The 115,343-nt window shown below is 46.5% G+C and carries 98 protein-coding genes and 3 pseudogenes (2 of these 101 only partly in view); 63 read left to right on the top strand and 38 right to left on the bottom strand.

Annotated elements, in window-relative coordinates; all coding sequences use genetic code 11:
• From dusB to acuI, 10 genes are all read right to left on the bottom strand, one after another.
• Positions 1 to 491, bottom strand: the beginning of a protein-coding gene (gene dusB / locus EKN56_RS16425; RefSeq protein ID WP_130592774.1) for a tRNA dihydrouridine synthase DusB. The gene continues 517 nt to the left of window position 1, outside the view; the window shows 491 of its 1,008 coding nt (coding positions 1-491); the start codon lies at positions 489 to 491; its stop codon lies off the left edge, out of view.
• Between the two features lie 355 nt (positions 492 to 846).
• Positions 847 to 1,734, bottom strand: coding sequence for a 50S ribosomal protein L11 methyltransferase (gene prmA, locus EKN56_RS16420; protein ID WP_130592773.1), 888 nt, complete (start codon positions 1,732 to 1,734; stop codon positions 847 to 849).
• A 47-nt stretch (positions 1,735 to 1,781) separates the two neighbouring features.
• Positions 1,782 to 3,230 carry a sodium/pantothenate symporter gene (gene panF, locus EKN56_RS16415; RefSeq protein WP_130592772.1) on the bottom strand — a complete coding sequence of 483 codons (1,449 nt, stop codon included), beginning with the start codon at positions 3,228 to 3,230 and terminating at the stop codon, positions 1,782 to 1,784.
• Positions 3,220 to 3,465 carry a YhdT family protein gene (locus EKN56_RS16410; RefSeq protein ID WP_130592771.1) on the bottom strand — a complete coding sequence of 82 codons (246 nt, stop codon included), beginning with the start codon at positions 3,463 to 3,465 and terminating at the stop codon, positions 3,220 to 3,222. The genes panF and EKN56_RS16410 overlap by 11 nt, the downstream gene beginning before the upstream one ends.
• Before the next feature lie 1,202 nt (positions 3,466 to 4,667).
• Positions 4,668 to 6,023: an acetyl-CoA carboxylase biotin carboxylase subunit gene (gene accC / locus EKN56_RS16405; RefSeq protein WP_130593749.1), complete on the bottom strand. Its 1,356-nt coding sequence runs from the start codon at positions 6,021 to 6,023 to the stop codon at positions 4,668 to 4,670.
• A gap of 23 nt (positions 6,024 to 6,046) precedes the next feature.
• Positions 6,047 to 6,505 carry an acetyl-CoA carboxylase biotin carboxyl carrier protein gene (gene accB, locus EKN56_RS16400; RefSeq protein WP_130592770.1) on the bottom strand — a complete coding sequence of 153 codons (459 nt, stop codon included), beginning with the start codon at positions 6,503 to 6,505 and terminating at the stop codon, positions 6,047 to 6,049.
• A 40-nt stretch (positions 6,506 to 6,545) separates the two neighbouring features.
• Positions 6,546 to 6,989: a type II 3-dehydroquinate dehydratase gene (gene aroQ, locus EKN56_RS16395; protein ID WP_130592769.1), complete on the bottom strand. Its 444-nt coding sequence runs from the start codon at positions 6,987 to 6,989 to the stop codon at positions 6,546 to 6,548.
• Between the two features lie 220 nt (positions 6,990 to 7,209).
• Entirely contained in the window at positions 7,210 to 7,824 is a 615-nt protein-coding gene (msrQ, locus tag EKN56_RS16390) for a protein-methionine-sulfoxide reductase heme-binding subunit MsrQ (protein WP_130592768.1), read from the bottom strand.
• Positions 7,824 to 8,825 (bottom strand): protein-methionine-sulfoxide reductase catalytic subunit MsrP, encoded by a 1,002-nt coding sequence (gene msrP / locus EKN56_RS16385; protein WP_130592767.1) that lies wholly within the window; start codon positions 8,823 to 8,825, stop codon positions 7,824 to 7,826. The genes msrQ and msrP overlap by 1 nt, the downstream gene beginning before the upstream one ends.
• 169 nt (positions 8,826 to 8,994) lie before the next feature.
• Positions 8,995 to 9,972, bottom strand: coding sequence for an acrylyl-CoA reductase (NADPH) (gene acuI / locus EKN56_RS16380; RefSeq protein ID WP_130593748.1), 978 nt, complete (start codon positions 9,970 to 9,972; stop codon positions 8,995 to 8,997).
• A 367-nt stretch (positions 9,973 to 10,339) separates the two neighbouring features.
• Between acuI and csrD the strand changes: the two genes are divergently transcribed.
• The 13 genes and pseudogenes from csrD (at position 10,340) to EKN56_RS16315 (ending at position 26,406) form a co-directional block, all read left to right on the top strand.
• Complete coding sequence (csrD, locus tag EKN56_RS16375) at positions 10,340 to 12,277, top strand: RNase E specificity factor CsrD (protein ID WP_130593747.1); 1,938 nt, start codon at positions 10,340 to 10,342, stop codon at positions 12,275 to 12,277.
• Positions 12,278 to 12,546: 269 nt separating this feature from the next.
• Positions 12,547 to 13,590, top strand: a complete 1,044-nt coding sequence (mreB, locus tag EKN56_RS16370) for a rod shape-determining protein MreB (protein WP_108900499.1) — start codon at positions 12,547 to 12,549, stop codon at positions 13,588 to 13,590.
• 189 nt (positions 13,591 to 13,779) lie between these two features.
• Positions 13,780 to 14,844: a rod shape-determining protein MreC gene (mreC, locus tag EKN56_RS16365; RefSeq protein ID WP_130592766.1), complete on the top strand. Its 1,065-nt coding sequence runs from the start codon at positions 13,780 to 13,782 to the stop codon at positions 14,842 to 14,844.
• Positions 14,844 to 15,331, top strand: a pseudogene (gene mreD, locus EKN56_RS16360) (rod shape-determining protein MreD). Before mreC ends, mreD begins: the two are co-directional and overlap by 1 nt.
• A gap of 8 nt (positions 15,332 to 15,339) precedes the next feature.
• Entirely contained in the window at positions 15,340 to 15,924 is a 585-nt protein-coding gene (locus tag EKN56_RS16355; protein WP_130592765.1) for a Maf family protein, read from the top strand.
• 9 nt (positions 15,925 to 15,933) lie between these two features.
• Positions 15,934 to 17,403 (top strand): ribonuclease G, encoded by a 1,470-nt coding sequence (gene rng / locus EKN56_RS16350; protein WP_130592764.1) that lies wholly within the window; start codon positions 15,934 to 15,936, stop codon positions 17,401 to 17,403.
• A 45-nt stretch (positions 17,404 to 17,448) separates the two neighbouring features.
• The gene (gene yhdP / locus EKN56_RS16345; RefSeq protein ID WP_130592763.1) at positions 17,449 to 21,264 is read left to right on the top strand and encodes an AsmA2 domain-containing protein YhdP; all 3,816 of its coding nucleotides are present in this window, start codon (positions 17,449 to 17,451) and stop codon (positions 21,262 to 21,264) included.
• The gene (gene nit1, locus EKN56_RS16340; RefSeq protein ID WP_130592762.1) at positions 21,264 to 22,112 is read left to right on the top strand and encodes a deaminated glutathione amidase; all 849 of its coding nucleotides are present in this window, start codon (positions 21,264 to 21,266) and stop codon (positions 22,110 to 22,112) included. Before yhdP ends, nit1 begins: the two co-directional genes overlap by 1 nt.
• Before the next feature lie 5 nt (positions 22,113 to 22,117).
• A complete protein-coding gene (tldD, locus tag EKN56_RS16335) occupies positions 22,118 to 23,563 on the top strand; it encodes a metalloprotease TldD (protein WP_130592761.1) in 1,446 nt (481 codons plus the stop codon).
• 126 nt (positions 23,564 to 23,689) lie between these two features.
• Positions 23,690 to 24,190, top strand: coding sequence for a DUF1993 domain-containing protein (locus EKN56_RS16330; RefSeq protein WP_130592760.1), 501 nt, complete (start codon positions 23,690 to 23,692; stop codon positions 24,188 to 24,190).
• A gap of 393 nt (positions 24,191 to 24,583) precedes the next feature.
• Positions 24,584 to 25,459 carry a DUF817 domain-containing protein gene (locus tag EKN56_RS16325; RefSeq protein ID WP_210405310.1) on the top strand — a complete coding sequence of 292 codons (876 nt, stop codon included), beginning with the start codon at positions 24,584 to 24,586 and terminating at the stop codon, positions 25,457 to 25,459.
• A gap of 153 nt (positions 25,460 to 25,612) precedes the next feature.
• Complete coding sequence (locus tag EKN56_RS16320; protein WP_130592759.1) at positions 25,613 to 26,131, top strand: ribonuclease domain-containing protein; 519 nt, start codon at positions 25,613 to 25,615, stop codon at positions 26,129 to 26,131.
• Entirely contained in the window at positions 26,131 to 26,406 is a 276-nt protein-coding gene (locus tag EKN56_RS16315) for a barstar family protein (RefSeq protein WP_130592758.1), read from the top strand. Before EKN56_RS16320 ends, EKN56_RS16315 begins: the two co-directional genes overlap by 1 nt.
• A 1-nt stretch (position 26,407) precedes the next feature.
• Here EKN56_RS16315 and EKN56_RS16310 read toward each other — a convergent pair whose 3' ends face one another.
• The 6 genes from EKN56_RS16310 to yjgA form a co-directional block, all read right to left on the bottom strand.
• Positions 26,408 to 27,886 (bottom strand): sigma-54-dependent Fis family transcriptional regulator, encoded by a 1,479-nt coding sequence (locus EKN56_RS16310; protein WP_130592757.1) that lies wholly within the window; start codon positions 27,884 to 27,886, stop codon positions 26,408 to 26,410.
• A gap of 260 nt (positions 27,887 to 28,146) precedes the next feature.
• Positions 28,147 to 29,787, bottom strand: coding sequence for a thiosulfate reductase cytochrome B subunit (gene phsC, locus EKN56_RS16305; RefSeq protein ID WP_130592756.1), 1,641 nt, complete (start codon positions 29,785 to 29,787; stop codon positions 28,147 to 28,149).
• Positions 29,788 to 29,797: 10 nt separating this feature from the next.
• Positions 29,798 to 30,229, bottom strand: coding sequence for a cytochrome c3 family protein (locus EKN56_RS16300; protein WP_130592755.1), 432 nt, complete (start codon positions 30,227 to 30,229; stop codon positions 29,798 to 29,800).
• A 17-nt stretch (positions 30,230 to 30,246) separates the two neighbouring features.
• Positions 30,247 to 31,869: a flavocytochrome c gene (locus EKN56_RS16295; protein ID WP_130592754.1), complete on the bottom strand. Its 1,623-nt coding sequence runs from the start codon at positions 31,867 to 31,869 to the stop codon at positions 30,247 to 30,249.
• A gap of 19 nt (positions 31,870 to 31,888) precedes the next feature.
• The gene (locus tag EKN56_RS16290) at positions 31,889 to 33,565 is read right to left on the bottom strand and encodes an HAL/PAL/TAL family ammonia-lyase (protein ID WP_246019863.1); all 1,677 of its coding nucleotides are present in this window, start codon (positions 33,563 to 33,565) and stop codon (positions 31,889 to 31,891) included.
• A 245-nt stretch (positions 33,566 to 33,810) separates the two neighbouring features.
• Positions 33,811 to 34,368, bottom strand: coding sequence for a ribosome biogenesis factor YjgA (gene yjgA, locus EKN56_RS16285; protein WP_130592753.1), 558 nt, complete (start codon positions 34,366 to 34,368; stop codon positions 33,811 to 33,813).
• Between the two features lie 217 nt (positions 34,369 to 34,585).
• Between yjgA and pmbA the strand changes: the two genes are divergently transcribed.
• From pmbA to EKN56_RS16230, 12 genes and pseudogenes are all read left to right on the top strand, one after another.
• Positions 34,586 to 35,926, top strand: coding sequence for a metalloprotease PmbA (gene pmbA / locus EKN56_RS16280; protein ID WP_130592752.1), 1,341 nt, complete (start codon positions 34,586 to 34,588; stop codon positions 35,924 to 35,926).
• A 946-nt stretch (positions 35,927 to 36,872) separates the two neighbouring features.
• Positions 36,873 to 37,724, top strand: a complete 852-nt coding sequence (locus EKN56_RS16275; protein ID WP_168189675.1) for an HlyD family secretion protein — start codon at positions 36,873 to 36,875, stop codon at positions 37,722 to 37,724.
• Positions 37,721 to 38,647, top strand: a complete 927-nt coding sequence (locus tag EKN56_RS16270) for an ABC transporter ATP-binding protein (RefSeq protein WP_130592750.1) — start codon at positions 37,721 to 37,723, stop codon at positions 38,645 to 38,647. Before EKN56_RS16275 ends, EKN56_RS16270 begins: the two co-directional genes overlap by 4 nt.
• Positions 38,648 to 38,650: 3 nt before the next feature.
• Complete coding sequence (locus EKN56_RS16265; protein ID WP_130592749.1) at positions 38,651 to 39,781, top strand: ABC transporter permease; 1,131 nt, start codon at positions 38,651 to 38,653, stop codon at positions 39,779 to 39,781.
• A 102-nt stretch (positions 39,782 to 39,883) separates the two neighbouring features.
• Positions 39,884 to 40,768, top strand: a complete 885-nt coding sequence (locus EKN56_RS16260; protein WP_246019861.1) for a UbiA family prenyltransferase — start codon at positions 39,884 to 39,886, stop codon at positions 40,766 to 40,768.
• Between the two features lie 17 nt (positions 40,769 to 40,785).
• A pseudogene (locus EKN56_RS21665) lies at positions 40,786 to 41,900 on the top strand (hydroxymethylglutaryl-CoA reductase); the annotation flags it as partial.
• Positions 41,901 to 42,143: 243 nt separating this feature from the next.
• Positions 42,144 to 43,160 (top strand): phosphotransferase, encoded by a 1,017-nt coding sequence (locus tag EKN56_RS21660; protein ID WP_407656561.1) that lies wholly within the window; start codon positions 42,144 to 42,146, stop codon positions 43,158 to 43,160.
• A 96-nt stretch (positions 43,161 to 43,256) separates the two neighbouring features.
• Entirely contained in the window at positions 43,257 to 46,022 is a 2,766-nt protein-coding gene (locus EKN56_RS16250; protein WP_130592748.1) for a phosphoenolpyruvate synthase, read from the top strand.
• Positions 46,019 to 46,972, top strand: a complete 954-nt coding sequence (locus tag EKN56_RS16245; RefSeq protein WP_246019856.1) for a hypothetical protein — start codon at positions 46,019 to 46,021, stop codon at positions 46,970 to 46,972. Before EKN56_RS16250 ends, EKN56_RS16245 begins: the two co-directional genes overlap by 4 nt.
• Positions 46,973 to 47,065: 93 nt before the next feature.
• Positions 47,066 to 48,655 carry a fatty acid CoA ligase family protein gene (locus tag EKN56_RS16240; protein WP_246019854.1) on the top strand — a complete coding sequence of 530 codons (1,590 nt, stop codon included), beginning with the start codon at positions 47,066 to 47,068 and terminating at the stop codon, positions 48,653 to 48,655.
• A complete protein-coding gene (locus tag EKN56_RS16235; RefSeq protein WP_130592746.1) occupies positions 48,652 to 49,275 on the top strand; it encodes a CDP-alcohol phosphatidyltransferase family protein in 624 nt (207 codons plus the stop codon). The genes EKN56_RS16240 and EKN56_RS16235 overlap by 4 nt, the downstream gene beginning before the upstream one ends.
• Positions 49,265 to 49,807, top strand: coding sequence for a CDP-archaeol synthase (locus tag EKN56_RS16230; RefSeq protein WP_246019852.1), 543 nt, complete (start codon positions 49,265 to 49,267; stop codon positions 49,805 to 49,807). The genes EKN56_RS16235 and EKN56_RS16230 overlap by 11 nt, the downstream gene beginning before the upstream one ends.
• Positions 49,808 to 49,872: 65 nt before the next feature.
• Here the strand turns inward: EKN56_RS16230 and rnk are convergent, their stop codons facing one another.
• The 10 genes from rnk to EKN56_RS16180 all read right to left on the bottom strand — a co-directional run bounded on the left by rnk (position 49,873) and on the right by EKN56_RS16180 (position 58,096).
• On the bottom strand, positions 49,873 to 50,268 hold the full coding sequence (gene rnk / locus EKN56_RS16225) for a nucleoside diphosphate kinase regulator (RefSeq protein WP_130592745.1): 396 nt from the start codon (positions 50,266 to 50,268) through the stop codon (positions 49,873 to 49,875).
• Positions 50,269 to 50,594: 326 nt separating this feature from the next.
• Positions 50,595 to 51,467, bottom strand: coding sequence for an RNase adapter RapZ (gene rapZ / locus EKN56_RS16220; protein ID WP_130592744.1), 873 nt, complete (start codon positions 51,465 to 51,467; stop codon positions 50,595 to 50,597).
• 132 nt (positions 51,468 to 51,599) lie between these two features.
• Complete coding sequence (ptsN, locus tag EKN56_RS16215) at positions 51,600 to 52,112, bottom strand: PTS IIA-like nitrogen regulatory protein PtsN (RefSeq protein WP_130592743.1); 513 nt, start codon at positions 52,110 to 52,112, stop codon at positions 51,600 to 51,602.
• Between the two features lie 17 nt (positions 52,113 to 52,129).
• Entirely contained in the window at positions 52,130 to 53,560 is a 1,431-nt protein-coding gene (gene rpoN, locus EKN56_RS16210) for an RNA polymerase factor sigma-54 (RefSeq protein ID WP_130592742.1), read from the bottom strand.
• Positions 53,561 to 53,631: 71 nt separating this feature from the next.
• On the bottom strand, positions 53,632 to 54,357 hold the full coding sequence (gene lptB, locus EKN56_RS16205) for an LPS export ABC transporter ATP-binding protein (protein WP_130592741.1): 726 nt from the start codon (positions 54,355 to 54,357) through the stop codon (positions 53,632 to 53,634).
• A 42-nt stretch (positions 54,358 to 54,399) separates the two neighbouring features.
• On the bottom strand, positions 54,400 to 54,921 hold the full coding sequence (lptA, locus tag EKN56_RS16200; RefSeq protein WP_130593743.1) for a lipopolysaccharide ABC transporter substrate-binding protein LptA: 522 nt from the start codon (positions 54,919 to 54,921) through the stop codon (positions 54,400 to 54,402).
• Entirely contained in the window at positions 54,899 to 55,492 is a 594-nt protein-coding gene (gene lptC / locus EKN56_RS16195) for an LPS export ABC transporter periplasmic protein LptC (RefSeq protein ID WP_130593742.1), read from the bottom strand. The genes lptA and lptC overlap by 23 nt, the downstream gene beginning before the upstream one ends.
• A gap of 2 nt (positions 55,493 to 55,494) precedes the next feature.
• Positions 55,495 to 56,043 (bottom strand): 3-deoxy-manno-octulosonate-8-phosphatase KdsC, encoded by a 549-nt coding sequence (gene kdsC, locus EKN56_RS16190; RefSeq protein ID WP_130592740.1) that lies wholly within the window; start codon positions 56,041 to 56,043, stop codon positions 55,495 to 55,497.
• 51 nt (positions 56,044 to 56,094) lie between these two features.
• Positions 56,095 to 57,063 carry an arabinose-5-phosphate isomerase KdsD gene (kdsD, locus tag EKN56_RS16185; RefSeq protein WP_130592739.1) on the bottom strand — a complete coding sequence of 323 codons (969 nt, stop codon included), beginning with the start codon at positions 57,061 to 57,063 and terminating at the stop codon, positions 56,095 to 56,097.
• Positions 57,064 to 57,127: 64 nt separating this feature from the next.
• Entirely contained in the window at positions 57,128 to 58,096 is a 969-nt protein-coding gene (locus EKN56_RS16180; protein WP_130592738.1) for a calcium/sodium antiporter, read from the bottom strand.
• A 299-nt stretch (positions 58,097 to 58,395) separates the two neighbouring features.
• Between EKN56_RS16180 and mlaF the strand changes: the two genes are divergently transcribed.
• The 7 genes from mlaF (at position 58,396) to murA (ending at position 63,335) form a co-directional block, all read left to right on the top strand.
• Positions 58,396 to 59,199, top strand: coding sequence for a phospholipid ABC transporter ATP-binding protein MlaF (mlaF, locus tag EKN56_RS16175; RefSeq protein WP_130592737.1), 804 nt, complete (start codon positions 58,396 to 58,398; stop codon positions 59,197 to 59,199).
• On the top strand, positions 59,199 to 59,981 hold the full coding sequence (gene mlaE, locus EKN56_RS16170) for a lipid asymmetry maintenance ABC transporter permease subunit MlaE (RefSeq protein WP_130592736.1): 783 nt from the start codon (positions 59,199 to 59,201) through the stop codon (positions 59,979 to 59,981). The genes mlaF and mlaE overlap by 1 nt, the downstream gene beginning before the upstream one ends.
• Before the next feature lie 4 nt (positions 59,982 to 59,985).
• Positions 59,986 to 60,501, top strand: a complete 516-nt coding sequence (gene mlaD, locus EKN56_RS16165; protein WP_130592735.1) for an outer membrane lipid asymmetry maintenance protein MlaD — start codon at positions 59,986 to 59,988, stop codon at positions 60,499 to 60,501.
• Positions 60,502 to 60,585: 84 nt separating this feature from the next.
• Positions 60,586 to 61,218: a phospholipid-binding protein MlaC gene (gene mlaC / locus EKN56_RS16160; RefSeq protein ID WP_130592734.1), complete on the top strand. Its 633-nt coding sequence runs from the start codon at positions 60,586 to 60,588 to the stop codon at positions 61,216 to 61,218.
• On the top strand, positions 61,218 to 61,538 hold the full coding sequence (gene mlaB / locus EKN56_RS16155; RefSeq protein WP_130592733.1) for a lipid asymmetry maintenance protein MlaB: 321 nt from the start codon (positions 61,218 to 61,220) through the stop codon (positions 61,536 to 61,538). The genes mlaC and mlaB overlap by 1 nt, the downstream gene beginning before the upstream one ends.
• 153 nt (positions 61,539 to 61,691) lie before the next feature.
• On the top strand, positions 61,692 to 61,946 hold the full coding sequence (gene ibaG, locus EKN56_RS16150) for a BolA family iron metabolism protein IbaG (protein ID WP_130592732.1): 255 nt from the start codon (positions 61,692 to 61,694) through the stop codon (positions 61,944 to 61,946).
• Positions 61,947 to 62,069: 123 nt separating this feature from the next.
• Complete coding sequence (gene murA / locus EKN56_RS16145; protein ID WP_108900471.1) at positions 62,070 to 63,335, top strand: UDP-N-acetylglucosamine 1-carboxyvinyltransferase; 1,266 nt, start codon at positions 62,070 to 62,072, stop codon at positions 63,333 to 63,335.
• A 434-nt stretch (positions 63,336 to 63,769) separates the two neighbouring features.
• Here murA and degS read toward each other — a convergent pair whose 3' ends face one another.
• The 5 genes from degS to dpiB form a co-directional block, all read right to left on the bottom strand.
• Entirely contained in the window at positions 63,770 to 64,843 is a 1,074-nt protein-coding gene (gene degS, locus EKN56_RS16140; RefSeq protein WP_130592731.1) for an outer membrane-stress sensor serine endopeptidase DegS, read from the bottom strand.
• Between the two features lie 88 nt (positions 64,844 to 64,931).
• Positions 64,932 to 66,305 carry a serine endoprotease DegQ gene (gene degQ / locus EKN56_RS16135; RefSeq protein WP_130592730.1) on the bottom strand — a complete coding sequence of 458 codons (1,374 nt, stop codon included), beginning with the start codon at positions 66,303 to 66,305 and terminating at the stop codon, positions 64,932 to 64,934.
• 252 nt (positions 66,306 to 66,557) lie between these two features.
• The gene (gene zapG / locus EKN56_RS16130) at positions 66,558 to 66,968 is read right to left on the bottom strand and encodes a Z-ring associated protein ZapG (RefSeq protein WP_130592729.1); all 411 of its coding nucleotides are present in this window, start codon (positions 66,966 to 66,968) and stop codon (positions 66,558 to 66,560) included.
• A 271-nt stretch (positions 66,969 to 67,239) separates the two neighbouring features.
• Entirely contained in the window at positions 67,240 to 67,944 is a 705-nt protein-coding gene (gene dpiA / locus EKN56_RS16125; protein WP_130592728.1) for a two-component response regulator DpiA, read from the bottom strand.
• A gap of 4 nt (positions 67,945 to 67,948) precedes the next feature.
• Positions 67,949 to 69,577, bottom strand: a complete 1,629-nt coding sequence (gene dpiB, locus EKN56_RS16120) for a sensor histidine kinase DpiB (protein ID WP_130592727.1) — start codon at positions 69,575 to 69,577, stop codon at positions 67,949 to 67,951.
• Positions 69,578 to 69,913: 336 nt separating this feature from the next.
• Here dpiB and citC point away from each other — a divergent pair, with 336 nt between their 5' ends.
• From citC to sspB, 12 genes are all read left to right on the top strand, one after another.
• On the top strand, positions 69,914 to 70,990 hold the full coding sequence (citC, locus tag EKN56_RS16115; protein WP_130592726.1) for a [citrate (pro-3S)-lyase] ligase: 1,077 nt from the start codon (positions 69,914 to 69,916) through the stop codon (positions 70,988 to 70,990).
• Entirely contained in the window at positions 70,987 to 71,283 is a 297-nt protein-coding gene (gene citD / locus EKN56_RS16110) for a citrate lyase acyl carrier protein (protein WP_130592725.1), read from the top strand. Before citC ends, citD begins: the two co-directional genes overlap by 4 nt.
• Positions 71,280 to 72,176, top strand: a complete 897-nt coding sequence (gene citE / locus EKN56_RS16105; RefSeq protein ID WP_130592724.1) for a citrate (pro-3S)-lyase subunit beta — start codon at positions 71,280 to 71,282, stop codon at positions 72,174 to 72,176. Before citD ends, citE begins: the two co-directional genes overlap by 4 nt.
• A gap of 15 nt (positions 72,177 to 72,191) precedes the next feature.
• Positions 72,192 to 73,748 carry a citrate lyase subunit alpha gene (citF, locus tag EKN56_RS16100; RefSeq protein ID WP_130592723.1) on the top strand — a complete coding sequence of 519 codons (1,557 nt, stop codon included), beginning with the start codon at positions 72,192 to 72,194 and terminating at the stop codon, positions 73,746 to 73,748.
• Positions 73,749 to 73,755: 7 nt separating this feature from the next.
• Positions 73,756 to 74,286 (top strand): citrate lyase holo-[acyl-carrier protein] synthase, encoded by a 531-nt coding sequence (citX, locus tag EKN56_RS16095; RefSeq protein WP_130592722.1) that lies wholly within the window; start codon positions 73,756 to 73,758, stop codon positions 74,284 to 74,286.
• The gene (gene citG, locus EKN56_RS16090; RefSeq protein ID WP_407656560.1) at positions 74,276 to 75,196 is read left to right on the top strand and encodes a triphosphoribosyl-dephospho-CoA synthase CitG; all 921 of its coding nucleotides are present in this window, start codon (positions 74,276 to 74,278) and stop codon (positions 75,194 to 75,196) included. The genes citX and citG overlap by 11 nt, the downstream gene beginning before the upstream one ends.
• A gap of 21 nt (positions 75,197 to 75,217) precedes the next feature.
• Positions 75,218 to 76,363, top strand: coding sequence for a 2-methylaconitate cis-trans isomerase PrpF family protein (locus EKN56_RS16085; protein WP_130592721.1), 1,146 nt, complete (start codon positions 75,218 to 75,220; stop codon positions 76,361 to 76,363).
• Between the two features lie 495 nt (positions 76,364 to 76,858).
• Positions 76,859 to 78,292 carry an anion permease gene (locus EKN56_RS16080; RefSeq protein WP_130592720.1) on the top strand — a complete coding sequence of 478 codons (1,434 nt, stop codon included), beginning with the start codon at positions 76,859 to 76,861 and terminating at the stop codon, positions 78,290 to 78,292.
• Positions 78,293 to 78,613: 321 nt separating this feature from the next.
• Complete coding sequence (gene rplM, locus EKN56_RS16070) at positions 78,614 to 79,042, top strand: 50S ribosomal protein L13 (RefSeq protein WP_130592719.1); 429 nt, start codon at positions 78,614 to 78,616, stop codon at positions 79,040 to 79,042.
• Positions 79,043 to 79,057: 15 nt separating this feature from the next.
• Positions 79,058 to 79,450 (top strand): 30S ribosomal protein S9, encoded by a 393-nt coding sequence (gene rpsI, locus EKN56_RS16065; RefSeq protein ID WP_130592718.1) that lies wholly within the window; start codon positions 79,058 to 79,060, stop codon positions 79,448 to 79,450.
• Between the two features lie 317 nt (positions 79,451 to 79,767).
• Positions 79,768 to 80,409, top strand: a complete 642-nt coding sequence (sspA, locus tag EKN56_RS16060; protein WP_130592717.1) for a stringent starvation protein SspA — start codon at positions 79,768 to 79,770, stop codon at positions 80,407 to 80,409.
• 5 nt (positions 80,410 to 80,414) lie between these two features.
• Positions 80,415 to 80,915, top strand: coding sequence for a ClpXP protease specificity-enhancing factor (sspB, locus tag EKN56_RS16055; protein WP_130592716.1), 501 nt, complete (start codon positions 80,415 to 80,417; stop codon positions 80,913 to 80,915).
• A 68-nt stretch (positions 80,916 to 80,983) separates the two neighbouring features.
• On the opposite strand, the gene dsbI is transcribed toward sspB, so the two are convergent.
• The 3 genes and pseudogenes from dsbI to EKN56_RS16040 all read right to left on the bottom strand — a co-directional run bounded on the left by dsbI (position 80,984) and on the right by EKN56_RS16040 (position 84,262).
• Positions 80,984 to 81,691 carry a protein-disulfide oxidoreductase DsbI gene (gene dsbI / locus EKN56_RS16050; RefSeq protein ID WP_130592715.1) on the bottom strand — a complete coding sequence of 236 codons (708 nt, stop codon included), beginning with the start codon at positions 81,689 to 81,691 and terminating at the stop codon, positions 80,984 to 80,986.
• A 12-nt stretch (positions 81,692 to 81,703) separates the two neighbouring features.
• On the bottom strand, positions 81,704 to 82,312 hold the full coding sequence (locus EKN56_RS16045) for a thiol:disulfide interchange protein DsbA/DsbL (RefSeq protein ID WP_246020104.1): 609 nt from the start codon (positions 82,310 to 82,312) through the stop codon (positions 81,704 to 81,706).
• A 152-nt stretch (positions 82,313 to 82,464) separates the two neighbouring features.
• Positions 82,465 to 84,262, bottom strand: a pseudogene (locus tag EKN56_RS16040) (aryl-sulfate sulfotransferase).
• A 428-nt stretch (positions 84,263 to 84,690) separates the two neighbouring features.
• On the opposite strand from EKN56_RS16040, the gene EKN56_RS16035 reads away from it, so the two are divergent.
• Positions 84,691 to 85,659, top strand: a complete 969-nt coding sequence (locus EKN56_RS16035; protein WP_130592713.1) for a LysR family transcriptional regulator — start codon at positions 84,691 to 84,693, stop codon at positions 85,657 to 85,659.
• Between the two features lie 230 nt (positions 85,660 to 85,889).
• On the opposite strand, the gene EKN56_RS16030 is transcribed toward EKN56_RS16035, so the two are convergent.
• Both EKN56_RS16030 and gltB read right to left on the bottom strand, forming a co-directional pair.
• Entirely contained in the window at positions 85,890 to 87,308 is a 1,419-nt protein-coding gene (locus EKN56_RS16030; protein ID WP_130592712.1) for a glutamate synthase small subunit, read from the bottom strand.
• A gap of 14 nt (positions 87,309 to 87,322) precedes the next feature.
• On the bottom strand, positions 87,323 to 91,786 hold the full coding sequence (gene gltB / locus EKN56_RS16025) for a glutamate synthase large subunit (RefSeq protein WP_130592711.1): 4,464 nt from the start codon (positions 91,784 to 91,786) through the stop codon (positions 87,323 to 87,325).
• A gap of 718 nt (positions 91,787 to 92,504) precedes the next feature.
• Between gltB and EKN56_RS16020 the strand changes: the two genes are divergently transcribed.
• From EKN56_RS16020 to mtgA, 4 genes are all read left to right on the top strand, one after another.
• A complete protein-coding gene (locus tag EKN56_RS16020) occupies positions 92,505 to 93,431 on the top strand; it encodes a TIGR01212 family radical SAM protein (RefSeq protein WP_130592710.1) in 927 nt (308 codons plus the stop codon).
• Positions 93,432 to 93,560: 129 nt separating this feature from the next.
• Positions 93,561 to 95,891, top strand: a complete 2,331-nt coding sequence (gene arcB, locus EKN56_RS16015) for an aerobic respiration two-component sensor histidine kinase ArcB (protein WP_130592709.1) — start codon at positions 93,561 to 93,563, stop codon at positions 95,889 to 95,891.
• Positions 95,892 to 96,064: 173 nt separating this feature from the next.
• Positions 96,065 to 96,718 (top strand): isoprenoid biosynthesis glyoxalase ElbB, encoded by a 654-nt coding sequence (elbB, locus tag EKN56_RS16010; protein ID WP_130592708.1) that lies wholly within the window; start codon positions 96,065 to 96,067, stop codon positions 96,716 to 96,718.
• Positions 96,719 to 96,741: 23 nt separating this feature from the next.
• Positions 96,742 to 97,431, top strand: a complete 690-nt coding sequence (gene mtgA / locus EKN56_RS16005) for a monofunctional biosynthetic peptidoglycan transglycosylase (RefSeq protein WP_407656559.1) — start codon at positions 96,742 to 96,744, stop codon at positions 97,429 to 97,431.
• Positions 97,432 to 97,503: 72 nt separating this feature from the next.
• Here the strand turns inward: mtgA and EKN56_RS16000 are convergent, their stop codons facing one another.
• Together EKN56_RS16000 and EKN56_RS15995 are read right to left on the bottom strand one after the other, a co-directional pair.
• Positions 97,504 to 98,082: a hypothetical protein gene (locus EKN56_RS16000; protein WP_130592706.1), complete on the bottom strand. Its 579-nt coding sequence runs from the start codon at positions 98,080 to 98,082 to the stop codon at positions 97,504 to 97,506.
• 2 nt (positions 98,083 to 98,084) lie between these two features.
• Positions 98,085 to 99,356, bottom strand: coding sequence for an ExeA family protein (locus EKN56_RS15995; protein WP_168189674.1), 1,272 nt, complete (start codon positions 99,354 to 99,356; stop codon positions 98,085 to 98,087).
• A 1,283-nt stretch (positions 99,357 to 100,639) separates the two neighbouring features.
• Here EKN56_RS15995 and EKN56_RS15990 point away from each other — a divergent pair.
• The 14 genes from EKN56_RS15990 to EKN56_RS21510 form a co-directional block, all read left to right on the top strand.
• Positions 100,640 to 101,413 (top strand): PDZ domain-containing protein, encoded by a 774-nt coding sequence (locus EKN56_RS15990; RefSeq protein WP_130592704.1) that lies wholly within the window; start codon positions 100,640 to 100,642, stop codon positions 101,411 to 101,413.
• 22 nt (positions 101,414 to 101,435) lie between these two features.
• Entirely contained in the window at positions 101,436 to 103,463 is a 2,028-nt protein-coding gene (gene gspD, locus EKN56_RS15985; protein WP_130592703.1) for a type II secretion system secretin GspD, read from the top strand.
• 19 nt (positions 103,464 to 103,482) lie between these two features.
• Entirely contained in the window at positions 103,483 to 104,967 is a 1,485-nt protein-coding gene (gene gspE, locus EKN56_RS15980; RefSeq protein ID WP_130592702.1) for a type II secretion system ATPase GspE, read from the top strand.
• Positions 104,967 to 106,175: a type II secretion system inner membrane protein GspF gene (gene gspF / locus EKN56_RS15975; protein WP_130592701.1), complete on the top strand. Its 1,209-nt coding sequence runs from the start codon at positions 104,967 to 104,969 to the stop codon at positions 106,173 to 106,175. Before gspE ends, gspF begins: the two co-directional genes overlap by 1 nt.
• A 7-nt stretch (positions 106,176 to 106,182) precedes the next feature.
• The gene (gene gspG / locus EKN56_RS15970) at positions 106,183 to 106,659 is read left to right on the top strand and encodes a type II secretion system major pseudopilin GspG (RefSeq protein WP_130592700.1); all 477 of its coding nucleotides are present in this window, start codon (positions 106,183 to 106,185) and stop codon (positions 106,657 to 106,659) included.
• Positions 106,659 to 107,204 carry a type II secretion system minor pseudopilin GspH gene (gene gspH / locus EKN56_RS15965; RefSeq protein WP_130592699.1) on the top strand — a complete coding sequence of 182 codons (546 nt, stop codon included), beginning with the start codon at positions 106,659 to 106,661 and terminating at the stop codon, positions 107,202 to 107,204. Before gspG ends, gspH begins: the two co-directional genes overlap by 1 nt.
• Positions 107,185 to 107,562, top strand: a complete 378-nt coding sequence (gene gspI, locus EKN56_RS15960; RefSeq protein ID WP_130592698.1) for a type II secretion system minor pseudopilin GspI — start codon at positions 107,185 to 107,187, stop codon at positions 107,560 to 107,562. The genes gspH and gspI overlap by 20 nt, the downstream gene beginning before the upstream one ends.
• Positions 107,559 to 108,290 (top strand): type II secretion system minor pseudopilin GspJ, encoded by a 732-nt coding sequence (gene gspJ / locus EKN56_RS15955; RefSeq protein WP_130592697.1) that lies wholly within the window; start codon positions 107,559 to 107,561, stop codon positions 108,288 to 108,290. The genes gspI and gspJ overlap by 4 nt, the downstream gene beginning before the upstream one ends.
• A complete protein-coding gene (gspK, locus tag EKN56_RS15950; protein WP_130592696.1) occupies positions 108,287 to 109,297 on the top strand; it encodes a type II secretion system minor pseudopilin GspK in 1,011 nt (336 codons plus the stop codon). The genes gspJ and gspK overlap by 4 nt, the downstream gene beginning before the upstream one ends.
• A gap of 67 nt (positions 109,298 to 109,364) precedes the next feature.
• Positions 109,365 to 110,468, top strand: a complete 1,104-nt coding sequence (gspL, locus tag EKN56_RS15945) for a type II secretion system protein GspL (RefSeq protein ID WP_168189673.1) — start codon at positions 109,365 to 109,367, stop codon at positions 110,466 to 110,468.
• Complete coding sequence (gene gspM / locus EKN56_RS15940) at positions 110,465 to 110,941, top strand: type II secretion system protein GspM (protein WP_130592694.1); 477 nt, start codon at positions 110,465 to 110,467, stop codon at positions 110,939 to 110,941. Before gspL ends, gspM begins: the two co-directional genes overlap by 4 nt.
• Positions 110,938 to 111,753, top strand: a complete 816-nt coding sequence (locus EKN56_RS15935; protein ID WP_130592693.1) for a prepilin peptidase — start codon at positions 110,938 to 110,940, stop codon at positions 111,751 to 111,753. The genes gspM and EKN56_RS15935 overlap by 4 nt, the downstream gene beginning before the upstream one ends.
• Positions 111,754 to 112,248: 495 nt before the next feature.
• Entirely contained in the window at positions 112,249 to 114,960 is a 2,712-nt protein-coding gene (locus tag EKN56_RS15930; protein ID WP_130592692.1) for a glycosyl hydrolase family 18 protein, read from the top strand.
• Positions 114,961 to 115,064: 104 nt separating this feature from the next.
• Positions 115,065 to 115,343: the 5' end (the start) of a chitinase gene (locus EKN56_RS21510; protein WP_130592691.1), read on the top strand. Its footprint extends 2,301 nt past the window's final position; 279 of the gene's 2,580 nt are visible here — the first part of the coding sequence; it begins with the start codon at positions 115,065 to 115,067; its stop codon lies off the right edge, out of view.

Below are 115,343 nucleotides of genomic sequence, written 5' to 3'. Positions count from 1 at the left end.
TGAATACCACTGCGTTCTGCCAGTTGGGCAATTTCAACACAATTACGGTTTTCCGGATCCCAGCCGGTACGGATCTTTAATGTGACCGGAACGTCAACGGCGTTCACCACAGCACTAAGAATCTTTCCAACTAACTCCGGATACTGCAATAGTGCAGATCCTGCCAGCTTGCGGTTAACTTTTTTGGCCGGACAGCCCATATTGATATCAATAAGCTGTGCTCCGTTTTCCACATTAATGCGCGCCGCTGCCGCCATATCTTCCGGATCGCTTCCGGCGATTTGAACGGCCCGAATACCGAGCTCATCAAGGTGTACCATGCGCAATCTCGACTTATCGGTACGCCAAACTTCCGGGTTGGAAGAGAGCATTTCCGAAACTGTCATTCCAGCTCCCATCGCATAACACATCGTTCTGAAAGGACGATCTGTTATTCCCGCCATTGGAGCGGCGATTAAACGATTTGTTAGCTGAAGGTTACCAATGCGCATCGACAACGAAGACCATATATGTCTGCAAGGGCGCGTATATTACGCATTTTTTGAACCAGATGAAAGGACAAACTTTGAACAATCTACGACTAAAATCAAAGAAATTAAGGCCCCACAGTGATCCGTAATTTATTCATCATATTTAACAATGAGTTATTAGGATGTTCGGTTTTGTCATCGTTTAGAAAAATTCTGCACTATCGGTCAATCATCCAACGTTTCATAAGGTGATTAACTAAGGATTCAGCTATTCTGACCGGCATTTGTGGGTGAGAGCAGCATAAGCAAATAAAAACCAAAGGGGCCGTCTGTAACCAGACAACCCCTTGCTTTTATTCAGCTTTAAATTAAATCATCAGGCGCTGGTTTTTACACCGGTAATACGGCACCACTCTTCTTTTTCCGCGACCGGATCGAGTTGAAACATTGTCTGATAGGCTTGAGCCACCCCTTCAGCCTGAGTGGCTAACACGCCAGATAGCCCCAGATGTCCACCCGCTACAGGCAACTGGCTGATAATCGGTGCCAGCTCTCTTAACGGACCAGCAAGGATGTTAGCAACCACCACATCGGCCTGCAGATCCTGAGGCTGGTCCTTGGACAGATAAAGAGATAAACGCTCTGAGACACCATTACGTTGCGCGTTATCACGACTGGCCAGAATAGCCTGTGGGTCAATATCAATACCGATAGCTTTTGCCGCGCCTAACTTAAGGGCGGCGATGGCTAAAATTCCGGAACCACAGCCGAAATCGATCACCGTTTTTCCTGCTAAATCCAGACCATCCAGCCATTGCAGGCAAAGTGCTGTAGTAGTGTGGGTTCCGGTACCAAAGGCTAAACCCGGATCGAGCATAACGTTCACGGCATTTACATCGGGCACTTCGCGCCAGCTTGGGCAAATCCACAGCCGTTCGCCAAAACGCATTGGGTGGAAGTTATCCATCCATTCCCGTTCCCAGTCTTTATCTTCTAACTGTTCGATTTTATGTACAAAATTGGTGCCTAGCAGAGGGTTGTGTTCCAGCATGGCAACCACTTGCTTCATATCCGTTTCTGCATCATACAGGCCGATAACGTCGGTATCGCCCCACAGGCGCGTTTCTCCCGGTAGAGGTTCAAAAACCGGCACGTCATGGGTATCCTGAAAGGTGACAGAAACCGCACCACTTTCAACCAGCACATCACCAATTTCTTCCGCTTTATCACCGGTGGTATTTAATTTTAACTGTATCCAGGGCATAGCAATTCTCTTTAAGGGATAAACAAGTTATCCCGGTTGTGTAATGTTTATTTTGCCGGTATTACCGGTGCATTCACCGCACGTTCACCCAGTTTATTACCTATCAGGAAGGTAATAATGCCGATACTCAAAGCAGGGACGATAGGGTGAAGGTCAAAAATTTGTATCTTCAGGGTAGCCAATACGGCGTAGCACACCGCGCCACAGACCATGGAGCACAGCGCCCCCTGTGCATTAGCTCGCTCCCAATATAAGCCTAAGACTAATGGCCACAGGAATACGGCTTCTAATCCACCAAAGGCTAACAGGTTCCACCAAATAATCATTTCCGGTGGACGCCAGGCCGCCAGAATTAACAACAATCCCAAAATAAAGGTCACACTGCTTGATATACGAGCCAGACGGCGCTCATTGCGGGCCTGTTCTGGTTTCAGGCTAAGATAGAGATCTTTGATTAACGTCGCCGATGACTGAAGCAACTGGGCATTAATGGTAGACATAATTGCTGCCAGCGGCGCTGCCAGAAAAATACCGGCGGCCATTGGAGGCAGAACTTTAATCATCAGCGTTGGGATCACCTGATCGGGAATGGTCAGGTCAGGCATAATCGCCCGCCCTAAAGCGCCCGCCAGATGCATACTGAACATCAGGATCGCAACAATGATGGTACCAATAATAATGCCGCGATGTACCGCTTTGCTGTCTTTATAGGCAATACAGCGCACCGCGGTGTGTGGTAAACCAATAACGCCAAAACACACCAGGATCCAGAAGGAAGCCATAAACGGCAGGGACAAGAAGTCGTCAGCACCGGTGGGTGATAACAGCTTAGGATCGATCTGCTGCAGTTTATCTACGGCAGTACCCAATCCTCCGGCGGCATAGATTACGGCAACCAGCAGTAAAATAGCGCCAATTAACATTACCATACCCTGCAGGGCATCGTTTAATACGCTGGCGCGGAAGCCACCGAAAGCAGTATATAACGCAATAGTGACGCCAAATATCAGTAAACCTATGTCATAAGGCACTCCTGCGGCAGTTTCCAGCAGGCGCGCACCACCGATAAACTGTACTGTCATCGCCCCAATAAAGGCTAACAGCAAACTGATACTGGCGAACCAGACCAGCGTTTTGCTTTGGTAACGGGCATAAAGGACATCGTTCAGCGTCACGGCATTGTAACGTCGGGCCAGGATGGCAAATTTTTTGCCCAATACGCCGAGTGACAACCAGACCGCAGGCAGTTGAATCATGGCTAGCAGTACCCAGCCCAATCCATATTTATATGCAGCACCGGGGCCACCGATAAATGAGCTGGCGCTGATATAGGTAGCGGTCAGCGTCATTGCCAGTATAAAGCCGCCCATTGAACGATCTCCAAGGAAATAATCGTTCAGGAAATTCCCTTTCTGCCGTTTGGTATAGGCGTAAATTGATAGCCCAAAAACCAGTACCAGATAGGCAACCAATGGCAGGACGATATCAAGTTGCATCGTTATTATCCTCCAGCGGAATATCCCGGAAGACAAAGCGCACCATAAACCAACATAAGAGAATAAAAACCAGAGGAACCAGCAAACAGGCCATTTCAAACCAGTGAGGCAATCCGGTTATTCCCTGTTGGGAGTCTGGCAGATAGGCCGCCAGCGTCCAGGCTATCAGGTAGGCTATGGTTAGCCACACCGCCCAGCGCGCTTCTTTATGAGCCTGAAGAAAACGAGGATCCAATATGTACTCCATCACGTTAAACAGTCAGAGGTTATGGGCCAAAGGATAGAATTGTACGGAAACGGATACGTTTGCCTAGGACTTTTTTGTGTTACCGCCAGGTTGTGGCGCGATTCACTTCATTCATTATCTTTTATTACTCATTAACCAGTATGAAGGCGTTTGATTACTTTGGGACCGATTGCCTTCATACCGGGACAGGGCTAATTGACGATTTGGTTAACTTTTTTTTCCCGGAACACTTTCATCAATATAACCTTTTGAATTTGATATGAGACCAACAGGAAACATAGAAAACCGAAAATCACCAACCCCGTCATTGCGATTTCAGGTGAAGTGAAGTGGCCAAATTGATTAATCAGGTGTGTTGATATCAGATAAATAACGTAGCTCAGAAGTATAACCAGCAACACATAAATAGTCGTGGCAGTGATAATTTTACGAATATTAATTCTATTCTGAGGTGTGTTTAAATTTTGATAGCAAGCCGCTGCCGAGACAAGGGTATTTAGAAAAATACATGACATCATGATGAGTGTTATTGACAACAAGAGGCTACGGTTTTCATCATTAAGATTTATGAACCCAGATAGTATGATATCTATCAGTCGGTATAAAATAGCGGATGTAAGAATGCTGTAAACAAACGAAGTAGCAATATGATAGTAACGACTATCCGATTCTATATTATTGGCTTTCGCTGATGGCCCTATAAAAATGTTCAATATAAAGAAGACAACAGAATAGAATATCAACATATAAATAGGAAACTTCAATCTATCTAATGGATTGTCTCCACTTAAATCATATGAATAACTTATAGATAGTTCCTGAAATAATTTTAATATATACCTATAAGATGTACCCGTAAGCTGTTTTTGAACTACAATAAAAATAATTACTGATACCCAAATAATCCATTTGGCTGAATATGTTCTACCGTTGTTTAAACAAATAAATAGAGTAAGAATAATGGCGCATGCATAGATAAAACTCAAAAATGAGTTAAGTAGTAAATTCCACAAGATGGGAGTATCTAACGCATACTTAAAATTAGGAATACTAACGATACAAAAAAGAATGAACTTGATAAAGATAATAACGAATGGAACAGCAAATTGTGAAGACCTATCCATACTAATTCCTTGTTATAAAAAAGGCCGATAATTATCGGCCTTTCCGGATGAGTCGCTTCAGAAAAATTACTTCTCCTGAATACCCAGCATTTTTTCCAGATAGTGAATGTTGGTTCCGCCTTTCTCGAACCCTTTATCATTCATAATCCGCAGTTGCAGGCTAACGTTGGTTTTGATGCCATCGATGATCAGCTCAGCCAGCGCATTCTTCATGCGGGAAATAGCGACTTCACGGGTTTCACCGTAAGCAATCAATTTACCGATCATGGAATCATAGTATGGCGGTACGCTATAACCGGCATAGATATGAGATTCCCAGCGAATACCGAAGCCGCCCGGAGCATGGAAACGGGTGATCTTGCCCGGAGAAGGCAGGAAGTTATCCGGATCTTCTGCGTTGATACGGCATTCAATAGCATGACCATGCACCTGAACATCTTTTTGCTTGATAGACAGTTTTTGGCCATCTGCCACACGCAGCTGTTCTTTAATCAGGTCAACGCCGGTAATCATTTCGGTAACCGGGTGTTCTACCTGAATACGGGTGTTCATCTCGATGAAATAGAACTCGCCGTTTTCATACAGAAACTCAAAGGTACCTGCACCACGGTAGCCGATTTCCACACAGGCTTTAGTACAACGTTCACCGATGCTGCGACGCAGTTCTTCAGTGATGCCTAGTGCCGGTGCTTCTTCAACCACTTTCTGGTGGCGACGTTGCATAGAACAGTCACGTTCTGCCAGATACACCGCATGGCCCTGACCATCCGCCATAATCTGAATTTCGATATGGCGTGGGTTTTCCAGGAATTTTTCCATGTATACCATGTCGTTGTTGAAAGCCGCTTTGGCTTCCGCACGCGTCATGACAATGGATTCTTCCAGATCTTTGTCGCTACGCACTACGCGCATACCGCGACCGCCGCCGCCGCCAGAAGCTTTGATGATAACCGGATAACCGATGCGCTTAGCCAGCTCACGGTTTCTTGCCATATCATCATCCAGTGGGCCATCAGAACCAGGAACACAAGGAACCCCGGCTTTCTTCATGGCATGGATAGCGGAAACTTTATCGCCCATTATACGAATGGTATCGGCTTTAGGGCCGATAAAGATAAAGCCAGAGCGTTCTACCTGTTCGGCAAAGTCTGCGTTTTCAGACAGAAAACCATATCCCGGGTGGATCGCATCGGCACCGGTGATTTCGGCAGCGGCAATTAACGCAGGGATATTCAGATAACTTTTAACTGACTGGGCAGGGCCGATACACACGGTTTCATCTGCCAGCAGTACGTGTTTTAAATCGCGATCGGCGCTGGAGTGAACGGCAACCGTTTTAATGCCCAGTTCTTTACAGGCACGCAAAATACGCAGGGCGATCTCACCCCGGTTCGCGATAACAACTTTTTCGATTTTGTCCATTTTTTTAGACATAGCTCGCCTCGTTATTCAATGATGACAAGCGGCTCGTCAAATTCTACCGGCTGCCCGCTTTCTAACAGGATCGCTTTTACCACGCCTGATTTATCAGCTTCAATTTGGTTCATCATTTTCATCGCTTCAACGATACATAAGGTATCGCCAACAGAAACGGTTTGACCCACTTCAATAAACGCTTTTGCGTCCGGGCTCGGTGTACGGTAGAAAGTCCCTACCATTGGTGAGCGAACGATGTGACCACTGATAGCCGCTGGTGCAGCTGCTTCAGCTGGCGCAGCAGCAACAGGAGCTGGTTGAGCAGCAGGTGCCTGAGGCAGAGCATATTGCTGCATTGGCATAGCATAGCTACCAGCAACAGGACCGCGGCTGATACGTACTGACTCTTCGCCTTCAGAGATTTCCAGCTCATTAATGCCAGACTCTTCAACCAGTTCGATCAGTTTTTTAATTTTACGAATATCCATAGGTGTGATTCCGTATTCTCTTGTTACGTGGAATAAAAAGTTATTGCAAACGGCGCAGGGCAGCTTGCAGAGCAAAGTCATAACCGTCGGCACCGAGGCCACAAATCACACCCACTGCAATATCAGAAAGATATGAGTGGTGTCTGAATGGCTCACGAGCATGGACGTTAGACAGGTGGATTTCAATAAATGGAATATTGACGGCCAGCAACGCATCCCGAATCGCTACACTGGTATGGGTGAACGCTGCCGGATTAATCAGGATAAAATCGACTGAGCCACGAGCTTGATGAATCGCATCAATAATCTCGTACTCGGCATTTGATTGCAGATGAGAAAACGCCACGTCTGAACGCTGGGCTTCACTCTCTAATTTGGTTACGATGTCAGTCAGGGTCGTATGTCCATATTTATCAGGCTCACGCGTCCCTAACAGATTCAGATTAGGGCCATTTAACAGCAAAATGTGCGCTTTCTTCGTCATTGTGCTGACATCTCCGGCAATCAAACAATAATCGGTAAAAATAACTCGATGTCAGCCAATTGTCACTATTCTTCTTGTGAAATTGTACGAACGGATCAAATTAAAGTGCGCCATTATAACTATTTCGCCGAAATTAGCAGCTGTTTACTGGTCTTATCAGCGAAGATAGTTTAGGCCATATCGGGCAAAGCCTTGGCAGAGAAGCCTTCTCCGCTCAAAATTATTTGTCTCTTTGGTACTTTTCCCACCACTTTCTGAGCTTTTTATAGCGATATGCCAGCAATAACAGCGAGATTACGGCATAGACTGCCAGCTCCAGAGACAGCACTTTGGTGGATAACAGGGCATGTATTGGCGCCAGTATTGCTATCACATAGATAAAATTATGGATAGTTTGCCAGTTAGAGCCCAATTTTCGCTGGAAGTTCTGTGTTGAGGTTAGCGCCATTATCAATAATATGAGCCAACTGATAATACCCAGAATAAGGTAGTTGCGTTTAATCAGTTCCTGAAACAGTAGAGAGATGTCTAAACCAAGCTCTAAAACGCTGTAACAAACCAGATGTAAGGTTGCCCAGGCAAAACACCATAATCCCAGCAGTCGTCGGCAGCGGAGCAGTATGGGTTGATGGAGTATTTTAGCCAGCGGCGTTACCAGCAGGGTGGCCAGCAATAATTTAAGCGCCATTCTGCCGGTGTAATGTTGAATGTCTTTTGCTGCATCAGCACTCAACCACCCCTGATTAATAGAGAGTATCAACCATAGCAGAGGAATAAACGCCAGCAGATGCAATATCAGCTTGAGCCATTTGATATTTGCAGAGGTTATTTTCACTAAAAGTGACTCCGTAAATCCAACCCCTGATAAAGTGAAGCGACCTGATCGCCATATCCGTTGAACAAGAGTGTGGGCTGGCGTTTTACATCCAGTAAGCCGCTGCTGCCGATAACCCGCTCTGTTGCCTGAGACCAGCGGGGATGGTCCACCTGAGGATTGACGTTGGCATAAAAACCGTATTCATCCGGTGCACTTAAATTCCAGGTGGTGGGAGGCTGTTGCTCTACCAGTTTGATCTCAACAACGGATTTAATGCTTTTGAAACCATACTTCCAGGGAACAATGAGCCGAATGGGCGCTCCATTCTGGTTTGGCAGCGCTTTACCGTATACCCCAACGGTTAGTAGCGTTAACGGATGCATGGCTTCATCCATACGTAAACCTTCAACATAAGGGTAGTCCAGCCCACCACCAATATAGCGGCTGCTTTGTCCCGGCATATTTTCAGGGTCGTAAAGGGTTTGAAAGGCAACGTAGCGTGCCTTACTGGTTGGCTCTGCCAGTTTAAGCAGTTTGTTCAGTTCAAAACCAAGCCATGGAATCACCATTGACCAGGCTTCCACACAACGCAGGCGATAAATGCGCTCCTCCAGAGGGAAGCGTTTAAGAATTTCATCCATATCCAGCGTTATTGGTTTGGCTACTTCACCGCTGATATGAATTTTCCATCCTTCGGTTTTTAGTGTTGCGGCATTGGCCGCGGGATCGGCCTTATCCAGACCAAACTCATAAAAATTATTGTATCCGATGACTTTCTCTTCTGGTGTCAAAGGCAGGTTGGGGTGGTAGTTGGCTGAAGGGGTAAATGCCAGAGCTTTACCCGCAGGCGTTTTAGGTTTGTTTCCACCCGTCAACCATGAGAGTAGTTCTGCCTGAGCATGAAAAGGAAGCGCTAATGCTGCTGCGCTGATGCCCAGTGCCTGCAAAACTTTGCGACGTTGATAAAACAGTTGTTCAGGCGTGACGTTGTTTTCAGTTAAGCGTGTTTTTTTGACCATGATAGATGCTCAGCTAACAGAAAAGATTATGAATGATTAGACAAATCATTGCTCCAATTGTCCTGTTTTGCCAGAAATTAGCTGGAGAATATTCTTAATGTAGGGGGGAGATAACCGTTTGATATACCCCACGCTGAAACACGTGGGGTACTAATATTAGGCGAAAGGATTAGGCAATATTAACCAGTACCCGGCCGGTAACTTTGCCTGACAACAGGCTTTCTGCCGTTGCCGGTACATCTTTCAGGGTGATTTCGCTGGTGGCTAACTGATAGAAGTTTTCTGGTAGTAAGTCTGCCAGACGCTTCCAGGCTTCAATTCGACGTTCTGTCGAGATCATGACGGAATCCACACCTTGCAGGCGTACATTACGCAGAATGAATGGCATCACCGTGGTGGGGAGTTGATATCCACCAGCCAGACCACAGGCGGCCACCGTACCGTTATAATTCATTTGTGCGATAACTTTAGCCAGCAGTTCTCCACCGGCAACGTCTACAGCCCCCGCCCAACGCTGTTTTTCCAGTGGTTTAGCCGCTTCGCTGAAATTCTCTCTTTCCAGTACATATTTAGCACCGAGAGATAACAGATATTCCGCATTGTGCTGACGTCCACTAACGGCGGAAACCTGATAGCCCAGTTTATGTAACAGAGCAACGGTAGTACTTCCGACACCGCCGCTGGCACCGGTAACCAGTACTTCACCGCTGTCTGGTAACACGCCGCCTTCTTCTAATGCCATGACACATAACATAGCGGTCAGACCTGCGGTACCAATGATCATTGCTTTACGTTGATCCAACCCTTCAGGCATAGGAACCAACCAGTCGCCATTAACACGAGCGCGTTCTGCTAAGCCACCCCAATGAGTTTCACCTACACCCCAGCCAGTAAGTATGACATTTTGGCCCGGGGAAAAGCGTGGATCATCACTACTATGAACGGTACCAGCGAAATCAATACCGGGTACCATTGGAAAATTACGAATAATTTTTCCTTTGCCAGTGATGGCCAGCGCATCTTTATAGTTGATGCTGGACCAATTGATATCAACGGTAACATTGCCCTCAGGCAACTGTTCGGAGGTGACACCCTTTACTGATGCCAGTGTTTGTCCATCTTGTTGTTCAAGAACCAGAGCTTTAATCATTGTTTTTACTCTTATCCGAAAGTTAAAGGAGGAGAATGAAATAACCATCACTTCATTCAGAGCAACTGAGTTGTTGCGGTTATTATTCTCTTTTGTTGCACCCGGGGCAATCAGTAAGGCGCTGACATTTCGCTATGATAACGAAAATAGAACAAAGTCGTTATCAGGTATATTGCTTCATCTGTAAAAAATGGCGAGCGCTTTCTGTAGATAAAAGAGTGTTTAAACCTTATTAAAATATGATGTTAAGCCCCGAGTTTTGATAAAGTCTGCTAGAATGTCGGTGAGTTAAGTTGCGATGCAGAGCATGTGTTCTGTTTATTTTGTATTGCTTTCCAGCAAATTAGAATAATTTACTATGGGAATGAGATTTACCGCCAGATTATCTATTTTTATTTCTTTATTAGTTTTTCTTACTATGATTTTGGCACTGATGACCAGTATGTTAAGTGTTTATTTTGTGGGTGAGGAAAAGATGGAGAAGCATTGGTATGCCCTTACCACCACGGTGGATCAGGCGCTGATTTACCAATCTCCAGGCGCTTATGATCGCTGGCTTCCGGTGGTCATGTATGCCACAGGCGTGCGCCATCTGACGATTAAAGACGAAAAAGATAAAATCATTTATACCCATAGCAGTGATAATCGCCCCGGTTTCTGGGAAAAGTTTCACACGCTTAGCGAGACCGATCTGGAGTTACCCCAGCATCCCGGTTATCGCATGCAGATCCTCTATGTTAATCCGATTCTTAGCACACTCTTTTCGTTACCCATTTTATTAGCCATTATTGCGGTGATTGTTTTCATTGGTTTGATTATGTTTTGGTGGATTCACTGGCTTAAGCAGCAATTTAAAGGATTGCTGCTACTGGAAGAGCGTTCCCAACGTATTTTAGCCGGTGAGCGAGAAGGTGCCGAAGTCTCGGATGAAAAAGAGTGGCCAGTGAATACCAGTGCCGCTATCAACCGACTGTTGTCTGAGTTGAGTAATATGAGTAATGAGCGGGTCAGGGTGGATAAACTGATTCGGTCGTTCGCCGCGCAGGATGCACAAACCGGGCGGAATAACCGCCTGTTTTTTGATAACCAACTGGCAACCCAGCTTGAAGAGCCTAATGCTCATGGCGTGGTAATGATGATTCGCCTGCCTGAGCTTGAATTGATGGCGAGCGAGCATGGTAAAGATGCGATTGATGATTTGCTGTATACACTGGTGAATATGTTATCAACCTTTATTATGCGCCACCCGGCAGCGTTACTGGCTCGTTATTTTGATAATGATTTTAGCGTCATGTTGCCTCACCGTTCACTAAAAGAAGCTGATGCGATTGCTGCTCAGCTGGTCAATGCCGTGGATATGCTACCGGTATCCTCTGGTATTGAAAAAGAGTCTCTGATTCATATAGGTATTTGCCTTTATCATATGGGACAGACGCCAGAGCAAATTATGGATAATGCCGAGCAGGCTGCCCGCACCGCAGTATTACAGGGTAGTAACGGTTGGTTTATCTATGATAGTCAGGTGACCAGTGCCGCCAGAGGCAGTGTTCGTTGGAGAACGCTGTTAGAACAGATGTTGGATAAAGGTGGTCCGGATATTTATTACAAACCGGCAGTAACGGTAAAAGGCGAGTTAAACCATCGGGAGATGCTGCTTCGTATTCATGATGGCAATGATGAACTACAACCTGCGGAATTTATGCCGTTGATACAACAGTTTGGTTTAACCGAACGTTTTGACCGATTAGTATTGAGTAAAACTCTGCCCTTACTTGATCGTTGGCCTAATGACACCATCGCCGTATCGGTCACTGTCGACTCCCTGCTTAAACACTCTTTTCAGGTGTGGCTACGGGATAATCTGTTGGAAAAAGAAAAATCGTATCGAAAGCGAATTATATTTGAACTTGCAGAGGCAGATGTTTGTCAATATAGCGATCGCTTGCGTCCGGTGATTCGATTACTGCATCTGTTAGGGTGCCGTTTGGGAATTGTTCAGGCGGGATTAACGGTCGTCAGCACTATCTATATTAAGACCATGCCGGTTGAAGTGATAAAACTTCATCCGGGTTTGGTGCGTAATATCGATCGACGTCCGGAAAATCAGCTATTTGTCGACAGCCTTATCAGCGCCTGTGAAGGAACAAATGTGGTAGTGATGGCTGCGAGTGTAAGAACACATCTCGAATGGGAAACCCTGTGTTCTCATGGGATTGGTGGTGGTCAGGGTGAGTTTTTTGCCTCGCCGGTGTTGATTCCTCCCCCTAAAGAGAAAAATAGTGGTAAAAATCGTCATTATTAACTCTGAAATATTGATGATTTTCACGTAGAATAGCGTTCCCTACTTATTGGTTTCTGTTTGCCTGTATTAACAATACGTGTAAATCATTAAATCGAGTGGAAAAGTTTATGTGGCGTGTGTTTGGCTGAGGTTGAGCCAAACATGCGTATTGAGCTCACGTTGGATGCGTTCATTAAATGAACGCTTTTTTGTGCCTTGTAGCCGTCCTTCGTGGTTGGTAAAGTAGGCGGATTAATATACCGCCTCAGCTTTCAGGATTACTTTCTAGAATGTTTAAGAAATTTCGTGGCATGTTTTCTAATGACCTGTCCATTGACCTTGGTACCGCAAATACCCTGATCTATGTAAAAGGACAAGGAATCGTATTGAATGAACCTTCTGTGGTTGCCATTCGTCAGGATCGAGTTGGCTCGCAAAAGAGCGTTGCAGCTGTAGGCCATGAGGCTAAGCAGATGTTAGGTCGTACTCCTGGATATATCTCTGCGATCCGTCCAATGAAAGACGGTGTAATTGCAGACTTCTTTGTTACTGAGAAGATGTTGCAACACTTTATTCGTCAGGTTCACAGCAACAGCATTCTGCGTCCAAGTCCACGCGTGTTGGTGTGTGTGCCAGTCGGTGCAACTCAGGTTGAACGTCGTGCGATTCGTGAGTCGGCGCAAGGCGCTGGTGCTCGTGAAGTATTCCTGATCGAAGAGCCAATGGCCGCTGCTATCGGTGCTGGTCTGCCAGTATCTGAAGCAACAGGTTCTATGGTTGTTGATATCGGTGGTGGTACTACTGAAGTTGCCGTTATCTCCCTGAACGGTGTGGTTTACTCTTCTTCTGTACGTATCGGCGGTGACCGTTTTGATGAAGCTATCATCAACTATGTGCGTCGTAACTATGGCTCACTGATCGGTGAAGCAACTGCTGAACGTATTAAGCATGAAATTGGATCGGCTTATCCTGGTGATGAAGTCCGTGAAATTGAAGTCCGTGGTCGTAATCTGGCAGAAGGCGTGCCGCGCGGATTTACACTGAATTCAAATGAAATCCTTGAAGCCCTGCAGGAGCCTCTGGCCGGTATCGTTAGTGCAGTGATGGTGGCGTTAGAACAATGTCCTCCGGAACTGGCTTCTGATATTTCCGAGCGCGGAATGGTTCTGACTGGCGGTGGCGCTCTGTTACGTAACTTAGATCGCTTGCTGATGGAAGAGACTGGTATCCCTGTCGTTGTGGGCGATGATCCTCTGACTTGCGTTGCTCGTGGTGGCGGTAAAGCGTTAGAAATGATCGATATGCACGGCGGTGATTTATTCAGCGAGGACTAATTTCATTTTTGTTCTCTTTCTCTGACAGTGATTGTTCTACAAAAGGCAGTAGGTTACAGGGGCTATGATTATAATGCCTGTCCGGTTCTGTCTTTTAGAACGTCACTGTAGTGTAAGCACAGATAGAAATTAAGTTGTCCCTGCCAGAAGGGGTCGCACCCCTTCTTGTCGACAAGGATAATGCAATTTATGAAGCCTATTTTTAGCAGGGGGCCATCCCTGCAGTTACGTCTTTTTCTGGCCGTTATCTTTGCTATCGTCCTGATTGTTGTCGATAGTCGGTTAAGTATTTTTTCAAAAGTACGTAGTTATCTGGACACCGCCGTTAGCCCATTCTTTTTTGTGGCAAATGGACCTCGTGACATTTTGGATGGTGTTTCTAACTCCTTCACTTCTCGTGAAGATCTGCAGAAAGAAAATGAATTGCTACGTAATGAACTGTTGCTGAGAAACAGCGACATTCAACTATTGGGGCAACTCAGGCAGGAAAATAACCGATTACGCGAATTACTCGGTTCACCGCTGCGTGGCGATGAACATAAAATGATTACTCAGGTGCTTTCAACGGAGTCAGATCCTTATAGCTACCAGGTGGTTATTGATAAAGGGTTTCAGGACGGCGTATATGAAGGTCAACCGGTTATCAACGATAAAGGCGTCGTTGGGCAAGTTGTTGCCGTTGCCCGTAATACCAGCCGGGTTCTGTTAATCTGCGATACTTCTCACTCTTTGCCTATTCAGGTTCTGCGTAATGATATTCGTGTCATTGCGGTAGGGACTGGTTGCACGGAAGATTTACAGCTGGAATATTTACCGCGGGATACTGATATTCGCGTGGGGGATGTTCTGGTAACGTCTGGCCTTGGTGGCCGTTTCCCTGAAGGTTATCCGGTAGCCGTTGTGTCTTCTGTGACTATTGACGACCAACGGGCGAATACGGTGATTCAGGCACATCCAACCGTTGCGCTACAGCGCCTACGTTATTTACTGTTACTGTGGCCGAACGATCGTGACGGGCTTCAACCGTTGCCTTCAGAAGAAGTTAGACGTATAGCAAAAGAGCGTTTGCGCCAAATGATGCCTCAGGTTCTGCCTCCGGAGACAACCCCTCCGGTACCACCAGCAAATTCCACACCATCATCAGCAGTACCTGGCGCGGCAGCTCAACCGCCAACGCCATTAAGACAAACAGCGCCAGCATCGAGACGAGCAGGTCAACAACCTGTCGCCGCACCAGCTAATCGGGGTCAGTGATGAGCAGTTATAATAGCTCTGGTCGCCTGATTATCTGGATTAGCTTTTTACTGGCCATGGTATTGCAAACCATGCCGTGGCCAGCGGAATTGCATCAGTTTCGCCCTTCATGGGTGATGTTAATTTTGGTGTATTGGGTTATGGCCTTACCGCACCGAATTAACGTTGGAACGGCTTTTATTCTTGGTTTGGTCTGGGATTTAACACTGGGTGCCACGCTGGGGTCAGAGGGTTAGCATTAGGTATCATTGCCTATGTGGTAGCTTTTCGCAGCCAGCTATTGCGTAACATGGCACTATGGCAACAGGCATTGATTGTGGTGTTGCTCTCTTTAGTGATGAGTGTGATTGTCTTTTGGGCTGAATTCCTGGTTCATAATGTAACGTTTCGCCCGGAGATTTTGTGGAACAGCGCAATTAACGGTTTGTTATGGCCGTGGTTATTTTTATTAATGCGTAAAGTGCGTCGACGCTTTGCTGTCCGATGAGATTTTATATGCAGCCCATTTATCTGGCTTCTGCCTCTCCCCGCCGTCGTGAACTGTTAACCTTATTACAGATCCCCTTTGAACGTTTAAATACTGAAGTTGAAGAGTGCCAACGGCAAGGGGAAAAGCCATTAGACTATGTTTGTCGTCTGGCAAAAAGCAAAGCGCTGGCCGGGGTTTTGGTGGCAGAAAAGGATTATCCGGTTTTAGGCGCAGATACCATTGTTGTATTGGACGATAACGTTCTGGAAAAGCCCAAAGATACCGACGATGCGGCCCGCATATTGCAAATGCTGTCAGGCCGTCAGCATTTGGTGATTACTGCGATTGCTTTTGCTAATCAACAGGATGTGATGTGTTATTCTGTTAGTACTGAAGTTATTTTTCGTCAGCTAAGTGAGCAGGATATTATCGCTTATATTGCCAGCGGCGAACCGATGGACAAAGCCGGTGCTTATGGTATTCAGGGCTTTGGTGGCACTTTTGTCAGGGAAATTCATGGTAGCTATCATGCCGTGGTCGGTTTACCTTTGGTTGAAACCCGCGAGCTTCTGGATGCCTTTTTGGCAGCGCAGGCTGGGCGTATAAAATAAGGAATAATAATGACGGCGGAACTGTTAGTTAACGTCACCCCCTCTGAAACGCGAGTTGCTTTTATCGATGGCGGTATCCTGCAGGAAATTCACATCGATCGGGAATCTAAACGCGGTATCGTAGGCAATATTTATAAAGGTCGGGTCAGTCGGGTTCTGCCAGGAATGCAGGCCGCGTTTATTGATATTGGTCTGGATAAAGCTGCTTTTCTTCATGCATCAGATATTATGCCGCACACTGAGTGCATTGCTGATAATGAACAAAAGCAGTTTCACGTCCGTGATATCACCGAGTTAGTTCGTCAGGGGCAGGATCTGGTGGTTCAGGTAGTAAAAGATCCACTGGGAACTAAAGGTGCCCGTTTGACCACCGATATTACGCTACCTTCCCGCTATTTGGTATTTATGCCCGGCGCTGCTCACGTAGGCGTTTCTCAACGCATTGACAGTGAAGAAGAGCGCGAACGCTTAAAGCAAATTGTGGCGGAATACTGCGATGAAATGGGCGGTTTTATCATCCGTACCGCAGCAGAAGGTGTGGGTAATGAGGAGCTGGCACAGGATGCGGCTTTTCTTAAGCGCTTGTGGGGTAAAGTCATTGAGCGCAAGAGCCGGGGCGGCACTAAAAATATGTTGTACGGGGAGCTGGCGCTAACTCAGCGCGTGTTGCGCGATTTTGTTGGTGAATCACTGGATCGTATCCGGGTGGATTCTCGTCTGACCTATGATTCTCTGGTGGAATTTACCGCAGAATTCATGCCGCAGATGACCTCTAAACTGGAGCGCTATACCGATAAGCAGCCAATTTTTGATTTGTACGATGTTGAAAACGAAATTCAGCGGGCATTAGATCGAAAAGTCGAGTTAAAGTCCGGTGGTTATCTGATTATTGACCAGACGGAAGCCATGACCACCATTGATATCAACACCGGTGCTTTTGTTGGTCATCGTAATCTGGATGAAACCATCTTTAATACCAATATAGAGGCCACACAGGCGATTGCCCGTCAGCTACGATTGCGCAATTTAGGTGGTATTATCATTATTGATTTTATTGATATGACCAGTGAAGACCATCGCCGTCGGGTGTTGAATTCTCTTGAACAGGCATTGTCAAAAGATCGAGTGAAAACCAGTGTTAATGAGTTTTCTGCGCTGGGACTGGTTGAAATGACACGCAAGCGCACCCGAGAAAGTCTGGAACATGTCTTGTGTGGTGAATGTCCAAGCTGTCGCGGCCGCGGTAGGGTGAAAACGGTGGAAACCGTCTGTTATGAAATCCTGCGGGAAATCGTACGGGTGCACCACGCTTACGATGCGGATCGCTTCCTGGTTTATGCTTCCCCTGCGGTTGGGGATGCGCTGAAGAGCGAGGAGTCATACTCTTTAGCAGAAGTCGAGCTCTTCGTTGGAAAACAGGTTAAAATTCAGATAGAACCACTCTATAACAGGGAACAGTTTGATGTGGTGATGATGTAGTAACTGATGATAGATTAAACCCGCGTAGTAGCCAGAGGAGGAAGGATGAGGCGAACGAGCCGCATGCTGTTTAAAATAGTGATATTGCTATTAGTGCTGCTTACGCTGGTTGTCGGTGGTTTGCGTTTTGCCTTGCCCCGAATTAATGAATATCGTCAACCCATTCTGGATACCGTTAACCGATTTACCGGCATTCCTGCTCAAGTAGAGCAGATGGAAGGTAAATGGGAAATGTTTGGCCCCGCGCTTGATTTACGCAATATCTCATTAGAAACCTCTGCCGGAAAGATTGATATCTCCCGGGTTACTATCGCCCTCGATGTTTGGGAATCGTTGTTGCATTTCCGTTTTCAATTCAGAGACCTGACCTTTTATCAGGTGAAAGGCGACCTTGATTATATGGTAGGTCAGTCGGAAGATAGTCAGGAATCCTCTGATTTAACCACGCTGGAAAACATCTTTTTAAACCAGTTTGACCATTTTATTTTACGCGACAGCAAACTCTCTTTCCTCGCCTTATCTGGCGATCGGGTTACGGTTGAACTCCCGCGATTAACCTGGCTGAACAGCCGTAACCGCCACCGCGCGGAAGGGCAGGTTTATGTTTCGACAGAAAATGGCCCACACGGTTTACTGGAGGTTCGTCTCGATCTTCGAGATGAAGAGGGGCTGTTAGACAATGGCACCGTCTATCTTCAGGCCAATGACGTCAATATGCTGCCGTGGCTTAGTCACTGGTTTAAATCAAATTCCGGATTTGATAATGCTCAGTTCAGTCTGGCTTCCTGGCTTTATATTAAGAAAGGGGTGATTGACGGCGGCGATGTATTACTGAGTCAGGGAAGAGCTAACTGGCATAACGATGAAAATATGCACCAGTTAGACGTTAATCAGCTCTCCGTGCATATGAGTCGACAGCAGAAGGGCTGGCGTCTAGATGTGCCGTCGCTCAACCTGAAAACTGATGGTGTTGTCTGGCCTGCCGGTCGGGTCAGCCTGTTCTGGCAACCTGAAGGCATCGCTTCTAACGGCGATAAGTGGGAGGAGATGCTCCGCATTCGGGCAGAAAACCTGAGCCTTGACCATATCAATCCGCTATTGCCTATTTTTAGTTTTCTGACGCCTGACGCGTTGGATATCTGGTTTAAGATGGATCCCCATGGCAATTTGCCGCTTCTGGCGTTGGATATTCCGTTAAAGCAGCCAGAAAATCTTCATTTTCAGGCCAAGTGGCAAGAAGCCAGTTGGCAACCCTGGGAGTTAATTCCGGGCAGCAATCACACTCAGGGAACTATCGCCGGAAGTACCCGCGAAGGAACCATGAGCGTTGAGTTGAATAATAGCATTCTGCCATACAGCAGCGTATTCCGGGCTCCTCTGGAAGTCAGTAAGGCTAATGCCACGCTAAACTGGCTGAATAATCAAAATGAGTTTCGTTTATGGAGCGACCATATTGATGTTCAGGCTAAATCTTTATGGGTCAATGGCGGGTTTGACTACACTCAACCTGAAGGAAGCGATCCCTGGTTAAGTATTCTGGCAGGTATTCGGGTCTATGATGCTGGCGATGCCTGGCGTTATTTCCCTGAACCACTGATGGGTAAAGATTTAGTTGATTACCTCTCTTCAGCAATTATTGCCGGTAAGTCGGATAACGCTACGCTGATTTTTTCCGGTAATCCGGTGAAGTTTCCTTATCCGGAAAAAGATGGCCTGTTCGAGGTCTATGCGCCATTAACCGAAACCACCTTCAAATTCCAGCCAGACTGGAAACCGCTGACTGACATGACCATAGATCTGGATTTCGTTAATGCCGGACTCTGGATGAATGCACCAACCGCGAAGCTGGGAAAAGTGAATGGCCGCAATATTGAAGCGATTATTGCTGACTATGCCAAACACCAGTTAACCGTGGATGCCGATGTGGATGGTGATGGCATTGATGTTCGTGACTATATGAATGGCTCACCGTTGAAGTCGTCCGTAGGTGCGGCACTGGAACAGGTAGAAGTGAAGGGTAATGTTAGCGGGCGCTTACAGCTGGATATCCCTCTTGATGGTAAAAATGCCATCGCCAAAGGAGATATTACCCTGAAGGATAATAGTCTGCATATTAAACCGATTGATTCTACTATGGAAAACGTCAGTGGTACTTTCAGCTTTGATAATGGCGATTTGATGAGTAAACCGCTAACTGCTCAGTGGTTTAACCAACCGGTAGGCTTGAATTTCTCCACCAAACAAAATGCCAAAGATTACGGTGTTAAAGTTGGTATAACCGGCAACTGGTCAGTGGCTAAATTACCATGGTTGCCAAAAGAGATTGCTTCGGAAGTAGCCGGTAATGCTGGTTGGAAGAGCGATGTAGCCATCACGTTACCACCAAAAGGCAGCGCTAAATATGATGTGCTCTTCACCGGAGATCTGAAAGGAGTGAGCAGTCGCTTACCTGCACCGCTAAATAAGTCATCAGGCTCGGCATTACCGGTAAAACTGAAGGCCAGTGGTGACCTGAAAGGCTTTAATATGGATGGGACCATTGCAGGTAATCAGGCCGTCAACAGTCAGTGGGTATTCACTAAAGATAAAACCCGATTAACGCGCCTTGCCTGGCAGATGAATAGCCAAAAAATACCGACACTCTCTTCTGATGAACGTCTGGATATGCAACTACCGGCGTTAGATGGTGAAAAGTTAATGGCGGTTCTTGGCTCGCTGAGTGCGGCTGATACCAGCGGAAAAACGGGGAAGTTCGCGATGCCGCCGCGCTGGGTTTTCCGTTCTCCACAGGTTGAATTAGCCGGACAGTTCTGGCGTGATGTTGCCGTTGATGTGGATAACCGCTCTGCCAATACTCAGGTGGGGATCAAAGGCAAAGAGATCGATGCCCGACTCAGCATTAACAATAATCAGCCGTGGCAAGCGGATATTGACTACCTGTATTTCAACCCTAAAAAAGAGAGCCTGCTGGGCACGACTACCGATAGCAAAGGCAAAGCCGGTAAGTCATCACTCTCTTCCATCAATTTTGGTCGCCTGCCATCTTTGGCGATTCGCTGTAAAGAGTGTTGGGGAATGGGGCAACGCCTGGGGATTGTCGAAGCCGATGTGCGATTCCGTCCTGAAAGTTTAAGTCTGAGTAATGGCGTCATTGACACCGGTAATACCCGGTTAACGTTCAGCGGCGACTGGCTACGTTCGTCCGCAGGTTCTGCCACCCGGGTTGATGGTAAGTTATCCGGGCAGCAAATCGATCGCAGCATGGATTACTTTGGTGTTTATACCCCACTGAAAGATGCACCGTTTGATGTGAACTTTAGTCTGGCATGGCAGGGGGAACCCTGGTCACCTCAGGTAGATACCCTGGATGGTCAGGTGGTTACCAAGTTGGGCAAAGGAATGGTTGATAATGCCGGCGGCGGTCATGCCGGGCAAATACTGAGACTATTAAGTTTTAACGCGCTAATACGTAAACTACAGTTTGATTTTAGTGATACGTTTGGCAATGGTTTTTACTTTGATACTATCAGTGGAAGCCTTAAGCTGGCAAAAGGCGTTGCAACTACCAATGATACTTTGATCGATGGTTTATCTGCGGATATTGCTGTTGATGGCTCCATTGATTTAGCTAAACAACGCCTCAATCTTAATGCTGTAGTTGCACCTGAAATTTCGGCCACGGTGGGAGTGGCAACGGCGTTTGTGGTAAACCCTATTGCAGGGGCAGCAGTGTTTACGGTGAGTCAGGTTCTTGCACCTCTGTGGAACAAGATTTCACTGATTCGCTATAAAATTGACGGTAGTTTCGAAAATCCAAATGTGAATGAAGTATTGCGTCAACCGAAGGGAGAAGGCGATTAATGAGAAGTGCTAACGTAGCTCTGTTACAACTCTGTAGTGGGGATAATGTGCGTGCCAATCTGGCGCAAATTGAGCAACAAATTAAGCAGTTGAAACCCCACGTGAAGTTGGTTATGACGCCGGAGAATGCGTTACTGTTTGCTGATACTCAAACCTATTATAAATATTCCGAAACAGAAGGAACCGGGCCACTTCAGGATGCCATCAGGGAGATGGCAATACGCTACGGCATATGGATTTTAGTAGGTTCAATGCCGCTTATCAGCCGTGAAGATCCGGATCGTTTAACCGCCAGTAGCCTGTTGTTTGATGATAAGGGCGAAATTAAGGCCCGTTACGACAAAATGCATATGTTTGATGCAGATGTTGCGGACGGACACAACCATTACCGTGAGTCAGATGCTTATGCCTATGGTCAGCATTTAACGGTGGTCGATACGCCGGTTGGTCGACTGGGTATGACTATTTGTTATGATTTGCGTTTTCCTGGCCTGTATCAGGCATTGAGAGAGCAAGGCGCTGAGCTGATCTCTATTCCGGCGGCATTTACCCGCGTAACGGGAGAGGCTCACTGGGAAATTCTGCTGCGCGCACGGGCTATTGAGAATCAGTGTTGGATTCTGGCTCCGGCACAAGTTGGACGCCATGGTTCAACCCGTCGCACCTGGGGCCATACCATGGCTATCGATCCATGGGGAAGCGTGGTCGGCATTAATGCGGATGCGGTTGAAGGCATTAAGGTACATGTAGACACTTCCGGCATGCAGAAACTGCGCGAACAAATGCCTGTCGTCAAACACAATAGATTTCAGCCGGTGCTGAAAAATCCATTAAATAAGAGTGAATAACTATTATGAATCTGACGCTGGTCAGTGAGCAGCTATTGGCTGCGAATAAATTAAGCCATCAGGATCTGTTTAACGTTCTGGGGCAATTGTCTGAACGGCGTCTGGATTATGCCGACCTCTATTTTCAATCCAGCTACCATGAATCCTGGGTCATTGAAGACGGTATTATTAAAGATGGTTCCTACAATATCGATCAGGGCGTAGGTGTTCGGGCGATCAGCGGTGAAAAGACCGGTTTTGCCTATGCGGATCAGATTACGTTAAATGCCCTGACCCAAAGTGCTCATGCAGCACGCTCTATCGTTAGTGATAAAGGAAACGGTAAAAGCCATGTACTGGGTTCTGTGCCTTATTCTTCACTTTATCCGGCCATTGATCCGCTGCAAAGTCTGACTCGCGAAGCCAAAATTGAATTGCTGCATCAAGTAGATAAAGTTGCCAGAGCGGCAGACAAGCGGGTACAGGAAGTTAATGCCAGTCTGAGTGGCGTGTATGAAATGGTACTGGTTGCCGCAACGGATGGTACTCTGGCGGCGGATATCCGGCCGTTAGTACGCCTTTCTGTCAGCGTGCTGGTAGAAGAGAACGGTAAGCGTGAGCGTGGTTCCAGCGGCGGCGGCGGCCGTGTTGGTTATGAATATTTCCTTGAACAGACTGAAATGGGTGTTCGTGCGGAAGTGTTTGCTCAGGAAGCGGTAAGAATGGCGCTGGTGAACCTGTCTGCTATTGCGGCTCCTGCGGGTGCGATGCCTGTGGTTCTGGGTGCTGGCTGGCCTGGCGTATTGCTGCATGAAGCCGTTGGTCATGGCCTTGAAGGTGACTTCAACCGTAAGGGTTCATCCGTCTTCAGTGGTCGTATGGGCGAGCTGGTCGCATCAGAACTTTGCACCGTGGTTGATGACGGTACCATGATGGGACGTCGCGGTTCTTTGTCTATTGATGACGAAGGGGTTCCCGGGCAGTACAACGTGCTGATTGAAAACGGCATTCTGAAAGGCTATATGCAAGATAAGCTAAATGCCCGACTAATGGGGTTAGTTCCAACGGGTAACGGACGTCGTGAATCTTATGCCAGCCTGCCAATGCCGCGGATGACCAATACTTATATGCTGGCAGGTAAATCCAGCCGGGAAGAGATTATTGCCAGCGTAGAATATGGCCTGTATGCCCCTAATTTTGGCGGCGGTCAGGTGGATATTACTTCAGGTAAGTTTGTGTTCTCTACTTCCGAGGCCTATTTGATCGAGAATGGTCGAATTGGCAAAGCGGTGAAAGGGGCAACGCTGATTGGCTCAGGCATTGAGGCAATGCAGCAGATCTCGATGGTAGGCAACGACCTGGCGCTGGATAAAGGGGTGGGCGTGTGTGGCAAAGAAGGGCAAAGTGTGCCCGTCGGTGTCGGACAGCCAACGTTGAAACTGGACAATTTAACCGTAGGCGGAACCGCCTAGGGTCATCAATAAAAAACGGTCGGGTAACGGTTTGCCAGTTACCCGATTTCAACTTATGCCGCTAATCAGGGATGTCTTCCTCCTGAGTTCGACAGCTTTCATGTCATCTTTCTACGGGGTATTAAAATGAGTATTTCCTACTATCAGTTAGCTACGCAAAGTACTACTCGTGTTTTGAATAATCTTGATCATCTGATCGACATGGCAATGGCGTTTTGTACAGAACGCAAAATTGATGAGTCGGTATTGTTCAACGACCGTTTAGCACCGGATATGTTTCCTTTGGCACGTCAGGTTCAGTTGGTCAGTGATATGACTAAAGGTTGTGCGGCGCGTTTGGCCGGTATTGAGCCACCAAGCTTTGCCGATACCGAAACTTCATTTGAGCAGTTGAAGGAACGTATCAAGAAAACGGTCGATTTCATTGCCACGCTAAAAGAGAGTAATTTCGCCGATTGTGAGAAGCGTGATATCAAACTGCCGTGGTACGACAATGCGCTTCCGGCTGAAGTCTTCTTATTGCAACATGCTCTGCCGAATATCTACTTCCATATCGCTACGGCATATAACATTTTACGCCACAATGGCGTGCCGGTAGGTAAACGCGATTATATCGGTAAGATCTAAATTGACCATTTGATATTATTATATTTAGTCAGGTGGTTAGAGAGTAAAGCAGTTATTTTCCCGGATTGATGGGAAAATCCGATGGTTCATTATTTACCTTAAAATAGTCAATTGTCGGGAGGGGCTCCCGTGGGGGTCGACTTGGCGTAAGCCAACGAAGCGCCCGTAGGGAGACCAGGCCCGACACGCTCTGAAGTTAAGTACGGTGGTCTTCCGGTCGAGCACAAAGCTAATATAAGCGTTTTAGATTCTACGACCGGAATATTCTTTGATGTCGATTTATCTGGTTTGTCAGCAGTCTGATTTATTTTCCCCACTTCACATTCCCTTCACTCCCTTCACACATAGCCCGATTATATTGCTGATTATTCTAACCCCAGCGAGATTTCGACCATGTCAGCAATAGATACTTACTCTTCGTCATCGGTAATGGGTTATGCGCGTCCCTGGTATATACAGGGATGGATGCGTACTTTGCCTTTGCCGTTACTGGAGTTTTGGAGCTTTGGTATAAAAGAGGCGGTAAGCTGTATTTTCGCCGTTTCATTTTTTATCACGCTGGCATTGTCTAAATTTCTTCCATTGGGCGGATTACCGCGCTATGACTTTGTGCTGATTGTTGCGCTGGCGGTTCAGTTTGCGCTGGTATACAGCGGACTGGAAACTAAAAAAGAACTGATTGCCATCTCACTGTTTCACCTGTTGGGGCTGGTGTTGGAGATGTTTAAAACGGCTCCGGGAATTGGTTCATGGAGCTATCCGGAATTTGCCTACAGCAAAGTATTTGGTGTACCGCTGTACAGCGGTTTTATGTATGCAGCAGTAGGTAGCTATATATTGCAGGCATGGCGTCAATTGTCGGTGCGTTTAACGGGATATCCATCCCATCTGGTGGTGATAGTTCTGGCGGCGGCTATCTATCTTAACTTCTTTACTCACCATTTTATTGGTGACTATCGCTGGCCACTTACCTTAATTTTGATTGCGGTATTCTGGAAGACTAAAGTACATTTTAAACCGATGGCACGTGAGTTCTGGATACCCTTACCGTTGGCTTTCTTGTTGATAGGATTCTTTATTTGGATTGCGGAGAATATTGTTACGCTACTTGGCGGCTGGCAATATCCTAACCAGACAACCTCATGGCAGATAGTACATTTAGGCAAAATTAGCTCATGGGGATTACTGGTAGTCATTAGTTTTGTTATCGTGGCTGAGTTAAAATTCCTCAATAAATGTAAAGAAAGCGAAAATAAGCTGACTAATTAATCGCGATCGAATATTTTTATTCAATGTATTCTTTGGATACACACTGTGACATCTTATTCGGTGAGAGTGTGAAATAATACATATTGGTAAAAAGGCTGATATAAGCTAAATATTAATATAGGGTGAGTTATCGTAATTCGTAACTGAGAGAGCATGAAGAGAAATACCATAGGGATACTGATATTTTGTGCATTACTGATTATTGTTGGCGTTGCTTTCAATAAATTAAATAGTACAAAGCACTCTTCAATCGAGCCTCGCTCAGCGGAGAACTCATCACAACCGGTTGATCGTAATAAAGGTAAGCCATCCCCTGCGGATATATCGACTCAGGAAATCGATAAGCTTACCCGGCAAGACGTTGTTGCGTCATATGTACGCCAGAATAAGCGTTTGCCGGATTATTACATCACTAAGAGTAAGGCCCGTTCGCAAGGCTGGGATGCTCGCGATGGTAATCTTTGTTCTGTTTTACCGGGTAAGGCTATCGGTGGTGACCGCTTCTCTAATCGGGAAGGCGGGCTGCCAGAAGCATCCGGACGAGTCTGGTATGAGGCGGATCTTAATTACCGCTGCGGACATCGGGGAGCAGACAGATTACTGTATTCAAATGATGGTCTGATATATGTTTCACGCGACCATTATAAACGATTCATGGAGGTAAAAAGCTAATGAGAAGCGTCGTTTTCGATTTTGCTGATATTCGTTCAATGCCGGACTTTTATTTACAGTTCGCAGATATATTCCTGTTACCAGACTGGTTTGGTAATAATTTAGATGCATTATGGGATGCATTAACCGCAGGTATCCGCTTGCCGGTTCAAATTGTGTTTACCCATTTTGACCGTCAGTCGATGGATTTTGTTTCGTTGTATAATCTGTTTGAAGAAGCGGAACAAGAGCTTGATGGTTTATTAAGCTTTAATAGTCTGGAAGATAAAGCCTGATTCAGTTTCTGTTTTGGGCTTCCTGACTAAATATATCCTTAGTAATACCCAGCTTTTTCATTTTGCTATACAACGTATTACTGTTAATTTTAAGTATTTCTGCTGCACCACCTTCACCGGATATTTTTCCGTTGGTTTGTTTCAGCGTTTCAATAATATGCCTTTTGACGATTTCGTTAAGAGGGAGAATAGGCTGCCTGATATCCGGATAATTTCTGTCATATTCTCCGGGTTTAATATCTAAAATATTGGCCCCGGAAGAGATAATTGCTTTTTCCAGGCGGGCAATTAACTCTGAAATATTTCCCGGCCAGTCATAGTTTAATAGTGATTGTTGAAAGCGGGTAGAGAGCAGCGGTAACTTGTGTTGGCGAGTTTTTCCCAGCTTTAATAAGTAGTGGGTCACTAATTCCGGAATATCTTCACGGCGTTGCCTTAAAGGAAGCAGAGTCACGCTAAGGCAGAATAAATTATAATAGCGAATACACCTTAATAAATTAGCAGGGTCGGTATGTGCCGGTTTCAGTTGGGTTTGAGTAATCAAAATTCTCGTGCTATTACCTTTCTCTTTATAAATCTGAATATTTCTAATTAACTGACAGCATATTGCCTCTGGCAGACATTCAATATTTTCTATCAGTAACGTTCCTCCATTAGCATATTCAAACAGGGTGTTATCTGTCAGCATGGCTTCGGTTAACGTTATTACCCTAGTGCTTTGATCTGGCGAGGTAATAAATAGCGTCAGGGTTTCTGCATACAGCGCCGCTAGCTGTGACTGTGGACCGGCTGACTGTTGATACAAATGGTGCGCCAGCATCGATTTACCACTGCCTTTTTCACCATAGATCATAACGGCCTGTTGGCTTTTCGCGATAGACGGAAGCCGGCTAAACAGTGCCGCCATCGGGCTGTTTTGGGCAGAGATAAATCCTTCCGGCAGTTTTCCCCGATTGTCCGATGAGGGCAGGTGAGAATACTGGGTGTGAGTTTTTTGCTCACTAATCAACTTAAGTTGCGACAGTGCACGTGATGCTAACAGAGAAAACGATCCGCGCAGTGATTCCACCAGTTCAGCGTGTTCTGGCTGAAACGCATTGCTCTTATAACTAAAAAAGACCACGGCACCCAATCGAATGTCATCCACCTTCAGACGCATTACAATGGCTGACTTCACTTTACGAAAATGATGCTTAATCACGTAGTCAGTCAGCGGATCGTCAGCCAGTCGGTTAAGAATCGTGGTGGTGAAGTTATCGCTCACAATAAATCGCGACAGAACATGAATCGGGATGGATAACACATTCAGCTTTATTCGACTGCGGTTGCGGGTAGCAAGGGCTAAAAACTGAATGCTTTGGATATCATCACGGTAATAGTTAAGAAAAATGCCATCAATAGGAAACGTCTCCGGCGCAGCCTGAATACAGGCGGAGATCGCTTTCTCGAGTTGAAGAGTACTGCACAGGGCTTCATGCATGGTGGCCGTTCCTTAGTAAGCTATCGCGATAATTTCGACTGAAATATAGTCGCCTGTAGATAATGTAGGCCCATATAACCCATGCTTCTCTGATTTAACTCAAAGAGAAGAGCAAATGTTTCTAAATGTTTCAGTTGATTGTAAATGACTGGTAACTCAATTATTACAATGAGTTAAATAAAGTTAATTTTGGATTTGTCGTTTGGGAGTTGACGTAGAAATGAATTCCCCCGGTATAACCCGGGGGAGATATAACCGTTTTACTGCTTATCTCCACCATTTTTATGACGGTGATAACCATCCAACATTCCCTTCAGCAAAGCTGAAAGACTATCGCCCGTGGTACACAGATAGAGGTGAACCAGCAGGAATAATAATGACACCGAGGCCAGCAGATAGTGACTATAGGCCACCAACTGTTTACCCGGCAGGCCAAATACTATTTCAGGGGTGTATTCCGGATACAGCATCAACAGGCCCGTGACGATAAGTAATGGCACCATCAGGTACATTACGCCGACATAGCCTAACTGTTGCAGAGGGTTAAATTTGCTCTGCGCTGAAGGGTGCTCCGGATGGGCTTCTCCACGGAAGATACCAAACAGATAATAGCGAGTTTGACGCAGCAGACGCCCCAACAGACCATTAAGTTTCACCACATAGTGATGACCATTACCCAGCAGGTTTACCGCAATAAACAGTACCCACACGGCACACAACGTGAGGCCGGTGATATTGTGCAGATCGGCCCAGGTTGCCAACTCACCCTGACTAAAGTGCATCGCAATGCCCGATACCAATAGCAGAATAAAACAGAGCGCGTTTAGCCAGTGCCATATCCGAACCGGTAAGGTATACAGATAGGTCTTATGCCATTGACCGCCAGACTGTGTTTTGCTGATGATCAGACGCAATAAACCATGTAATGCAAGCATAATCAGCAGGGCAGCCGCCAGCCACATAATGGCGCGATCCAGTCGTACATCACCGTTAGCGCCAATCAGATAGCTGTTGTTAAACAGTGACCCATTCACCCATTGAATCTCTTGTTGGGCCGGAATCCCACCCAGTGAGTTCAGCTTCTCCTGTAGCGATTTATCATCAAACAGCCCCTGATTCAGTCGGCTGCCTGCGATGTTTTGCTCCGTTGGTGCAAAATGGCGGCGTTGAACCAGAATAGACTCGTCGCTGTGGCATTGATTACAGCTGACGCTCTCTTTTGCCGGCACGATATTGTGCAATGTCAGATCGTTGCTGCCCGCATGGCAGTCAATGCAGCGTAATGAGCCCAGGTGCAAAGCGGCATTAGGAATAGAGGCGTGAGTCAAATCCTGCTCTGTTACTTTTTTGCCGCCAGACAGCGCCTGATATTCTACCGCTCTGGTGTGACAGTCAGTACACAACGCATTAGAGGAGGCAACCTGTTGCACAGTAGGCTTGGTTATCACACTGCTTTGCATGGTATGTGCATCATGACAGGATTCACAGCTGAACTTATTCTTTCCATCCTTCTCAGTTTTGCTGATGTGAACACTGTTTTTCCACGCATCGGTAATTTTGTGCTGTACCAGCCCATGGCAACTTTCACAGCTGTTGGTCGCGACAGTCGTTTGCGTATGAGGAAGTGCCTCAAATCCGGCATTGCCTTGTTCACTCTGGTGGCAGGCAACACAGGGTACCGTGGCGTGAACGCTCTCCTGATAGGCTTCTTCTGCAATAAACAGTTTTGCCCCTGCATTATCAGAAGTGACCGCATGGATATCACTGTCACTATGGCAACTCAGACACTGACTATTGTTGACTTCAACTGCCAGCGGTCCATGGCTAAGAGTGAGTAACCCCAGCAGACTCAGTGAGCGGATCAGGTACCCCAGCCATTTCCCCATTGATATTGTTTTCATAACATCCTCATCAGGGTTTCATATTCGGGTATTTGAATAAATGGCAGCTGTTGCAATAGACCTGTGATGGCTTGTGTTCGCTATGGCAGGTGCTACAGGGAACATCTTTACCGTAGTGAATCGAGTTATGCGGATTAGGTTCCGGATGACCCTCTTTTGACTTCGGTTCCGTCATAGCGGCAATTTGATCGAGGCTGCCGTGACAGGTCAGACAATTACTGTCGTTAGCTGGTGTGGTTGGCGTTTTAGCGCCGTGACAAAGCTGGCAACTGGCATCGCGGCCTGTTGCCGCCAGCGGCTGATGGTAAGGTTTAATGGTAATGTCGCTTAACTTTTGCTGAAATGCTTTTGCGTCGTCAGCCGTTGGCTTATCGTTTTGCGCCCATACAGAAAGGCTAAATAGCGCAACTAAGATGACGGCGATACGTTGATAGATAGACATAAGTTTCTCCCGTCTCCTCAGGCGTTATCTGAATCTGAAGTGCTAAACAATGGGTTGGCGGTTTGAGTGGCGACATGAGCACCGGCAATACGGCCCAGTACTAACCCATCAGCAACAGCACAACTGCCTAACCGGCTGGCCCCATGTGGACCACCGGTGACTTCACCTGCGGCATAGAGCCCCTGAATAGGGTTACCCGAAAGTGAATTTAACACTTGAGCATTTGGGTTAATCTGTACGCCACCCATGGTGTAATGCACTTTGGGCCAGACGCGAACGGCAAAATAGGGGCCTTCTGCCAGTGAAATTGCCCGACTAACATCTTTTCCTAAGCGATCGCCACCGCCGTTGGCAACGGCGGTGTTGTACTCATCCACCTCTTTTTGCAAATTGTCATAAGGGAGAGAGAAGTGATCTGCCAACTGTTTCAGAGTGTCAAACTGCCAGGCAACCTGATATTTCAATGCAGCAGGCAAACTTTGGGCATTTTTGGCCCCTTCCTTATTGGTGAAACAGATGGGATACACGGGATTTCCCTGCTCATCGCGCTGAGCAAGAATGGCATCTTCACGCGCTTTACGGTCAGCCAGCTCGTTGGTAAAACGTTTACCGGTACGCGCATCCACCATAATTCCCATCGGGTAACCGGCAATAGTATTAAACTGAGAAACGTTACCGAAGCCTTTCTCATCCGGAGATGACCAGGGCCCCAGTTGAATCAGATCGAGCTGTACCGGCGTTGCACCAATTTTTAGCATCGCCAGAATACCTTCTGCGGTAGCACCCTGATGGTTAGTGGTGTCTAAGTCGCTAACCAGCTGAGGGTCCTGAATCATGCGAAAACGCAGGTCGTTGCTAAAGCCGCCGCTGCACATAATGACCCCATAGCGAGCGCCATAGTTTTTTTGTAACCCGGAGTTTTCATCGGGAAAGTAGTAGTTCTCTTTTACTTCAATACCAACCACGGTTTGCTGATTATCCTGAATAAAGGATTCAAACTTGCAGCGAGACTTAAAGATAATCCCCAGCTTTTGTGCTGATTGACGCATCGGCATGATGATTCCGGCACCAGAACTCTCAACCGTTTGCAGGGTACGGGGAACAGAGTGTCCCCCGAAATGTTGAACAAAAGGTTTGTACCGGACACCGTGTTTAAGCGTGAACTCATAGGCTTCCTGAGTGCCATTAACTAATACGTGCAGAATGTCCCGATGATTCAACCCACGTCCCGCTTTCAGCATGTCCTGATACATCAGCTCCGGAGAATCCTGAATACCCGCCTCTTTTTGCTGTGGCGAACCAGCAACGGCGAAAGCGCCGCCGTTAATGGTCGAGTTACCGCCAAATACTGCCATTTTCTCTATAACCAAAACGCTCAGTCCGTGACTTTTCGCCTCCAGCGCGGCAGCAAGGCCGGCAAAGCCGCTGCCAACTACAATCACATCATAGATTTGATGAAAACGAGTTCTGCCGCCGGTAACTGTCTCTGGCACATTGATCGTTACCGGTGTTGCCTGAGCGGGTGCCATAGCCAGAGACATAACACCTCCCGTTGCCAGCAGCGCTCCTTTCGTCAGGAAGCTGCGCCGGGTTGGGTTATTAATGCTGTCTGGCGGTAACGTTTTTTTGCTGTTACTCATAATAATTCCCTTTCCACCTCTATTTCTGGCTGTGATAACCGGCAACAAGATCGGCACTGTTTTTGATGTCATCGCTGTAAATACGGTCCTGATCGACAAAAGGAACCACTTTGCGATAAGCCTGATACAGCGCTTCAGTCTGTTTCCCCATTGTCATCTTCGGCATGATCGTTTTGCGTAAATCGATAGCCTGAGTGGAATGCAGCAACTCCAGGCCATATATCACATTCATATTGTCGACGATGCGCTGTAAGCGTTGAGAGGCATACAGATTATTGGTGAAGGTATCTTCAATGGTACCAGCCATGACTTGTCCATCCAGAGAGACCGGGTTAGCTAAATCAACAATCTGAGAATGCAGAGCAACCTGAGGTTTCTGGATCGCACCAAATGCATGGCCGGGGTTATCTTTCGCGGTCAGAAAACGGCTTAAACCGGTGAAATGATCGTCGGATAAATGCAGCGTGCGCTGCACGCTATTATGGGAAAGATGACCTAATGACAGCGACAGTTTTTGTACTGCTAAAGCCAGCGGCAATGGCTCAAAGTTGGCGCTGGGGTAGATGGCTCCTTTAACGTCTTTGCCCTGTACGTAGTACTGTTTAACCTGGCTATTGTCTGCGTACTCCTGAGTGGCATCCAGAATCACGGCAGGGTTATCGTCAGAGCTATTCATTTGAACCGATAGCATCTGCTGAGCATTAACCAAATCGCGTTTTGCTTCGTTTAAGGCAAACACGGTAGTGCGGAAAGAGAGCGGATCTTGCAGCGGGCGAGCATCATTTTTCTCCCACAAATAGGAACCGGTCAGAACATCACGGATTGATTTAGCACTGTCATCCAACCCGGAGAATGGGCGAACGTTAATATTTTGTGGTAACACCGGAGAGACATTACCGTTTAGCCCTTCCAGACTAAGACCAAATACCACTGGGGTAATATCGACAATCTGTTGTGCATCCATAATCGCTTTTGCAGAGTAAGCGGTAGAGATAGCGTTGGTGGACAGAATGGAAAGGGCATCTTTACCAATAGGGTCCAGCGGGGTGATACCGGCATTTTTTAGCGCTTCTTCGGCAGGAATTACCTTGTTGTTTACGCTAACGCGCCACTCTCCCATCATGGCATCCCCGATATGGGAGGCTAAAGTAATGTCCGCTTCCCCTACCGAACCCTGAGACGGCACTACTGGCGTAATGCCCTGATTGAGGAATTTCTCATACAGTTCTGCCACGTAAGGCTGAGCGCCGGTCGCGCCGGTTAGCATCGTGTTTAGACGAATCACCATGGCCAGACGAACCATATCAACCGGCATATCCGGACCAACTCCTGCTCCGTGGGCGCGTAGCGCGTTACGGTTAAAGGCTTTGGATGCCTCCATCACTTCAGGACTTAAACGACCGTGGGCATCGAATAACGATTTGTCTTTGTTCAGGCCAACGCCAACGGTTAAACCATAAACCGGTACGCCCTGTTCTGCCGCCAGCATCAGTAGCTGATTTGATTTTTTTACCCGTTCCATAGCCGCAGGGTCGATTTTTACACTCTTACCCTGCGCAGCGACGCTCCAGGCATCGGCCAGAGTCAGGTTATGCCCGTTGAGTACCAGTGATTCCTGTGCCATTAAGCTTCCACTAAATAAAGAGCCAGCGACCAGAGCACCGGTAACAAGGGTGAACATTGTGTTATTTTTCATTTTTTGATTCCCCATAATAAAGTTATGGGTATTCTAATTATTTATAGGTAGGTGGACTTAGAGGTTACGGGCACATCCAGAGCGGGGATTTTTGATATTTCGTTACTGGCGATCGGAAAAAGTGGCGTAAAGAAGAGCGCCTGTAGTGAGTGGCTATTGAGGATTTAAAATGAAGGTGAGAGTTGAAACATGAGGTTACCAGCATTCCTGAAGCCAGGAGTGCTGGTAAATCTGCATTTGGATGATTATTCCTGAGAGGCTTCAGCCAACTCTTTCAAATACTGGAATATTAAACGTGAATTTTTCGGTGGTTTATTTCCTGCACGCTCTTTTTGTGCGGCACGTACCAGTGAACGCAACTGCTGGCGGTCACCGTGAGGATAAAGCTCCAATACATCAGAGATGGCATCATCACCGTGGTCTATCAAGCGGTCGCGCAGGTTCTCCAGCTTATGGAATAGCGATACCTGTTGGTTATGGCGGTTTTTTAGCTTATCCAACGCGGTTTGAATGGGTTCCACATCACGTGAACGCAACATCTTACCAATCAGCTGGATTTGGCGGCGATAGCCTTCCTTTTTAATCCGCTGTGCCAGATTAATGGCGGCGCGCAGATCTTCATCCAACGGAATACGTTCCAGAGCGTTTTTACCCAGCTTAACTAACTCGGTGCCGAGATCTTTGAGTACTTCAGCGTCCCGTTTAATTTCACTTTTGCTGACCCAAATGATCTCATCGTCTTCCTGCTCTTCGCCGGGAAGCTCGTCATCAAGCCATTCGTTGTCATTATCGAATTTATTCATATTGTTACTTAACCTAAATCAGGATGCTTAAAATGGGTAATCCATTAATCTCTTTCTGTTTTTCCATTATTATAGGATAAACAGCGTCCGAATAGGCTAGTGCCGGGGACGAAATCTGGAGATTAATCTTAACAGGTTGTTGGCTTTCTGCGAAATCGGACGCATATCCTGTTAAACTTCATTCAATTCTTTTCTGATGATGGCAGAGCCCTGAACAATGAAAATAGTCACTCAAGTTGCAGAACAACGTAAAATGTTAGAGCAGGCGGTTGCCCAGGCACTGGAGCTTGCTAAAGTCGCTTCAGACGCCGCGGAAGTTGCCATTAATAAATCTACCGGTATTGGCGTATCGACCCGGTTTGGTGAAGTGGAAAACGTGGAGTTTAACAGTGATGGTGCGTTAGGCATTACGGTTTATCACCAGCAACGTAAGGGCAATGCCTCGTCGACGGATTTAAGTCCGGACGCTATCGCCCGCACCGTTCAGGCCGCGTTGGATATTGCTCGCTATACTTCACCGGACCCTTATTCCGGGCTGGGCGAACGTGATCTGATGGCTTTTGAATCGCCGGATTTAGACCTGTTCCACCCAACGGAACTGGATGCGGAACGTTTTATTCAACAGGCAGCACTGGCAGAGCGTAGCGCTATGTCAGCAGACAGCCGTATTACCAACAGTGAAGGCGGCAGCTTTAACAGCCATTATGGCATCAAAGTTTATGGTAACAGCTACGGTATGCTGCAAAGCTACTGCTCCAGCCGTCATTCTATGTCGTGCTGTGTGATTGCCGAACATAATGGTGATATGGAGCGTGATTATGCTTACACCATTGGTCGCGATATTGTCGATTTAAAAAGCGCTGAGTGGGTAGGGCAGGAGACCGCACGCCGTACGCTGGCGCGTTTGAATCCGCGTAAACTGGCAACCATGCAGGCACCGGTGATGTTTGCTGCTGAAGTGGCCACCGGGCTATTCGGGCATCTGGTTTCTGCCATCAGCGGTGGAAATATTTATCGCAAATCCTCTTTCTTACTGGATCATTTAGGTCAGCAGATTCTGCCGGACTGGCTGACCATTGGTGAATATCCACATCTGCTTAAAGGAATGGCTTCAACGCCGTTTGACAGTGAAGGTATTCGTACTCAAACCCGCGATATCGTCAAATCCGGAGTACTGGAAACCTATCTTCTGACCAGCTATTCAGCACGTAAATTAAATATGACCAATACAGGTCATGCCGGCGGCATCCATAACTGGCGTATCAAAGGCCAGGGAAATGATTTTGATGCCATGTTAAAACAGCTGGATCGCGGTCTGTTAGTCACTGAACTGATGGGACAGGGCGTTAGTACGGTAACCGGTGATTACTCCCGTGGTGCTGCTGGCTTCTGGGTTGAGAATGGCGAAATTCAGTATCCGGTTAGTGAAATTACCATTGCTGGTAACCTGAAAGATATGTTCCGTAATATGGTCACCATTGGTGATGACATCGAAACCCGCAGTAACATTCAATGTGGTTCCGTTCTGCTGGAGCAGATGAAGATAGCGGGTGAGTAAGCGGATATTGCCAGAAAACTAGCAATAAGATGAGTAGCTGGTTACAGTAGCCTGAATTTATGTCATGTTGCTGTACCAGCTCTGCTTACCAACAAATGTAATAAATCTTTATCAGATAGCGACTCTTACACTTCTCATATCAGGTTTTGCCACTTTCTCCTTTATTTATATTCTTTTTATTGAAGATGCTGTTTACACCTTGTTTGATAATCAATTTATTATTCGTCATTATCGAATTGTTTTATTCAAAAAAAACAAACAAAGATAATAATTAAAAATTGAACTAAAATAAGTTAATTTAAGTAAATTTAAATTAATATATTTATATTTCCCTATATGAATTTGGATTAAATTTTATTGATTGGGTAATTAAATTAATTTTAAAATGATTTAATAAAATTAGTATAAAACTTAATTATTTTAAAAGAAATTAATTAATATCATTTTGTTTTCTGATTATTATTTGTAACAACCTGATATGTTTAATTATTTCTAAATTAATTTCACATTATATAATTGTTTTTAAATGATAATTTGATCATTTCTTGTTTTTAATCTAATTAATTAAAATATAAGGCATTATTGAGACGGTGTTTATTGTAAATAAATTTAAAAAACACAATGGTTAACAATTGGTTATATTGATTTTAGTTTTCTTAAAAATATATTTATTAGAGCTCAATGGTATTTTGATGACTTGTTTATTGTTGTGACGCATAATAAAAATAAAGGTCTAAAAATAATTAATAGATAATTCAGTATGTGAAATTTCTTAATCCCACTATTTAATATTATGGAAAAGGATAGTTTCCTGATGTTCTCTTTTTCGCTAAAAAATGCCATTAATATGAAAAGGCTAATAACCTGCATTTTATTTTCCAGCCTGATCGCTGCTTGTGATAATAAGAATGATCTGTTGATCCAGTGGTATGTCGAAGGGGATTTTATGTATATTGCTGCCCCAGCGCCTGGCGTTCTAAAAATACTCGACGTTAAAAAAGGCGATCGTATTCAACCAGATGCTTTATTGTTCTCTTTGGAAAATGAAAGTGAAACTCAGCGCTATTTACAAGCGCAGCATCAGCTCGATGTAGAGCAATCAAATCTTGTTGATTTACAGTCCGGCAGAAGAAAAACAGAATTAGACGTTTTACGCGCCCAGCTTAACGGTGCCATAGCAGCAAAACGACTCGCCTATTCAAAATTAGCCCGCAATGAGAAACAGGCGAAAAGCGGTGCTATCTCTGAGTTTGAGCTGGAAACGCACCGCTCTGATTATAATCAAAAAGCCGCGGTGGTTGAGGAGCTACAAAACCGTCTTTCCGCTGATAAATTGCCCGCTCGTGATGCCCAGCAACAGGCGCAAATAGCCCGTATTGAAGCGGCAAAGTCAGCGCTTAATCAAAGCCAGTGGGCGCTGGACCAAATGACACGCTCTGCCTCAGTTACTGCACAAGTATTTGATACTTTTTATCAGGTTGGGGAGTGGGTTCCTGCGGGAAGTCCGGTTGTCAGCCTGTTACCGCCGGGTAAGCATAAAATCCGCTTTTTTATCTCTGCTGCACAGCTCCCTCAGGTAAAAGTCGGAAAAGAGATTAAAGTCATAGTACAGCTGGGCTCTGAGCCGATTGGTGCAACGATTGATTATATCTCTGCCGACGTGGAGTACACCCCGCCTGTTATCTATAGCAATGAGCGCAGGGATAAGCTGGTTTTTCTCATCGAAGCTAAAACTTCTGAAAGTCAGGCGAGTGATTTACATCCTGGAATGCCAGTAACGGTGGACCTTTCATCATGAGTGGCCTGGCTATCAGCGTCCAGAATATGAATAAATATTTTGGCGATCGCCATGTGGTCAAAGATCTCTCTCTGGAAATTAATACCGGCAGGATCTGTGGTTTTCTCGGTCCTAACGGCAGCGGTAAAACCACCTCTATTCGTATGATGTGCGGCCTGTTGACACCCGATTCTGGTACCGGACACTGTCTTGGTTTTGATCTCTACCGTGAAAAGGAAACCATCAAACGCCATGTGGGCTATATGACTCAGCATTTTTCTCTGTGGGAAAATTTGACGGTACAAGAAAATTTGCGCTTCATCGCCCGGTTACAAACCATTCCCCGGCGGGAGAAAAAAGTCGAAGAGATTTTGCAACAGATGGGGTTGCAGGATTATCGCCATCAATTAGCTAAACGGCTATCCGGAGGCTGGAAACAACGGCTGGCACTCTCCGCCAGCCTGCTGCATAACCCAAAACTCTTACTGTTGGACGAACCTACCGCAGGGGTTGATCCTAATGCCCGGCAGGAATTCTGGCAGATATTGCACCAATTAGCAGACAGCGGCGTCACCATTTTGGTGAGTACTCACTATATGGACGAGGCAGAACGCTGCCATCAGATTGCCTATATTGCCTACGGCAATTTGTTGGTTCAGGGCAGTGTGGATGAGGTGATTAAACAGCAGCGGCTTATTACCTGGGCAGTGCGTGGTGAAAAGCTCAGCCATCTGGAACAGCAGTTGATACAGCTGCCTGGCGTTGAACATACCACTCTGCTGGGCAATGTATTGCACGTCACCGGTAGCGATCCTTCGCAGCTTGACCAGTCACTGGCTCCATTCCATCAGGATTATCTTCTGGCTCAGGTGGATACCGGACTGGAGGACATTTTTGCTCGCTTAATTAAGCAGCACCAACAAAGTACGGTCGTCAGGAATTAACCCATGTATCTATTTTCTATAACCCGCTGGTGGGGAATTGTCGTCAAAGAATTGCAGGAGTTACGGCGCGATGAGTTAAGCGCCGGGATGCTGATTATTATTCCTTTGATGCAAATTATTATGTTTGGCTACGCCATTAATACGGATCCACACCATTTACCCACCGCGATTATTGATGCGGACAAAAATGTAATGAGCCGCAGTATGTTGTATGCACTGCACAATTCCGGCTATTTCTCTTTTCAAAAAGAATTTACCACCGAGCAACAGGCCGCAGAGGCGCTGGCACAGGGAAAAGTACAATTCGTTATTAGTTTTCCTGCTGATTTTACCCGCAAAATATTACGCGGTGAAAAAGCCAGTATGATTATTGAAGCCGACGCCACAGATCCAGCAGCTATCACCTTACCCTTAATGACAGCAAATATGCTGTCGGAGCTGGTGCTAAAAAGAAATCTGCCTAAAGCACAGCAGCCAGTGGCGCCACTGGTTTCTATTGATGTGCGCCAGCATAAGCTATTCAACCCGGAAGGGATTACTCAATACAACATTGTTCCCGGGCTGCTGGGGATTATCCTGACCATGACGCTGGTATTGATGGCGGGCCTTGCCATTGCCAGAGAAAGTGAAAACGGCACCATGGAGAGTCTGTTGGCAACGCCAGCGACCCCCTTAGAGGTGATGATTGGAAAAATTACCCCCTATGTGATTATTGGTAGCGTTCAGTCCGTGGTGATCTGCTTTATGGTGGTTTATCTGTTTAATGTGCCAATTCTGGGGGACCTGTTTTCGCTGTTTATCGCCATTTTGCTGTTTATCGCCTCCAGTCTGGCGGTGGGCATCGCGCTGTCCGCTTTTGCTAAAAATCAGCTGCAGTCAATGCAGTTAACCTTCTTCTATTTTTTGCCGTCGGTGTTGCTGACCGGATTTATGTTCCCGTTTCGGGGGATGCCAGAGTGGGCACAGGTTATTGGTTCGTTTTTACCCCTGACTTATTTTCTTCGGCTGATTCGCGGTGTGATTCTGAAAGGTAACACTATTTTTGAAATGTGGTCCGACGTTTGGCCTCTTATTGGGTTTACTTTCGGATTTATGCTGCTCGGTCTCTACTTCTATCACCGCACTTTGGATTAATTAATACCGCTACCCCGTTGTTCAAAACCAGATGAGAGCTATTTATGAAAGATAATGGAATATATAAACAACCGCTGATACGGCGCTTTATGCTATGGATACATGAACGTTTTCCTCTGCCAAATGCCCCCATTCTTTTTCCTGCTGTTTATTGTCGCTTATGCCGTAGCGGCCAGTTCAGAAAAGAGAGAGGTAATGTTCTCATGGAATATTATTTTAGGTTGTCTGGTGTCCTGGTCCTATTTTCTGCTGCTGCGGATTTTTGACGAACATAAAGATTATCTGATTGATTGTGAAAATCATCCCCAGCGGGTACTGCAACGGGGATTGATCACGCTTAAACATCTGAAAATTGTTGGTGCAGGTTGTATTGCATTGCAGCTCTTCGGCAGTATGGCCATTGATGGGGGGATCGGTGGAACAACTTTAGCCTGGGTATTTCTGTTTATCTGGACTTGCCTGATGGGCAAAGAGTTCTTTATTGGTCAGTGGCTCAACCAATACCTGACCTGGTATGCCATCTCTCATATGTTGGTTATGCCGTTAATCATCTGGTGGCTGGCCAATATAGCGGTTCCGGGCGTTACGCTCAGCATTCCGATGCAAATATTGATGCTGCTCTCTTTTACCGCCGGATTTATTTTTGAAATCACGCGTAAATTTAAAGGTCCGGATGAAGATCGGAAAGAGGTGCCTACCTACTCTTCAATTTATGGCATCAAAACGGTGTTTATCGTTCTGGTCGTACTGATCTCTGTAATGTTACTCATCCAGCTATGGTTGATTATGGCGACTATCGGCAATCTTCCTTTCTTGTCTCTAATTTCGTTAGTCATTTTCTATATCTTAAGCCTGTATCAACTCAGGTCGTTTTTACGCCACCCCTGCGTTCGCAACCGAAAGCGTAATGAAGCCATTGTTGGCCTCTACATGGCCGTTGGTTATCTGGTTTGTGCAATAACGATTTTCACTGCCATAAACGTTTGATATTTGCAGGATTTTTTATGTCGATAAAAGAGCTATCACCACGTCATCTGTATACCTATACAGAAAAAGCCCGGCAACAGCGTCTGGCCTATCTGTCAAAACACGCCCAGTGTACGCTGGATAAGGTTGCCCATAACTCATTTGATGCCACTGCGCTGTCCAACACGATTGAAGGGTTTATTGGCTCGGTGGAAGTCCCTGTGGGTATTGGCGGTCCGCTGCAAATTCATGGACTTCACGCTCAGGGAATGTTTTATGCCCCGTTTGCGACCACGGAAGGCGCCCTGATTGCTTCTATTTCACGGGGGCTACCGCGATTACCCGTTCGGGTGGTGCAACGGCTCGGGTACTGGGCCAGCGTATGATGCGGGTTCCGCACTTTGAATTTCGCAGTGTGATACAGGCGATGGCGTTCAGCCATTGGGTGGTTAACTACCTTGATGAGCTACGCAGCGAAATTGCTAATCACTCGCGTTATGCACAATTGGTGGCCTTAACGCCCCAGATTATCGGACGTAGTGTACATCTGCATTTTATCTATGAAACCGCCGCTGCCGCCGGACAGAATATGACCACAACCTGTACCTGGCACGCCTGCCAGTGGATTCACGATAGGTTGGCAGCGACGACAGACCTGAAACCTCATCACTTTATGATCGATGGTAATTTATCCAGCGATAAGAAAGTCTCTTATCAATCGCTGATTCACGGTCGGGGCACGCGGGTCATTGCTGAAGTTCATTTAAGTGCAGAAGTGTGCAAGTCCATCCTGCGCGTCACTCCGGCTCAGTTGGTTAATGCTTATCACCATGTGGCAGAAGGGGCGGTGGCAGCCGGTATGGTTGGCATGAATATCAATGTAGCTAATGTAATTGCTGCCCTGTTTACCGCTTTAGGACAGGATATTGCCTGTATCCATGAATCTTCTGTTGCTCATTTACGTATGGCGCTGAACGACGATGGTGCGCTTTATTGCAGTATCACATTACCTTCTCTGGTCATCGGTACCGTTGGCGGCGGAACTCACCTCCCTCATCAGCGTGAGTGTTTGAATATGTTAGGTTGTACCGGGCCGGACAGCACCAGTAAGCTGGCTGAAATTATTGCCAGCTACTGTCTTGCGTTGGATATTTCCACCTTGTCCGCTATTGCCGCCGATGAATTTGCTAAATCTCATGAAAAGTTGGGGCGTAATCGTCCACACCTTGCAGCCGCTCCTTCTACCTTAGCGGATCTCAATGTGGCTTTCTTTCACTCCGCATCTTATAACCCGGTTTGGGGCAGTAAACCGCCGGTATCCGTTGATATACCAACAGGTTCAGACGATAAACACAGCTTGCTGACCACCCTAAGCTCGCAGCATTCGAACAGGCTGATGGGACTGTTTCCCGTTACCCTGACCAATACGGCGCGACAGGATATTCCGGTAATGCTGAAGCTCAAGCCACTGGATCAAGACATCTTCACCATGATGAGGTTTCTTGCCGGGAAGTGTTCTCCTGCTCTGTTGCAGGCTATTTCAGATTCGACACACCTGATAGAGTTTTTTAATACTCACAGTCGTGAAGTGGCCGTGATGAATCAGCAGGACCCACGCCTGACACGCTATATGCCAACGATTTATGGGGTTATTCGTGATGACAAAACGCGAACCTATGCCTTGGTTGAAGAGCAGCTCCGCGATTTAGTGTTGATGGATTCCACCAACGACATCGACTTATGGCAATCCTGCCATATTGAAACGGCCATTGCCGGTATTGCAGAAATTCATGCCGTTTGGCTGGGACAGGAAGGGGCCCTGCTACAGCGATTCCCTGAAATTTGTTTACAGGGTAAAGAGAACACCTTAGCGCAGCGTCCTCTGTTATATGCATTTGCTGATTTTATGGCGCAAAACCTAGCCCACTACTTTACCTCTTCCGATCGCGACTATTTCCTGTCATGGGTAGAAAGCGCAGAAATCTGGTGCAGCGAAATTGAGCAGATGCCGCGTACTCTGGTACATAACGATTTTAATCCGCGCAATATTGCCTTCCGTCAGCTTGATGGGCGACTGGAGCTATGCACCTGGGATTGGGAACTGGCTACTTTGCATCTGCCTCAGCGGGATCTGGTCGAGCTGCTGGTTTTTACTCAGCAGGCAGACATTAGTGCTGAAACGGTGAGGTACTACCTGGAACTTCATCGCCAGCAGTTAGAACAGCATAGCCAAAGCGCCATTGACCCTATTCAGTGGCAAAGAGGCTACGTGCTGGCGCTTCATGATTTTTGGCTACGGCGTATTCCATTTTATTTAATGGCTCACCACGTCAGCCAGTATCCGTTTATCGATCGAGCTATGCAGACCCTGCGTAAACTTATTGAGCTGACGCGGACTTCGCTTCAGTCATAGCTCCACGTCATTCATTTTAGCTAAGGAGAAGCGTGCAAGGTTTGTCAGTTTATTCAGTGAATTCTGTTGGATAGCTGACCTTATCGGAGCGCTCAAATGGACTCTATGACAGACTTATATTCTCAGCATCAGGCCGTACAATTAACTCAGGATCAATTGGGTGGAAAAGCCGCCAACCTTTTATGGTTATCGCTGGAACAGTATCCCGTACCCGAATGGTGGGTGGTGCCAAGCGATACGCTTACTCAAATAGTCACTCAGGACCCGGTTATTGCCGACATGGTACAGCGGTTAACAACCGTTACCGCGGATATCACCCTTGAGGATCTTGATAAGCTGGCAGCGCCATTGCGCCAGCAGATACAGCAGGCTTCGTTGCCAGAAGATCTGCGAAAGCAGCTGTCGCTGCTGTTGGCGGATTATCCTGACACTTTCTTTTCCGTTCGTTCATCGGCCATCGGTGAAGATGCAGATAATGCCTCTTTTGCCGGGCAGATGGATAGCTATCTGTTTCAACAGGGGCTTGACGCGATTAGCGCCAGCGTTTGTGCCGTGATGGCTTCGGCTTTTAATACCCGGGCTCTGCAATATCGACTACACAGAGGACTCTCGGTGGAGAATATCCGCTGTGCGGTGATTATTCAAAAGATGGTGGATGGTGAGGTTTCCGGCGTGATGTTTACTGCGCATCCGGTGACGGGAAGTCGCCAGCATGGACTGATTTCCGCGGCCTGGGGCGTTGGTGAAGGGGTAGTTTCCGGTGAGTGCGATACCGATGAGTTTAGCGTTCATCTGTTTAACGATGAGATTGAGCGTCGTATTGTGGAAAAGCGCGTTGCGCTGGTGTTTGATAAAACTAACCAACGGGGTACGGTTGCTCAGGATATTGACCAAGCTAACCAGTGGGCTGAAACCCTCACCGATGCACAAATTTATGCGTTACGGAATATTGGTAATCGTATTGCCCGCCACTGCGGCTGTCCGCAGGATATTGAGTGGACCATTAAAGATCAGCAGCTCTATATTTTACAAACCCGCCCGATTACCCGCTTGCCGAAGGTCGCTTCTCCTGTCGATCGCAATCTGGTGTTTAACAACGCCAATATTCAGGAATCCTATTGTGGTGTTACTACGCCGCTGACCTTTTCGTTTGCCAGTGCCACCTATGCAACAGTGTATGAGCAAACCATGCGTATTCTTGGCTGCTCGGATAAGCAAGTTAGCCAGTCTCAGGACATGCTGGATAATATGCTGGGGCTGATTAAAGGGCGGGTTTATTACAATATCAATAACTGGTATCGCGGCCTGCTGATGCTGCCATCATTCAAAACCAACAAGCAGGATATGGAACGGATGATGGGACTGACGGATCAGGTGGATTTTATTCAATCCAGAGAGTTCACCCTGTGGGAAAAGGCCGCCAAACTGCCGGGTATGGCAAAAGCTTTGGTTCGCCTGTTGGCTGCGTTCCGTAATATGGATAAAAACGTAGAACAGTTTTTACAACAGTTCAGTTCTCTTACGGCGAATATTCCCCGCGATCGTCTGCATACTCTTACGGCCAACCAACTGACAGAACAGCTTAAATATCTGGATACGCACTTGCTGCAACGCTGGACTACGCCGATTCTCAATGACTTTTACGTCATGATGTACAACGGGCGGGTGTACCGTACTCTGGAAGCGGCAGGCGTTGAAAAAACGGCGGCCCTGATGGGGGATTTACTCTCCGGTGAAGAGGATATTGAAAGTACTCAGCCGACCAAAGAGCTACTGGTCATGTGTCAGTACGTTCGTTCTAAACCAGAATTGCGTAAACTGATTGAACAGGGACAGGGCACCACGCTGCTCAATCAGCTCAAGACCCGGGACGTGCATTTCCACCAGCAGTGCATTAACTATATTGATAAATATGGCGATCGCACCATAGGAGAAATGAAGCTGGAAACCCTGACGCTTCGCTATGATTCCCGTTTTCTGTTCACCATCTTAAAAAACTATCTGACGCTGGACGACTTAACGCCAGAATCACTGGCGGCCAGAGAACGAGGGTTACGTACCGAAGCGGAGAATCGGGCTTTTAGCGCCGTAGAGCAGAAACTGGGCAACCGCCGTATGCGATCGTTTAAGCGTCATCTGAGCAAGCTTCGTCAGGCCATCCGCCATCGGGAAAATATGCGCTTTACCCGTACCCGAATGATTGGCCTCTATCGCGATCTGTTTAATCAACTAGGCCGCCAGTATGCGCTGGAAGGTATTCTGTCTCAGGCTCGTGATATTTTCTATCTCACCCTGAATGAGATCTATAGCGGTTACGAAGGAACTGCGGTGCAAACTCAGCTAAAACCGCTGGTTGAATCCCGTCGACAGGAATATGCCAGCTATGAAGCGGAAGACTTGGCCCATCATTTCTATTGCCAGGGGTCTTTGTTCCAGCAGCATGATTTTGCCTATCCTCATCAGGTGGAAGAAACCTCATCAGATATCAATCAACTGCATGGTATTGGCTGCTACCCTGGCATCGTAGAAACCACGGTGCGCTTAATTAAATCGCCCGAAGATAAAATGTCATTGTCCGGTCAGATCCTCTGTACCGAGCGGACCGATCCCGGCTGGGCACCGCTGTTTCCAACGGCGGGTGGGTTGCTGATAGAGCGAGGTTCTACGTTGTCTCACTCTGCGGTGGTAGCCAGAGAGATGGGGATCCCTGCCATTGTTGGTATTCCTAATATCACCCGTTTATTGCGTAACGGTGAATATGTGCGTATGGATGGGGGAGCTGGCACGGTAATGCGTCTGGAGCAGGTGGAAAAGGATGCCTGTGCAGAGGAAGAAAGGAGACCAGAGGATGCATTACTATGATTAATGCGTCGGAATGGCAGCCCAACCAGCGGCTAACTCCTGAGTTTATGTCGCTTCCGGCGGAAATCTATCGCCACGATCCTCTCTGGCCGGGAGAGGATCCATTGTCGATTGAGCAGCAGTTTAGTCAGCAGAATCCATGGTTTGAGCAGGGGAAGGCCTGGACAGGTACTATTCCCGGAAAGGCTCGTCTGGTGGGTTTCCTACCTTCTCATTTGGTCGAGGGGCAGAAGGTGGCATTTTTTGGTTTTTGGGAAACGATTAACGATCTGTCCTGTAATCAGCATCTGTTCAATGCCCTTGCCGCATGGGCAAAGCAGTACGGTATTACTCAGCTATACGGGCCAATTAATTTTTCCACCTTTGGCCAGTACCGAATTCGTCTGAATCAGTTTGATAAGGGGGCTTTCGCCGGGGAACCTTACAATCCACCCTACTATGGTGCTTTGCTGGAACAGCTAGGTTTTAGCATTAAGCATCGTTATACCTCGACTTTCGATGATGCCAGTACGGCAGCGGATAACTGGTCAAAGCACTATCAACGGATCAAAAGGCTACCCATGCCGGATATTAACATTCATCCGCTGACGCCAGCTTTATGGATGCGCGAGCAGCACCGACTGTTTAAATTTGTCGATCGTCTGTTTAGACAGGGTTTTGCTTACACCCCGCTAAAGTGGGATGAGTTTCAACAGCGTTGTGGCGAACGCTTTATTCAACGTTTTTGCCCCGACTCCTCGATGTTGGCTCAAACTGCCAGTGGAGACATTGCCGGTTTGGCCATCGCGCTACCGGTTTACCGCGATGGCAAAGCTGAAACTAATTTGTGCAAAACCGTAGCAATACACCCCCCGCTATCGGCGTACCGGTGTACTGGGGCATCTGTGCAATCAGTTTTTTCAATATACTCGCCAGCATTATCCGCGCATCGGCGGGGCGATGATGCGTGACGATAACGCCAGTTTGGTTATGTCCCAATCCATGCTGAGCGGAGCCACTCAGAGTCACCATCACTATGCGCTGTATGGTAAGGAGCTATTCTGATGAATCTGTGTCAGCTTATCGTTCAGTCTGCTGAACGCTATCCGGATAGCATGGCGCTCAGTATTCCGCTATCCGGCAGTGAGTATTCTCATCTGAGCTACCGGGACTTTATCAATCTGGCCGGACATTTTCAGCGCCAACTGATTCAGTCCGGTTTTACCACCGGAGATCGTTTGGTGCTGATGATTCCTCCCGGTTTGTATCTCTATCCTTTGCTGGTTGCCATGCTGGGATTAGGCATTGTTGCCGTTATGCCGGAGAGAGGGCTGCCTAAAGCGCAATTCAGAGCGGCACTGCGTCATTGTCGGCCTAAGGCCATTATTACCGTAGCGGCAATAGGTAAGTTTTGGCCGCTGATCCCTGAGCTCTGGCGGATAAAGCGCTTGGTGGTTGACCGGTCAATGATTGGGATGAAGCAGCTATCAGCCAGTGTAAATGCATCGGATGAGGCTTTTATCTGTCGATCTCTAACGCCAGAAACTACCGGCCTGATTACCTTTACTTCCGGTACTACGGGCATGCCAAAAGGGGCGAATCGCACCCACGGTAGTTTGATGGAGCAGCATCGGGCCATCGAAAACCATTTCCCTTCAATGGGTCATCATGTTGATTTACATAGTTTTCCGGTACTTGTTCTGCAGACGTTAAGTATGGGGCAGCAGAGCATCTTACCTCATTTTGACTTTGCTAAACCGGGGGCGGTTAACCCTCCTGATGTCATTCGGCAAATTAACCGCTTTGATGTTACACGCATCAGCGGTGCACCCGCCTATATGCAGAAAATCATTGGTTATGCACAAAGACAGGGTTTGACCTTTCCCAAAGTTCGTCAGGTGGTTATTGGCGGTGCTCCGGGTAATAAAGCGTTGTATCAGGGTTGCCAGCAGGTTTTTCCTTTGGCGCAGCAGCACGTCATTTATGGTTCAACGGAAGCGGAACCTATTGCCAGTGTTGATATGCAAACCTTAACGGAGTGCTGGGCGCAACATGATGGCTATCTGGTTGGCAAGCCGATAGACGTTGCTGAAATCTGTCTGAGGGAAATCATGTTGTCCGGAGAGTCAGGGGCACTTAAAGCACCCATTGCCGGTGAAATCGGCGAAATTCTGGTGGCCGGGCCTCATGTGCTGTCCGAATATATTGATAATCCCCTGGCGACCCGGCTGCATAAAATTCCACGTAAACAGGGCGGAATCTGGCACTGTACTGGGGATGTGGGTTACTTCGATGACTCAGGGCAAATATGGCTGCTGGGGCGGGTTAATGACCGCATTTCTATTAATCAGCAGCGGGTGTTTTATCCTTATACGGCTGAAAAAAGGCTGAACGATCTCAGGGAAATTGAACGTTGTGCTTTGGTTGCTAATCCGCAAGGAAATGCCGCATTAATTCTGCAATGTACCTGCTTACCGCAAGAGTTATTAACCATTCTCGAAGAGCTACAGCTGGCAGACGTCACCCGAATTTATCAGATATCAGAAATGCCGGTTGATGTTCGGCACAACAGCAAGATTAATCGTCTGGAACTGAAAAGATTACTGTCAAAGAACGCCTTAACGGTATGCAGTCTGAACAGGGAGGCCGTATGAAACCGTCTCATTTTCTTGTTCGTTTAAATTCAGCCGACTGTATTACGCTGTTTGGGTTGCTGTTTAGTGCTATTGCCATGGTTTGTGCCTTGAACCAGCAATTACTTTTGTCGGTTTCGTGGCTGTTTCTCGCCATGCTGGCAGATGCGCTCGATGGGATCTGGGCCCGCCGTAATAAACTGGTCCGCGCCTTTGGGCGTTATCTTGATGGCTTTATGGATCAGTTGATTTACCTGATTTCACCGGCGGTAGTGCTATACCTTTCCGGTTTTGATGGCTACTGGTCACTATTTTTACTGCTGATGATTGCCTGCGGTTCTATTCGGCTTTCGGTGTTTAATGAGGTGGGTAACATCGAAGGTAGCAGCGGGCTTTCCTATCTCGGTATGCCGGTATTCTGGAGCCTGTTTATCCTTAGTGCCTATCTGCTGCTGCGCTTTGTGCTGCCGCCACTGTCGGGCTATTTATTGCTTAGCGTTACGCTGCTGCTGTTTAGCATAGCGATGTTATGGCGGCGGCCGTTTTATAAGTTTAAGCATCTGAGCGTCATTATAGGCATAACGCTATCTGGCGCATTCACCTTCTTCTGGCTCCATTTCAGAGGCTTCTGTGTGGTATAAAATATTACATGCCTGGTATCTGATGATCCCTGTGATACTGGGAGGCTGTGCCCATATGGTTATTGTTAAATATAACCGTTTTTCTGTGCTGAATATTCCTCTGGCAACGTCCAGTTTTGGTGCCAATAAAACCTGGCGTGGGCTGCTATTGGTTCCCCTGTTAACCGCGCTGTTTTCTCTGTTGTGGATACCCATTGGTCAGCTTCATTCACAAGAGATATTGCCGGTGCGGATAGAAGAGTGTTTGCTGGCAGGGGCGTTTGCCGGACTCGGTTATATATTGCTGGAATTGCCTAACTCATGGATGAAAAGGCGATTGGGGATTCCACCGGGCAAGCTGCCCGACCGGAACAGGGTTCTTTTTATCTTTAGCGATCAGGTGGATTCGGCTATTGGTGTAACCTTAGCTTATACCCTCTATTTTGAACTGCCTGCCGTTTCAGCAATGCTGATTTTGGTTTTTTTCTTGCTGAGTGCTTTTGTGGTGAAACGTCTGTTGTATTTACTGGCGCTGAAGAAGACGAAGTTTTAGATCTGTTTTGGGGTTAAAGTGCAGCGTTATTTTGCTGCACTTATTACTAGTCTGGTTAACGATACTTAGCTAACTTTTGGCTGGGACAATATCTCCAGCACTTTAATCTGCGTGACGGTACCGTTTGGTAAATGCCAGCTAATATCATTGCCTGCACGCATTCCTAACAGTGCTGCGCCAATAGGAGCCATAACGGAAATTTGTTCAGCACTGTCTTTCAGGTCATGAGGAAATACCAGAGTGCGAGTCCGTTCTTCCTGGGTGCTGAGATCGATAAACCGCACCCGGCTGTTCATAGTGACAACATCCGCGGGAACTTCATCTGGCGCAACAATGTCAGCCCGATCGATTTCTGCATTAAGTGCCTGAGCCACCGGTGATGAAGCGAATTCAGGGTGTTCAAGCAGCATGTCGATACGCTCTGCATCCAGTTCATTTATGATTATGGCGGGTTTAAGCATACATCACTCCGATAATATCTTTGATTAGACTAGTCCTATCTAATTTTAGGGTTCATTGTTTGTCGGCCTGAGTTTCAGACCAGCAGTAAAATAATATACTAAGCAAAACAAAACCCCCGCAGGTTGAATGCGGGGGCTAAGAGCGCTGTTTCCTGAATATTAATAAAACCACGTTAAATTAAAGAGATCGGGATCACGCTCTACAGATTCTGGTTTTATATCGTCTTTGGCTTTCCGGGCATTTTGACCACCGGAGCAATACGATAAGACGCTAAATCAATCATATCAGTAAAGCAGACCAAAGGCTAATTAACGATTTTTATCGCTTAGTTACTGTTTTTTCCGTCATTTTTTCGTTTTTCTAACGTGCGATGACGTGATTGCACGTTTTTCCCACGGGAACGGAAATAATCAGCCAGCTGTTCAGCCACATAAACGGAACGGTGTTTACCACCGGTACAACCAATCGCGACTGTCAGATAGCTACGGTTATTGGTTTCCAGCATCGGTAACCACTGTTCAAGGTAGCTACGAGTCTGATAAATAAAGTTATGTACTTCAGTATGGCGATCCAAAAAGGAAGCCACCGGCTTATCCAGACCGGTCATTGGGCGGAGTTTTGGATCCCAATGTGGGTTTGGCAGAAAACGAACGTCAAAAACGTAGTCCGCATCGATTGGAATACCGTGTTTAAAGCCAAATGATTCGAACACCATGGTTAGTTCGCGTTCGCGCTTACCAAGCAATCTGGTTCTCAGCATTTCTGCCAGTTCATGAACTGACATCTCTGCGGTATCGATAATCAGATCGGCCCGTGAACGCAATGGTTCAAGCAGGGTATCCTCTTCATCGATAGCGCTCTCCAACGATAAATTTTTATTCGACAGAGGGTGCAGGCGACGGGTATCGCTGTAACGTCTGATTAGCGTGTTACGATCGGCATCAAGGAACAGTAGCTGAGGAGAGAAATCACCCGGCAGATTATTCAGAACTTCTTCCAGAATTTCTGGGGTTTCAGGTAAATTTCGCACATCAATGCTAACCGCGGCGGAAGTTTGTCTTTCCGCCAGCGTTTCGGCTAACTGGGGCAATAATACTACCGGTAAATTATCGACGCAGTAGAAACCCATATCTTCCAGAGCGCGCAGCGCTACGGACTTACCTGAGCCTGAGCGGCCGCTGACAATCATCAGCACCATGTTGCTATTCCTCTTAATCATCACGATACGATATCAATATCGCCGGTATCTGGGCCTGGCACAACACTTCATGTGTTGCTTTGGGTTAAACATCAACCCTAACAGAATAAACGTTAACACGAACAATCGTTTTTAAACAGATTGATTTTCAGTTGGTTCATTCTCTTTATCAGATGATTCCTGAGTAAACAGCTGATAAAGCTCTTCATCGGTTTGCGCCATTCGCAACTGACGGCACAGGGTCTTATCTGCCAGACGTTGGGCTATGGCTGATAGGGTTGCCAGATAGGCCTGGCACTCATCAGCCGGAACGAGCAGGGCAAATAAAATATCAACCGGTTGATTATCGACCGCATCAAAACTGACCGGGCTATCCAGTGTGATAAATACGCCTACAGCACGAGTGGTGTCTTCTTCCAGCTTACCGTGCGGAAGAGCGATACCTGCGCCAATACCAGTGCTACCCATACGTTCACGGCTGAGGATTGCCTCAAACACCACGCTGGTTGGTATATTCAATTGGCTGGCGGCCATTTCGCTAACAATTTCTAACGCCCGTTTTTTACTGGAGCAGTGAACGGCACTGCGTGTGCTGTCTAATTTCAGAATAGAGCGTAATTGCATGGCGGATAACGTGTTCATCATTTGTAGGAACCATTGAGTCAGATCAGTTGTTTACGCTGATTTGACGGGGGAATAGATAACGACTCCCTGTATTTTGCTACCGTCCTTCTGGCAACAATAATCCCTTGGTCGGTTAGCATGCTGGCGATTTTACTGTCGCTCAGCGGCTTACCTGGATTTTCAGCCGAAATCAATTTTTTAACCAGTGCACGTATTGCGGTAGAAGAGGCTTCGCCGCCGCTATCGGTATTGACGTGACTGGAAAAGAAGTATTTTAACTCAAATATCCCTCTGGGGCTATGTAAGTACTTTTGGGTTGTTACGCGTGAGATGGTTGACTCATGCATATCAACCGCTTGGGCGATATCTGCCAAAACCATTGGCTTCATGTATTCTGCGCCCAGCTCAAAAAATTCTTCCTGCCGTTCTACAATACATTCCGTTACCCTAAGTAGCGTGTCGTTACGACTTTCAAGGCTTTTGATTAGCCAGCGGGCATCTTGCAAATTGGTACGGATATATTGATTATCGCTGGCATTATGGGTATTTGCCATTGAGGCGTAATGCTGGTTAATCTGCAAGCGTGGGATACTTTCCGTATTGAGCTCAGCCACCCATTTGCCCTGAACTTTGCGCACCAGCACATCAGGAATAACGTATTCGGACTCGCTGGCATGAATTGACTGACCAGGGCGAGGATCAAGGCTCTGAATCAGTTGCATGGCCCCTTTCAGTGCCTCTTCACTAATTCGAGTCAGTTTTAGTAATGAGCGGAAATCATGGCTGCCTAACAGTGCCAGATGATGGTCGGCAATCTGACGAGCATCATTCAGATAAGGGGTATCAGAAGATAGCTGGGAAAGCTGCACCAGCAAACATTCTCGCAGATCGCGGGCAGCAACGCCCACCGGGTCGAAACGCTGAATGCGCTTCAGCACCGCTTCAATTTCGTCGAGTTCAACTTCGTCCTGTCCCAGACTGTCGGCAATATCTTCCAGCGAAACCGTCAGATAGCCGGTATTGTCCACCGCATCAATAATGGCGGTAGCAATGGCTTTATCCAGATCGGAGAAGGGGGTTAGATCCATCTGCCACATCAGATGATCTTGCAGGGTCAGGGTGGTTTCACCCTGAAACACCGGGAGTTCGTCATCGCCATAATCGTTATGGGTGCCGGACGGTGTTCCTGCGGTATAAATTTCGTCCCATGAGGCGTCGAGGGGCAGGTCTTCAGGAATATCGGACTGTTGTAGCGCTTCACTGGTATCGAGCTGTTCGTGTTCGGTCTCTTCATGCGAATCTATTTCGTCATGATTATCCGCCTGCTCAAGCAGTGGGTTACTTTCCAGTGCGATTTGAATCTCTTGTTGCAGTTCAAGTGTCGACAGTTGCAACAGGCGAATGGCCTGCTGTAACTGAGGTGTCATGGTTAATTGTTGACTTAACTTGAGCTGTAAACCTTGCTTCATAATGACATATTACACTTATTATCGCATTCCGGAATGGCTAAGCGAATGTTCCCATAGGGTAGCAATAATAGCTACAATCGGAATTCATTGCCTAAATAGACCCGCTTCACATGTTCATCTTCCAGAATAGATGATGGTGTTCCATGAGCAATTAAATGACCCTGACTAACGATGTAAGCGCGTTCACAAACGTCCAGCGTTTCACGTACGTTATGGTCGGTAATTAATACACCAAGCCCGCTATCGCGCAGGTGCTCAATGATTTTTTTAATATCAATAACCGAAATGGGGTCAACGCCGGCAAAGGGTTCATCCAGCAAAATGAATTTAGGGTTAGCGGCTAACGCTCTGGCAATCTCTACCCGACGGCGTTCACCACCGGAGAGTGATTGCCCAAGGTTTTTACGAAGATGCTCAATATGGAACTCTTCCAGCAGCTCGTTGGCACGATCTTCCCGCTGTTCATTGGTTAAATCATTGCGGATTTGCAGCACCGCCATCAGATTATCGTAAACGCTCAGACGACGAAAAATAGAGGCTTCCTGTGGCAGATAGCCAATACCGCGACGGGCACGCGCGTGCAGCGGTAACAGACTGATATCTTCACCGTCGATAAGAATCGAGCCCGCATCACGCTGGACGATACCCACAACCATGTAAAACGTGGTGGTTTTACCCGCGCCGTTTGGCCCAAGCAAACCGACAATTTCACCGGAGTTGACGGTCAGGCTGACATCTTCTACCACTCGGCGACCTTTGTAGGCCTTGGCCAGATTCTCTGCTGTTAACGTTGCCATTCGCTATTGTTTACTCTTTTCTTTAACTGCGGTTAAAAGTGTTTATTTTTTCTGTATCTGGGATGGTACCAGAACGGTGTTGACGCGTTTGCCTTTATTGCTGAACGCTTCCATCTTCTGCTCTTTCACTTTGTAGGTGATACGATCACCCTGAACATTACTGTCCAGCTGTTCCAGATAGGCATTGCCCGTCAGGTCAACAAAGTCAGTGGCCAATTCATAGCGGAGTTTTAAACCCCGGCCTTTTACTGGTTTTCCACTGTCTTGCATTTGGTAGAACGTCACCGGATTACCGAACGCTTCTACCACTTCTTTCCCTTCATTGCCTTCAGGGCGAGTTACGACGACTTTATCCGCGCGAATATCAATGGTTCCCTGCTTCACAATAACATCACCGGTGAAAGTGACGACATTACCATTCATGTCTAATGATTGCTGAGCAGAGCTAATGTTAATCGGCTGATTCGTATCATCTTTTAATGCAAACGCAGAGGCGCTGGTAACCAGAAGTATACCGGCTACCATGTTGTTAACCACGCTTTTACGATGATGGCTGAGTTTCATTGCCGGCTTTTGGTTGAACTTCATAATAGGTTTTTACCTTTTCAATCAGCTTAGCTGTTCTACTGCGCAGATTACCACGCATCTTCATTCCTTCGGAGGTAAAATTAGCCCCGTACAGAGTAACATGATCGTCAGAGCTGATATCCTGAGTCACCAGATTGACATCAGCACTGTTTGTTTTGATTCTTTCCAGCTGTGACGTCGTCGTCAGGCTGTTGACCTCAACATTATCATACAGATAAAGCATACGGTCTTTGGTTAATTTAGCGCGATCGGAGCGCACCGACCAGGTTGCCACTTTGTCCTTGTCATACATAATCATGACCGGTTTAGTGAACCAGGTATCTTCTGGCGTGGCGTAATATTTTACGTCTTCCGCCGTCAATTTGTAATTTAACTGACCTTCCGGATTGTACACTATCGTCACCATTTGTTGGCTCTGATAGGTGGGTTCTTTATCATCCGGCGGCACGATGGTTTTATTGTCATCAAAATCAGCCAGATTCCAGCCAATAAGACCTAAAGCGATTAGCATTAGTACAATCGTCAGGCTTAGCTTTGTCTTGCTCATACTCATATGGATAACCCTTGTGCCCCGTCGAGTTTATCTTGCGCTTGCAGAATTAAATCACATAACTCGCGTACAGCACCACGACCACCGGGAATTTGCGTTACATAGTGTGCTTTTGGTAGAAGAAGAGGATGCGCATCCGCTACTGCTACCGCCAGGCCAACTTTTTGCATCACAGGCCAGTCAATCAAATCATCGCCAATATATGCCACTTGTTCTGGCGTCAGGGAGACTTCTTTAAGTATTTTCTCGAAAGCCACCAGTTTATCAGATTGCCCTTGATACAGATGAGTTATTCCCAACGTTTTGGCACGATTTTCAACCAGCTTGGCGCTACGTCCGGTGATAATGGCAACATCGATGCCAGAAGTAATCAGGCAGCGAATACCATAACCATCACGTACGTTGAAGGCTTTTAGCTCTTCCCCCTGATTACCCATATAAATCAGGCCGTCGGACATGACGCCATCCACATCACAGATCAACAGTCGAATTTGGGCCGCCCGTTGAAAAATCTCTTTGCTTACTGCGCCATAGCAGGTGTTAATCATGTTTATACTCTTTTGCTTTTCACTTAAATCGTGCAAACCAGCCATTTTGCCTTAAACCACGCCGGCGCGCAGCATATCATGCATATGAACCACGCCCACTAACCGATCGCCTTCAGCCACCAGAACGGCCGTAATATGGCGTGATTGCATCAGGTTCAGTGCTTCTACCGCCAGCATATCAGGGCGAACGCGAATGCCGCCTTTGGTCATCAGATCGGCAATTTTAGCATTACTGATTTCTACACCCTGATCGAAGACCCGACGCAGGTCGCCGTCGGTGAAGATCCCCTGAATCAACATATCGTCATTACAGATAACGGTCAGACCCAGATTTTTTCTGGTGATTTCCACCAGCGCTTCACGCAGTGATGCCTGATTGTTCACCAGTGGAATTTCGTCACCGGTGTGCATAATATCACTAACGCGTAATAACAGTTTGCGTCCAAGAGCTCCCCCCGGATGCGACAGGGCAAAATCGTCAGCGGTGAACCCTCTGGCTTCTAATAAAGCAACCGCTAATGCATCACCCATGACCAGTGTAGCGGTGGTGCTGGTTGTTGGAGCCAGCCCTAATGGGCAAGCCTCCTGAGGAACATTGATACATAAGTGTGTATCAGCCGCTTTCCCCATTGAACTGTTCGGATTACCGGTCATACAGATCAATGGAATTTGTAAACGTTTGATCACCGGAATCAGCGCCATAATCTCGCTGGATTCACCAGAGTAAGAGATAGCAATCACAATGTCGTCAGCGGTGATCATGCCTAAATCGCCGTGGCTGGCTTCGGCAGGATGAACGAAGAATGAAGGTGTTCCGGTACTGGCAAAAGAGGCCGCCATTTTACAGCCAATATGTCCGGACTTACCCATTCCCATGACCACGACTTTACCTTTGCAGTGGAACATTAGCTCACAGGCACGTGAAAAATCCTGATTGATATATTGATAGAGTTGTTCAAGCCCGGATCGTTCAATATCAAGAACCTGTTTTCCTGCTTGTTGAAAATCAAAGTTAGACATTACTCGTTCTCACTGTCATCAATAACGTTTCCTTTTTCTTATTTTGGATCGAGGAAACTTAAATTCAGGCGTACGCAGAATACATCAGCACACCAATATAAAAGATAAAACCAGCCAGCAGTGCGATTCCCATCGGCCGCGTTAATTGGCGGCTACGACCCACGCAGAGCAGGGTCAGAAGCAGGCTGGCTGCCAGCATAATCCAGTAATCACGAAGGAAGGCCTCGCTGAAAAAACTACCCGGAGAAATTAACGCCGGTATCCCCATGACCACTAAAATATTAAAAATGTTCGAGCCAATCACATTGCCCAGCACCATATCATCTTCATGTTTATACATGCCGGTGATAGCGGTTGCTAATTCAGGCAGGCTGGTGCCAATAGCAATAATTGTGAGGCTTATCATCAGTTCACTCAAGCCTAAATAGCGGGCAACCACAGTGGCGTTATCTACCGTTATTTTGGCGGCAATGGGTAAAACCAATACGCCTATTAGTATCCATAAAAACGCGACGGTTTGGCTTATCTCTTTGGGCGCTTCGGCTTCCTGACTAACAGAAAGTGAATCTGTCTCCCGAAGGAAATTGCGTTTACTCATTTTGAATACCAGCGCCATAAAGCTGATAAAGGCGAGCAACAGGATAATACCATCACTGCGGCTGAGCTGGTTATCATAAAGGACAAAACCCGCCAGCAACATGATCAGAAACAGTAAGGGAGCTTCGCGTTTTAGCCGTTTGGAATGCAGACTGAGTGGGCGAATAATAGCAACGCATCCTAAAATGAGTAAGATGTTGGTGATGTTCGAGCCAATAGCGTTACCGACCACCATATTGGTTTTGCCATTAAGCCCGGCGGTAACTGAAAATGCCAGTTCTGGCAGTGAGGTACCGACTCCGGTAACCATAATTCCTACGGCAAGACGGGGTACATTTAAGGTGTTTGCGATAGCGGTAGCACCAAAAACTAAGCGGTCGGCACCATAAACCAGCAGAATGAGGCCAATAAACAGCATTACTATGGCAATCAGCATGCATTATCCTGTTTAAAATTGAACTTTTTCATTCATCTATTCGTCTTAGTCAGGTCAGATGGACAGTAATATTCGGATAGCGTTTAGTACTATTATTGCTGAATTATCACAAGGGTCTTTAGTTCAGGCTGAGAACATTGATAAAATCCTTGAGTTAATTTTGACTGGCGTTGGATGAAAAGTAAAACACCGCCTGCGTTTCGGCCTCTGTTCGTCAAGGGGAATGAAATGTTGAGCCAGAGTATATTAATACTTATGATGGACGAGATAAGTATTCATCCTGATAGTTTAAGGACGTTATGATTAAATCGGCAGCGAATTTGGTCGAAGTACGGGGGATGTCGTTTTCCCGTAACGGTCGTCCAATATTTCAGGATATCAACCTGACGGTACCCCGCGGTAAAGTGACGGCGATTATGGGGCCTTCAGGCATTGGTAAAACCACATTGTTACGGTTAATCGGCGGGCAGTTAGCGCCGGATAGCGGTGATATCATTTTTGACGGGGATAATATCCCAACGCTTTCCCGTCGCCACCTGTATGAAGTCCGTAAAAAAATGAGCATGCTGTTTCAGTCCGGAGCGCTGTTCACTGATTTAACGGTGTTTGACAATGTGGCTTATCCTTTACGGGAACATACTAAATTACCTGAAGCATTACTGCACAGCACCGTATTGATGAAGCTGGAGGCCGTTGGCCTGCGTGGCGCAGCTAATCTGATGCCGGCAGAGCTGTCGGGTGGTATGGCGCGCCGTGCCGCTTTGGCTCGGGCAATTGCTCTTGAACCTGAACTGATTATGTTCGATGAACCTTTTGTCGGTCAGGATCCAATCACCATGGGGGTACTGGTTAAACTTATTGATGAGCTTAACCATTCATTAGGTATCACCTGTATTGTTGTTTCACACGATGTACCGGAAGTACTGAGCATTGCTGATTATGCTTATATTGTGGCGGAGCATCGTGTCATTGCAGAAGGAACGCCGGACGAATTACGTGCTAATCCTGACCCTCGCGCCAGACAATTTCTGGACGGTGTGGCGGATGGCCCGGTTCCTTTCCGTTTTCCCGCCGGTGATTATAAAACGGAGTTACTAAGTTAATGTTGCTACAGGCATTGGCGTCTTTAGGGCGCCGTGGTATCCAATTTTGCACCTCTTTTGGCCGTTCCGGGCTGATGTTGTATGGGGCACTGGTTGGAAAGCCGGAGTTTCGCAAGCAGTGGCCGCTTTTACTCAAGCAACTGTATGTTGTTGGCGTTCAGTCACTGTTGATTATTATGGTTTCCGGCCTGTTTATCGGTATGGTTCTGGGTCTGCAAGGCTACCTGATCCTCACTACCTACAGCGCTGAAGCCAGCCTGGGCATGATGGTGGCACTCTCTTTACTGCGCGAACTGGGGCCGGTTGTTACCGCCTTACTGTTTGCTGGTCGGGCTGGCTCGGCGTTAACCGCAGAGATTGGCCTGATGAAGGCGACAGAACAGCTTTCCAGCCTGGAGATGATGGCTATTGACCCACTGCGTCGGGTGATTACACCACGTTTTTGGGCCGGTTTTATCAGTATGCCATTGCTAACCGCTATTTTTGTTGCGGTTGGTATTCTGGGCGGAGCGATGGTAGGCGTGGACTGGAAAGGAATCGATGATGGTTTCTTCTGGGCTGCGATGCAGGACTCCGTTAGCTGGCACACCGACCTGCTGAACTGTTTAATTAAAAGTGTAGTATTTGCAATCACAGTAACCTGGATTGCGCTTTATAATGGCTATGACTGTATTCCGACATCTGAAGGAATTAGCCAGGCGACTACTCGTACCGTCGTACATGCCTCTCTCGCCGTGTTAGGCGTAGATTTTGTACTGACCGCAATGATGTTTGGGAATTAAATCGATGCAAAGTAAAAAAACGGAAATCTGGGTAGGGGTGTTCATGCTGATTGGCCTGTGCTCACTTTTATTCCTGTGTTTAAAAGTCGCAGATGTAAAATCTCTGGGTAATGAGCCAACTTATCGGCTTTACGCTACATTTGATAACATTGGCGGTTTAAAAGCGCGTTCCCCGGTAAGAGTAGGGGGAGTTTTGGTTGGGCGTGTGGCTGATATTACCCTTGATCAAAAGACCTACTTCCCGCGCGTAGCCATTGATATGCAGCAGCGTTTTAACCATATTCCGGATACCAGCTCTTTATCCATTCGCACTTCTGGCCTGTTGGGCGAGCAATTCCTGGCGATGAATATCGGCTTTGAAGATGAAGATATGGGCACCAAAATTCTGAAAGATGGCGATGAGATTAAAGATACCAAGTCAGCAATGGTATTGGAGGATCTTATCGGTCAGTTCTTATATAAAAGCGGCGGTGATGAAAAACCGGCTGATGAAGGCACTGCGCCCGCTCCGGTTCATTAATATATCCGGCTGGCAAAAGGTTGGTTACGGAGTTAACCATGTTTATTCAACATTATGGACAACAGTAGGATAAGAGGAACAGCTATGTTAAAACGTTTTATGATGGCAGCACTTTTCATGATTGCCCCTTTGGCGGCAAATGCAGCTGATGCCAGTAATCCTTACCAGCAGATGCAAGTTGCGGCGGAGAAGGTATTTACCCGCCTGACCAATGAACAACCTAAGATTAAGCAAAATCCTGACTATTTACGTACCGTAGTGAAGGAAGAACTTCTTCCTTACATTCAGGTGAAATATGCAGGTGCCTTAGTGTTAGGTCGTTATTATCGTGATGCTACCCCGGCACAGCGCGATGCTTATATGCCAGCCTTTGAAGCCTATATGGAGCAGGCTTATGGTCAGGCACTGGCTATGTATAATGGTCAAAAATATCAAATCGCCCCTGAGCAACCATTAGGTGATAAAGATAACGTTTCTATTCGTATCACCATTAATGATACCAACGGTCGTCCTCCAATTCGTCTGGACTTTCAATGGCGTAAAAACACCAAAACCGGTGAATGGCAGGCTTATGACATGATTGCTGAAGGTATCAGTATGATTACCACTAAGCAAAATGAGTGGGCTGAAACTCTGCGTCGTGACGGTGTTGATGGCTTAACTAAACAGCTGAAGGCTCTGGCCAGTCAGCGAATTACGTTGGATGATAAAAAATAATGCAGAACGCTCTGAACTGGCAGGCTGAAAATGGCGTAATAACGTTAAGCGGTGATTTAGATCGTGAAACGTTGCTGCCGTTCTGGAAAGTTCGGCAGCAGGTGATGAGTGCTGATATTACAACGATTGACGTGTCGGCGCTGTCCCGGGTGGATTCTGCTGGATTAGCGATGTTGGTTCATCTGCTTGATGAAGGTGAATCACGCCAACAGCCGTTAAAACTGACGGGTATGACGGAGAAGCTACAGATGTTGGCATCTCTGTATAATCTGCAACAAATTATTCAGCCTTACCTCGTGAGTACACCAACTATGGTGTGATAGTATGTTCATCAGGCTGATTTGAAATGAGTCGCGGAGATATAGTCATCTATATCTCCGCGATGTTTTTATAACGAATCAGAGCTTATGTGCTAATTTAAGCTGTTTTCTATTCTGAAAAACAGAACCTTTCTGATTAATATAGTGAAGACGATGGATACTAACGAAATAAGACAAATTTTGCTCGATGCATTAAATCTGCAAGATGTTCGCGTTACGGGTGACGGTAGCCATTTCCAGGTGATTGCCATTGGTGATATGTTTGAAGGTATGAGCCGCGTTAAGCAACAGCAGGCCGTTTATGCTCCGCTGATGGAATACATTTCCGATAATCGCATTCATGCACTATCAATTAAGGCATATACCCCGACAGAGTGGGAACGCGACCGCAAACTGAGCGGTTTGTAATTGGGTGAACAACCCATACGGGCTGCAGTGATTTTATCTGTGCTGATTAAATAACAACCTATAACAAGAAATATTAAATCAGCATCTGACCTTTTAAATGTTGTTGTATTAGAGAGAGCGATTATGGACAAGTTTCGAGTACAGGGCCCCACCCGACTAAGTGGTGAAGTGACAATTTCTGGCGCTAAAAACGCAGCGCTACCAATTCTTTTTGCAGCACTGTTGGCGGAAGAGCCGGTAGAGCTACAGAATGTACCAAAGCTGAAAGATATCGATACCACCCTGAAGTTACTGGGCCAACTGGGGGTAAAAATTGAGCGTAATGGTTCGATTTTTGTTGATGCCAGCAATGTCACTGAGTTGTGTGCTCCGTACGATCTGGTTAAGACCATGCGTGCCTCTATTTGGGCGTTAGGACCGTTGGTTGCTCGTTTTGGTTATGGTCAGGTATCCCTACCGGGTGGATGTGCTATCGGTGCTCGTCCGGTTGACTTACATATTTCAGGCCTGGAACAACTGGGTGCAGAGATTAAGCTGGAAGAAGGGTATGTTAAAGCATCGGTTAACGGTCGTCTGAAGGCCGCGCATATCGTGATGGATAAAGTTAGCGTAGGCGCTACGGTAACCATTATGAGTGCAGCAACGCTGGCGGAAGGAACGACGGTTATTGAGAATGCGGCTCGTGAGCCAGAAATTGTGGATACGGCTGAATTCCTGAATACGTTAGGTGCGAAAATCACAGGTGCAGGAACTGACCATATCACTATTGAGGGTGTTGAACGCTTAGGCGGCGGCGTATATCGCGTGCTGCCTGATCGTATTGAAACCGGTACTTTCCTGGTGGCTGCCGCGATTTCTGGTGGTAAGGTGATTTGTCGTAATACTCGCCCGGATATGCTGGATGCGGTATTAGCCAAATTACGCGAAGCGGGTGCTGAAATAGAAACGGGTAGCGACTGGATCAGTCTGGATATGAAAGGCAAGCGTCCGCACAGTGTGAATATTCGTACTGCGCCGCACCCTGGTTTCCCGACCGATATGCAGGCCCAGTTTTCTCTGTTGAATCTGGTGGCGGAAGGAACCGGTGTCATTACCGAAACCATTTTTGAAAACCGCTTCATGCATATTCCTGAGCTGATCCGTATGGGAGCTCATGCTGAAATTGAAGGCAATACGGTTATCTGTCACAGCGTTGATAAACTGTCTGCCGCTCAGGTAATGGCAACGGATTTACGCGCATCGGCAAGCTTAGTATTAGCGGGTTGTATTGCGGAAGGCGTTACGGTTGTTGACCGCATTTATCATATCGATCGTGGGTATGAGCGCATTGAAGAAAAGCTGAATGCATTAGGTGCTAATATTCAGCGTTTTAAAGAGAAAGATGAATAACGTTTAGGTTGGTTATTGATTGAAGTTGAAAGGGCGTGGAATGTGAGTTCTGGGCCCTTTTTGATTATTAGTAAGCCTGATTAATTGGTATCAGTGAATATTCCGACCGTAAAAATAAAGTATTCAAATCTGCACTGAGTGCGGTCGGAAAACCATCTGTACTCAGCTTGAGTGCGCGTCGGGCCTGGTCTGCCTACGGGCAGTTATGAAACACCTTGCGGTGTTTCACCCTGACGGGCCAGCGCAAGCGCTATTCAAACAGGCGAAGCCTGTTTGTCGTTGGCTTACGCCAAGTCGACCCCCACGGCAGCCCCTCCCTCCGGTTGGCCATTTTTAGGCATAAAACTAAACTTTCATTTTTTGCCATCGATTAAAAAGGGCGCAGATTTTATTTTCTGCACCCTTTCTGTTTTAACTTAAATGTATGAAATGAATTAATTGTTCTGCACCGGGTATTCGGAGATTTTTAGCGTGAAGGTCAGGCGCTGGCCCTGACGTAATACAATGACCGGGATGCTAGTGCCAGGGCGGATTTCTGAAACTTCATCCATGACTTCAATGGCCGAGGTGGCTGGCTTGTTGTTGACGTTGACCAGAATATCGCCAACCAGCAGCCCCGCTTCTTCAGCCGGACCGCCTGGGGTTACGGAGCGCACCAGTATGCCTTGTAACCGATCGAATGGACTGCCTTGATTTTGCATCTGGCTGAATTCACGGCCTTCAATACCGATAAAGCCACGAATCACTCGTCCGTCCCGGATCAGCTTATTCATAATTTTAGTGGCAAGTTCGGTAGGAATCGCAAAACCAATACCTTCCGGCGTATCGCCGTCGGTACGTTTATCTAATGACAGAGTATTGATACCCACTAACTCGCCCAGTGAGTTAATCAACGCACCACCAGAGTTACCGTGGTTAATCGATGCGTCAGTTTGCAGCAGGTTTTGTCGACCATAAGGGCTAAGGCTGGTTCGTCCGGTGGCGCTGATGATGCCCTGAGTAACGGTTTGACCAAGGTTATAGGGGTTACCAATTGCCAGAACGACATCGCCAACGTGAGGTGAGCGTTTTGAGTTAATTGGAATAACTGGCAGGTTGTCCTCTTTGATTTTGAGAACCGCTAAATCAGTTAAGGTATCGGCACCAACCAAAATTGCTTCATAAACCTGACCATTTTGTAATGTGATAATAACCTGGTCGGCGTTCAGAATAACGTGTCTGTTGGTAAGAATATAACCTTTCTTATTCATAATAACGCCAGAACCCAGGGTGTTAATCCCCAATGTATTCTGGCTGGAAGAGCTAAGAGCGCTGCGGTTATAGACGTTAACCACAGCCGGTGCAGCGCGCCTGACGGCACTGTTATAGCTTACTGGTGACTCACTAAGAGGTAAATTCAGTGAATTGTTAAACAACCCCGATGCATCACGCAGTGAGGGAAATATCAGCAGTAGAGCAGCGGCAATAATTAAGCCAATAATTATTGAACGTAACAGTTTGGCAAGCATGCATATCGTCAAAAATAGTAAAGGTAAGGAAGGATACCATGACTTGAACGGATACGGCATAGTGCCGTATCCGTTTTTGCGATCGGGATTAACGCAGAATTAGATAGATATTGTCATCGCCGCGTAAAATATTGAGTGCCAGCACATTTGGTTTGCTGTCCAGTATCTTACGTAGTTCACCAATATTGGTAGTACGATCGCTGTTGACCCCAATGATCATATCACCAGCTTTTAAGCCACTTTGAGCGGCCGGAGAGCCTTTTTCCACATCTTTGATCATTACGCCCTTAGTGCCCTTAACTTCACCGTTGTTGAAGCTGGCGCCTTGCAGGGCAGGAGACAGTGACTCTGCACTGATGGAAGACTGATCGCTGTTTTGTAGCTCAACGTTGACTTCCATTGGTTTGCCTTCGCGCAGCAGACCCATTTTAACTTTCTTACCGGCACCGGCGGTGGCAACTTTAGCCCGTAGTTCAGCAAAACTGCTGATGGCCTTACCATCCAGAGAAACAATGACGTCACCGGATTTAATACCAGCCTGTGCCGCAGCAGATTTTGGCAGAACTTCGCTAACAAACGCACCGCGTTGAGCATCCACTTTAAATGCTTTTGCCATTTCGGCGGTCATTTCGCTGCCTTTAATGCCCAGCATGCCGCGTTTAACTTCACCGTATTTAATTAACTGATCGGTCAGGTTTTGCACCATATTGCTCGGGATAGCAAAACCGATACCCACGTTACCGCCGCTAGGGGCAAGGATCGCAGTATTAATGCCAATCAGTTCACCGTTAAGGTTAACCAGCGCACCGCCGGAGTTACCACGGTTTATGGATGCATCCGTCTGGATAAAGTTTTCCAGACCTTCCAGGTTCAGACCACTACGGCCTAAAGCGGAAATAATACCGGATGTCGCGGTTTGACCCAGACCGAATGGGTTACCTACCGCAACGGCGAAATCACCAACGCGCAGGCTGTCAGAATCGGACATCTTAATCGAGGTCAGATCCTTTGGATTAGAATCGGTTAACTGTAACAGCGCGATATCAGATTGTTCATCACGCCCAATCAGTTTTGCCTGATACTCTTTACCGTTATTCAACTGAACGCGAATCTTGTCCGCATTGTTGATAACGTGGTTATTGGTAACCACATAACCTTTCTCTGCATTGATGATGACACCAGAGCCCAATCCTTCAAATGGACGAGAACTTTGTTGCTCAGACGGCATGTTTGGACCGAAGAAGAATTTGAACTCTTCAGGGATACGCTGACGCTGAACTTGTGTACCTTCAACATATACGCTGACCACAGCAGGAAGAACTTTATCCAGCATTGGAGCAAGGCTTGGTACTTGCTCTCCGGCGACGGTGGTTGGTAAAGCCGCATTGGCGACCGGTACTGAGGAAAAAGTTAATCCCAGGCTGACTGTCAGGGCGCTTAATAATAAAGTGGTTTTTTTCATGGATGATTACTCTCAATACCAACAGGTTACATGTTTAAACTATTACAAAATAGTGTAGCTATTGCTATGACTGTAAGTAGTGTCAAAAAGTTCATGATTCAAGCGCCAGCAAGGGTTGAAATCGGCGGTATCAATAAATGTGATACGCTTCAAATACAGTTGGGGCGCAGATAAAACGGATAAAGTAAAGAAAGGTAATTAATTGTAGCAGAAGAAAATGACGCTATCGGGTTGATAGCGTCATTAGAGATTTTAGTCTTTACGTTCCGGGCGGAATAATCCGGAAGCACCTTCAGAGTAATCCCGCGGTGGGATATCAGCCGACAGCTGATCCTGTTCTGAAGCAGAAGAAACGGGCTTATAGTTGATATAGCTAAATGGATTATCGCTGGTGGCCATATCAGGTAACAATGCAGTTGAACTTTTAATCATATGCTTCTGGAACTGGCGATAATCTTGAGCCATTTTTTCTAACAGCTCTGCGCTGTGGGAAAAGTGACTAACCAGTTCCTGACGGTAAGCTTCCAGCTCTGCCTTATTCTTATTAAGCTCCTGCTGTAATGCAGTTTGTTGACGTAGTTTTCTGTTACCAAAACGCATAGCTAAAGCGCCAATGATAAGACCAACAACTAAGCCAGCAATCAGTGCATACTCCCAAGTCATATTGACTCCTTTTTACGGTCACAAATTACAGAGGGGCAATCCCAGATAACAGAGTGATAGTGGAACAAGTCATCTTTTACTGATAGTTATATACTCACCTTACCAGTGAAATCCACTTACTCAATTTTTACCCACCAACTATACCTGCAAATGGTGCTCCGGGGGAACCTCGTTCGACATTTCCTTATATCTTACCATGATAAAACGCACTTTTTAATCTTAAACCCGTAATAGGAGTTTTACAGCTCTGTTAGCAGTAATGTTTTACTTATTAATCGGTTAATACTATTCGACCGGGGGTGCTTAAGCGATATATGCGCTGAGGTCGGCCTACTTTTCCATAAATAATTTCAGCCTGTAAGAAGCGCTCTTTAGCGCAAAACTCCAGATAGCGTCTGGCTGTTGTTCGGCTTAATCCTAATTTTTTGGCAATATCTTCAGCGGTATAGCCAATTTGTGCATCGCTGAACGCATCCTGAACAATTTTTAGTGTGATTTCATCAATACCAATGGGCATGGTTGGCTTAGCCTGAATGCGGGCGAAGGTATTAAACATTTCATCAACCTGCCACTGGCTGACATCTTCCGTTTGCTTCTGAACCCGATGCAGGTGGCTAAGGCGAACCAGCGTTTGTTCCAGACGATCGTAAGAAACCGGCTTCAGCAGATAGTCAAAAACACCACAGCGAATGGCTTCAGAAACGGTATCAATATCGCTGGCGGCAGTAATAAAGATAACTTCACCATGGTATTTTTCAGCGGAGAGCTCCTGTAATAGCTCAATGCCCCGGCCATCCGGCAGGTAGTTATCCAGAATGATCAGGTCGGGCTTGAAGTTATTAATCATCATGCGTCCTTGCTCAAGATTACCGGCAAGCCAAACTTGACGACAGCTATTGTGACGTTTAATAAATTCAGCGTGCATTTCGGCAAGCGGGGTTTCATCCTCAATAATTAGAATATTTAGGTATTTCATATAATTAACTTCCTTTTCCTTTGGGGATAAAAATAGAGAATACAGTACCGCAAGGCTCATTATCATCAATAGTGATGGTGCCGTTATATTGGTCAATATAGGTTTTGACCAGATAGAGACCGATGCCATGGTCTCCACTGTTTTTAGACGTCACGCCCCGCGTAAAAATAGTGTCATGAATATCGGGAGCAATGCCGCAGCCATTATCTGAAACTTCAATAATGAGTTCAGATCCCTCATCTGAAATAAAAAACTCAATCAGTTTATTGCTGTCAGGATTTTTTAATGTGGCTTCAAAAGCATTATTCAACAAATTTCCAAGAATACTGGCCAGCTCATTTTCCGTGAGTGGATTAACATTGGCGCTCAGTGTACTGCCGGGAATAAACTGCATTTCCAGTCCGAGCTCTTTTGCCCGGTGATATTTACCAAACAACAGACCAGCAATCAGACGGTTTTTAAACATTTGGCTAATGCTATCGATAAGGGACTGTTGATTTGAGGATTCAAATTTAACCATCTCCAGCGCCCGGTCATACTCTTTCAACTGTAGCAATCCACCAATGGTGGAGATCCAGTTAAGATGCTCATGACGTAGTGTTCTCAGGTTTTCTACATACTGTTGTATTTGGCTCAGTTGGGCACTGAGAGTATTGATCTCATCATGGCGGCGAAAACTGACAACCCAGCCCTGAAACTCACCGTCAATCCAGATTCCTACCCGGTTAGCTATAATTTTTAGGCCATTAATGATAAGTAGGTCGTCAATACGGTTGGTACCGCTGGTTTCAAGAAAGTAATCAGAAGGTGTAATCAGATTCTGCACCTTCTGACCCACCAGATATTTTGCTGCACCGGCCAGTTTGAACATTTTTTGGGCGTTCTGATTGATGGCGGTGATTTTACCTTCTGTATCAACGGCAATAAGTCCTTCGAAAACGGCACCAAACAGCGCGTCTTGCTGGCGCTGTACTCTGGCAATTTCCATGGGTTCCATACCCATCATCTGTTTTTTAATATGAGTGGAGAATTGCCAGGAGAGAAGAATAAGGATAAACAGAATCAGTAACAGGGCGCTGGTGAGTGGCAGAATTTGATTAGAGCGCCACATGTCAATTTTACTGTTGAGATATCCTAACGATATAACACCGATGACCTGATTATTTTTATCCCAGATAGGGGTTTTAGCCCTGAGAGCCAACCCCATCGACCCTTCACTGCTGATGATGTAGCTTTCGCCTCGTTCCAGTGCGCCGGGTTTATTCCACTGCATGGTATAACCAATCTTTTCCGGATTAGGGTGATACAAGCGAGTAGAATTTTCATCACCAATGACCAAATAGCTAAAGTTAGACTCCATACTAAGACGGTCAGCGATCTTTTTAAGTTTTTTGGTATCTCTTTGTTCCACGCCTTCAATCACATCATCCATTGAAGCAATGATCTTGGCCTGGTTCATGGCGATTTCACTGACTTTATCGGTCAGATAATTATCTAACTGATATTCCATGAATTTGTTTAATGCGCCTAACAGTAAGGTAAAAACCACAAGCAATAATAAGAATACACGCCATTGGAATGACATGTTTTTTAACATATTCTTAATATATTCCTTTTTCGTTTTAATACGCATTTAACATTCACTTTTTATTATTTGAAGTGTGAGGAATGAATATAATTAATTTATTTATAAAATGCATTTAATTAATAAAAAAAATAAAAACCATTAAGATATTAATGTTTATTCGGCTAAGTGTGAAGCAGATCAATTAACTCCCTCAACCTAGTTACTATGATGTTATCCATGATTTTATTAGTCAATTGACTTATTTTTTTAATTATTAAAATAACATTCCCGATAATGTTAAAGACATCGTTTTCTTTTAATTATTAACTTCTGATAAATGTGTAAGTTGGCACGGTATTTTTCTTTATTACTATAGCTAAATACTTATATAGAGAATAGAACATGTATAATTCAACAATATTCAGCCGTGTAAAACGTTCAGAGTATAAAAAAATAGCAGAGATCACAAAATTTCTGCGCAAGAACGATTTGAATATTGATACGTCGGTTGAAGAGTTTATTACCGTGATGCGCGATAGCCAAATTATCGCCTGCGGTGGTATTGCCGATAATATAATTAAATGCGTGGCAATTAACGAAGAACTTCGTGGTGAAGGGATTGCACTCTCTTTGGCAACGGAGTTGGTTAATCTGGCTTATGAGCGTCACCATAGCCATCTGTTTATTTATACTAAAACTCAAAATGAAGTTTTGTTTCGCCAGTGTGGTTTTTTCCCTATCGCTTCCGTTCCCGGCATTGTGGTTTTAATGGAAAACAGCAGTTGCCGGTTGCGTCGTTATAGTCAGCAGTTAGCGACCAGCCGTCAGCCCGGAGAAAAAATTGGTTGCATCATCATGAATGCCAACCCGTTTACGCTCGGCCATCAATATCTGGTACAGCAGGCAGCAGCGCAGTGCGACTGGCTTCATCTGTTTTTAGTCAAAGAGAATACCTCGACTTTCCCTTATGTAGATCGCTTAAGGCTGGTTACAGAAGGAACCGCAAATATCGCCAATTTGACGGTTCATCCCGGCTCGGAGTATATGATTTCCCGGGCAACCTTCCCTTGCTACTTTATTAAAGAGCAGGGCATCGTTGATAACTGTTATACCGAAATTGATCTGAAAATATTCCGCCAGTATCTGGCACCGGCTTTGGGAGTGACCCATCGCTTTGTGGGTACTGAACCTTTCTGTGAAGTGACCAGTAAATATAACGCCGATATGCGTTACTGGTTAAATACCCCTGAATTAACTTTCCCCCCTATTGAGTTAGTTGAAATAGAGCGCTTACAACATGAAGGCACCGCTATTTCGGCTTCCTGGGTACGTCGTCTGTTGGCCAAAAAACAGATGGATGTTATTGCTGATTTAGTACCCGACTGCACTTATAACTATTTAATTAATAACCCGAATATTCGGCAGAAAAGTGCAGGAACCCCCTCAGAAGAATCTGTTATTACCGTAGGTGAATTATGAAAATTGTAAAAGAAGCCGTTGCCGGCACACTTGAATCAAGTGATGTCATGGTACGGATCGCACCCATTGGAGGGTCGGAGATCGATCTGCAGTTAAACAGCAGCGTGGAAAAACAGTTTGGTGATGCCATCCGGGAAACCGTGATGGATACATTATCCAAACTGGGTGTAACGGGCGTTCAACTGATTATCGATGATAAAGGCGCTCTTGACTGCATTTTACGTGCTCGTCTGCAAACCGTGTTGTTAAGAGCCAGCGACAGCAAAGAACTTCCGTGGGGGGCATTAAAATGAATCCAGCTCTAAAGCAGCGGGTCCGCCGCAGTATGCTGTTTGTTCCTGGTGCGAATGCCGCCATGGTGAGTAACTCTTTTATTTATTCTGCTGATGCCATCATGTTTGACCTGGAAGACTCGGTAGCATTGAGAGAAAAAGATGCTGCGCGTTTACTGGTATTTCATGCGCTGCAACACCCGATGTATCAGAAGATTGAAACCGTTGTGCGGGTAAATGCACTGGATTCTGAATTTGGTATTAAAGATCTTGAAGCGGTAGTACGCGGTGGCGTTGATATCGTTCGCTTACCGAAAACCGATAGCGCCCAGGATGTTGTTGATATGGAGCAACAGATCGCTCGCATTGAAGCTGAATGCGGTCGGGAAGTGGGTAGCACCGGAATGATGGCGGCGATTGAATCTGCGGAAGGCATCAATAATGCCGTTGATATTGCTCTGGCTTCTCCACGTCTGATTGGTATTGCACTAGGTGCTGAGGACTATGTGCGCAACCTGCGTACCGAACGCTCACCGGAAGGTATTGAGTTATTGTTTGCCCGTTGCTCTATCCTGCAGGCGGCTCGTGCGGCGGGAATTGCGGCATTTGATACCGTCTATTCCGATGCCAATAACGAGCAGGGCTTCCTGAATGAAGCGGCTCATATTAAGCAATTAGGCTTTGATGGCAAATCGCTGATTAACCCTCGTCAAATAGAACTTCTTCACAACCTTTACGCGCCAACTACCAAAGAGCTGGAATATGCTCAGCGAGTGATTGAAGCGGCAGAAGCTGCGGCAGCTGAAGGTCTGGGTGTGGTTTCTCTTAATGGCAAAATGATTGACGGCCCGATTATTGAACGTGCTCGTCTGGTGGTACAACGCGCAGCGCTTTCCGGCGTTCGTGAAGAATAAGATGAGGTGAAAATAATGGCTCGCCAACAACGTGTAACGAATTTATGTAATAGCCTGATTCAGCAACTTAATGACTTTGATGAAGAATCCGGGGCTAAAGCTCCATTGAAACTATCGCCTTTCTGCGATGTTTCCAAGGCTAATCTGCAATCGAAAAAACCAAGAGATAAGAAAATCTGTAATTCTCTGGAAGATGCGATTCGCCGTTCCGGCTTGCAGGACGGCATGACTATCTCTTTCCACCATGCTTTTCGCGGTGGGGATTTAACCGTCAATTTAGTCATGGCTCAAATCGCCGCCATGGGGTTCAAAAACCTGACGCTGGCCTCCAGTTCGCTGGCTGGCTGCCACTCTCCGCTGATTGAACATATCCGCAATGGTGTGGTGACCCGTATCTATACTTCTGGTCTACGCGGGCCACTGGCTGAAGAGATTTCCCGTGGTTTATTAAAAGAGCCGGTTCAGGTTCACTCTCACGGCGGCCGCGTTAATCTGGTGGAGTCAGGGGAATTAAGCATTGATGTGGCTTTCCTTGGGGTTCCAGCATGCGATGAGTTTGGTAATGCCAACGGATTCACCGGCAAAGCCTGTTGTGGCTCGCTGGGTTATGGTCGGGTTGATGCTGAACACGCTAAAACTGTGGTGCTGTTGACGGAAGATATCCTGCCTTACCCACACCATCCGCTGAGTATTTGTCAGGATCAGGTCGATCTAATTGTACAGGTCGATCGCGTCGGTGATGCGGATAAGATTGGTGCGGATGCCACGCGCATGACCACCAACCCACGTGAACTGCTGATTGCCCTCAGAGCGGCTGAAGTGATCATTAACTCTGGCTATTTCAAACAGGGTTTCTCGATGCAAACCGGTACCGGTGGTGCTTCGCTGGCGGTAGTGCGTTTTCTGGAAAACAAAATGCGCAGCCAGAATATTACTGCCGGTTTTGCTTTAGGTGGTATCACGGCGGCCATGGTTGACCTGCATGAGAAGGGGCTTATCGACAAGCTGCTGGATGTGCAAAGCTTTGACAGTGGCGCTGCGGCATCACTGGCGCGTAATCCAAATCACGTTGAGATCAGCGCTAACCAATACGCTAACTTCACTTCCAAAGGCGCTTCCGTTGACCATCTGGATGTGGTGATCCTGAGTGCTCTGGAAATTGATACCCAGTTCAATATCAACGTACTCACCGGTTCGGATGGTGTATTGCGCGGTGCGTCTGGTGGACACTGCGATACCGCCGCGGCTTCCAAGCTATCGATTATCGTGGCACCGCTGGTCCGTGGACGTATTCCAACCATCGTTGAGCAGGTAACAACCTTAATCACACCGGGAAGCAGTATCGATATTCTGGTTACCGATCATGGTATTGCCGTTAACCCCGCACGTCCTGAACTGGCAGAACGGTTGCAAAAAGCCGGTATGGATATTGTCAGTATTAATGACCTGTATCAGCGCGCATTAATGCTAACCGGTAAGCCTAAACCGATTGAGTTTACCGATCGGGTGGTGGCAGTGGTTCGCTATCGCGATGGCTCAGTGATTGATGTTGTTAATCAGATAAAAGAGTAATCGTGCAATGAATATTCTCCCGGAACAGGCGAGTTATCACAAAGTCACGCTGGAAGAGGTGTTGTTGAGCAGAGAAGCTCGCCAGGAACGGCAGCAGCTCTGGTTAGCTAAACATCAAACCACCCTGATTTCGTTAACTGTTGTGGTTCCGGGTGAAATTAAGGACAGCACAGTAGTGCGCCAGGCCTTCAATCTGGCCTGGCAAACGTTAGACAAATTATGTCAGCAGCAGAAATGGAATGTTGTTGATAAGGCAGTGTTTTGTTTGCCAACCGGCCCGGAGGGGCTGATAGCAATAGGTCATGATGCCAGAGAAGTTAAGCGTGCTTGCGTAGAAAGTGAAGAGCAAAGTACGGTTGGTCGCCTGTGGGATATTGATGTGATCGGCAGCGAAGGCATCATCTCCCGCCAGTCAATGAATATCGCACCAAGACAGTGTTTTCTCTGCTCCCGCGATGCGCGAATTTGCGCCCGTGAACGCACCCATTCCGTACCGGCGCTGCATCAGGCGATGGAGGATTTAATCAATCATGTTTAGTTCAATGAATTCGGCGAATGCCGCTCATCGTCTGGAACTTAACAAACTGCCCTGGGTAGTCCGCTGTAGCCAACTGGCTAACAGCGCCATGCTGAATGAAGTTAATTTGACACCTAAGCCGGGACTGGTGGATATGCGCAATAACGGCGCGCATAAAGATATGGACCTGACGGATTTCTACCGTAGCGCCGAAGCGATTCGGGTCTGGATCCCTTATTTTATCGAATATGGCATGAGCACTCATCTGCAGCCCAGCAGCGATATTCTGTATGGCTTACGCCCGCTGGGGATGGCATGTGAAGCCTCGATGTATAAAGCCACATCCGGCGTAAATACTCACAAAGGCACTATTTTCTCGCTGGGATTACTGGCAACCGCTATGGGGCGGCTGGTTTCAAATCAGAAGGCGGTTACCCAGCAAAATCTATGTCATGAAGTCGCGGCCATGAGTCACGGCATGGTGATGCGTGAACTGGAACAGAATAATCAGGCGCTGACGGCGGGACAGAGGCTCTATCAGCAGTATGGACTGTCTGGTGCTCGTGGTGAGGCCGAATCTGGTTTTCAGTCAGTGCAAACCACGTCATTGCCGGTTTATCAAAGTTTAATTGCTCAGGGAATTGACCCACAACGCGCCCTATTGCAGGCACTACTCAGCCTGATGGCGGTAAATGGCGACACCAACGTCGCTTCTCGCGGTGGGCCGGAAGGTTTGCGCTGGTTACAGCAAACGGCACAGCAGTTTTTGGCCGAAGGTGGTGTGATGCAAACCGATTACATTAGCAAGCTAAAAGAGTTCGATCGGCAGTGCATTGAACGCAATTTAAGCCCTGGTGGCAGTGCCGATTTGCTGATTGTGACCTGGTTTTTAGCTCAGTTTCCTGAGTCCCACAGTAAAAATATTAATTAATCATCGCTGGAGGAGTTAATCGTGGAAAATCATACCATTCCCTGCTTCTGGATGCGCGGGGGAACCAGTAAAGCTGGCTGTTTTGTGGAGGATTCTCTTCCACCAGAAGTTTCAGAACAGGATAAGTTACTGTGCCGTATTTATGGCAGTAGCGATCCTTCCGGACGACAAATAAACGGCATGGGTGGCGGGACGTCAACCACCAGTAAAGCGATGATCGTAGGTAAGCGGGCTGGAGAGAAGAACAGCGTCAACTATACCTTTTGCCAGGTTGAAACCGCGACTAACGCGGTAGATCGCAAAGGAAACTGTGGCAATATCTCTTCTGCTGTTGGACCATTCGCGATTGAAAATGGGCTGGTGGATGAAATCACCGAACCGGTAACCAAAGTTAAAATTTTTAATACCAATACGCAAAAAACCATTGTCTCCCATGTACCGGTTAAAGCTGGGAAAGTGGTGTATAACGGTGACTTCTCTATTTCCGGTGTGCCTAGTACCGGCGCCCGTATTCAACTTGATTTTCTCTCTCCTGGTGGCGCGGTAACCGGAAAGTTACTGCCAACAGGACAGCCTAAAGATGTAATCGATGTGCCCGGTTATGGGCCAACAGAGATCACCATTGTTGATGCAGCCAATCCTCTGGTATTCGTCAGAGCTGCTGATTTAGGTCTTACTGGTAATGAGTTACCGGCTGAAATCGACAGTAACGCTAAGCTATTAGACAGAATGCTGGCGATTCGTGAGGCTGCCGCGGTACTGATTGGGCTGGCGAAAGATATGCATGACGCCAAACATAATAGTCAGGCAGTACCGAAGTTCTGCTTCATTGCGTCGCCAATGGGTTATACCAGTTTGTCTGGTCAGGCGGTTTCGGCAAACGCCATTGATATTCAGGCCAGAATGCTGTCTATGGGAAAATTACACCCGGTGTTGGCTATTACTGGTGGGGTTTGCATTGGTGTCGCGGCTAAAATTCCCGGAACGCTGGTGCATGAAATCGCCGGAAGCTGTAGTGAAAAAGATGAATTAAATATCGGCCATTGCAGCGGGGTTCTTTCGGTTAGTGCTGAGGTAGAAAGCCAGAACGGTGAACTGAAGGTATTAAACGGAACGGTATATCGAACTGCCCGTGTGTTGATGAGGGGTGATATCGATTTCAATTAATAGTAAACCATCTTTTATATTCTTTATGAATTAAGTAATAACAATTAGAAAATATATAGAATCGGATAGGTAATAATTAATCTCCTGTTTGTTTCTCTGTCTTGGCACTTATTATTCCTTGGTAAGTGCCATTTTTTCTTTGTGAATAATTTTATTCATATGAATAGTTAAATATATAAAGTTAATAAGAATTAAAATGGTAATTAAAAACATTAAATTTATAACTTCAATTTAGTCTGCGTCACATAATTATTATTTGGTTTGCCGCATTATCTGATGCAATTGATAAGAATATATTTGCCTTCAGGCATTGGGTTTATTTACTAAGGTTAGATAGTCATATCGACAGTCGTGTCGATAATAACAAGTCGATAACAATAAATAAAAGAGTACTAAAAGTAGTTCGCCGATTTTTATAAATAGCTTTGATGCTTATTTCTGTTGATTTAAGCACGTACCCCTTATTTTGTTTTTATCTTAAGGAGATTGAGAGTAATGAGTAAAGAAAAAATGTGGAAGCTATTGCTGTTAATAGCCATTCCCATAATTATTGCGTTAATACCGACGCCGGCAGGATTACCGCCGATAGCCTGGCTATTGTTTGGTCTCTATCTGGCTGCAATCGTTGGCTTGGTATTAAAACCCTATTCTGAACCGGTTATCTTGCTGGCAACCATTGCTGCAACGGCGGTGGTGATTGGCCTCTACGGCGGTAAAGATATTAAGATATCTGAAGTACTGAAAGGCTATTCCTCCGGTACAACCTGGTTAGTGTTTGCTGCGTTTACCCTGAGTGCTGCATTCGTTATTACTGGTCTGGGCAAAAGAATATCCTATATCCTGATTGGTAAACTGGGGGGAACAACGCTGGGTTTAGGCTATGTTACCGCTATTCTCGATCTGTTTATTGCTCCGGCAACCCCGTCTAACACTGCGCGCGCAGGGGGAATTGTATTCCCCATTATTAACAGCGTATCCGTAGCATTAGGTTCCGATCCTAACGATAGCCCACGTAAAGCGGGTCACTATCTGATGGTTAACGTATATATGGTGACTAAAACCACCAGCTATATGTTCCTGACGGCAATGGCGCCTAACGCGCTGGCATTAGCCATGATGGCAGATATCCTGCACATTAAACTGAGCTGGGCTGGCTGGGCACTGGCTGCCGCAGTTCCTGGGTTGATCATGTTGGCGATCACGCCTTATCTGATTTACAAGATGTATCCGCCAGAGCTGAAAAAAGTTAACAACAAAGAGATTGCAGCAGAAGGGCTGGAAAAATTGGGCCCAATGACGCTGCGTGAAAAACTGTTGGGTGTGATTTTCGTATTAGCCCTGTCAGGCTGGATTGGCGCTGATTTTATCGGCATTGATGCATCTACTGTCGCGCTGTGTGTTATGGCAGTTACGTTGATTCTGGGTGTGGTCACCTGGGATGATGTGCTGAAGAATAAGGGCGGTTGGAACACGCTGATTTGGTACGGCGGTATTATCGGGATGTCCGGTGTATTAACTAAAACCGGATTCTTCGCGTGGTTAGCCACCTTTATGGGTGAGCACCTGACCTTCGGTGACCATGCAATGACCGCGCTGTTTGTTATCATGTTCATCAGCGTTGCCATTCGTTATCTGTTCGCTTCCGGCGGTGCTTATGTGGCAGCCATGGTGCCGGTATTTGCTACCGTTGGTATGGTGGCCGGTGCGCCTCCAATGTTGCTGGCGTTAGGGTTACTGTTCTCTAACTCCTACGGTGGTAGTCTGACCCATTACGGAGGCGCTGCTGCTCCAATCGTGTTCGGTGCCGGTTATAACGACATCCGTTCATGGTGGATTATCGGTGGTGTGATTGCCTTCCTGAGCCTGTTTGTTCATATGACCATTGGCCTGGGCTGGTGGGAACTGTTAATCAGCATGGGCATTATCTAAGTCCGATAGTTGATCAATCGTTAACATCATTCCACTGTTTAGCCCGCGGTATCCACTGCGGGCTAATTTTTTGGGTAATTAATCGTGAATAAAGTAGGTTTAGCTATAAAAACAGGTCGACCTTTGGGGGCGACTTCTCTATAATCTTGCGACCCCACGTTACAACAAAGTTTTTTTTCCCAGAAACTTTAATGGTGCCGGCATTTAACTGCTCGAAGGGGTAGGTTTGCTGGACTCGATTGGTCGTGTGAGCCTCAACAATGTTTTTAACGTTTTGGTGTTCACCAACGTGTGTAACTTTATATTGGGTAAGTTATTTAAATGAAAACTTTTTCAGCTAAGCCAGAAACAGTAAAACGTGACTGGTATGTTGTAGATGCAACTGGCAAAACGCTGGGCCGTCTTGCTACTGAACTGGCTCGTCGTCTGCGCGGCAAGCATAAAGCGGAATATACTCCGCACGTTGATACTGGTGATTACATCATCGTTCTGAACGCAGAGAAAGTTGCTGTAACCGGCAACAAGCGTTCTGACAAGATCTACTATCACCACACTGGTTTCATCGGTGGTATCAAGCAAGCGACCTTTGAAGAGATGATTGCCCGCCACCCTGAGCGTGTGATTGAAATCGCGGTTAAAGGCATGCTGCCTAAGGGCCCGCTGGGTCGTGCTATGTATCGTAAACTGAAAGTTTACGCAGGCAACGAGCACAACCATGCGGCACAACAACCGCAAGTTCTGGACATTTAATCGGGATTATAGGCAATGGCAGAGAATCAATACTACGGCACTGGTCGCCGCAAAAGCTCTTCCGCTCGCGTCTTTATCAAGCCGGGTAGCGGTAATATCGTAATTAACCAGCGTAGTCTGGAACAGTACTTCGGTCGTGAAACTGCCCGCATGGTAGTTCGTCAGCCGTTAGAACTGGTCGAGATGGTTGAGAAACTGGATCTGTACATCACTGTTAAAGGTGGTGGTATCTCCGGTCAAGCTGGTGCTATCCGTCACGGTATCACCCGTGCACTGATGGAATATGATGAATCACTGCGTAGCGAACTGCGTAAAGCAGGTTTTGTTACTCGTGATGCTCGTAAGGTTGAACGTAAGAAAGTCGGTCTGCGTAAAGCACGCCGTCGTCCACAGTTCTCCAAGCGTTAATTGTTTGCCCTTCGGGCAGATGCTTAATGTTAAAAACCCGGTTTATACCGGGTTTTTTTATGGGACAAATCAAAAGAAATTTCCGCGTTATTTTGCAGGATTTTAAACCCCCTACAAATAATGTTGAATAAATCATCACTGACGTCTGATCAAGATGGCTAAAATCTGCTAGAATAGCCGACGCTTCGTATGCTTATCGATTCAGGTCATTTCCTTGCAGGAAGATAATCCATAGCTGAAAGCACAAAATTAGGGGAGTTGTCGTGTCTGACGGCTGCCCATTTCTGGTCATTATATTGAGAAACTTGGAGGTTTTCATGGCTGTCGCTGCCAATAAACGTTCGGTCATGACGCTATTTTCCGGCCCTACAGATATTTTCAGTCATCAAGTACGTATTGTTCTGGCTGAAAAGGGCGTGAGCGTCGAGATTGAGCAGGTCGACATGGATAACCTGCCGCAGGATTTAATAGATCTCAATCCTTATGGTTCTGTTCCTACTCTGGTTGATCGTGAGCTGACGCTGTACAAATCTCACATTATTATGGAGTACTTAGATGAGCGTTTTCCTCATCCTCCATTAATGCCAGTGTATCCTGTCGCACGTGGAACCAGCCGTCTGATGATGCATCGGATTGAGCAAGACTGGTATTCACTGCTGAATACTATCCTGACTGGCAGTGCTTCAGAGGCTGAATCAGCCCGTAAGCAACTGCGTGAAGAACTGCTAGCAATCGCTCCAGTGTTTAACGAAGCGCCTTATTTTATGAGCGAAGAGTTCAGCTTGGTTGATTGCTATCTGGCCCCGTTATTATGGCGTTTACCGCAGTTGGGTATTGAACTGTCAGGTGCTGGAGCTAAAGAAATCAAGTTGTACATGAATCGCGTATTTGAACGTGAAGCATTCCTGGCTTCTTTAACCGAATCTGAGCGTGAAATGCGCCTGCAAATGCGGGGATAAGAGTGATGGAGCCTACACAGATGACTCCGCGTCGCCCTTATCTGTTACGGGCTTTTTATGACTGGTTACTGGATAATCAGCTCACTCCCCATTTAGTGGTGGATGTTTCTGTCCCTGGAATTTCCGTTCCAATGGAATTTGCCCGTGACGGTCAGATAATTTTGAATATTGCGCCTCATGCTGTAGGCAATCTGGAACTGGGAAACGATGATATTCGTTTCAATGCTCGCTTTGGCGGCATTCCTCGCCATGTTCATGTTCCTATGGCAGCAATACTGGCGATTTATGCCAGAGAGAACGGTGCAGGTACCATGTTTGAACCGGAACCCGAGTATCTGGAATCCGCGTTCGCTTATCAGGATGCTGATGAGACCGACAGCGACAAATCAGAAACGGGAATTCATTTGGTATCAGATGAAGAACCCGAAGTTTCTGATAACGGTCCGGGTGATGATGAGCCCCCTCAACCTCCACGCGGTCGTCCTGCGTTGAGAGTGGTGAAATAGCGGTACCAGTTTTACAGTGAAAAAAGGCGGAGATTTTATCTCCGCCTTTTTATACCCAAAAGAAAAAATCACCGTATCTGAGAACCCATGCGTACCGGTTTATTACCGCGAGCCAGTTTAACTATCCAGGCAATAGTCATGATCACCAGAATAATAAAACACAGCCCAAAGGCCAGAAAGCAAGCCTGAGCCATATTCATAAACTGCCATGATGGAATCAGATACCAACCTTCCGCCTGAACATACATATCAATAAACCATTGTTGGATGCTGTTTAGCGTTACCCCATCCGGAACGATAGGGGCATCGTAGCCACAGTCTCCGGTTGGCTTAAACCATTCCGGTGACCAGTCGGCCAGCGGAAGACCGAAGGGAAATGTTGGATCGGTGGAGCACCCCTGCACGCCAAAAAGCGCATCAGGGTCAGGGTTATGTACCGCATGGTGAATACCATTTAATTTAATGGAGTAGCCCATACCGGTAATCGCGCCGTAAAATGCCGCGATACAACCAATCAGCTTAAGCACAATTATTTTCGGATTGATGGCGGCAATCAGCCCGCCAATAACCATGACAAACATAGCGAAGCGAATATAGACGCACTGTTCACATGGTGCCATGTACAGGTAGATCTGGAAAAACGAGTGGGCAAGAACGATTAATCCGCCCATCACCACCACCATCAATAACCATAGGAAACGCTGTTCCTGCCATCTGACCAGCGTATCAACCGGTGCGGTGCGTAGGTTTTTCCACATTGTTTTGAACAGACGCATAATGTGAAATCCTTATTTGGCGGCCAGCTCTTTAACCAGGTCGGCCATGGAGTCGATAGATTTAATGCTCTTGGTCAGGATCAGATATTTTCCGTTGACCACATAAGCCGGTACTCCCTGAATTTTTGCCACCTCATAGCTGGCTTTCCATTTCTCCAGCGTTTCCTGAACCTTTGCATCCTTCAGACTCTCATCGAAGTCCGCTTTGGTGATACCGGCGGCATCCAGTCCGGTTTTAATAAAGGCTTCAGGGTCTTTACCGTCAGACCAGCGTTCTTTCTTATCATGATAGGCCGCGTAATAGGCGAACTTGACTTTTTTAAATAGAGATTTCTCATCAAAAATAGAGACACCAGCCGCCTGATCTTTATGAATTAAAACGGCGAAGACTTCACTGGCTGGCCGACCATATTCACCTTTGGTTTCTAAATGAAAGGGAAGGAAAGTCACTGTATCAGCCACTTTAGCGGCAACTTGTGCTGTGACGGCTTTATCGTATTTGTAGCAGAAAGGGCAGGCATAGCTGAATACTTTGATTAGCGTTTTCTCTGCGTCAGGAATCGGTTTCTCCAAAACCACATAGTCGGTTCCTTCAGTAAAAGCTGAAGCAACAAATGACATTGCCAACAAAGAGGCACAAAGTGCACTTTTGAGTAAGCATTTAAACCCTGATGAATACATGATGGCTCCTTAAAAATTGAAAGATATAACGGCTTTTCGCAACCAGAACTTATTGCTCCCCGATACGAAAACGCATTCAGGGAGCATCTGAATTACTTGAACATATTCTGTGGACGCACCAGCAGGGCTCTATAGTGGGTCTGGTTAGGTTTATCGGAAAGCACATCGATCTCTACTTTCACCGCTTTGGTTTTATAGTCGATCTCATTCAGCTTACCGACAGTCGGTTGACCAACATCGAACAGGTGAATGGAGCCACCAAAACCAAACATGGTATCTCTGTCTTTTTGATATTCCACAATTGAAGTGATAGGGCTATACCAGTCATAACCGCGATCCTTTCCATATTCCCAAACCTGCTGAACCGTCATGTTCTTCTCATCAATCTTATATTCCACAAAACGTGAGTATTTCATGGTGGGCAGCGCAGGTTGCTCGAGACCGCGACCATCACCGTTGTCGAACACGGTCAGGGTGCCTTTACTGGAGAGCCAGGCAGTATGTTGGGTATAGCTGAAATCGAAGTCACTGTTTTCACATTTGCCGTTTTCATCACACTGCAATGGTTTTCCACTGTCTGATACCGGTTTCAGCAGCTTTTTAGCCAGCTTTTCATTCCAGCCTTTGGACGGAGCCAGAATCCATTTCACCTCTTTATCACGGCCGATTTTTACCACTCCCTGATGGCGGGAAGAGAGAATGATGGAGTCATCTTTAGCATCATAGGCGATGGAGTTTACGTGCGCCCAGTTACGGCCAGGGCCGACACCTAAAGCGTCACCGTAAGGTGTATCCGGCTCCAGTTTGGCCTGTTGACCGGCATGAGCCAAATCGACGTTAACACACACCGCACCGGCATCCAGCGCGCCTAACAGGCTATCGCGTAATGGATCAAGTATCAGGTTTAAATCCCATACGTCGATAACGCGCCCGGATTTATCGACTTCGATGATGTGATCGCGAATGGTATGTACATGTAAGCCGTCATCACGCTTATAGTTGCGTTTACCTACCCGTAGCAGCACGGTGCCGTTAGAGGTTTCCACCGATTCATGGGTGGCATCCATAAAGCCTCTGGGGAGTTTATGATCCACCAGAATCTGGCCCATCATGTCAAACTCATACCAGTGTTGCCCTTGTACGGCGGTGAAAGTGCCTCGTGGTGTTTCACGAATCCCCATCAGATAACCACGTTTATTGATGTTTACATCACGACCATCGTAAATGGCATTTTGATTAAGCCACCAGCGATACTCTCCCTGTGTATCAACGATAAAAGTGAAAGGAGCGATATCAAAAGGCAAAGCTCCGCCAGCAGGGCCGGCGTCAAGAATACCTGCATTTTTATCCTTTTCGCCGTGCCAGTGGAGATCGGAACCTTGAGCAGTGAAAGTATGGGTATTAACTAAGTACAAACGATCTTCAAATCCGGGGGGCGACAGTGATGACTTTAGTTTCCTGCAGATCGCTTAATGAACGGTTATCCATGTAGTTATTGACGATGGATGAGGTCTTGATGATGTACTCATCTTTTAACGGTTTATTATTTTCCTTATATTCCACCGTGACCTTGTTATCGTGTTTTTGGTACAGGCCAAATATTGGAATGCCATCGTAGCTTTTTATTGATTCAGCCCCAACCGCGTAGCTGATGGGAACACCTTTATCATTTTTTCCGTGTACCGTGACTTTAACGTCAGAAACTTTGTGACCGTCCAGTTCAACTAATGCGGTTAAGGGGGCATTTCCGTATGGATCCACCACGATGGCACCTAAATTACCAGCAGGCTGTGCCGGTTTAAAACCGGCAGCCATTAGCGTTGGGGAGGCAAAGCCCAGCGCTAATGCGACTGTACCTGCTACCAGCGTATTTCTGGTTTTTATAAACATAGTTATCTCCTGATTGGCAATGCTACTTTCTTGCGATTAGAGGGGCATGCCTTACCAGTCAGGCACTAACCCCAACCATCCCAAAAGGGAATCTTTTTTATGCGATTAATGGGGCAACTCAGCGGTTGACTTAACCAAGAGTTTTTGTAAACCAGATAAATGATTTAAACCCGTAACTATTTAATAGTTATTGTTTTTCTATGTTCTGAATGAATGAAAAATTCCAAGTTATGTAAAATTAAATGTAAATTTTAGATGCTGATTATTAATAAAAAATCATGATTTAAATCTTTTATGATTATATTTATCAAATAGTTAAATTAATTTAATTTGACTTAAATCACGTTACGTTTGTTACATTTGTTTACTTTATGCCGATAGTAGGTTATCTCTGTGGGGAGATAAATACTCCTTTCCGGATAACGATTATGCGTAAAGTGGAAAACATTCCTCTGGATACGGAATTACTTAATTTATTCAAAGCTTTATCGGAAACTCAGTCGCTAACGGCAGCAGCAAACAAGCAGGGAATGAGTCAGGCGGCTGCCAGCAGAGCATTAACTAAACTGAGATCCATTTTTAACGATCAACTGTTTATTAAATCGGGCTACGGTATGCAGGCAACGCCGAGGGCCAGGCTGCTTACTCCCAGGGTGTTGGCTGCTTTACAGGAACTGGATCGACTAACCGATCCGGATGAGTTTCGACCGGAAGAGCTGACGCGCACGTTATATGTAGGGGCGGTCGATAATGGTGTATTTACCATTTTTTCCCGAGTGATTGGTGAGCTTTTTCGTCAGGCGCCAAAAGCGCGAATTGAGATATTACCAATAGGGGAAGATCTCTGTTCCAGCCTGAAGTATGGAACCATGGATTTAGCCATTTTCCCTTTGCTGGCTTTGCCATCAGATTTTCATGAAATTAATCTGTTTGAAACCTCTTACGCCTGCTTAGTACGACAGGGGCATCCGCTGACGGAGTATATCGGCTCGGGAAAAATCCCTTCAATGGAACAGATTAATCAGTACCGACGTATGCAAATTACCGTTCATGACGGTAAACAGGGGCAAGGATATGCCATTGATGAAGGTGCTTTTGAACATTCGGCAGACCATGATATTGCTATGTCAGTCCCCTATTTTTTAGCGGCGCCAATGATACTGGCAGAAACCGACTTTGTATTAACCTTACCCTGCCAAACCGCTCATCATTTTGCGGAAAAGAATAATTTGGTGGTGTTGCCTTATCCTTGTGATTCACGAAAGTTTTTTACCCGATTGATTTGGCACCATCGTGTGCACTATGACCCGGCAGTTCAATGGCTAAGAAGTTTGTTTATTAAGTGTGCATCGGAGGAAGGGAAACTTGTTAAAGCAAAGGAAACTGAAAGCGATTGATGAAAAGTCTGACTGTTTACTTTTGTACTTAAAAATGGCTAATCGTCAGGAGGGAGGGGGTAGGTCTGATGTACTCTGAAGTTACGTACGGACGGTCTTCCGGTCGAGCATAACGCTAATATAAGCACTTTAGATTTTACGACCGGAATATCCAGAGCTGCTGATTTGTTAGTTTTTTACTAGTCATAGCCCGCCAGTATTGGCGGGCTATTCTCATAATTCACAACAACCTAAACACCCAAAAACGTCATAATCCCGTCCGCTGCTTTACGCCCTTCGGCAATCGCCGTTACTACCAGATCGGAACCGCGCACTGCATCACCACCGGCAAATATTTTGCTATTGCTGGTTTGATAAGGCATTTCGCTGTCATCCGGGGCGGTAATTCGTCCTTGCTTATCCATATTGACGCGCTGTTCTGTTAACCACGGCATACTGTGTGGTTTAAAACCAAAAGCCATAATGACGGCATCGGCGTTTAGGGTATGCTCGGAACCTTCGATCACCTGTGGATTACGACGCCCTTTGGCATCTGGCGCTCCCAGTTCAGTACGCACGACTTTCACGCCGTTTACCTGACCGGCAGCATTGACTTCAATACTGACTGGCTGCAGGTTAAACTGGAATTCAACACCTTCTTCACGGGCATTTTTCACTTCGCGTCGTGAACCTGGCATATTCTCTTCGTCCCGGCGGTAGGCACAGATCACCTGAGTAGCCCCCTGACGGATAGCGGTTCTGACGCAGTCCATCGCGGTATCACCACCGCCAAGTACCACCACTCGCTTACCTTCCAGATTGATATAAGGTTCATCCTTGCTGGCGGCATAGCCCATAATATGTTTGGTATTAGCAATCAGATAAGGTAAGGCGTTATACACACCGTTGGCTTGCTCATTCGGTAAGCCTCCGGACATGGACTGATAGGTGCCTACACCAAGAAACACGCTGTCATACTCTGCCAGTAACTGAGCGACGGAAATATCCTGACCAATTTCGGTGTTCAGTCGGAACTCGATCCCCATTTCGGTAAAGATTTGGCGACGTTTTACCATCACCTCTTTATCCAGTTTGAAAGAGGGGATGCCAAACGTCAGCAGGCCACCGATCTCCGGATGACGGTCGAACACCACCGCCTGTACGCCATTGCGCGCCAGCACGTCGGCACAGGCTAATCCAGCGGGACCAGCACCAATAATTGCCACTTTCTTACCGGTAGACTTCACCTGTGACATATCCGGTTTCCAGCCCATCTCCAGCGCTTTATCGGTGATATAGCGCTCAATATTACCGATGGTGACGGCACCAAACTCATCATTCAGAGTACAGGAGCCTTCACACAGGCGATCCTGTGGACAAACACGACCGCATACTTCCGGCAGGCTGTTGGTTTGGTGAGCCAGATCCGCCGCTTCCATAATTCTTCCCTCATTGGCCAGCTTCAGCCAGTTAGGAATGTAGTTATGTACCGGACATTTCCACTCACAATAGGGGTTACCGCAGGAGAGACAACGGTCTGCCTGCGCTTTGGCCTGCGTATCCAGAAAGGGTTCGTAGATTTCAACAAACTGAATCTTCCGGATATTTAGCGGTTTTTTCGGCGGATCAACACGCTGCAGGTCGATAAATTGATAGACATTTTCGCTCATGGTTTACCTTCCTCTTACTGCGCCTGAATCCGCAACTCAGCGCTGGAACGGCTACGATGGCCGAGCAGTGCTTTGATATCGCTGGATTTTGGTTTGACCAGGACAAATTTAGTTGCCCACACGGACCAGTTTGCCAGAATTTCTTCTGCTCTGGCGGAACCGGTGTTCTGGATATGTTCGGTTAGCAATCCACGCAGATGCTCTTCGTGAATGGCTAATGCATCGACTGCCAGTACTTCAACCAGTTCAGGATTAACCCGTTTACGGAACTCATTATCTTCATCCAGTACATAAGCGAAACCGCCGGTCATACCCGCCCCAAAGTTGATACCGGTACGACCCAGAATACAAACAATACCACCGGTCATATATTCACAACCGTTATCACCAATGCCTTCAACTACGGTAATCGCACCGGAGTTACGCACGGCAAAACGTTCACCTGCGCGACCTGCGGCAAACAGCTTGCCACCGGTTGCGCCATACAAACAGGTATTACCGATAATGGATGCTTCATGCCCACGGAAAGCAGAGCCTACCGGTGGGCGAATAATGATGGTGCCTCCCGCCATGCCTTTACCCACATAGTCGTTGGCGTCGCCGGTCAGAGTGAGTTCAACTCCACCGGCATTCCAAACGCCAAAGCTTTGTCCGGCGGTACCGTTAAAGTGAACTTTGATAGGATCGCCTGCCAGTCCCTGATCGCCATGTTTCTCGGCGATAGCACCGGACAGTGCCGCGCCTACCGAGCGGTCGGTATTGCGGATATCAAAGTAGAACGATTTGCTCTGTTTCGCCTGCATATAAGGTTCTGCCTGAGTCAGAATGGTCTGGTTCAGAATGCCTTTATCAAACGGCGGGTTGTTTTCGGTGCAAAACAGCGCTTTGCCCGGATGTGGCTGAGCACAGTGCAGCAGACCGGAGAGGTCCAGACGCTGCTGTTTAGCTGAGAAGCCGTCCAGCTCGGTTAACAGATCGGTACGTCCAATTAGATCGGTTAGCTGTGCGATACCCAGTTCAGCCATAATCAGGCGAGTTTCATGAGCGATAAAATTAAAGTAGTTAATGACCCGCTCTGGCAGGCCGTGATAGTGGTCTGCACGCAGCTTTTCATCCTGTGTGGCAACGCCGGTAGCACAGTTGTTCAGATGGCAAATTCGCAGATATTTACAGCCTAATGCCACCATCGGGCCGGTACCAAAACCAAAGCTTTCTGCGCCAAGAATGGCCGCTTTAATGATATCCAGTCCGGTTTTCAGACCACCATCCACCTGCAGACGGATCTTATGACGCAGGCCGTTAGCCACCAGTGCCTGCTGGGTCTCTGCCAGACCTAATTCCCAAGGGCTGCCGGCATATTTCACTGAACTTAATGGGCTGGCCCCGGTGCCGCCGTCGTAACCGGCAATGGTAATTAAATCAGCATAGGCTTTAGCAACGCCGGTAGCGATGGTACCCACCCCCGGTTCAGAAACCAGTTTCACCGAGATCATGGCTTTATGATTGACCTGTTTGAGGTCAAAAATCAGCTGGGCCAAATCTTCGATAGAGTAGATATCATGATGAGGCGGTGGTGATATCAGGGTTACGCCGGGAACGGAATAACGCAATTTGGCAATATAAGGGGTCACTTTATCCCCCGGCAATTGACCGCCTTCTCCCGGTTTTGCGCCCTGGGCTACTTTAATCTGAATAACATCCGCATTGACCAGATAGGCTGGAGTAACACCAAAACGACCAGAAGCCACCTGCTTGATGCGAGATACTTTATTGGTGCCATAACGCACCGGGTCTTCGCCACCTTCGCCGGAGTTAGACTTTCCGCCAATAGTGTTCATGGCAATCGCCAGTGATTCATGGGCATCCGGACTTAGCGCACCAATAGACATCGCGGCGGTATCAAAACGGGAGAACAGCGATTCAGCCGGTTCAACTTTATCAATCGCAATAGCCTGAGACTCATCCTGTGGTTTTAGCGCCAGTAAATCACGCAGTGTGGTTACCGGACGCTTGTTTACCAGATCGGCATACAATTTATAGTCTTCATAATCACCTGATTTCACTGCGGCCTGTAGGGTCGACACCACATCAGGATTGTAAGCATGATACTCACCGCCATGAACAAACTTCAGCAAACCGCCCTGATCCAGTGGTTTACGTTTCAGCCATGCCCGTTTAGACAGATTGAGCAGATCTTGCTGGAAATCGCTGAAGTGAGCACCACCGATACGGCTGGAGACCCCTTTAAAACAGAGTGCTGTCAGCTCGGAGTGCAGACCAACGGCTTCAAACAGTTGAGAGCAACGGTAAGAGGCAACGGTAGAGATGCCCATTTTGGACATAATCTTATACAGACCCTTATTGATACCGTTTCGGTAATTCAGCATTACCCGGCGCTGCTGTTTCTCAATAACGCCGGTTTCTACCATTTTGGCCAGCGTTTCATAAGCCAGATAAGGGTAGATAGCGGTGGCACCAAAGCCTAACAGCACGGCAAAGTGATGCGGATCGCGGGTACTGGCGGTTTCAATAATAATGTTGGCATCGCAGCGCAGGTTTGACTCCACCAGACGGGTTTGTAACGCGCCCACCGCCATGGGTGCCGGAATCGGCAAACGGTTCGGCGCAATATTACGGTCAGACAGTACCACCAGAACCGTGCCCTGACGCACTTTCTTCTCGGCTTCATCGCACATGGCGATAACAGCAGCATGCAGGTCCATTTTGTCCGGACAGTAGGTGATATCTACCGTATCGGCCCGGTAATACTCCTCTTTCAGCGTGGTGAGCTGAACAAAGTCAGAGTACAACAATACCGGAGAGGTAAAACTCAGACGGTGAGCCTGACCTTCCGCTTCACAAAAGACGTTCATCTCACGACCAATATTGGTGGCCAGTGACATGACGTGAGCTTCGCGCAGTGGATCGATCGGCGGGTTAGTGACCTGCGCGAACTGCTGACGGAAGTAATCGTAAATAACCCGCGGCTTGCTGGAGAGTACGGCGAATGGGGTATCATCACCCATGGAACCGGTAGCTTCCTGGCCATTTTCGCCTATAACGCGGATTACCTGCTCCAGTTCTTCGTTACTGTAGGCGAACTGCTTCTGGTAGGTTTCCAGCAGCGTATCATCCATTTCACGACTGCCCACCTGGTCATCCGGCAGATCTTCAAACGGCGTTAAGCGACGAACGTTTTTGCTCATCCAGCTCAGGTAAGGGTGACGGCTCTTTAAGTCATTATCGGTTTCATTGGTGCGCAGAATTCTGCCGGTGCGGGTATCGATCACCATCAGCTCACCCGGACCAACGCGGCCCTTTTCAACCACTTCATCCGGTTGATAGTCCCAGATGCCGACTTCGGAGGCGCAGGTAATTAGCTTATCTTTGGTAATCACATAGCGGGCAGGGCGCAGACCGTTACGGTCCAGATTACAGGCGGCATAACGCCCATCGGACATAACAATACCCGCCGGACCATCCCACGGCTCCATATGCATGGAGTTAAAGTCGAAGAAAGCGCGTAGTTCTTCATCCATATCCGGGTTATTCTGCCATGCCGGTGGAACCAGCAAACGCATGGCCCGAATCAGATCCATTCCACCGCTAAGAAACAGTTCCAGCATATTATCCAGCGAGCTGGAGTCAGAACCAGTTTCATTAACAAATGGAGCTGCATCCTGTAAGTCAGGAATCAGCGGCGTTTTAAATTTATAGGAGCGAGCTCTGGCCCACTGACGGTTACCGGTGATGGTATTGATTTCACCGTTATGTGCCAGATAGCGGAATGGTTGCGCCAACTGCCAGCGGGGTACGGTATTGGTGGAGAAACGCTGGTGAAACAGACAAATGGAGGATTCTAACCGCAGATCCGCCAGGTCGAGATAAAAACGCGGCAGGTCAACGGGCATACACAGCCCTTTATAGATGCTGACCACGTTCGATAGGCTACAGACGTAGAAGGTCTCATCTTCTACCCGTTTTTCGATACGGCGACGCGCCATAAACAGACGACGCTCCATATCCAGTGAGCGCCAGCCTGCCGGTGCGTTAACAAAAATTTGCTCAATACGCGGTAGGGAAGAGAGTGCAATTTCCCCCAGCATATCCGGATTGGTTGGCACCACGCGCCAGCCAATAATTGAAAGGGTTTCACGTTGAAGTTCTTCTTCAACAATTTTACGGCTGGCTTCTGCTTCTTCCGCATCCTGACTTAAAAATAGCATGCCGACGGCGTAATTTTTTGCCAGTCTCCATCCTTGCTCTTCCGCCACCAGACGGAAAAAACGGTCAGGTTTTTGTAGTAATAGCCCACATCCATCGCCGGTTTTACCATCCGATAATATCGCGCCGCGATGCTGCATGCGTGACAGGCCATGAATAGCCGTTCTGACGACTTTATGGCTCGGCTCGCCTTCTATATGGGCGATAAGGCCGAAGCCACAGTTGTCACGTTCTTTCGACGCGTCGTATAGCATGATATTGCTCTCCAGTTACCCCATGTGTGTATTTCTGATGTTGTTATAGTTTGCTGTCTATCCGGTAGATAGCGGACACCCCGTTTCCCGTGTTGATAACCACGCTATCTGCTATATCCGTTAATTATATTTTCCAGTCCAGAGAGGGATGTATGGTCAGCGTTATGGGGACACTCCGCATACATAACGCCACTGTTATTGGATAGCAGAATCTATTCCTTAGATCCTTAATAATGGCGCTCAACCAACTTAATATACAAAGAGAATTCAGGTCAAATATGCAGCGTAAAACGCGCTATTTTATGCTTTTGTGGTTATCTGATTGAATATAAAAAGATTTATAACCTATTTGAGATAAGGGTTTTGTTTTTGAGTAACAATAAAATGTGAGCTAAGTCACTGTGCTATTGGCTGGAGAATATGTTCATTCTCTCCTGATATCGCATATTCTGGTACTATATGTCGGTTTTTGAATTATCTTTAGTATTTAATTGTGTTGTTTGTTGTGATTATGTTACGGACTGGTTGAGTATCAGTATAAAAAGAAATCATAACAGGCTGGCGTTCTTCATTTTGGCTTATATCGACATATATTCTGTGGTCACAGCCCGACTGATTTGATCTTTATCACCTCGTGAAGGAAGAATTAAGCGTAGTCTGGTGGCCCTTTTTCTCCCGGAGAGATAATAGAATATCCTTCTAAAACATCTGATTAATCATGCAACTGAATCGACATATCAATATGTTTGGTGCTGACTTACAGCAGCGCTACGGCGAAAAAATTCATAAGCTGACGCTGCATGGCGGGTTCAGTTGTCCTAACCGTGACGGTACGGTGGGCCGGGGAGGATGTACTTTCTGTAATGTGGCTTCTTTTTCAGATGAGGCACAGCAGCATCAGAGTATTGCAGAACAGTTGGCGCGTCAGGCGAAGAAGACCAACCGGGCCAGTCGCTATCTGGCCTATTTTCAGGCCTATACCAGCACTTATGCAGAGATTTGTCTGCTGCGTGATATGTATCAACAGGCGTTGTCACAGGCGGATATTGTTGGGATCTGCGTTGGTACCCGCCCTGATTGTGTATCCGAGCCAGTATTAGACTTATTGTCAGGTTATTGCCAGCAGGGCTATGAGGTGTGGCTGGAGTTAGGGTTACAGAGCGCGAATGATAAAACCCTGAAAAAAATTAATCGTGGTCATGATTTTGCCTGTTATCAGGCAACAACGATTGCCGCCCGGCAGCGGGGAATTAAAGTATGTACTCACCTGATTGCCGGATTGCCAGATGAAAGTATCAATGACAATTTAGCGACGATTGCCAGAGTGGTGGAAACGGGCACCGATGGTTTAAAGCTGCATCCTCTGCATATTGTTACCGGCAGCACCATGGCAAAAGCCTGGCAGGCCGATCGCCTGACGGCTCTGGAGCTGGAAGAGTACGTACAACGCGCCGGTGAAATGATCCGCCATACGCCGGTTGATATTATTTATCACCGGATTTCGGCAACGGCACGTCGTCCAACCCTGTTAGCACCACTGTGGTGTGAAAACCGCTGGCTGGCGATGAATGCTATTGAGAAGTATCTTATTGAGATAGGGAATCAAGGATCGGCTTTGGGACAAAGCTTTATTCCTCGCGGATAACGACGGAGTAGCCCAATTAACTTTGTTATCAATATGAAATTAATGCATTATTTGATTTAACTGCATTTTTCGCTATTTATCCCCGGTTTACGGTATGATTTCGGCGATAAAAAAATCTTGGGAGTAACAATGAAGCAACTGCGGAAATTAGCCCAGTATTATGTTGATGCCATGGTGAAGTTAGGCCTGGTACGCTTCTCTCTTATTTTAGCGTCGATCATTATTGTTTTGGCTTTTACCGTGCAGATTTCGGTAACCGCAGCGCTGCATGGCGAAATTGAACGCATCGATGTTATCCGCTCTATTTTCTTTGGGCTGCTGGTCACGCCATGGGCAGTCTATTTTCTCTCTATCGTGGTTGAACAACTGGAAGATTCTCGTCAGCGTTTAGCCAAGCTGGTTGAAACGCTGGAGGATATGCGCGCGCGCGATTTAGAACTCAATCATAAACTACAAAATAATATTGAGCGTCTGAATCAGGAAATTGGCGAGCGGATAAAGGCCGAAGAGGCCAGAGAGCGGGCAATCGAAGAGTTACAAATTGAGATCGCCCAGCGCCAGCAGGCGCAGATTGAGTATGAGCAACAGTCAGTCTTTCTGCGCTCGTTTTTAGATTCGTCTCCCGATCTGGTGTATTACCGGGATGAAGAGGGGCGTTTTTCTGGCTGTAACCGGGCAATGGAATTACTGACCGGTCGCAGTGAGAAACAGTTAATTGGTTTAAGCCCGGATGATATTTATAACAGTGAAGTGGCAGAAAAAGTCATCGAAACCGATGACAAAGTGTTTCGCCATAATGTTTCGCTGACTTATGAGCAATGGTTGGTTTATCCGGATGGCCGCAAGGCATGCTTTGAAGTACGTAAAGTGCCTTTCTATGCGCTGGATGGTAAACGCCATGGTTTAATGGGATTTGGCCGGGATATCACTGAGCGTAAGCGCTATCAGGATGCGTTGGAAAAAGCCAGCCGCGACAAAACCACCTTTATTTCTACCATCAGTCATGAATTAAGAACGCCATTGAATGGTATTGTCGGACTTAGCCGCATTTTGCTGGATACCGATCTGAATGCCGAACAGCTTAAATATCTGCGTACCATCTACGTTAGTGCTACTACGCTGGGATATATCTTTAACGATGTTATCGAGCTGGATAAAATTGAACGGCGCAAAACTCAACTGGAAATCGCGCCGCTGGATTTACTGAACTTCCTTTCAGATTTAGAAAACTTATCCGGGCTGTTAGTTGAGCCGAAAGGCCTGAGCTTTACGCTGGAATATGGTGATAATCTGCCCGCCTTTATCATGACGGATGGAACCCGCTTAAGACAGATTCTGTGGAATCTGATCGGTAATGCGGTGAAGTTTACCTCTCAGGGCGGGGTGACCATTCGGGCACGCCGTGAAGGGGAGAACCACTTCTACTTTGAAGTGGAAGATTCCGGTATTGGTATCCCACAGGAAGAGATTGATAAGATTTTTGCCATGTACTATCAAGTCGCCAGTAAACACGGCGGTCGTCCTGCGACCGGAACCGGCATTGGGCTGGCGGTATCTCTGCGTCTGGCTCAGGCAATGGGCGGCGATATTTTTGTTAAGAGCGAAGTGGGTAAAGGTACTGTCTTCACCGTATTTATTAAGGCATCGGTAGCAGAAAAAGAGGCTCCGCAGAAAGAAGAGTTACCTTCAGCTTCTTTAAGGGTATTATTGGTAGAAGATATTGAGCTGAATGTGATTGTTGCCCGTTCAGTGCTGGAAAAACTGGGGCATACTGTTAGTGTTGCGATGACAGGTACGGAAGCGCTGGAGAAGTTTAAACCAGGTGCGTTCGATCTGCTGCTGTTGGATATTCAGCTACCGGATATGACCGGTTTTGATATTGCCCGGCAGATTAGAACCCATTATGCGCCCGAAGAGATCCCACCGTTAGTGGCGCTAACCGCAAACGTATTAAAGGACAAACAAGAATATCTGAACTCAGGGATGGATGATGTACTCAGTAAACCGCTTTCGGTACCGGAGTTAATGGTAGTCATCAAGAAAATCGGAAGTGCCCAACTAAAAATGTTACCTAAATTACAGGAGCAAGGCGCGATGAAGCCCAATGAGTCTATACTCGATTTAACCATGTTAGAGCAGTATATGGAGTTAGTTGGTCCACAGCTTATTCTTGACGGTTTGACCATGTATGAACAAGTGATGCCAGGCTATCTGGCGGTACTTGAATCTAATATGACGGCCAAAGATGAAAAAGGTATCACCGAAGAAGCACACAAAATTAAAGGGGCTTCCGGATCTGTTGGGCTGAAACATCTTCAACAACTGGCTCGCCAAATTCAAACGCCAACGTTGCCTGCATGGTGGGATAACGTGGAAGAGTGGATTGATGAACTGAAGCTGGAGTGGCGTAATGATGTTCAGGTATTGCGCACTTGGGTTGAGGCCCAGGAAAAACGCTAACAGATATCAATACCAATGATTTTAATGCGGCGGAATCGAAAGGTTTGCCGCGTTGTTGCTTATGGCTACGGGTAAATTTTCGATATTAAATGTCATATCGAATAACAGACCGAATGTCGCGGTGATAATCGGTAAAATTAATAACCAGATTGGTTTAACGGGAGGAGTGATTGATGAAACGGGTTGCCGTTGTATTAAGTGGATGCGGTTTTTTAGATGGAGCAGAAATCAACGAGTCAGTATTAACCCTGTTGGCGTTAGACCGTGCTGACGCGGAAGTAACCTGCTTTGCGCCCGATCAGCCACAGTCCGATGTCATCAACCATTTTACCGGTCAACCAGCCACTGAGAGCCGTAATGTGTTGACTGAATCTGCGCGTATTGCCAGAGGTAAAATTCAGCCACTGTCTCAGGCTGATGCCGCGCTGTTTGATGCTTTGATTGTTCCGGGTGGTTTTGGTGCCGCAAAAAATCTGAGTAATTTTGCTTCTCGCGGTGCCGAGTGTGAAATCAATCAGGATTTGACTCGTCTAGTAAAAGCGATGCATAGCGCGGGTAAGCCGATGGGCTTTATTTGTATTGCACCGGTATTGTTACCAAAAATGCTAGGCGTTCCGGTTCGGTTGACCATCGGTAACGATATTGATACCGCCGAAGTGGTGGATGCTATGGGCGGTGAGCATATTACCTGTCCGGTTGATGATATCGTGGTGGATGAAGAGCAAAAAGTCGTGACCACACCAGCCTATATGCTGGCGCAGCGCATCAGCGAAGCCGCTCAGGGTATTGAAAAACTGGTAGCTCGCGTATTGGTGCTGAGCGAATGAAGAAGTTCGCCCCTTCAACAATGATGGGGCGCCTGCTGTTTTGGTTAAAACGATGCATTAAGGTTGTTTTACTGATTTGGGGTGCCGGGATCATTATCTTTGCCTTTTTACCGGTGCCATTTTCTGCCGTCATGGTAGAAAAGCAGCTGGGAGCCTGGTTTACGGGTAATTTTTCCTATGTTGCTCATCAAACCTGGGTATCGATGGATGATATCTCCCCTCATATGGCGTTGGCGGTGATTGCCGCAGAAGACCAAAAGTTTCCGGATCACTGGGGCTTTGATATGAATGCCATCGCTTCAGCATTCAGCCATAACGAACGTAAACCTAATCGTATTCGGGGTGCTTCAACCATTTCTCAGCAAACGGCTAAAAACCTGTTCCTGTGGAATGGCCGTAGTTGGGTACGTAAAGGACTGGAAGCCGGATTGACCGTTGGCATGGAACTGGCGTGGACTAAGCGCCGCATTCTGACGGTCTACCTGAACGTTGCTGAGTTTGGCGAGGGCGTGTTTGGCGTTGAAGAGGCGGCACAGCGTTACTTTAAGAAATCGGCCAAAAATTTAACCCCTTCAGAATCGGCAAGATTAGCGGCGGTTTTGCCTAATCCCATTCGTTATAAAGCTAATAAACCTTCCGGCTATGTGATTCAGCGGCAAAACTGGATATTGTGCCAGATGAGGCAGTTGGGAACGGGAACGCTGGACTGGTAACACAGAATCAGAATGCAAAAGCTCAGAGGTATCAGCTCTGAGCCCGGTAAGTTTGCTGTTGAAGTTGCCACTCTATTTCTTCTGTGGTTCAGTGGTTACCTGTGGGATATCTGAATTATATTCCCGGCTCTGTTCCTGTAGCGCTTGTGCCAGCCGCTCCCTTAAATTTCGCGTTGCTTCACTTTCACTACTGTTATCACTGACTGGCGTCCTGACCTTATTGTTCATCGGTGCTAATGGAATATCACCTTCAGGTTCACCTCTTATGACATCACGATCCACCAGCGGCTGGTTGAGATTATCCATCGTCGTCAATGGCGATGGTGCCTGCGGTTGAGGTAATGGTTTAGTGGTGTAAATATAGTGCATATCAGACAGAAATATTTCTGGCTGATCTTTTGGTACTGCAGGGGTAGGAACTGACGTTGGAACTTCTATCGGTTTAGGATAGAGATATTGCCAGTACATATGACCAAAGGTGCCCGCAATGATAAGCAGGGAAGCGCCTATTGAACCTGCAACAAGATACAAGCCTAACCGAAAAGGGCTCAGTGGTGCTGCTGTGATACGAACCCGGTCATTAGTTCGTTGGTTAGTTTGGTTGCGTTGATTACGCTGATTACGATAAGCAGTCAGGGAGATAGCGGACATGGTTACTGTATCCTTTGCTTGATTACCGACACATCCGGTATATTTTGTTCTTTTATTAACTTCGGTGAATCACCGGAGGCCAATGCTAATTTCATCAGTGTTTCTGAACCGACCAGCCCGTCATCTTTTAACCATTCATTCTTCTGAAACTGTTTAACACTCTCCATCAGCTCGGGAGACCAGGCATTCTTTTTACTCTTAGGTTTAAGTAACGTGCGGCTTAACATCTTGTCCAGCCAGGCAATTTCGCTACTGCTGCTGGTGCCATCGATTTTATCGCGGCCTAATGGTGTTAGCCGATAGAAGATAATGTACTGTCCGGTACTTTTTTGTTCAAACCAACTGCTGCTGGTTTGCCAGGTGCGATTATTAATCAACAAATCGATATCTGTTTTCCCAACCCGAACCACGTTGACATAGCCAATATTGTCGTCAACTTTCACTTCAGCTATCCATGGGTAACCTACTTTTTCCATCTCTTCCAGCTTTGCCTGCCCCTTTTTACATTGCAGGTTAGCTCTGCCGGCTTCTTCACAAAAAGCATCATCGTTCGAAACGTCATAGCCCCATATTTTGTACATTTGCCGCATGGCGGCTATCTGGTTGCCGATTTCCAGATCTACCGCTGGTTCAGATTGTGGTTCCGGAACCACTATCGGGTCGGGTTCCGGCGGGTTCCAGGCGGTTGGATGTGGTAACAGTGGAGAGATAACCGGCAACATCGCCCAGCCTAGGGCCAGACAAACAACCACCGATGCTAATGCAGTGGATAACTGAGCAAGCGTAACTCTGCATGATCCGGTAATCTCTTTGGTTGCCATTCGTAGATGATGTTGAGTGATAGCTTCGCTTCGCTCGGCATAAGCTCCTAGTAGCGCGTAATGAGCAATTCGATTTACCAGTGAAAGCTTGCCTTTGGCTGCCCGATAAATCCATCGTATCTGTTGAGGGGTAAACAGCGCAGGATTACCATCATTCCAGGACAATTGATGCTCAAAATACTCTGTGTACTCACGTAGGGCAGGCATACGAAAGTTAAGATTAGTGTGTAACCACGATTGAAAGGTTTTGGGTAATAAGCGCCCCAGCTTTTCAGAACCACACAGAAGAATGGTCAGCGAGGCATTTTGTTCTTCGGCTTGAGCAAGGCGCTTTTTTAATATGTCCCAGCATCCTTCCGTCATACATTGGGCTGAGGTAACGATCAGTAACTGTGAATTGGTGGTGATAAATCCATGATTGACCACCTGATGATTGGCCTCAATGTTTTCCAATTTTTTTATTAACTCTTTTTTTGACAATGAGGGAGAGGCATTGATGGTTAGGCTGTGGCCATGATATTCAGCACTAACTCTTTTAATAACATCATTCAGGCTATTTTCATCTTGTGAATAGAATCCAATAACCCCCTTTTTATTACAGGCATGAGAAATTAATAAGTAGATACTATGAAAATATTCAAGAAAAAAACGATTGTTATGAAAAATAGTATTTCTAAAGGGCTCGCTACCAAATTTAAAATGTTCTAAGTACATAATTATTATCACCATTTACGATATTGAGACCGCGGTTTGTTTTATCTGGATGGGTTTTTATTCATTTAAATCAACATGATATATTTTGTGTGATTGTTGGTGAAAAATACTCCAGCGATCAACAAATATTGTTGACCTCCGGATAAAATATTATTTAATTCAACGCGATCAAATTATTGAACTTAATTATAAAATTATCATTGTGATAATGAATTTATAGTTCTCGCATTTCACCCTGTCAAGAAAGCGCATTTTTTTCACGTTAAAAACAAGTGATAAAAAGTCGTTTTAGCAATCTAAGGGTAAATAGTCAGCATATTGGTTAATTTTTAATGATAGCTACAAGAGATAACTAACGGTTTTCGTTATCGCTAATAATTTATTTTTAATGTTGATTAATGATTAATGATTAATGATTAATGATTAATGATTAATGATTAATGATTAATGATTAATGTTTTTATATGAGATGAATTATTTTTTTCTTATGGTGATGATCACAGAATCGATAAATTAGAAAGACTGATATTGGTGAGAAAATGTAACCGATTTTTTAACGCAAGAGAAAGTGAAATTTCATATAGCGCATTATGTCATTTCTGTCTGTCATACATAAGTAATATTTTTAATGCTGTAAGGAACGCTAGTCTTTATAATTTATGCCATGAGAAAGTGTTAATTAAAATGTGCAATGTTAGTCGATTTGTTATTTCTCTAAGTTAAAATCTTAGATGATTTATTTCATTGTCATGAATGTAATGACTTATAAGAATATTTATAACAAAAATAATGCTAAAGTGTTATTTTTATTTTCATATATTATATTTTTATTTTCTTAACTTATATGTGCTTATCAAAAATAAGGCATAACCGTCTTTTTTAGGATAAGAAATGTGTGGATTTAGTCAGCAATTATGGGGAAAATATTCTTAATCCAATAAGTGTACAAATACGTTAATTATTTCCCGAGTATTCGGGTTGGTAGCTTATTGTTCCTGTTTTATCTATAAGGTATTTGAATTATGCAGATTAATATCATTAATAAATACACCGTTCCGGCACTGATTCTGGGGGTTTGTGGCCTTGGGGCTTTTCAGGCTTACCACACTTATGATAATCATAAAAACTACACATTAAACAGCAATATCAAACACTCTACACACAAAACAAAAAAGGTGGAAGAAGCTATGCCAGTGACTCTGACCTTGTTTAATGCGCCGCAGAAAGCTGCTCCCGGAGCCGCTAAAAAGGCCCCGTTGGTATTAGACATCAGCGCTATTGTATATAGCAGTAAGCCTGGGTTATCTATCGCGACAGTTAATCAGGATGGAAAGCAGGTCAGTCGTGAAGGCGAGAAATTACAGGGCTATGATGATGCCTGGATTGATTCGATTGAAAAAGACAGCATTCAAATTCGTGATAAAGGTGATGTGGAAACCGTACAATTAAAAAACCCTGATTATATTAAAGGTATTGATACCACTCGTATATTACCGGTAAAAGATACCAAATTAGTTGAGAATCATTTAGGCGATTATTTTATTTTAGGACCTGAATATAAATCATCAGATAAATTGGTAGGTTTAAAGATTACACCTAAATCGGCTTCTGATGTTTTTAAAAAGGCGGGCCTTAATCCTGGGGATATAGTTGTAAAAATAAACTCTAATGATGTAACAGGAAATAAAGAAATAAAATCTGTTATTGACCAATGGGCTAAGTTAGATTCTGCGAATATTACGATTAAGCGCGGTGGCGAAGATAAAAACATTCATCTAGATTTACAAATACTGTGACCCTATATGAATTAAAACTAATATGAAAAGAAAAATCTGCGCTCGCTCAGTGCTCGCATTATTGTTTTTATATTCCGGGCATTTAATCGCTGCTGATTTTAGTGCTAATTTTAAAGACACTGATATCAGAGAATTTATTGATGTTGCCAGTAGAAATTTAAATAAAACAATTTTAGTTGATCCGGCAGTTCAAGGAAAAGTATCAGTAAGAACCTATGACCTTCTTACTGAAGAGCAATATTATCAGTTTTTTCTTAGCGTATTAGATCTGTATGGTTTTTCGGCTATTCCGATGGATAACGGCATGATAAAAATTGTCCGTTCATCGACAGCGAAAACCGCGGGTGTACCGGTTGCAGATACCGCCAACCCGGGAAAGGGCGATGAAATCATTACCCGGGTTGTTCAAATGGAAAACGTACCCGTCAGGGATCTGGCTCCTTTATTACGCCAGCTCAATGATGCTTCCGGCGTGGGTAACGTAGTGAATTATGAACCGTCGAACGTTCTGTTACTGACGGGAAAAGCTTCTTCTATTAATCGTCTGGTGGATTTAGTTCATCGGGTTGATGCTTCAGGTGTACAACAAAGAGAAACCATTCCTTTGCAATATGGCTCTGCCAAAGAAATTTCAGACATGCTTAATAATCTGAGCAATGAAGAACAGAAAGGGCAGAGCGCACCACAGTTAACGGCAAAAGTAGTTGCTGATACACGCACCAATACTTTGGTATTGAGCGGTTCATCTCAGGCTCGGGAGAAAACCCGTAACCTGATTAAAAAGCTGGATCGTAACGAAAACAGTCAGGGTAATACCCGAGTGTTTTATCTTAAATATGCTAACGCAGTCAAAATTGCAGCAGTGTTAACCGGTATTGGTGACAAAATTCAAACCGATAAAGGTGGTGGTGCTAAGGCATCGGCTTCATTGTCCAGCAAAAATGACTTGAATATCACCGCTGACGATCAGACCAACTCTCTGGTTATTACCGCGCAGCCTGATGTTATGCAGTCACTGTCGCAGGTTATCGCTAAGTTAGATATACGACGGGCGCAGGTACTGGTTGAAGCCATTATTGTGGAAGTTCAGGACGGCGCAGGCCTGAATCTGGGGGTGCAATGGGCGACCTCTAACGGCATTTCTCAGTTTACCAATACCGGTATTCCTATCTTTACCGCCAGACGGGGTAAAGATCAGTTAGATATTGATGGCAAATTCACGGCGACGAACCCATTAACCGGGGTACTTGGGGGCTACAACGGTTTAGCCACCGGCTTCTTTAACGGTGACTTTGGCGCGCTGCTGACTGCACTGGCGTCTGATAACAAGAGCGACATTTTGTCAACGCCAAGCGTAGTCACGCTGGATAACCGCGAAGCCTCATTTAACGTGGGTCAGGATGTGCCTGTGCTGTCAGGCTCTCAATCTAATACTTCTGGCGATAATGTCTTCAGTACGGTCGAACGTAAAACCGTTGGTACCAAACTGAAAGTGACTCCGCTGATCAACGATGACAACTCGGTTCAAATGAAAATTGAACAGGAAGTTTCCAGCGTCGATCCAACGTCTGCTCAAAGTACTTTAGGGCCAACCTTTAACACCCGGACTATTAATAACGAAGTTTTAGTTAAGAGTGGTCAAACGGTGGTGTTAGGCGGTCTGGTTGAAGATTTCACCACCCAAACCGTCTCTAAGGTTCCTCTGTTGGGCGATATTCCATTAATTGGCCAACTGTTCCGCAGTACATCCAATACTAAAGCTAAACGAAACCTGATGGTGTTTATTCGTCCTACGGTTATTCGTAGCGATGCTGACTATAACTACAGCTCGAAAGTGAAATACAACAAGAGCCGTGAAGATCAGCAGTATCGAATTGAAGAGAACAAGATAGGCATCATTCCGCCGATCGATCCGAAAGTTCTGCCTGAATATCCGGATCATTTGTCTCCCGGAACTTTAGGCAGTACCGGAACTGACGAAACGACTCAACCGATAGTGCCAGCAACAACAACGCCAGCACCGCGTGGACGTAATCCATTTCGCGACTAAAGAGTAGAAGGCGGATGATATGGAAACTTCGAGCAAAGACTTCAGTTCCTATAGCTATGCCAAAGAGAATGGAATTCTATTGGATCAAGGCGACGTTTACCTGCGTGAGGATACGCCTTTACAGGCGTTACTGGAAATGCGGCGTATACAGGAACAGGCATTTACCCCTATTACGTTAACGGTTGAAGCGTTTGATGAACGTTTGTCACGAGTCTGGCAGCAGGGGAGCGGTATGTCCCAACAGATGGTCGATGATATGGACGGTGATATCGACTTAATGGCGCTGACAGAAGAAATACCGGATAGCGAAGATTTGCTGGATAGTGACGAAAACTCACCGGTTATTCGTCTGATCAACGCCATATTAAGTGAAGCGGTTAAAGAAGGTGCTTCGGATATTCATATCGAAACCTTTGAGCGCACCTTAAGTATTCGCTTTCGGGTAGATGGCCTGTTACATCCGGTTTTACAGCCAGCCAGAAAGTTAGCTCCGCTGCTGGTTTCCCGTATTAAAGTTATGGCCAAGCTGGATATTGCCGAAAAACGGCTGCCTCAGGATGGTCGTATCTCTTTGCGTATTGGTCGTAAAGCCATTGATGTGCGGGTATCGACCATACCTTCACAATATGGCGAGCGTGTGGTTATGCGTTTATTGGATAAAAACAATATGCGTATGGATCTGGGACAGTTGGGCCTGGCAGATGATGACCGGGAACATCTCGAAGGGTTGATCGCCAAGCCCCACGGTATTTTGTTAGTCACCGGACCGACAGGTTCCGGTAAGAGTACCTCTCTGTATGCGGTACTTTCTTCCCTCAATAGCTTTGAGCGCAATATTCTTACCGTAGAAGATCCTATTGAATATGAACTGGAAGGCGTTGGACAAACCCAGGTTAACCCTCGGGTTGAGATGACATTCGCCCGTGGTCTGCGCGCTATTCTGCGTCAGGACCCTGATGTTGTCATGATCGGGGAAATTCGGGATAGCGAAACGGCGCAAATTGCGGTGCAAGCATCATTAACTGGTCACCTGGTTATGTCGACTCTTCACACCAACAGTGCATGCGGTGCCGTTACGCGTTTACGGGACATGGGGTTGGAGTCGTTTCTGATCGGCTCTTCATTGTTAGGGGTTATTGCACAACGTCTGGTGCGTCGCCTTTGTAAACACTGCCGTACAACTTCTGAACTTTCCGCAAGGGAAAAGGCAATGTATAGCTTTTTACCTCAACCACCCGAAGTGATTTACCGCGCCGTTGGTTGTGAACATTGTCGTGACAGCGGCTATCAGGGGCGTGCAGGTATCCATGAGTTTCTGGTGATGAATACTGAATTGCGTCGCGCCATTAACGACAATCTGGATGAAATGACGCTGGACGATATATTGCGTAAACATACCCGAAGCCTGCGGCAGAACGGATTATTAAAAGTTATCAGCGGTGAAACCTCAATTGAAGAGGTGATACGCGTCACAGCTGAACAAAACGAATCCGGAGAAGCATAATGGCACATTACGCATGGCGGGCAACATTGCCAAATGGCAAAACCCAAAAAGGTACTTTGCAGGCGGATACGCCAAAGCAGGCACGCCAGCAGCTGCGTGAGCAGGGCATGACGCCAATCAGCATTGAAGAGACTAAGGCTGAGTCGGGCGGTAAAAAATCGTTTTTTTCGCGCAAGATCTCCAGTAACTCACTGGCGTTGTTTACCCGTCAGTTATCAACGTTAACCAACGCGGCATTGCCACTAGAAAGTGCGCTGAAAGTGATCGCTCGTCAGACAGAAGACGAAGTTATGGCAAGAGCCATTGATGATATTCATGACAAAGTCGTTGAAGGCTACTCTCTTTCTGATGCTTTAGGCAATTACCCTCAGGCGTTTGACAATTTATACCGCACGTTGGTGACCGCCGGAGAAAAAACCGGTCATCTGGGGGAAGTGCTCGACAAGCTGGCTGATTACAACGATCAACGTCAACAGATGAAAAGCAAACTGACTCAGGCAATGGTGTATCCCATCACGCTGACCGTGGTAGCGACAACGGTTATTTGTATTTTGCTGGTGGCGGTTGTACCACAGGTTATTGAACAGTTTACTCATATGAAGCAAGAGCTACCGGTGACCACGCGGACATTGATCGCCGTGAGTGACTTCTTACAGAACTATGGGCTTTTTATCCTGATTGGCATTATTGGTGCCGTGTTTGGATTTCGTACCTGGGTATCCAAAGGGAAAAACCGTCTGCGCTACCATAAATGGCTGGTGCGTTCGGCACCAATTAGCAAGCTGGTACGGGCGATTAACAGCGCCCGCTATATTCGTACCCTCAGTATTTTGCAGGCCAGTAGCGTTCCATTATTAGAAGCCATGAATATCTCGGTGGACGGGATAGAGAATCTTTATGCCAGAGAAGTGCTCTCCGAAGCGGCCGACAAAGTTCGTCAGGGGGCAACATTGAACTCTTCTCTGGAGCAAACACAGCTATTCCCACCGATGATGCTGTATATGGTGGCATCGGGAGAACAGAGTGGTGAGCTGGGGCCGCTGATGGAGCGCGCTGCAGATACTCAGGATAAGGCCCTTCAGCATCGCATTACCTTAACGTTAGCCGTTTTCGAACCCGCGTTGGTGATTACCATGGCGACCATTGTGCTGTTTATCGTCATGTCGATTTTACAACCAATCCTGCAACTTAATAACATGGTGAGTTGAACATATCATGAAAAATCAAATTGTTAATCAAGAAAGTGCGCGGAGCCAGTCGGGCTTTACCCTGATGGAAATCATGGTGGTAATCGTTATTTTGGGCGTTTTAGCCAGCCTGGTTATTCCTAACCTGATGGGCAACAAAGAGCGTGCGGACCGTCAAAAAGCGGTGAGTGATATCGTGGCGCTGGAAAATACCCTTGATATGTACAAGCTGGATAACGGTCGGTATCCAACCTCTGAACAGGGCCTTAAAGCGCTGGTTACCAAGCCTGAGCTACAACCGGTGCCTAAAAATTATCGTTCAGATGGCTATATTCGTCGTCTGCCGACCGACCCATGGAACAATGACTATTTAATTGTTAGCCCGGGGGAACATGGTCCGATTGATGTGTTCTCTGTTGGTCCGGACGGTGAGGCAAATACTGCCGATGATGTCACCAACTGGGACATGGATAAGAAAACTGAAGCTGAACCGGGACAAAAATAATGTCCAGCCATCGCTCCCGAGGTTTTACGCTACTTGAAGTCATGCTAACGCTGGTGATCTTTGCCATCAGCGCCACCATTGTGGTGATGACATTACCTTCAAAAAGCGGGCCGGGAGTGTTTGGCGAACAGTTTAAAACGCTGGTGGATTATGGATCAAGCAAGGCTGTCATGGAGGGAAGCATTGTTGGCCTGACGTTAACCTATCAGGGATATCAGTTGATGATTCTGAAAGGGAACGGAGAGGGCGCACAGGATAGCTTGCAATGGCAGCCGCTTGTGGCGGGGCGTATCACCACCCAAGGCGAGTTCCCGGAGGATCTGCGCGTCACCATTGAGCCGCAGAAAATGGCACTGAGTTTAAACGATGCGCCACAAATTATTTTTTTACCGGACGGTGAGGTCAGTTTATTCAGACTGACATTCGAGGGGGAGGACAGAAAAGATGTCTATTCTGTTGTCTCTCAAGGGGCATCTCCGGTTGAGGTGGTAAACGGCTACGGTAACGAAGCTAAAGAGGCAAAAGATGAGAAAGATGCGCAATGAGCAAGGCATGACTCTGCTGGAAGTCATGGTAGCCATGGCTATCTTCTCTTGCGCAGCGTTAGCTTTGATGAATACCGTAACTGTCAGCAGTCACTACACCCTACAGTTGGGGGAAACGTTACGCGCCAGTTGGGTGGCAGAAAACCAGATGGCGGAAGCTCGGCTAACCCGCCGTACCTTTACCGATCAACCCAGTGGTAATGAAGAGATTGGTGGGCAGACCTGGTACTGGCAGGCGCGATTAGCGCAGATGCCGTCTGGCGTAAAAGTGAATGAAGTTATCGTCTTTCGCGAAGGTGAGGAGGAACATCCGTTGGTTACACTACGTGATGCTTCGCTGGTCGGAGGAACCAAATGAACGCCTTAAAGCGTGCGCGCCAGCAGGGGTTCACCATGATGGAGGTGATCATTGCGCTGGTGATATTTGCCATGATCAGCATGATGGCGTGGCAAATATTAAACGGTTCAATGAGCAATTCTGCCGTATCGGATGCTCAATCGGCGCGGTTTAATCAGCTACAAATGACCTACAGCCGATTGGAACGTGATTTTTCGCAGGCAATGCCTCGAGCCCCCGTTGGCAGCAGTGCGGCGTTCCAATTGAGAGATGGCATCTTAGTTTTGACCACTCAGGACAGCGTGGCCAGTCTGGGAAATCCGCAAAGTGCCGATCTGATACGGGTTTCATGGTGGCTGAAAGATAATCAGGTTTATCGCGGTATCGCTTCAGTACTGGATGGTGCCAGTGTGACTGACTGGACCAAGATCCCAATGATTGACCGTGTAAAGAAAATGGATTGGCGCTTTTTTAATACCGACTGGCAGCCCCAGTGGGAAGAGGCGGAAATGATACCCAAAGGTATCGAACTAACGTTAACACTGGAAGACGATACGGTATGGCGTTGGGTGTTTATGACTCCGGGCAACTGGCCTAAGGGTGGAACCTCAAGCATTCAGGGGACAGATGAAAATGACCCAAATGCAGGGGAACAAAAACCGGATGCGGATAAACCGGGAGAGGCAGCTCCAACCGCCACACCGCCAACGCAGGGTGACAGCTCGCCAAATGCAGGAGGTGCTAAATGAATAGCGCATCCAAACGGCGTCAGCGAGGTGTTGCTCTGTTAGTGGTACTGATTCTGCTGGTATTAATGTCGGTGTTGGCTGCCCGTATTAGCCAGCAGTTTACGCGGAACTTGCAGAAGATTCAGTTTCAACTGGGTCAGCAAACTTTACGGTGGAATTCTGATGCGGCCGTGCAACTGGCGATTATCCGCCTGGGTGACGATTTAGCCGACGGGAAAAAGCCAAGTTCACTGGATCAGTCCTGGGCTCAGCCCATAAGTGTAAAAACGGAAGATTACCAATTAGACAGTCAGGTATTCGATGCACAAACCTGTTTTAACGTCAACAGCTTGCTGGCACCGGATAACAGTACGACTTCACCTTTACCGGGTGAAAAGGCGATGACACAAAAAGTGGTGGAATACCTGATGACTAACGCCGGAATTAATTCGGCAACGGCAGAGACGCTGTTTAACGAACTGACGGTGTATTTAGGCATCGATAGCGGCAGTGATAACAGTAAAGCCAGTTCGGCGGCGGAAGCCTTCAGGGCTATGCAACCGCCTAGAGTACCGGCTAAGCAGATGATGTACTCCATTAGTGAACTGAAGTTGCTGCCGGGGTTTCCGGTGGAGTCTTATGCCAGGCTGAGCAAATTGCTTTGTGCACTACCTAATACCAAAACCAAAGTGAATATCAATTCATTGACGCAGCAGCAGGCTCCTCTGCTTTCAGGATTATTTTTAGGAGAGCTTACGGCTGATGATGCCAGTCAATTGATTAGTAAACGGCCCGATAGCGGATGGGAAAGCGTTGAGGCATTTAGAGCTCAGTTAGAAAAGCAGTTTCCGGTGAAGGGGAAAGAGGCCTCCGCGGATAGTTATATGACGGTGAACAGTAATTTCTTCACGGTTTATACCACCGGGCGTACCGACAATCTGACTCTGCGATTTGTTGATAATTTGTACCTAGATGAAGAGACCAGAGAGGCTAGCCGCTGGTTACATCGATATCGAACTATTGAGTAGTAGGGATATTAATAATGAAACAGGCACTTTTTATCAGATTAGGTTCAACGTCGGATTCACCCGTTTGGTGGTGTGCGTTGCAGGCTGGAGTGGCATCTGCCCCGAGCGTCTGAACAGTTGGGATCAATTATCTCAACTGCGGTCACATCCGTTATCACATTATGTTTGCCTGTTACTTCCTACCAGCGATCTGATCTTCCGTCGTTTTAAGTTACCTAAAAAATGGGCTCTGCATCAAACCCCGCAGTTTACCTGGATAGCAGAAGACTCACTGATGGGTGAAATTGATGATTTGCACTGGACCGTTATGCGCCGTGCAGGAGGCGAGCTGGATACTGTGGCAGTACGCAGTGCCAAACTGCAGCAGTGGCTGGATGCGTGTAACAATGCCGGACTTAAAGTGATTCAGGCATTACCGGATGCTTTGTTGCTGCCGGAAAATCCTCAGGGGCATACCGTTGTTTCTCTGGAAGATCAGTGGTGGGTTCGCTATGACACGGGTGCCAGCGTGGTGGAAACTCCGCTATTACCTGATTTACTGGTTCGTTTGCCTCAGGGAACCAGACGTAGCTATGGTGATTTACCGGAAGGTATGACGACGGATGAAGCTAATCCGTGGCAGCATCCATTACTGTTAATTCAGGAACGCTGGCGTGCTGAGCGGCTCAATGTACTGCATGGCGTGTTTAGCCAGACCGATAACCGCGCTGAGATTTTAAAACGCTGGAAAAAACCACTGATTCTTTCTGTGATTCTGGCTTTTTGTCTGAGTCTGTTTCCTCAGTTTGCCGTGTTGTGGAACGTGAAAGACCGCCAGAGCGCTCTGGCCGAGGAAACCCGGCAGGTATATCAACGTTATCTTCCCGGAGAGGTACCGCCCAGCAACCTCAAATATCACTTTGAAAAAAACATTAATAAAGCAAAAAGTGGATTTTTTACTCAATTAGAACAGCTGGATATGATGAAACAAGCCTATCCGGATATTGAGGTTCGCTCAGTAAAATATGATGGCAAGAACGGAGCATTGACGCTGGATGTTAGCTCAATGGAAAAAGACCGCATCTCCGCGTTTGTTACACAAACTCAGCCGATCTTTGGCTTTACGTTGCAGCCAGGTTCGACAAATCCGCCATATACCGGCGTTCTGATTGGGGGAGATGTCGCAAAATGAAAGAGAAACTAATTGCCTATTTTAATGCCAGAGCGCCGCGGGAACGAGTGCTGATGGTTTTAGGTGTGATAACTCTGCTGTGGGGAGTGCTGTTTTACGGTTTATGGATCCCTTTACAGAACGCAGTACAGGAAGGATGGCAGGCAATTTCCCGCTCTCAGGACACCATTACCTGGATGCAGGAGCAAGCGGAAGATCGCGATTTACCCACTTATCAACTGATTGCCGCCGATCCTAAACAGGCAATAGAACAGAGCGCGGCTCAGGCAAAAGTCACGTTGGCACAGATGCAAATGGCGGCTAACAGTGCCGATATCATCATTGATAACGTGCCTTTTTCGTCGCTAAAAAGTTGGCTGACAACGCTAAACAATACATCAGGAATTCGAATTGAGAACATAACCATGGCTCCGGCAGACAATGCTGGAGGGGTAAAAGTCCAGTTGAAGCTGGCCTGGGGCCCAAGAGTATGAGTTCAGCAGAACAGCTGTTTTTTCTGCTGCGGGGTGAATATTTGTGGTTATTTTGTCTGCTAAGTGCGGTGCTGGGTGCCGTTGTTGGTAGCTTTTTGGGAGTGGTGATAGAGCGTTTGCCCTTGATGCTTAATCATCAGCCGGGGGAACCAGAGCTGAGTCTGGCTCTGCCACGCTCTCATTGCTCACAATGTCTGCACCCGTTGTACTGGTGGGAGAATATTCCCATCGCTAGCTGGCTGGCATTACGCGGACGTTGCAGTCAGTGTCACAGTGCCATACCCGCTCGATTATTATGGATAGAGGTGACAACAGCATTACTGTTTTGCCTGATGGCGATATTAATACCATCACCAGAGAGATTATTAGCGGCATGGATACTGGTCGGGTTTTTACTGGCGCTTAGCCTGATTGATTGGTGGCATATGTTATTGCCGGATGCATTAACACAACCGCTACTTTGGCTGGGATTGCTGATTAATGCCGGTAGTGGTGCGGTTAAATTATCTGATGCCGTCTATGGTGCCGTTGCCGGTTATCTGTGCTTATGGTTGCTCTATTGGTTGTTTCGGGGACTGACGGGGAAAGAGGGGCTGGGCTATGGTGATTTTAAACTGCTGGCTGCATTGGGTGCCTGGTTAGGATGGCAAGCGCTACCCTTTTTATGTCTGATTGCGGGTCTGTCAGGAATGTTCATTGGTGTCTGGAAAATCTGGCGCTCGGGAAAACAGATGCCATTTCCATTTGGTCCTTGTTTAAGTATTTCCGGAGCAATATTATTTATATTTTATAATTCGCATATATATCTTTAGCTTAATAAAAAGAATGTTTTTATTTTTTTAGTTTAAGGAATAAAAAGTTATTCGTTGCTATTGTTTTAAGACTGATGAAATTAATTTAATTAATGAATAAGTATTAGAAAAGTATTATTTAAAAATAATTAATGAAATTATATCTGAGAGTTAAGTTTTATTATTCTTTTACCATACTATCTTTTATTTTTAACGAAGCGTTTTTGCGGTTTATTTTATTGTTTTTATTGTGAATTTAATGATTTTTTGTTTTTTATGTGACTGATTGGTAAGTATTTTAATGATTATTGCGTCTCATAAAGATAATGAAGGTGATATATCTAATTATTTAATATGAGGAAATCAATGTTGGGTTAATTTCAGAGGAGTAAGGTCAGGTCTTTTTAATTAAGTTAATTCTGCTTTCAACGAATTTTTTAAGATTTAATGAGTGCTTTTGTGTTTTTATTTCAGCATAAGGCAAGGTGTTTATTTTACTGATAAAGGTATTCATAAATGAAATTAATGAAGCCCAATATTCTGGCATTGATTATTGCCACCCTAGCAGCTCCTGCGTGGGCTGCTGTTCCTGGTAAACCGTCATTAGGTAGTGGTAATGATAAGTTTGCTATTATCGAAGTCGACCAAAGTGCAACTGCTTACAATGATTTAGTCAAAGTCCATGATAGCGCTACCGTTACGGTAGAGTGGAGTATCTGGAGTGGCGATACCGGAAAAACAGCCAAAGTACTGTTTGATGGTAAAGAGGTCTGGAGTGGTTCCGCTGGCAGTAGTACTGGCAAAGCTACTTTTGCGGTGAAAAAAGGTGGACGCTATCAGGAACAGGTGGAGGTCTGTAATGATAGCGGCTGTACTAAAAGTGATAGTAAGCTTGTTATCGTTGCGGATACCGACGGTAGCCACTTACTCCCACTGGCACCAACGATGAAAGAAAACAATAAAACGTTCAGCAAACATACGGATAAAGTGATTGGCGCCTACTATGCCGAGTGGGGCGTTTATGATCGTAATTTCCCGGTTGATAAAATACCTGCCGCTAACCTGAACCATATTCTGTATGGTTTTGTGCCTATTTGTGGCGGCAATGGTATTAACGACAGCTTAAAAACTGTTGATGGGGGTAGCAGCTTTGCAGCATTAGAGCGTTCTTGTGCTGGTCGTCAGGATTTCCAGGTGGCGATTCATGACCCTTGGGCTGCCATTCAGAAACCGCAAGCTGGCGTTACCGCCTGGGACGACCCCTACAAAGGTAACTTTGGCCAACTGATGGCGCTGAAAAAGGCCTATCCGGACCTGAAAGTACTACCTTCTATTGGCGGTTGGACGCTGTCCGATCCATTCTATCAACTGAATGATAAAACCAAGCGCGACCGCTTTGTTGCATCAGTCAAAGAGTATCTGAAAACCTGGAAATTCTTTGACGGTGTGGATATTGACTGGGAATTCCCGGGCGGTGGCGGTGAAAACGAGAAATTAGGTAATCCACAGGTCGATAAAGTTACCTATACCGCGTTAATGCGTGAGTTACGAGATATGTTAAATAGCTTAAGTGCTGAAACCGGTCGTACCTATGAGTTAACCTCAGCGATTGGTGTTGGTAGCGACAAAATTGAAGACGTTGATTACGGTACTGCACAACAGTATATGGATCATATCTTTATGATGAGCTATGACTTCTATGGTGCGTGGAGTATGACCGATCTGGGCCACCAAACTGCACTGTATGCACCGGCATTCAGACCTGATACCAACTATACAGCAGATAACGGATTAAAAGCCTTGTTAGCTCAGGGTGTTGATCCGAAGAAGCTGGTATTGGGTGCAGCGATGTATGGTCGTGGCTGGACTGGCGTACGCGGATATACTGCCGGTAATCCATTTACCGGTACTGCCACCGGACCAGTGAAAGGTACATGGGAAAGTGGTATTGCGGACTATCGTGAAATTGTCAACAAGTACAGAAATGGTTCTGGCTGGACTTATACCTACGATACAGTCGCACAAGCCCCTTACCTGTTTAACTCTTCAACCGGTGATTTAATTACCTATGATGATGCCCGTTCTGTCGCAGCAAAAGGCCAGTATGTTCTGGATAAAGGTCTGGGCGGTATGTTTGCCTGGGAAATTGATGCCGATAACGGCGATATCCTGAATGCCATGAACGAAAGCCTGTTGGGTACCAGTTCTGGCGGTGGCGGCGGTGAAGTTACACCTCCAGCTCCGGTTAACCAGCCTCCGGTAGCAACGGCTGCTGACCAAAATGTCACAGGTCCGGTACAAGTTACTCTGGATGGTTCAGCCTCTATGGATCCGGAAGGTGGCAAGTTAACTTACCTGTGGAGCAAAGTGTCTGGTCCAACAGTCACATTAACCAATGCTGCAACTTCAAAAGCGAAGTTTAGCGCACCGGCGGTTACCACTGACCAAACCTATGTATTCCAGCTGAAAGTGACTGATGACAAAGGCCTGAGCAATGCGATTGAAGTAAAAGTCGTTAACAAAGCGCCTAAAGCCAACCAGGCACCGATTGTTAATCTGATCGATAGCATTTCTGTTGCATCTGGCGAATCCGTGTCATTGCATGCGCAAGCAGGCGATCCGGATGGTGATACCCTGACCTACCAGTGGACCGTTCCAGGTGAATTATCAGCAGGGGCTACTAATACGGGCGATTTAACTATCACCGGGCCGGTTGTCACCTCTGATACTACTTATAACGTATCCGTCATGGTTAGCGATGGTAAAACCAGTACTCAAGCCAGTACTCGCGTTACCGTAACACCTCCTCCAGCTCCGGAACCAACTCCAGAGCCAACACCAACGCCGAATCCGGATGAGGGTAACACTGGCGGCGGCGGAAGTGGCGGTGGTGCAACTGGTAGCTGTTCTAACCCAGTCGACCCGGCAGCGGCCAGCCAACCAGCGTGGTCAGCTTCTAAGGTTTACAACGGTGGAGAAACAGTAAGCTTCAACAATCTGGTATGGAAAGCGAAATACTGGACTCAAAACAACCAGCCTGGATTTGGTGCCGATCAGTGGGAATTGGTCAGCAAAGTCAAACTGTCCTGGCGTGCGGATATCGTCTATAACGGCGGTGAAACAACTTCCTTCAATGGCTCCGAGTGGAAAGCCAAATGGTGGACCAAAGGTGACGAACCTGGCAAAGGCGATGTTTGGGTTAAACAAGGCGCTTCTGATTGTAAATAATCGTTGAGCCATCAGGCGTGCAGTACCAAAAGTACTGCACGTCATTTCCCAATCGGCCATTTTTGCCGGTGGCTAAAAAACCATTCTTAATCGGAGCATTTATTATGAAGATGAAGTTGCTATCGAAAGCATTCCTGGTACTGGGCTTTTGTAGCATGGCCTCGTCGGCCATGGCACTGGAAGCCTGGAGTGGTCAGGAAGGGAGTGATAATTATCAGGTTATCTATTCCGGTAATGTGTATACCAATGCCTGGTGGGTAGGGGCAAGTGATTGTCCTGCCAGCTCAATTCAGAATCCTGACAGTAACGCATGGCGTTTTGTCAGGGCAGCGACCGAACAGGAAATAAAGCAGTACGGTAACCCGACTACCTGTGATGTATCT

The organism is Limnobaculum zhutongyuii, assembly GCF_004295645.1.
Taxonomy (GTDB): domain Bacteria; phylum Pseudomonadota; class Gammaproteobacteria; order Enterobacterales; family Enterobacteriaceae; genus Limnobaculum; species Limnobaculum zhutongyuii.
Note: the sequence above shows the minus strand (reverse complement) of the source record. Positions and strands in the feature narration are given on the sequence as shown.

Excerpts from the sequence above, each read along its gene's own strand:
- prmA (WP_130592773.1), bottom strand. The coding sequence starts at position 1,734 with ATGCCCTGGATACAGTTAAAATTAAATACCACCGGTGATAAAGCGGAA.
- panF (WP_130592772.1), bottom strand. The coding sequence starts at position 3,230 with ATGCAACTTGATATCGTCCTGCCATTGGTTGCCTATCTGGTACTGGTT.
- accC (WP_130593749.1), bottom strand. The coding sequence starts at position 6,023 with ATGGACAAAATCGAAAAAGTTGTTATCGCGAACCGGGGTGAGATCGCC.
- accB (WP_130592770.1), bottom strand. The coding sequence starts at position 6,505 with ATGGATATTCGTAAAATTAAAAAACTGATCGAACTGGTTGAAGAGTCT.
- aroQ (WP_130592769.1), bottom strand. The coding sequence starts at position 6,989 with ATGACGAAGAAAGCGCACATTTTGCTGTTAAATGGCCCTAATCTGAAT.
- msrP (WP_130592767.1), bottom strand. The coding sequence starts at position 8,825 with ATGGTCAAAAAAACACGCTTAACTGAAAACAACGTCACGCCTGAACAA.
- csrD (WP_130593747.1), top strand. The coding sequence starts at position 10,340 with ATGAGATTTACCGCCAGATTATCTATTTTTATTTCTTTATTAGTTTTT.
- mreB (WP_108900499.1), top strand. The coding sequence starts at position 12,547 with ATGTTTAAGAAATTTCGTGGCATGTTTTCTAATGACCTGTCCATTGAC.
- mreC (WP_130592766.1), top strand. The coding sequence starts at position 13,780 with ATGAAGCCTATTTTTAGCAGGGGGCCATCCCTGCAGTTACGTCTTTTT.
- EKN56_RS16355 (WP_130592765.1), top strand. The coding sequence starts at position 15,340 with ATGCAGCCCATTTATCTGGCTTCTGCCTCTCCCCGCCGTCGTGAACTG.
- rng (WP_130592764.1), top strand. The coding sequence starts at position 15,934 with ATGACGGCGGAACTGTTAGTTAACGTCACCCCCTCTGAAACGCGAGTT.
- yhdP (WP_130592763.1), top strand. The coding sequence starts at position 17,449 with ATGAGGCGAACGAGCCGCATGCTGTTTAAAATAGTGATATTGCTATTA.
- nit1 (WP_130592762.1), top strand. The coding sequence starts at position 21,264 with ATGAGAAGTGCTAACGTAGCTCTGTTACAACTCTGTAGTGGGGATAAT.
- tldD (WP_130592761.1), top strand. The coding sequence starts at position 22,118 with ATGAATCTGACGCTGGTCAGTGAGCAGCTATTGGCTGCGAATAAATTA.
- EKN56_RS16330 (WP_130592760.1), top strand. The coding sequence starts at position 23,690 with ATGAGTATTTCCTACTATCAGTTAGCTACGCAAAGTACTACTCGTGTT.
- EKN56_RS16325 (WP_210405310.1), top strand. The coding sequence starts at position 24,584 with ATGTCAGCAATAGATACTTACTCTTCGTCATCGGTAATGGGTTATGCG.
- EKN56_RS16320 (WP_130592759.1), top strand. The coding sequence starts at position 25,613 with ATGAAGAGAAATACCATAGGGATACTGATATTTTGTGCATTACTGATT.
- EKN56_RS16315 (WP_130592758.1), top strand. The coding sequence starts at position 26,131 with ATGAGAAGCGTCGTTTTCGATTTTGCTGATATTCGTTCAATGCCGGAC.
- EKN56_RS16310 (WP_130592757.1), bottom strand. The coding sequence starts at position 27,886 with ATGCATGAAGCCCTGTGCAGTACTCTTCAACTCGAGAAAGCGATCTCC.
- phsC (WP_130592756.1), bottom strand. The coding sequence starts at position 29,787 with ATGAAAACAATATCAATGGGGAAATGGCTGGGGTACCTGATCCGCTCA.
- EKN56_RS16300 (WP_130592755.1), bottom strand. The coding sequence starts at position 30,229 with ATGTCTATCTATCAACGTATCGCCGTCATCTTAGTTGCGCTATTTAGC.
- EKN56_RS16295 (WP_130592754.1), bottom strand. The coding sequence starts at position 31,869 with ATGAGTAACAGCAAAAAAACGTTACCGCCAGACAGCATTAATAACCCA.
- EKN56_RS16290 (WP_246019863.1), bottom strand. The coding sequence starts at position 33,565 with ATGAAAAATAACACAATGTTCACCCTTGTTACCGGTGCTCTGGTCGCT.
- yjgA (WP_130592753.1), bottom strand. The coding sequence starts at position 34,368 with ATGAATAAATTCGATAATGACAACGAATGGCTTGATGACGAGCTTCCC.
- pmbA (WP_130592752.1), top strand. The coding sequence starts at position 34,586 with ATGAAAATAGTCACTCAAGTTGCAGAACAACGTAAAATGTTAGAGCAG.
- EKN56_RS16275 (WP_168189675.1), top strand. The coding sequence starts at position 36,873 with ATGTATATTGCTGCCCCAGCGCCTGGCGTTCTAAAAATACTCGACGTT.
- EKN56_RS16270 (WP_130592750.1), top strand. The coding sequence starts at position 37,721 with ATGAGTGGCCTGGCTATCAGCGTCCAGAATATGAATAAATATTTTGGC.
- EKN56_RS16265 (WP_130592749.1), top strand. The coding sequence starts at position 38,651 with ATGTATCTATTTTCTATAACCCGCTGGTGGGGAATTGTCGTCAAAGAA.
- EKN56_RS16260 (WP_246019861.1), top strand. The coding sequence starts at position 39,884 with ATGAACGTTTTCCTCTGCCAAATGCCCCCATTCTTTTTCCTGCTGTTT.
- EKN56_RS21660 (WP_407656561.1), top strand. The coding sequence starts at position 42,144 with ATGGGACTGTTTCCCGTTACCCTGACCAATACGGCGCGACAGGATATT.
- EKN56_RS16250 (WP_130592748.1), top strand. The coding sequence starts at position 43,257 with ATGGACTCTATGACAGACTTATATTCTCAGCATCAGGCCGTACAATTA.
- EKN56_RS16245 (WP_246019856.1), top strand. The coding sequence starts at position 46,019 with ATGATTAATGCGTCGGAATGGCAGCCCAACCAGCGGCTAACTCCTGAG.
- EKN56_RS16240 (WP_246019854.1), top strand. The coding sequence starts at position 47,066 with ATGAATCTGTGTCAGCTTATCGTTCAGTCTGCTGAACGCTATCCGGAT.
- EKN56_RS16235 (WP_130592746.1), top strand. The coding sequence starts at position 48,652 with ATGAAACCGTCTCATTTTCTTGTTCGTTTAAATTCAGCCGACTGTATT.
- rnk (WP_130592745.1), bottom strand. The coding sequence starts at position 50,268 with ATGCTTAAACCCGCCATAATCATAAATGAACTGGATGCAGAGCGTATC.
- rapZ (WP_130592744.1), bottom strand. The coding sequence starts at position 51,467 with ATGGTGCTGATGATTGTCAGCGGCCGCTCAGGCTCAGGTAAGTCCGTA.
- ptsN (WP_130592743.1), bottom strand. The coding sequence starts at position 52,112 with ATGATGAACACGTTATCCGCCATGCAATTACGCTCTATTCTGAAATTA.
- rpoN (WP_130592742.1), bottom strand. The coding sequence starts at position 53,560 with ATGAAGCAAGGTTTACAGCTCAAGTTAAGTCAACAATTAACCATGACA.
- lptB (WP_130592741.1), bottom strand. The coding sequence starts at position 54,357 with ATGGCAACGTTAACAGCAGAGAATCTGGCCAAGGCCTACAAAGGTCGC.
- lptA (WP_130593743.1), bottom strand. The coding sequence starts at position 54,921 with ATGAAACTCAGCCATCATCGTAAAAGCGTGGTTAACAACATGGTAGCC.
- lptC (WP_130593742.1), bottom strand. The coding sequence starts at position 55,492 with ATGAGCAAGACAAAGCTAAGCCTGACGATTGTACTAATGCTAATCGCT.
- kdsC (WP_130592740.1), bottom strand. The coding sequence starts at position 56,043 with ATGATTAACACCTGCTATGGCGCAGTAAGCAAAGAGATTTTTCAACGG.
- kdsD (WP_130592739.1), bottom strand. The coding sequence starts at position 57,063 with ATGTCTAACTTTGATTTTCAACAAGCAGGAAAACAGGTTCTTGATATT.
- EKN56_RS16180 (WP_130592738.1), bottom strand. The coding sequence starts at position 58,096 with ATGCTGATTGCCATAGTAATGCTGTTTATTGGCCTCATTCTGCTGGTT.
- mlaF (WP_130592737.1), top strand. The coding sequence starts at position 58,396 with ATGATTAAATCGGCAGCGAATTTGGTCGAAGTACGGGGGATGTCGTTT.
- mlaE (WP_130592736.1), top strand. The coding sequence starts at position 59,199 with ATGTTGCTACAGGCATTGGCGTCTTTAGGGCGCCGTGGTATCCAATTT.
- mlaD (WP_130592735.1), top strand. The coding sequence starts at position 59,986 with ATGCAAAGTAAAAAAACGGAAATCTGGGTAGGGGTGTTCATGCTGATT.
- mlaC (WP_130592734.1), top strand. The coding sequence starts at position 60,586 with ATGTTAAAACGTTTTATGATGGCAGCACTTTTCATGATTGCCCCTTTG.
- mlaB (WP_130592733.1), top strand. The coding sequence starts at position 61,218 with ATGCAGAACGCTCTGAACTGGCAGGCTGAAAATGGCGTAATAACGTTA.
- ibaG (WP_130592732.1), top strand. The coding sequence starts at position 61,692 with ATGGATACTAACGAAATAAGACAAATTTTGCTCGATGCATTAAATCTG.
- murA (WP_108900471.1), top strand. The coding sequence starts at position 62,070 with ATGGACAAGTTTCGAGTACAGGGCCCCACCCGACTAAGTGGTGAAGTG.
- degS (WP_130592731.1), bottom strand. The coding sequence starts at position 64,843 with ATGCTTGCCAAACTGTTACGTTCAATAATTATTGGCTTAATTATTGCC.
- degQ (WP_130592730.1), bottom strand. The coding sequence starts at position 66,305 with ATGAAAAAAACCACTTTATTATTAAGCGCCCTGACAGTCAGCCTGGGA.
- zapG (WP_130592729.1), bottom strand. The coding sequence starts at position 66,968 with ATGACTTGGGAGTATGCACTGATTGCTGGCTTAGTTGTTGGTCTTATC.
- dpiA (WP_130592728.1), bottom strand. The coding sequence starts at position 67,944 with ATGAAATACCTAAATATTCTAATTATTGAGGATGAAACCCCGCTTGCC.
- dpiB (WP_130592727.1), bottom strand. The coding sequence starts at position 69,577 with ATGCGTATTAAAACGAAAAAGGAATATATTAAGAATATGTTAAAAAAC.
- citC (WP_130592726.1), top strand. The coding sequence starts at position 69,914 with ATGTATAATTCAACAATATTCAGCCGTGTAAAACGTTCAGAGTATAAA.
- citD (WP_130592725.1), top strand. The coding sequence starts at position 70,987 with ATGAAAATTGTAAAAGAAGCCGTTGCCGGCACACTTGAATCAAGTGAT.
- citE (WP_130592724.1), top strand. The coding sequence starts at position 71,280 with ATGAATCCAGCTCTAAAGCAGCGGGTCCGCCGCAGTATGCTGTTTGTT.
- citF (WP_130592723.1), top strand. The coding sequence starts at position 72,192 with ATGGCTCGCCAACAACGTGTAACGAATTTATGTAATAGCCTGATTCAG.
- citX (WP_130592722.1), top strand. The coding sequence starts at position 73,756 with ATGAATATTCTCCCGGAACAGGCGAGTTATCACAAAGTCACGCTGGAA.
- EKN56_RS16080 (WP_130592720.1), top strand. The coding sequence starts at position 76,859 with ATGAGTAAAGAAAAAATGTGGAAGCTATTGCTGTTAATAGCCATTCCC.
- rplM (WP_130592719.1), top strand. The coding sequence starts at position 78,614 with ATGAAAACTTTTTCAGCTAAGCCAGAAACAGTAAAACGTGACTGGTAT.
- rpsI (WP_130592718.1), top strand. The coding sequence starts at position 79,058 with ATGGCAGAGAATCAATACTACGGCACTGGTCGCCGCAAAAGCTCTTCC.
- sspA (WP_130592717.1), top strand. The coding sequence starts at position 79,768 with ATGGCTGTCGCTGCCAATAAACGTTCGGTCATGACGCTATTTTCCGGC.
- sspB (WP_130592716.1), top strand. The coding sequence starts at position 80,415 with ATGGAGCCTACACAGATGACTCCGCGTCGCCCTTATCTGTTACGGGCT.
- dsbI (WP_130592715.1), bottom strand. The coding sequence starts at position 81,691 with ATGCGTCTGTTCAAAACAATGTGGAAAAACCTACGCACCGCACCGGTT.
- EKN56_RS16045 (WP_246020104.1), bottom strand. The coding sequence starts at position 82,312 with ATGTCATTTGTTGCTTCAGCTTTTACTGAAGGAACCGACTATGTGGTT.
- EKN56_RS16035 (WP_130592713.1), top strand. The coding sequence starts at position 84,691 with ATGCGTAAAGTGGAAAACATTCCTCTGGATACGGAATTACTTAATTTA.
- EKN56_RS16030 (WP_130592712.1), bottom strand. The coding sequence starts at position 87,308 with ATGAGCGAAAATGTCTATCAATTTATCGACCTGCAGCGTGTTGATCCG.
- gltB (WP_130592711.1), bottom strand. The coding sequence starts at position 91,786 with ATGCTATACGACGCGTCGAAAGAACGTGACAACTGTGGCTTCGGCCTT.
- EKN56_RS16020 (WP_130592710.1), top strand. The coding sequence starts at position 92,505 with ATGCAACTGAATCGACATATCAATATGTTTGGTGCTGACTTACAGCAG.
- arcB (WP_130592709.1), top strand. The coding sequence starts at position 93,561 with ATGAAGCAACTGCGGAAATTAGCCCAGTATTATGTTGATGCCATGGTG.
- elbB (WP_130592708.1), top strand. The coding sequence starts at position 96,065 with ATGAAACGGGTTGCCGTTGTATTAAGTGGATGCGGTTTTTTAGATGGA.
- mtgA (WP_407656559.1), top strand. The coding sequence starts at position 96,742 with ATGGGGCGCCTGCTGTTTTGGTTAAAACGATGCATTAAGGTTGTTTTA.
- EKN56_RS16000 (WP_130592706.1), bottom strand. The coding sequence starts at position 98,082 with ATGTCCGCTATCTCCCTGACTGCTTATCGTAATCAGCGTAATCAACGC.
- EKN56_RS15990 (WP_130592704.1), top strand. The coding sequence starts at position 100,640 with ATGCAGATTAATATCATTAATAAATACACCGTTCCGGCACTGATTCTG.
- gspD (WP_130592703.1), top strand. The coding sequence starts at position 101,436 with ATGAAAAGAAAAATCTGCGCTCGCTCAGTGCTCGCATTATTGTTTTTA.
- gspE (WP_130592702.1), top strand. The coding sequence starts at position 103,483 with ATGGAAACTTCGAGCAAAGACTTCAGTTCCTATAGCTATGCCAAAGAG.
- gspF (WP_130592701.1), top strand. The coding sequence starts at position 104,967 with ATGGCACATTACGCATGGCGGGCAACATTGCCAAATGGCAAAACCCAA.
- gspG (WP_130592700.1), top strand. The coding sequence starts at position 106,183 with ATGAAAAATCAAATTGTTAATCAAGAAAGTGCGCGGAGCCAGTCGGGC.
- gspH (WP_130592699.1), top strand. The coding sequence starts at position 106,659 with ATGTCCAGCCATCGCTCCCGAGGTTTTACGCTACTTGAAGTCATGCTA.
- gspI (WP_130592698.1), top strand. The coding sequence starts at position 107,185 with ATGAGAAAGATGCGCAATGAGCAAGGCATGACTCTGCTGGAAGTCATG.
- gspJ (WP_130592697.1), top strand. The coding sequence starts at position 107,559 with ATGAACGCCTTAAAGCGTGCGCGCCAGCAGGGGTTCACCATGATGGAG.
- gspK (WP_130592696.1), top strand. The coding sequence starts at position 108,287 with ATGAATAGCGCATCCAAACGGCGTCAGCGAGGTGTTGCTCTGTTAGTG.
- gspM (WP_130592694.1), top strand. The coding sequence starts at position 110,465 with ATGAAAGAGAAACTAATTGCCTATTTTAATGCCAGAGCGCCGCGGGAA.
- EKN56_RS15935 (WP_130592693.1), top strand. The coding sequence starts at position 110,938 with ATGAGTTCAGCAGAACAGCTGTTTTTTCTGCTGCGGGGTGAATATTTG.
- EKN56_RS15930 (WP_130592692.1), top strand. The coding sequence starts at position 112,249 with ATGAAATTAATGAAGCCCAATATTCTGGCATTGATTATTGCCACCCTA.